We start from the raw sequence: 115,343 nt of genomic DNA on the forward strand, positions 1-115,343 counted from the left end.
CGCGCCCCTGCCCTCCACAATCGTCAACACGCACCACCACGGCGACCACACCTACGGCAACTGCGTCTTCCCCGAGGCGACGGTCGTCGGCCACCACGAGTGCCGCCGCCAGACCCTCGACGCGGGCCTGCAACTGCACGGCATCTGGCCCGGGGTCGAGTACGGGGACGTGCGGATCACGCCCGCCGAGGTCACGTACGCCGACACCCTCGCGCTGCACGTGGGCGACACCGAGATCCGGCTGATCCACCCGGGCCCGGCGCACACCACCGGCGACACCATCGCCTGGCTGCCCGAGCAGCGCGTCGTCTTCACCGGCGACCTCGTCTTCAACGGCGGCACCCCCTTCCTCCTCATGGGCTCCCTCGCGGGCTCGCTGCACTCCCTGAAGGTCCTGCGCGAACTGGACGCCGAGACGGTCGTGCCCGGCCACGGCCCGGTCACCGACCCCGGCGCGTACGACGTCCTGGAGCGCTACTTCCACTGGCTGCAGGAGCTGGCCCGTACGGAACACGCCGCCGGCCGCACCCCCCTGGAGGCCGCCCGCGCGGCCGACCTCGGCGAGTTCGCGGCCCTCCACGAGAGCGAACGCCTGGTCGCCAACCTCCACCGCGCCTACGCCGAACTGGAGGGCCGCCCCCTGGGGGAGCCGCTCGACCTGCCGGCCGTCGTCGGCGACATGATGACGATGAACGGCGGCAAGCTGATGGTCTGCCACGCGTAGCCTTGCTGGGCGGGCGTTGTCAGACCCTGGGCGCACAATGCCGTGCATGGACGTGAGATCGGATTGGGCGCTGGAGAAGGCTCTTGGCAAAGCCCGCGCGGCAACGTCGAAGGCGGATGCGCAGGAGGCCATCGATGCCGTACAGGCTTATATGGACAGTGGGACAACGAGGAAGTACAGGGGCGGTCAACAACTGCTGACCCTCCTCGCTGATGCTCGCAGACGTTCGGCCGAGGTCGACGAATGGGAGACGGTACGCATACTCCAGGACTGCCTCTACTACGCGCAGGGCCAGCTCCTCAAGCCGGACTTCGAGGAGAAATACCGGTTGTTCCAGAAAGGCCCGCGCAACAGGCTGGATCGGGACTGGCTTACGACGACCATCCGGTCCAGCAACACTTTCTGGGCAGAAATCGCCCGGGAGTTCCTGAACGGGCGCCCGGAGGCAACCGCGCGAGAACTGCTTGCCCACGTCGAGAGCGTTGGCCTTGACGTGCCGTTCCTCGAAGCGCCTGCCGACCGCCCCACCCAGTACCGCATTCCCAAAGGGCGTGCCGAGCGCGCCCTTTGGATCCAGCGGGTTCTGCGCGACCGGGTCTACCTCGAGGACGACACGGAACGCCTCGGCGAAGATGCCGGGGAGGCTGCCCGCCGCATTGCGTCCTCGCCGGAAGCCCTCGCCGTGCTCGCCGCCGACAGAGACGGGCAGACACTTCTGTGGGCCGCCGAATGGCAACGCCGCTCTGCGGCCCTCGCCCGCCTGCGGAAGGTCGCCGAGGACCCCACCGCCTCCGAGCACGACCTGCAGCGGGCGCTGCGGGGCCAGTACTGGATCTTCGGCGGCCGCTTCATCGGGGAGGCGGAGCACCGTCGCCTCGTTCCAGGAAACGAGGTCGACATCCCGCTCATCCGCGGTGACGGTGCCCTACATGTCGTCGAGCTGAAGCAGGCTTCCCGCCTCAAGAACGGGCTCGTCAAACGGCATCGCAATGGCTGGGTGCCCTCCCATGAGGTCAACGACGCGGTGGGGCAAGTCGTCCACTATCTGATCGGGCTGGATGAGCACCGCGAGCGGATCCGGGAGGAGTTCGGTTACGAGACACGCCGGGCCACCGGTGTCGTCCTGATAGGGCATCCCCATGCCCATCCGGAGATTCCGGAAGAGGTGCTCAACGAAACGCTCCGGGTGCACAACACCCACCGGAACCGGGTCGAGGTACTGACGTACAAGGAGCTCGTCGACAACGCCGAGCGATCCCTCGGGCACGGGGCCACGTAGGCCCCTAGACGGCATACCGACCGGTCGGCATGATGGCCCGCGGATGTACCGGCCAACTCCCCTGACGAGGAGCGTGCGATGAGCAAAGGCAATCCCCCCGGACTCGATCCGGAACGGCTGCGGGCCTATCTGGAGCGGGAGCTTCCGGGGCTTGTGCAGGGGCCGCTGGTCGCCGAGTTGATCGAAGGGGGGCGGTCCAACCTCACGTACGCCGTCAGTGACGGCACGGGCCGGTGGGTGGTGCGGCGGCCGCCGCTCGGGCACGTGCTGGCCACCGCGCACGACATGCGGCGCGAGCACCGGGTGATCAGTGCGCTGCACCGGACGGCCGCGGTGCCGGTGCCCGGGGCGCTGCTGCTGTGCGAGGACGAGAGCGTGCTCGGAGCGCCCTTCTACGTGATGGAGTTCGTGGAGGGGACGCCGTACCGGACGGCGGCGCAGCTCACGGAGATCGGGCCGGACCGCGCCCGGAAGGTCGTGCTCGGGCTCGCCGACACGCTCGTACAGCTGCACGCCGTCGATCCGGAGGCGGCCGGGCTCGCGGACTTCGGGCGGCCCGGCGGCTTCCTGGAGCGGCAGTTGCGGCGCTGGGGCAAGCAGCTGGAGGCGTCCCGCAACCGCGAGCTGCCCGGCATCGACGCGCTGCGCTCCGGCCTGGCCGCGGCGCTGCCCGCCTCCCCCGCCGCCACGGTCGTGCACGGCGACTACCGGCTCGACAACGTCCTGATCGGCGCGGACGACACGGTCGCCGCCGTCCTCGACTGGGAGATGTCCACGCTCGGCGACCCGCTCACCGACCTCGGCCTGCTGGTGATGTACAGCGAGCAGGAGCCCGTCCCCGGCTCCCCCATCAGCACGACGCGCGACGCCCCGGGGCACCCCGGCCCCGCCGAGATCGTCGAGCGCTACGCCGCCGCGTCCGGCCGCGACGTCTCCGCCCTCCCCTGGTACACGGCGTTCGCCTACTTCAAGCTCGCCGTGATCCTGGAGGGCATCCACTACCGCTACACCCTCGGGCAGACCGTCGGCGCGGGCTTCGACCGCATCGGGCAGCTCGTCCCGCTCTTCATCGACAACGGACTCACCACCCTGCGGAAGGGCTGACCGGCCATGGACTTCGCATTCGACGCCCGCACCGAGGAACTGCGCGGGCGGCTGCTCGCGTTCATGGACGAGCACGTGTATCCGGCGGAGGCCGTCGCGGACGAGCAGCGGGCCTCGCTCGCGGACCCGTGGACCGCGCCGCCGGTCGTCGCCGAGCTCCAGGCGGAGGCGCGGCGGCAGGGGTTGTGGAACCTCTTCTTCACCAACGAGCACGGCCTTCCGGATGCGGAGTACGGGGCCGGGCTGACCAACCTCCAGTACGCCCCGCTCGCCGAGATCACCGGCCGCAGCCCGCAGCTGGCCCCCACCGCCCTCAACTGCGCCGCCCCCGACACCGGGAACATGGAGCTGCTCGCCCAGTTCGGCAGCGAGGAGCAGCGCAAGCGCTGGCTGGAGCCGCTGCTCGACGGCCGGATCCGGTCGGCCTTCGCGATGACCGAGCCCGGCGTCGCCTCCTCCGACGCGACGAACATCGGGACCCGCATCGAGCGCGACGGCGACGCGTACGTCATCACCGGCCGCAAGTGGTACATCTCCGGCGCCATGAACCCCGCTTGCGAGATCTTCGTCGTGATGGGGAAGACCGATCCGGACGGCGGCGACCCCCGGCGCCAGCAGTCGATGGTGCTGGTCCCGCGGGACACGCCCGGCCTGGAGGTCCGGCGCGCCATGCGGGTCTACGGCTACGAGGACCACTACCACGGCGGCCACGCCGAGATCGTCCTCGACCGCGTACGGGTGCCGGTGGCGAACCTCGTCGGCGAGGAGGGCGGCGGCTTCGCGATCGCCCAGGCGCGCCTCGGCCCCGGCCGCATCCACCACTGCATGCGGCTGATCGGGATGGCCGAGCGGGCGATCGAGCTGATGTGCCGGCGCGCCCTGGACCGTACGGCCTTCGGCAAGCCGCTGGCCGGGCAGGGCGTCGTGCAGCAGTGGATCGCCGACTCGCGGGTGGCGGTGGAGCAGTTGAGGCTGCTGGTGCTCAAGACCGCGTGGCTGATGGACACCGTGGGCAACCGCGGCGCGCACACCGAGATCCAGGCCATCAAGATCGCCACCCCGCGGACGGTCGTGGACATCCTCGACAAGGCCGTCCAGCTGCACGGGGCGGGCGGCGTGAGCCAGGACTTCCCGCTGGCGGAGCTGTGGGCCGCGGCGCGGACGCTGCGCCTGGCGGACGGGCCGGACGAGGTGCACCAGCGGTCGCTGGCGCGGCGGGAGTTGCGGCAGTACCGCTGAGCGCTCCGCTGGAAGCCGAGTACAGCATCTGCGGGCACGTCGTGGCTGGTCGCGCAGTTCCCCGCGCCCCTTCGAGCGCGCGGCCGAACCGCACAGGACTTCGCCAAGCCCGCTCAGCCTTCCGGCCGGCGGGCCGGGCGGTGCCCCCGGCCCCGGACAGGCTTGGTTCTTTGCGGACCGGGAAGCCATGTAAAGAGCCATCAGGCCAAGGTCAAAGGCCATTTAAGGGGGGCACCATGCGGCTTGGAGGTCTGCCGTTCGCCGCTGCCGCACTCACCGGCACCGTCGCGCTCTACATGGCGCTCGTCGCCTTCGGCAACATCACCGACTTCGGGACGAACCAGGAGTTCGTGCGGCATGTCCTGGCGATGGACACGACGTTCCGGGACGACGACCTGATGTGGCGGGCCGTCACGGACCGTACCCTCCAGGACATCGCCTACCTCGCGATCATCGTCTGGGAGACGCTGGCCGCGGTCGTGCTCGTGGCCGCGACGGTCCTGTGGGTGCGCGGCTTCACCGGCCGCGGCGCGGGCTTCCGGCGCGCGCGGCGGGTGAGCACGCTGGGGCTGGTGATGGTCCTGCTGCTGTTCGGCGCGGGCTTCATCGCGATCGGCGGCGAGTGGTTCGCCATGTGGCAGTCCCAGAAGTGGAACGGCTTGCAGGCCGCGGAGCGGAATTTCGTGCTGGCCGGGTTCGTGCTCGTGCTGATCCACCTGCCGTCTCCTGGGGGCACCTCCCAGCGGTAGCTGGGGGAGGCACTCGGAGAGCTGAGGCCCGGGGCCGCGGAGAGCTGACAGCCCGGCCCTCCGCTGAGGCCCGGGCGCGCGGAGAGCTAACGACCGAGCCCTCCGAGGGCCGGGCACGCGCGCCCGGAGCCTCCTCCTACACCCCCGCGTCCGAGAAGACCACGAGCGACCGCCCGCCCCGCCCCGCGAGCATCGCCTCGAACGCGTCCGCTATCCCGTCGAGGCCGATCCGCGCCGTCACCAGGGCGGACAGGTCGAAGCGGCCCGCGCGCACGTGCTCGGCGATCACGGGCAGGTCCTTCGCCGGGTCGCTGTTGCCGTAGACGCAGCCCGAGAGCGTGCGCCCGAAGTAGAAGAGCTCCAGCGCGGAGAACGTGACCTGCTGGTCCATGCCGCCGATGCCGACGACCGTCGTCCGGCCGCCCTTGCGCGTCGACGACCAGGCCGTACGGATCGCGTCCGCCCGCCCCGCGCACTCGATGGCGACGTCCGCGCCCCAGCCGCCGGTGAGCTTGCGGACCGCCTTGGCCGTGTCCGCGCCGGCGACGACGAAGTGGGTGGCGCCGGCGGCCCGGGCCAGCGCCTCCTTCTCCGGGGAGACGTCCACGGCCACGATGGTGCCCGCGCCGGCGATCCGCGCGGACTGCAAGGTGGCCAGCCCGACGCCGCCGACGCCGTAGACCGCGACGGACTCGCCCGCGCGCACCCGCGCGGAGTGGTGGACCGCGCCGTAGCCGGTGAGCACCGCGCAGCCCAGCAGGGCCGCTTCGACCGGCGGGATCCCCTCCGGCAGCGGAATGGCCGCATCCGCGCGGACGACGGTCTCCTCGGCGAACACGGCCGTGCCGAGGCCCGGGTAGAGCGCGCTGCCGTCGGCGGCGAGGCTCGCGTACGGAACGGCGGCGGCCGCGGCGGAGCCCGCGCACAGCCAGGGCTCGCCGAGCCCGCAGAAGTGGCAGCCGCCGCAGGAGGGCGCCCAGTTGAGGACGACCAGGTCGCCCGGCACCACGTGCGTGACCCCTTCGCCGACCGCGGTGACCCGGCCCGCGCCCTCGTGCCCGAGGACGGCGGGCACGGGCTGGCGCAGCGTGCCGTTGGACAGGGAGAGGTCGGAGTGGCACACCCCGGCGGCGGCGAGGCGGATCCGCACCTGCCCGGGGCCGGGCGCGGGCAGGACGATCTCCTCTATCCGGAGCGGAGCACCCACGGCGGGCAGTACGGCGGCGCGGACCATGCCATTCCTCTCGACGGTGCGACGGTGCGGCAGTACGGCGATGCGGTGCGCAGGCGGAGGGCGTCAGAACTGGAGCGACTTCGTCTGGAGGTACTCCCCCAGCCCGTGGACGCCCAGCTCGCGCCCGACGCCGGACTCCTTGTAGCCGCCGAAGGGCGCCAGGATGTTGAACCCGCCGCCGTTGATCTCCACCTGGCCGGCGTCCAGCCGGCGCGCGAAGGCGGCGGCCGTCTCCTGGTCGGCGGCCCAGACCGCGGCGGCGAGGCCGTAGACCGTGCCGTTGGCGATGCGGGCGGCCTCGTCCTCGTCCTCGTACTTGATGAAGGAGAGCACGGGGCCGAAGATCTCCTCCTGGGCGATGGTCATCTCCGGCGTGACGTCGGCGAAGACGGTCGGGGTGACGTAGTAGCCCTTGTCGCGGCCCTCGGGGGGCGTCGCGCCGCCGGCGACGAGGCGCGCGCCCTCCTCGACGCCCTTGTCGATGTAGGCGCACACGCGCGCGTGCTGCTTGGCGTTGACGAGCGGGCCGACCCGGACGCCGTCCTGCGCGGGGTCGCCGGGCGCGAAGTCCGCGAGCGCGGCGGCGGCGAGGGCGACGGCCTCCTCGTAGACGTCGGCGTGGACGAGCGTACGGGTGAGGGCGTTGCAGGACTGGCCGGTGTTGCGGCAGACGTCGGCGACGTTCGCGGCAATGGCCTTGGCGAGGTCGGCGCCGGGCAGGATGACGCTGGCGGACTTGCCGCCCAGCTCCAGGGCGACGCGCTTGACGGCCGCGCCGGCCAGCGCGCCGATCCGCTTGCCCACGGCCGTGGAGCCGGTGAAGGAGACGAGGTCGACGCCGGGGTGCTCGGCGAGCGCCTGGCCGGCCACCGACCCGAGCCCGGTGACGAGGTTGAAGACGCCCGCGGGAACCCCGGCCGCGTCCACGCACTCGGCGAAGAGCTGCGCGGTCAGCGGGGTGTCCTCGGCGGGCTTGAGGACGATCGTGCAGCCCGCGGCCAGCGCGGGCGCGACCTTGTTCACGACCTGGTGGAGCGGGTAGTTCCAGGGCGTGATGGCGGCGACGACGCCCACGGGCTCGTGGAGCACGGTCGAATTGCCGATCCGCTCCTCGAAGGGGTGGCTCGCGGCGAGCTCGGCGTACGAGCCGGCGACGGCGATCGGCAGCCCGGTCTGGACCCGCTGGGCGAAGCCCTTGGGCGAGCCGAGCTCGGCCGTGATCGTGGCGGCGATCTCGTCCTGGCGGGCGGCGAGCGCGTCGCGCAGGGCGGCGATGTACTCGCCGCGCCGCGCGGGCGGCGTGGCCGCCCAGCCGGGCAGGGCCGCGCGAGCCGCCCGGACGGCAGCGTCGACGTCCCGGGCGTCGCCGGCCGGGACGGTGCCGACGACCTGCTCGTCGGCCGGGTTCACGACCTCGATCGTGCCGGTGCCCTCGGCGGGGCGCCAGGCTCCGTCGATGTACATGCCGTCGTGCGCGCTCACGGGTCGTCTCCTCGCGAAAGCGGAACCGGAGGGGAAGCTCCGGATCCCGGATCGGGAAAGCTGCTGACTGGACAACTGCGGAAAGCCCCACGCTAGCGCCGCGCGCACCGGCCGTACCAGAGTGCGCCCCACGCGGCGGTGTGGCCGTCGTCTCAATGCCGGGAGCCACCGGTCACGTAAGGTCTAGTCGTGCCGCAGATTTCGTACACGCTCCAGGAACTGACCGTAGGCCAGCTGTCCGCGCGCAGCGGCGCGGCGGTCTCGGCGCTGCACTTCTACGAGACCAAGGGCCTGATCAGCAGCCGCCGCACCTCCGGCAACCAGCGGCGCTACGACCGTGACGCCCTGCGCCGCGTCGCCTTCATCCGGGCCGCGCAGCGGGTCGGCATCCCGCTGGCCACGATCCGGGAGGCGCTCTCGGAGCTGCCGGACGAGCGCACCCCGAACCACGAGGACTGGGCCCGGCTGTCCGAGACGTGGCGCGGCGAGCTGGAGCAGCGCATCAAGCAGCTGACCCGGCTGCGGGACCACCTGGACGACTGCATCGGCTGCGGCTGCCTGTCGCTGGACACCTGCGCGCTGTCCAACCCCGACGACCGCAACGGCCTGCGGGGCGCGGGCTCGCGCCTGCTGGTCGAGCGCTGACGAACGGCGCTCCCCGGCCCGCGGCGCGGCGGCACCCGCGCCCTCACCACACGCCGGGCCGCCGCCCCGCCCACGGCCGGGCCTCCTCCAGCTGGGCGGAGAGCGAGATGAGGCCGGCCTCGTCGCCGTAGCGGCCGCCGAGCATGATCCCGACGGGCAGGCCCTCGGGCGTCCAGTGCAGCGGCACGCTCACGGCGGGCCGGCCGGTCGCGTTGTAGAGCGGGCTGAACGGCGTGAAGGCGGCGAGGTCCTTGAACTCCTGCTCCGGGTCGTCGTCGTTGCGCAGCCCGCCGACGGGCAGCGGGAGCCGGGCGAGGGTGGGCGACAGGAGCACGTCGTAGCCGGTGCCGGGCGCTTGCAGGACGTCGTCGACGAGCTGGGCGGCCCCGTGCATCCGCCGGAGGGCGGCGGCGAACTCCGTACCGGTGACGCGGGCGCCGCGCTCGCGCAGGTGGCGGGTGAGGGGCAGCAGGAGCTGCTCGCCGCCCGGTGGCAGGGGCGGGAGCGTCGCGATCACCTCCCAGGCGGTGACGAAGCACTGGGCGAGGGACTCGTCGGCGGGGAGCGTCAGCTCCTCCACGTCGTGGCCGAGCTCCCGCAGCAGGTCCGCCGCCTCCTGCGCGGCGCGCCGGCACCCGGGGTGCACCTCCACTCCCGGAATGGGCGCCTCCGTGAGGTGGGCGACGCGCAGCCGGCCCGGGGCGCGCCGGGCGTGCTCCGCGAAGGTCTCGCCGGGCGGGAGCGCGGGCGCGGCGTACGGGTCGCCGGGCATCGGACCCGCGAGGACGTCGAGGAGCGCGGCGGCGTCCGCGACCGTACGGGCGAGGGGCCCGTGCGTCAGCAGGCCGGTCACGTCGTGCAGGAGCGGGCCGCCGCTCACCCGGCCGCGGCTGGGCTTGATGCCGAACAGGCCGCACGCGGACGCAGGAATGCGGATGGAGCCGCCCCCGTCGCTGCCGTGCGCGAGCGGCGCGAGGCCCGCGGCGACCGCGGCCGCCGCCCCGCCGCTCGACCCGCCGGCCGAGCGGCCGAGGTCCCAGGGGGTGCGGGCGGGCGGTGCGAGAGCGTTCTCGGTGTGCGAGGACAGGCCGAATTCGGGCGTGCTGGTCTTGCCCAGCAGGATCGTGCCGGCCTCCCGCAGCCGCACCACGACGTGGTCGTCCATCGTGGCAATGTTCCGGGCGTACGCGGCCGAGCCCATCGTGCAGCGCACGCCGGCGACCTGGCTGAGGTCCTTGACCGGCACGGGCACGCCGTGCAGCGGCGGCAGCGCGCGGCCCTCGCGCCGGGCGGCCGAGGCCGTGCTCTCGGCGTCGGCCGCCTGCTTGCGCGCCGTCTCGGGGGTGACGGTGATGAACGCCCCGACGGTGGCGTCCAGCCGTCCGATGCGCTCCAGGTAGTGCTCGGTCAGCTCGACGGGCGAGACCTCCCCCGCCCGCACCGCCGCCCCCTGCTCCAACGCGGTCAGATCGTGCAACTGCGCCATGCCGTCCGCCTCTTCTCGCACACCGGTGGGCCGTGCGCTGCATCCTCGCACCACCACCGGACGGCGGACACCCCCCTTTCCCGGCCTCCTGCGGGTCACTTCCCTGCCGCCGCGGCCTCGCTCACACCGCCGCGTAACGGTCCTCCAGCACCCGGCGGCGGGCCGACGCCAGCGCCCCCGCGGTGAGTACGGGCGCGGGCACGACGATGCCGCAGTCCGCGCAGACGGGGCCCTGCGCGGGGCAGCGGTCCAGGTCGGGGCGCCACTCCAGGCGGTCCTGCGAGCAGACGGGGCAGACGTTCCCGGGCTCGGCCTCCATGGCGGCGATCACCCGGCGCAGCACGTCGGAGAGCCGTTCGGCCGGGTAGACGTCGGGGCTCACGCAGGGCACGATGTCGCAGCCGCCCCAGGTGTTGCGGTGCCATGCGTCGACGGCGGCGGGCTGCCGGATGCCGTCGTGCTTCTCCCGCTTGCGGCGGTCGGCGAAGGACGCCTCGTAGGCGAGCCAGACCGCGCGGGCCTCCTCCAGCTCGGCCAGTGCGACGACCAGGCGGGCCGGGTCGGGGGCCCGGTCGGCCGGGGCGATCCCGGCCAGGTCGCACAGGTGGTGCCAGGTCGCCCGGTGCCCGTACGGGGCGAAGCGTTCGAGGCACTTGCGCAGGGAGGTCCGCCGCAAGGCGATGGTGTTCCGTGGATTGCGCACCTCTCGTGCGAGTGCTCTGAAACCTGCCACTGCATCCCACCTCCGACAGCGCGGACTCGGATCGACATGGAAGGGACGTAACTCATCGCCATTCGGATCCCTCGGCCGCGGTGTGCGGCCGACTCCGCTCTGCTACCCCGATGTCGCGCCGGGATGTGGGGACGGGTTCATCAGGCTCGGTTCATCCACCTGCTTCAGCCGGATCGGTCCGGTCGGACCGGTTCAATCGGCCCAGTTCAATCGGCCCGGCCGACTCGGCCCGGCCGGGCGGCCCGGTTCACTGCCCGGCCGGCAGGACCCGGCCGGCGTGAAGGATGACGCGGGCCAGTTCCTCGTGGCAGATGTCGCTGTGGGCGCCCGACGGGGGCCCGCCGCGGGCGACGACCGACGAGGCGTCCACGCTCACGCACCCCTCGGTGGGCAGGCCGCCGCGCAGCGCCTGGTCGAGGGAGATCCGGGCGCAGGGGTCCACGGCCCGGATGCCGTCGTGGCCGACGGCGCCCCACCGGCCGTCGTCGAGGCCGAGGATGCCGAGAACGCTGTCGTCCTCGCGGGACGTCATGGACGCCAGGGGATAGAGGGTGCCCAGCGCGGAGTCGTGGCGCGAGTGGCAGGCCACCAGCGGTCCGCGGATCCGCCGGTGCAGCCCGTCGAGCGCCCCGCCGCGGCCGGTGTCGAACGGCAGGCGGGACGAGAAGGCGTAGTGCGAGAAGGCGCCCTGGAGGAGGGTCACGCTGCTCAGGGCGGTGCCGCCGTCGGGCACGCCGCGCAGCGCGAAGGACACGAGGCGGGCGCCGAAGCTGTGCCCGGCCAGGTGGACGCGCAGCCCGGTGGCGGATTCGGCGAGCAGGGCGAGCGCGGGCCCGAGGCCCTTCTCGCCGACGACGCCCGCGCGCCGCTTCATCGTGTAGTACGACATCTGCCGGAGCACTTCGAGGGCGCCGCCCCACAGCCGCTTCAGGGCTCCGCCGAGGAAGGCGGGCGGCAGCGCGCCCATCCTGTCGAGGGCGGCGGCGAAGCTCTCGCACACCTGCCGGGTGTCGCCCGTGAGCAGGTACGAGGCGTCCCCCTCGTCGGGCCCTTCGGCGGCCTCCCCCGCCGCGCGGCCCTGCGGCTGCGCGGGACCGAGTCCGCGGACGAGGGAGACGAACTCCTCCAGGCGCGCGGGGTCGTCGGACTGCTCCGCGGCCAGCTCCGCGAGCCGGTCCATCACGGCCCGCTCGCACGGCAGGATCCTGACCAGGGCCTCGCGGGTGGCGGCGTCGAGGGCGGGCGGGGCGGGCGGCGCCTCGGGGGCCGCGGACGGGAAGTCGGGGACGGCCTCGCCGGGGAAGCGCATGGACGGCCAGATCACGCCCGCGTAGCCCATGCGGACGCCGGGCGCGCGGGCGACCAGGCCCGGGAAGGGCGCGTAGAAGCGTGAGTAGAGGCCTGTGGCCATCGGCCTGTCGTTGTTCCACCCGTGCGCGAACACCACCAGGTCGGTGAGGCCCTCGCTCACGGCGCCGTGTATCAGGGCGTCGCGCTCGCCCGCGTCGGGGTCCCCGTCGGCGTCGAAGGTGAGCTCCCAGTAAGGTTCCGCGCTCATGCCGGACATGGCATTCCCCCTCGGCAGCGGCCCGATGCGGGCGCATCGTCCCGCTGCCGGGGAGGACTGTCCAGGCTCCCGTCACGCTGTTCACGCTTCCGTGTCCTGGAACCGTGCGCACCGCGGATCAGGGCATCGTCAGGGGGTCAGGAGTTCGGCCGCCCGGATGCTGTGGACGTGGATGAGGAGGTCGTACGAGCGGCCGAGCGCGGTCATGTACTCCGGCTCCGGGTAGGCGGTGCCGATGTTGCGGGTCGGCCGGGCGCCGGCCAGCCAGTCCTTCGCGGCGCGGGGCGCGTTGCGCATGTCCAGCAGCCAGGCCGGGCGGTGGGCCACCTGGTCGAGGGTGTGCTCGTTGCTGCCGGGCGCGGCGGGGCCGACCGTGACGGGCTTCGTGCGCCCCTCGTCGTCGACGGTGTTGAAGGAGCCCTCCGAGAAGGTGAGCCGGACGTTGACGTACGCGCTGCCGAGCCGGTCGCGCAGGAACGCGCCCTGCATCTTGGGGTACTGCGCCGGGTTGTCGCTCACGTAGGAGACGTGGGCATTGTGCGCGGACAGGAGGATCTTCTGGCCGGTGTGCCGCTGCCACCAGACGGTGTTGTCGGCCATGACCCGGTCGCGGTAGCGCATGCAGTCGGCGACGGCCTTGGGGTCGTCGAGGTCGTAGGTGTACATCCCGGCGACCTGGGAGACGGCGCGCGCGTCCTGCACGGCGCTGTCGAAGGCGCGGCGGTCGAAGCCGCGGCGGTCGCCGCCGGGGTGCTGCCCGGCCAGCAGGTCGAGGGCCTGCCGGGCCCGGTCGGCGTTCGCGCGCCGCTCGGCGAGCGGCTGCTTCAGCAGCGCCTGCATGGTGTCCCTGACGCTCGTGCCGGGCTCGGGGCGCTGCCCGCGGTAGAGCTCGGCGAGGCGGGGCAGGAGCGCGGGGTGGTGCTCACGGGCGTAGCCGGTGACCCGGTCGAAGAGCTCCGGTCCCGCGTAGGCGGCGTCGTTGCCTATGAACTGCACCTTGCGCGCGTGGTGGGCGTTGTAGTCGCGCATCCAGGTGAACAGGTCGACGTACTCGCGGGTGTTCCACAGGCGGTACGCGTCCTGGAACTCCTCCTGCATGATCTTCCGCAGGTCGCCCTTGCCGTGCAGCACGTAGTCGTTGATCCGCAGGCCCGCGCTCCAGTTCGCCTCCAGGGCGAAGGCCGTGAAGCCCTTCTCCTCCACGAGGTAGCGGAAGATGCGGTGCTTGTTGGTGAAGAACTCGTGCGAGCTGTGCGTGGCCTCCCCGATGCCGACGACCTTGGCGTCACCGACCATGGCGCCGAGCGGGCGCAGGTCCGCGACGCTGCCGCCCGGCTCGGTGGTGCGCAGGGGGTGGGCGGCGGCGGCGAGGGCCGCCACGGGATCCGCGGGGCGGGCCCGCGCCTGCTGCACGAGGGCGGGCGTCCAGGAGAGGGCGCACAGGATCAGGGTGAGCAGCAGGGCGGCGGGAAGGCCGGTGCGCCGGCGCTGGGGGGTCATGCGGGCACTCCTCGGTGGCTGGACCGCTCGTCGGCGGACCGTGCGTCGGTGTGCGGTCCACGATTCCCGGCGCGCCGCCGCGGGACCATCCGAGGCGCCCCCGGGGCGGGGTGGGGACAACCCCCGGGCGGTCGCAGCGGTCAGCCGTAGCGCAAGTACGTGCGGTCAGCCGTAGAGCAGGTGCTCCTCGCGCAGGGCCCGGAACTCCTCCAGCCCGGGCTGCCAGGCCGCCACGATGTCGTCCACGGGCGCGCCCGCATCGGTCATCGTGCGGACGGAAGCTGTCCCTGCGAGCCGGTCGATCCACCGGTCCGGGCGCCACGCGAAGCCGGGCCACAGCTGCTTGGCCGTCACGAGCAGCGCGATGCCCGCCCGTACGGGTTCGAAGGCCCGGGGGTCGTGCACGTGCAGTTGTACGCCGCCGATGGTGCGGCCCTGGAACTTGGAGAACGCGGGCACCGCGTACGCCTCACGGAAGCGCACGCCGGGCAGGTCCAGCGCGTTCAGGGCGGCTGCCCAGCGGTGGTCGATGCCCTCGGCGCCCACGAGCTCGAACGGGCGGGTCGTGCCGCGCCCTTCGGAGAGGGTGGTGCCCTCCAGCAGGCAGGTGCCCGCGTAGGCGAGCGCGGTGTCCGGCGTGGGGATGTTGGGGCTGGGCGGGACCCACGGCAGCCCGGTGTCCGCGAAGAGGTCGCCGCGCCGCCAGCCGCTCATGGGCACGGTGTCCAGCCGCGCGGGCCGCCCGGCCGCCGCCGGCACGTACGCCGCGTTGAACAGCAGGGCCAGCTCGGCCGCGGTCATGCCGTGCGCCTGCGCGACCAGCTCGCGGCCCACGCCGGACGCGAACGGGCGCTCCAGGACCGGGCCGTGCGCGCCCCGGCCCGTAATGGGATTGGGCCGGTCCAGGACGACGGTCCGCAGGTCCGCGAGCGCCGTGGCGATCAGGCAGTCGTAGAGCGTCCACACGTACGTGTAGAAGCGCGCGCCCACGTCCTGGATGTCGAACACGACGGTGTCCACGCCCGCCCGGACGAACAGGTCCGCGAGCTCCCGGCCGCGCTTGCCGTGGATGTCGTGGACCGGCAGGCCGGTCGCCGGGTCCGTACCCGTCGGCTCCGAGCCGCCGGCCTGTGCCGTGCCGCGGAAGCCGTGTTCGGGGCCGAAGACCGCGCGGAGGTCCACGCGGCGGTCGGCGTGCAGGACGTCCACGACGTGGCGGAGATCGGTGGTGACGCCCGTGGGGTTGGTGACGACGCCGATCCGGTCCCCGTCGAGGAGGGCGTAGCCGCTCTCCGCCAGCCGGTCGAAGCCGGTGCGGACGCGCGGGGCGGACGCGGCCCGCGCGTCCGGTGCGGCGACCGGGCCGGCGAGGGCGCCCGCGGCCGCCGTTCCCAGCACCTGGCGGCGCGTCACATGCCGTGCGTACGGGGGGCGTCCCCCGGAAGAGTGCCGCATGGTCATGCACGCTAACGCTCCGGCGGCCCGGTGGGCAGAATGCCGGAGGGCGCGCCTCCGGACCGCGTTCCCGGCCTCTTCCCCCGGCACATACCGACTGGTTAGTCTGCGCGGTGCAGCCGAGCCGAGGGAGACCGAGCGTGGGCATCGTGCGGGACGCGGGAGTCGTCGTCACCGGGGCGGGAGGCGGCATCGGCGCCGCGCTCGCCCGCCGGTTCGCGGCCGAGGGGGCGCGGGTCGCGGTCAACGACCTCGACGCCGCCAAGGCCGAGGCGGTCGCGGCGGAGATCGGCGCGACGGCCGTGCCCGGCGACGCCTCCGACGTCGTGGCGGCCGCGCGCGAGGCGCTCGGAGGCCGGGTCGACATCTACTGCGCCAACGCCGGGGTCGCTCCCACCGGCGGCCCCGAGGCCGAGGAGGACCTCTGGGACGCGGCCTGGGACGTCAATGTGATGGCCCATGTGCGCGCGGCGCGCAAGCTGCTGCCCGAGTGGCTCGACCGCGGGAGCGGCCGGTTCGTGTCCACGGTCTCCGCGGCCGGGCTGCTGACGATGCTCGGCTCGGCCCCGTACAGCGTCTCCAAGCACGCGGCCCTGGCCTTCGCCGAGTGGCTCTCGCTCACCTACCGCCACTGCGGCATCGAGGTCCACGCGATCTGCCCGCAGGGGGTGCGGACGGACATGCTGCGCGGCACGGGTCCGGCCGGTGACCTGATCCTCGTGCCCACGGCGATCGAGCCCGCGCAGGTGGCGGACGCGCTCTTCGACGGGATGGCCGCGGGCCGCTTCCTGATCCTGCCGCACCCGGAGGTCGCGGACTACTACGCGGCCCGCGCGACCGACCCCGACCGCTGGCTGCGCGGCATGAACCACCTCCAGCGCAAGCTGGAAGAGGACCTGTGAGGGTGGACAGCCCGCAGACGAGCCCGAAGCCCGCGCCGGACGGCGACTCCGTGCCGCAGCGGCTGCTGGCCGCCGCCACCCGGCTCTTCGCCGACCGGGGCTACGACCGCACGTCCGTGCAGGAGATCGTGGAGGCCGCGGGCGTCACGAAGGGCGCCCTCTACCACTACTTCGGGTCGAAGGACGACCTGCTGCACGAGGTCTACGGGCGGGTGCTGCGGCTCCAGCAGGAGCGGCTGGACGCCCTCGCGGGCTCGCGGGCGCCCGTCGAGGAGCGGCTGCGCGAGGCCGCCGCCGACGTCGTGGTCACCACCATCGAGAACCTGGACGACACGACGATCTTCTGCCGCTCCATGCACCACCTGGGGCCCGAGAAGCTCGCGCAGGTCCGGGCGGAGCGGCGCCGCTACCACGAGCGCTTCCGGGCCCTGGTCGAGGAGGGCCAGCGCGCGGGCGTGTTCACCACGGCCACCCCCGCCGACCTGGTGGTCGACTACCACTTCGGCTCGGTGCACCACCTGGGCGCGTGGTACCGCGCGGAGGGCAGGCTGAGCGCGCAGGAGGTGGCCGGGCACCTGGCCGATCTGCTGATGCGGGCGCTGCGGCCGTAAGCCCGGAGCCGGTGACCGCAAGCCCGGGGCCGGTGGCCGGAAAGCCGTGGCCGGGGCCGGCCGGGGCTCCTCCCCGGCTCCCTAAGCGCCCGCTCACCCCGGGGTATGGTGTTCGTTCCGCGGGCGCAGGGCCCGGGGCGGACCGGGAGAGCGGGGCGTGGGATGGGTGCGGAGGGGCAGCAGGGCGGGCAGTGGGCCGACGTCACGCCCGACGCCGCGCGGCGGCTGGTGACCGCCGCCGTCGAGGCCTTCGCCGAGCGCGGCTACCACGCCACCACCACCCGCGACATCGCGGGCCGCGCCGGCATGAGCCCCGCCGCGCTCTACATCCACTACAAGACGAAGGAAGAGCTGCTCTACCGCATCAGCATCGTCGGCCACCGGCTCGCCCTGGACATCCTGCGCCGGGCGCGGGACTCCGCCGGCAGCGCCGCCGAGCGGCTCTGCGAGGCCGTGCGGTCCTTCGTCCGCTGGCACGCCGAGCACCACACGACGGCGCGCGTCGTGCAGTACGAGCTGGGGGCGCTCGCCGAGGAGCACTACGCGGAGATCGTCGCCCTGCGCCGGGACACCGACGCCGCCGTCCGCGCCATCGTCGAGGACGGCGTGGCGGCGGGCGAGTTCGACACCCCGGACGTCCCGGGGACCACGCTGGCCGTGCTGTCGCTGTGCATCGACGTGGCCCGCTGGTTCAAGGCGGAGGGCAAGCGCACGCCGGACGAGGTGGGCGAGCTGTACGCGGACCTGGCGCTGCGCATGGTGGGGTACGCGAAGACGTAGCGCGTCCGGCCCGAGCCCCTCACACACCGGCCTCTGATCCACTCACACGCCGGCCCCTGATCCACTCACACGCCGGCCCCTGATCCATTGACGCGCCCCGCCGGGAATCCTACGGTCTCCCATAGGAATCCATCAGCGCTGGGAGCACGCGATGAGCGGTACGGGCAACGAGCAGGCGCGGAAGACCGCCGAGGGGCTCGCCTACTCGGCCGGTTTCGGCAACGAGCACAGCAGCGAGGCCGTCCCGGGGGCGCTGCCGGAAGGGCGCAATTCCCCGCAGCGGGCCCCGCTCGGGCTGTACGCGGAGCAGCTGAGCGGCACGGCCTTCACCGAGCCCCGGCACAGCAACCGCCGGTCGTGGCTCTACCGCATCCGGCCCTCGGCCGCGCACCCGCAGTTCACCCGCACCGGCAACGGTCACCTGGCGAGCGCGCCGTTCACCGACGCCGTGCCCGACCCCAACCGGCTGCGCTGGAACCCGCTGCCCGAGCCGGCCGCGGGCACGGACTTCCTCGCCGGCCTGTGGACGCTCGGCGGCAACGGCGACGTCACGCAGCGCACCGGCATGGCCGTCCACCTCTACGCCGCGAACGCCTCCATGACGGACCGGGTGTTCAGCGACGCCGACGGCGAGCTGCTGATCGTGCCCGAGCGCGGCGGGCTGCTGCTGCGGACGGAGTTCGGGCTGCTGCGCGCCGAGCCCGGGCACGTGGCGCTCATCCCGCGCGGGGTGCGCTTCCGCGTCGAGCTCCTGGACGCCACCGCCCGCGGCTACGTCTGCGAGAACTACGGGCAGCCCTTCGTCCTCCCCGAGCTGGGGCCGATCGGCGCGAACGGGCTGGCGAACGCGCGGGACTTCCTCGCGCCGGTCGCAGCGTACGAAGACTCCGACAACACAGCGGGCCCCGTCGAGGTCGTCAACAAGTTCTGCGGGAACCTCTGGACCGCGACGTACGACCACTCGCCGCTGGACGTGGTCGCCTGGCACGGCAACCTCGTCCCGTACGTCTACGACCTGCGCCGCTTCAACGTCCTCGGCTCGATCAGCTACGACCACCCGGACCCGTCGATCTTCACGGTGCTCACGTCGCCGTCGGACACCCCGGGCCTGGCGGGCGTCGACTTCGTCGTCTTCGCGCCGCGCTGGCTCGTGGGCGAGGACACCTTCCGGCCGCCGTACTTCCACCGGAACGTGATGAGCGAGTACATGGGCCTGATCGAGGGCGCGTACGACGCGAAGACCGCCGGCGAGGGCGGCTTCGTGCCGGGCGGCGGGTCGCTGCACAACATGATGTCGGCGCACGGGCCGGACCGGGACACCTTCGAGCGGGCCAGCGCGGCCGAGCTGAAGCCGCAGAAGGTGGACGACGGGCTGGCCTTCATGTTCGAGACGCGCTGGCCGGTGACGCTCACCGCGCGGGCGGCCGCCGCCGACCACCTGCAGACGGGCTACGACGGCGTGTGGCAGGGTCTGCAGCGCCACTTCCGTCGCTGACGCCCACGGAGCTCCCCGTGACCACCTTCGCCCCCGACTCCCTCGCGCTCAACCGCAAGCTGCCGCTCTGGTACCAGGTGTCGCAGTCGCTGCGGGCCTCGATACTCGGGCGCTGCCCGGACGACCCGCTGCGCCTGCCCACCGAGGACGCCCTCGCCGAGCACTACGGCGTGAGCGTCCTGACCATGCGGCAGGCGCTGAAGGAGCTGGAGGAGGAGGGGCTGATCAGCCGTCACCGGCGGCGCGGCACCTTCATCGAGCCGAGCGCCCGGCGCGGCTCCCCCGTGCGGCTGCTCGGCTCGGTGGACGCGATCGTGGCGCAGCAGTCCGGCGAGCGGACGACCGTACTGGGCCACGGCCCGGCCCCCGTTCCGGCGGAGCTGGCCGAGCACTTCCCCGGACTGGCGGAGGCGGTGGCCTTCCGGCGGCTGCGCTGTGACGGGGAGTCGGGCGAGCCGACGAACTGGGCGGAGAACCTGGTCCGCCCGGAGGTCGCCGCGCGCATCGACCTGGCGGACCTGGCCCGCTGGCCGATGACGAAGGTGCTGCGGGACGCCGTGGGCGTCCGGATCAGCCGGATCACGGACACGGTCGAGGCCCGGCTCGCCGACCCGGAGACGGCGCGGCTGCTGCAAGTGCCGCTGCTGAGCCCGATCCTGCACTACACGGGGGTGACGTACGACGCGTCGGGCCGGGCGGTGGACGTGGCCCGGATCCGCTACCGGGGCGACCGGTTCTCCTTCACCGTCACGCTGGAGACGGAGACGGGCGCGGACCCGGAGCCTCGGACGGGCCCGGAGCCGGGGGCGGACTGACGCGCGGGGCGGCTCGCGGCGCTCGAAGGGGGCGCGAGCCGCCGGGCGTACCTACCCTCCCCGGCCTGGCCGGAGAGGGGCCGGACGTGCGACGGCGCCGTGCGGCCGCGCCCTGGGGAGAGGGTGGAGGGCCGACGGCGTCGACGGTGGGGCGCTTGCGCTCGGGGGCCGGGGTTCAGCCGTGGTTGCCGAACAGGGAGCGGCGCAACCGTCTCAGCGGCGCGAGGAGGGAGACCTTGGCGGTCCGGCTCTGCTTGGCGCGCGCATGATCACGTGTGGTCAGCTCGCGCATGAGCAGGGTCGCCCCCTCGACTTCGCGCTGGGGCACGGCAGGCCCGCCCAGCACCGCGAGATGGCGGTCGAGGCGCGCACTGGACGCACCGCTGTTGCAGTTGATGGCAGGCACCCGAGGCCTGCCACGCATTGCTATCTGATCCATTGAGACTCCCCACCCGAACGAGGCACCCGGCTCAGGCAGGGTAACCCTACCGCCCTCTTACGTCACCCGCGCATCGGCGGGGCGGATTCACCGCTCCGTCAAGGGCGTTGACAGGGCTGGCGTGAACCTGCCGTCACTGTCGGCGAGTTAGCGGGTCAAGGATATGCAGAAGAGGGGGCAATCACGCTCCGTTGCGGTAGATTCACCCCGAATCGCTCTCTTGCTGGAGGGGGCCCGTCGATGAGCGGGATGTCCGGGGGCGGTCCGGAGGGGGCAGCGGTGCCGCCGGGCCGGGTGGTGGCGGGCCGGTACCGGCTGCTGGAGCAGCTGGGCCGGGGCGGCATGGGAGTGGTCTGGCGCGCGCGGGACGAGGTGCTCGACCGCGACGTGGCCGTCAAGGAGGTGCGGGCCCCGGCGGGCCTGCTCGACCACGAGGTCCGGCAGCTGTACGTACGGCTGGAACGCGAGGCCAGGGCCGCTGCGCGCATCGCGCACCCCCATGTCGTGACCGTCTTCGACGTGGCTTCCGACGAGGGCCGGCCCTGGATCGTGATGGAGCTGGTGCGCGGTCTCTCGCTGGCCGACGCCCTGGAGACCGAGGGTCCGCTGCCCCCGGCGCACGCGGCGCGCATCGGCGCCGGGGTGCTCTCCGCGCTCCGGGGAGCGCACGCGGCGGGCGTGCTGCACCGCGACGTGAAACCGGGCAACGTCCTCCTCGCCAACGACGGGCGTGTCGTGCTCACCGACTTCGGCATCGCGACGGTCGAGGGGAGCTCGGCGCTGACCCGGACCGGGGAGCTGGTGGGCTCGCCCGAGTTCCTCGCCCCCGAGCGGGCGCTCGGGAATCCGCCGGGCCCCGCCTCCGACCTCTGGTCCCTGGGCGTGACGCTGTACGCGGCGGTGGAGGGCGTCTCCCCCTTCCGCCAGGACACCCCCCTCTCCACCATGCGGGCCGTGGTGGACCAGCAGCTCCCGGCGCCGGTGCGGGCGGGGGCGCTCGCACCCGTCCTGGAAGGGCTGCTGCGCAAGGACCCCGCCCTGCGGCTCGGCGCCGAGGAGGCGGAGGACATGCTGCGGGTGGTGGCCCGGGGCGGCACCGTCCCCGGCGCGGGCACGCCGCTCGCCTCCGAGGCGCCGACGGTTCCCTCGCACGCCCCGCCGCCCGCCCCGGCCGGCGGCCCGGCGGGGTCCGCCGGGGAGCGCGGCGGCGGGCCCGGCGCCGGCTTCGGCCCGCCGGACGGGAGCCCTCCCGCCGCCGGGCCGGGCGGCGATGACGCGCGGCGGCGGCGCCCCGCCGTGGTCTTCGCGGCGGCCGCCGTCGTGCTGGTGCTGCTGGCCGCGGGGCTGGTGTGGGCCTTGACCCGGGGCGGCGGCGACGGTGGCGCCACCGGCAGCGGGGACTCCGCCGCCCCGGACAAGAACGCGGGAGCGGGGCAGGCGGGCAGTTCCTCGGGCAAGCCCCCGGACGCCGGCGGTTCCGCCGGCGGCTCGTCGTCCGGCGTGCGGGCCTCCGTCGAGGCGGAGCGCGGCGCGTACACGGGCCCCTGCCCGCCGCAGCCCGCGAGCTCGGGCCCCTCGTTCCGGGTGACGTTCACCGTCGACCGCTCCCCCGTCCGTCTCGTGTACCACTGGGTCACCGGCAGTGGGCAGGTGGGCGCCGACCAGTCCGTCGACGTCACGAACGGCAGGACCGTCACGCTGCGGCACGTCGAGGTCCCCCGCGACTCGGGAAAGGACTGGATCGGCGTCGAGGTCAAGGACCCGCAGAAGGTCACCTCCAATCATGTGTCGTTCACGGTCACCTGCCGGGACTCCTCGTCCGGCAGGCCGTCGGACAAGCCGTCGGCACCGGAATCGGCATCGCCGTCCCGGCCGTCGGGCCCGTCGCCCTCCGCTCCGACGGGCCCGACGTACGGCTACGGCTATGACTACGGGTCAGGCCGCTGAGTCAGCCGGCTGAGCCGGACAGTCGAGTCAGGCGGCTGAGGAGAAGACCGGGAGGTAGCCTCCGGCCTGGCCCGCCGCGTTCGGGTGGTAGGAGCTGTCGACCGGGAAGGTCACGCTGTTGAGCCAGGGGCTGCCCGAGCAGAGCTCGTGGCCGGCGAAGCCGGAGGCGGCGTCCCCGTAGGAGAAGCCGTGGTCGGCGGCCCGTTTGGCGATCACGGAATTGATCAGGTCCGCGGCGGCGTTGACGGCCGACCTCTTGGTCTCGCTGAGGCCGGTACAGCTGGTGCCGAGTTTATAGAAACGCGGATATCCGAGGACGACGACGTGGGCGGCGGGGGCTCTGCCTCTGATGGCGGTATAGACCTTGTCGAGTTCCCCGGGAAGCGTGTTCTGGACATACGTACGGGCCTGATTGATCCGGTCCAGGCACGCGCTGTCACTGCTGAGCACGCAGGTCGTCATGGTGTCGGCGAAACCGGCGTCATTCCCTCCGATACTGAGGGAGACGAGGCCGGTCGTGCTGTTCAGAGGGCCGAGCTGCTTGCTCAGAACATCACCCGTTCGGGCGCCGGAGCAGGCGGTGAAGGCGAAGCTCGAAGGGGCGTGCGCGGCCGCCCAGAGCGCGGGATAGGACTTGGAGCTGCGCTTGCAGTCCCCGCTGTTCGTGTAGTAGCTGCCGGCTCCCAGACCGGACGAGTAGGAGTCACCGAGCGCTACATAGCCGGGAGTTGCGGCCTGCGGCGCGGCTTGGGCGACGCCGGCTCCGGTGAGGGCCAGCGCGGTGGCGAGGGCGAACGCGGAGAGGGAACCCGCGAGGCGGGACAGCTTCATGGAACCTCCTTTACCAGGGTTTCTGCCGTACCCGTGGTAGCAGCAGTCCGTGATTCATGGAAGTGTCCATGACAAAGGTGTGAGCCAATGAACGCTCAATCACCTACAGCAGGGGACAATCTGACGGGTCAACATATTCGTGCAGTATTCACCTGACCGAAACCCTCCGGTTCTGTTCCGATGCGGTAACCGGAGGCTGTTTGCACGGCCTTCACATCTTGACGTCGCTCCGCCGATTGCGCGACATTGAAGCCTCGGCATCCGGCGCTTCGGGGGGCAAAGTCGCCAATGCAGAGCTTCACAGATCCCACCGGTCTCACCGGCCCGTCCGGCACACCCGGCACATCCATTCCTTCCAGCCCGTCCGGCCCGCCCGGAAGCACCGGCTCTTCCGGCCCGCCCGGCCCGGCCACCGCCGTCGAGCACACCGAGCACACCGGATCCGCGGTCGCACCCGACCGGCCGGTGGCCGCGGGCGGAGCACCGGCCGGGGATTCCCTCCCCGTGGTGGCGGGGGCCGCCACGGCGATCGCGGGGGTCGGCGCCGTGCTGGCCCTCGCCGACATCGGCTCACCCCTGCGTGCGCCGTTCACGCTCTTCTTCCTGCTCGTCGCGCCGGCCTGTGCCGTCGGGGCGGCGCTGCGCGGCCTCGATCCGCTCAGCAGGTCCGTGGTGGCGGCCGGCGGGGCCGTCGCCGTCGACATGCTGGTCGCACAGGCCATGCTCGCGCTCCACACCTGGACGGTGCGGGGTGGCGTCGCCGCGGTCGCGGCCGTCAGCCTCCTCCTGTTCCTGCTGGCACACGTGCGGCGCCACCGGGGCCGTACGGCGAAAAGTCGGGCTTCCTGACGTGAACATCAGCGTGTACCGGCCCGGCGAGCTCACCGCGGCCGACCGGGCGGCCTGGTCCGCCCTGCAAGCCAAGGCGGTGGAGGACGGCTCTCCGCAACTTGCGAATCCTTTCCTCGCACCCGAGTTCGCCCTCGCGGTCGGCCGGTGCCGGGCCGGGGCACGGATCGCGGTGGTGCGCGAGGACGGCGAGCCGGCCGGCTTCTTCCCGTACCAGCGCTCCGCCCTCGGGGTGGGCCGGGCGATCGGCCTCGGCGTCTCCGACGCCCAGGGGCTCATCCACCGGCCCGGCTTCCAGTGGGACGCCCGCGAGCTGCTGCACGCCTGCGGGCTGTCGGTGTGGGAGTTCGACCACCTCGTGGAGGGGCAGAAGCCGTTCGAGGCCGGCGCCTCCGGGTCCTACCGGTCGCCCGTGGTGGACGTCGAGCAGGGCTTCGAGCCGTATCTGGCGGTCCTGCGCAAGCAGTCGCCGAAGTTCACCCGCACCACGCTCGCCAAGGAGCGCCGGCTCGGCCGCGACATCGGCGAGGTGCGCTACGTGCACGACGAGCGCGACCCGGAGGCGCTGCGGACCCTGATCGCCTGGAAGTCCGCGCAGTACCGAAGAACGGGGCGCAGCGACCGGTTCGCGCGCCCCTGGATAGCGCGCCTGGTCGAGCAGCTCTTCCACACCAGGACGGAGTCCTTCGCGGGCCTGCTGTCGGTGCTGTACGCCGGGGGGCGGCCGGTCGCGGCGCACTTCGGGCTGCGTTCGCGGCAGGTGCTCTCCTGCTGGTTCCCGTCGTACGACCCGGCCTTCGCCAAGTACTCGCCGGGCCTGGTGCTGCATCTGCGGATGGCGGAGGGGGCGGCCGCCGCGGGGATGGCCTATCTCGACCTCGGGCGGGGCGAGAAGGACTACAAGAACTCGCTCAAGACGCGTGAACTGTGCGTGTCCGAAGGATGGGTGACGCGCCGTCACCCGGTGGCGCTGGGGCACCGCGCCCGGCGCGCGCCGGTGCGGGCGCTGCGCAACACGGTGCTGTCCCGGCCCGAACTCTTCGAGCCCGCCGACCGGTTGCTCAAACGCGTGGGCAGGTTGCGCCAGGGGGACTGAGGGGCGCACTGCGCCCGGCGTGCGCCGTCAGCAGCGCAAAGCGTCAACAGGACACACGAGTTGGGCGCAAAAAACACCCAAAGGAGGAGTCACCGCACCAGCTCTTGCCATACAGTCTCAACCATCAATACCGTCGTACATCCACCCGCATCGGCCCATCATGCAAAGCGGCTCAAGGGGAGGGCAAGCGTCGCGATGGTGCCCGGGGCGGGGCGCGGTGGGGGGTGCCGCGTCCGGCTGATCAGAGTCGCCGTGTCGCGTATACCGCGCGGCCAGCAACCGTTGCCAGCTCACCCTGCCCATGCGGTGCTGAGTGCCGTCAGGGCGGGGTGAGTACCCCCTTTTCGAACCGGATACGCCACCGGACCGCTCGGGGCGGGCGGTCCACCGGACGAGAGGGACATCCGAGTCATGAGTTCTTTCCTGCGCCCGGCGGCTGATCAGGAGGGCCTGGTCGCCGCCCATTACCGCCCGGTGACGACGCACTTCGCCATAGCGCCACCGGTGAGCGTCGTCATCCCCGCCATGAACGAGGCGGAGAACCTCCCGTACGTGTTCAAGACCCTGCCGGAGTGGATCCACGAGGTCGTCCTGGTCGACGGCAACTCCACGGACGACACCATCGAGGTCGCCCGGGAGCTGTGGCCGGACGTCAAGGTGGTCCAGCAGCTCGGCAAGGGCAAGGGCGACGCCCTGATCACGGGCTTCGCCGCCTGCACGGGCGACATCATCGTGATGGTCGACGCGGACGGCTCCGCCGACGGCAGCGAGATCGTGAGCTATGTGTCCGCCCTCGTCGGCGGCGCGGACTTCGCCAAGGGCTCCCGGTTCGCCAACGGCGGCGGCACGGACGACATGACCCCGATCCGCAAGCTCGGCAACCGCGTGCTGTGCTCGATCGTCAACCACAAGTTCGGCGCCCGCTACACCGACCTGTGCTACGGCTACAACGCCTTCTGGAAGCACTGCCTGGACGACATCGCCCTCGACTGCGCCGGCTTCGAGGTCGAGACCCTGATGAACATCAGAGTCGTCAAGGCGGGGCTGCGCGTCCAGGAGATTCCCAGCCACGAGTTCGTCCGCATCCACGGCGCCAGCAATCTGCGGGCCGTGCGGGACGGGCTGCGCGTGCTGAAAGTGATTTTGCAGGAGCGCGGCACCCGGCGCCGCCGCCCGCAGCGGCCGGCCATCGCACCCGCCGCCAACCGTGGGGAAGTGTCTTGACCTCCACCGACTCCCCCAGCGGTGCCCCGGCCGGCGCGGCGGACGGCGCCGGCCCGGCCACCGGGCCTTCGGTCTCGGTGGTCATCTGCGTCTACACCGAGGACCGCTGGGACGACATCGTCGCCTCGGTGGCCTCCGTCCGCGAGCAGTCCCGGCCGGCGCTGGAGATCCTGGTGGTCGTGGACCACAATCCGGCCCTGCTGCGACGGCTCGCCAAGCGGTACGGGGACGACGGCTGCGCCGGGGACGGGGTGCGGGTGCTCGCCAATGCGGGCCCCCGCGGCCTGTCCGCGGGCCGCAACACCGGCATCGCGGCCTCGTCCGGCGAGGTCATCGCCTTCCTCGACGACGACGCCGTTGCCGAGCGGGACTGGCTGCGCCACTTCGCCGAGGCCTACGCCGACCCCCGGGTGATGGCCGTGGGCGGCCGCACCCGGCCGGTGTGGGCGTCCCGGCGGCGGCCCGCCTGGTTCCCCGAGGAGCTCGACTGGGCCGTCGGCTGCACGTACCGGGGCCTGCCGCCCGGCAGGGTGCGGGTGCGCAACGTCCTCGGGGGCAACGCCTCCTTCCGCCGGTCGGCCTTCGAGCTGGCCGGCGGGTTCGCCAGCGGCATCGGCCGCGACGGCGACCGGCTGCCGCTGGGCTGCGAAGAGACGGAGCTGTGCATCCGGCTGACCCGGGCCGTGCCCGGGGCGGTCCTGCTGATCGACGACCGGTCGGTCATCCACCACCGGGTGCCCGCGGCCCGCGAGCGCTTCGGCTATCTGTGGACCCGCTCGTACGCCGAGGGCCTGTCCAAGGCCCTGGTGACGCGGAGCGTGGGGGCGCAGAAGGGGCTGGCGTCCGAGCGCCGGTACACCACGCGGGTGCTGCCCGCCGGGGTCGCCCGGGGGCTGCGCGACGCCCTGCTGGGCAGGCCCGGCGGTGCGGGGCGGGCCGGGGCGATCGTGGCCGGGCTGACGGCCGCGACCTGCGGCTATGCGGTGGGCACGCTCCGGGCGCGGCGCAGCGGCGGTCGCTATGCGGTGGCGGCGGCCGGGGAGCCGGCCGGACTCAGACCGGCGAAGGAGGCGGGCGCATGAGCGCGAGCCGGGTCCCGATACTGATGTATCACGCGGTGGCGCACACCCCCGCGCGCGCCACCTACGGCCTGTCGGTCTCGCCGCACGCGTTCGCGCGGCAGATGCGGCTCCTGGCCGACCGCGGGTTCCACCCGCTGACGGCCGAGGAGCTCGCGAAGGCGTGGCGGGCCGGCTCCGGGCTGCCCCGGAAGCCGGTGCTGATCACCTTCGACGACGGCTACGAGGGCGTGCACCGGCACGCCCTGCCCACGCTGGTGGAGCACCGTTTCAGCGCCACGCTGTTCGCCTCCACGGGCTGGCTCCGCGGTGCGCACGAGACCGGGGGCGCGCTCGACCTGATGCTGAGCTGGGGTCAGGTGCGCGAGCTCGCGGCGTCGGGGGTGGAGATCGGCGGGCACAGCCACACCCACCCGCAGCTCGATCAGCTCCCGGACGACCAACTGTGGTTCGAGGTGCTGCGGTGCCGCGAGGTGCTGGCCACGGAGCTGGGGCGGGCGCCGGTCTCGTTCGCGTATCCGTACGGCTATTCCAGCCGCAGGGTGCGGCGCATCGTGCGTGCGGCGGGCTTCGGCATCTCCCTGGCCGTGGGCAACAGCCTGGCCTCCCGCCCCCAGGGGCCGTACGCCCTGGAGCGGGTCACGGTGCGGCGCTCGACGGGGATGGCCGAGTTCGAGCGGCTCGTGGAGGGCCGGGGGGTGGGGCGGATCTTCGCCCGGGACCGGACGCTCACCAAGGGCTACGCCCTCTACCGCAGAACCCGACAGGTCGTCAGGAAGGCAAGCGAAACCCGTGTCTGACACGTCCACCCGAACCGAGGAGCGGGAGACGGAGGGGCCGGCCGGCCGCAAGCTGCGGCTGCCGGGGCGGGGCGGCGGAAGCCCGCTGTTCCGCAACGCCTTCGCGCTGATGCTCAACACGGGCATCAGCGCCGTCCTCGGTCTCGGGTACTGGCTGATCGCCGCCCGGTACTACACGGAGGGGGCGGTCGGCCAGGGCTCGGCGGCCATCGCCGCGATGAAGCTCATCGCCGGGCTCACCGCGGTGACCCTGACCGGGGGGCTGGCGCGGTTCATCCCGGTCGCCGGGCGGACGACGGGCAAGCTCGTCTTCCGCACCTACGCGGGCAGTTCGGTGCTCGTCGCGCTCGCGGCGAGCGTCTTCCTGCTCACCCTGGGCTCGTGGGGGCCGTCGTACAGCTTCCTGCACGGCACCCTCAACGGCCTGGGCTTCATCGCCGCCGTCGTCGCCTGGTCGGTGCTCACCCTCCAGGACGGGGTGCTCACCGGCCTGCGCCGGGCGCTGTGGGTGCCCGTGGGCAACACGGTCTTCTCGGCGGTGAAGCTGGCCCTGCTGGTGGGGCTGGCGGCGACGCTGCCCACCTCCGGCGTGTTCGTGTCGTGGGTGGTCTCGATCGCCGTGTCGGTGCTGCCGCTGGGCTGGCTGGTGTTCCGCAAGCTCGTGCCCCGGCACGTCGCGGCGACGGAGGCGACGGCGCGGCCCGCCCCGTACCGCGAGATGGGCCGCTTCCTCGCCGGGGACTACACGGGCTCGCTGTTCTCGCTGGCCGTGGTCTACCTCGTGCCGGTGATCATCGCCTCGCAGGTCAGCTCCGAGGACAACGCGTACTTCTACATCACCACCACCATCGGCGGCACGGTCAACCTCCTCGCGATCAACATGGGCGCGTCGCTGACGGTGGAGGGCTCGCACGACCCGGCGCGGCTCGCGGAGAACTGCCGGGCGGCGCTGCGCCGGATGGCCACGATCATGGTGCCGGTCTGTCTGCTGCTGTTCTTCCTCGCCCCGTACATCCTGCGCGTCTTCGGCCCCGGCTACGCCGCGGCGGCCACGCCGCTGCTGCGCTGGTTCGCCGTGGGGGCGGCGCTGCGCGTGGTGATGGAGGTCTATTTCGCGGTGCTGCGGGCCCAGAGCCGCACGGCCGGGCTGGCCTATCTCCAGGGGCTGCTGTGCGTGCTGGTGCTGGGGCTGACGCTGCTGCTCCTGCCGCGCATGGGGCTCACGGGCGCGGGAGTGGCCGAGATCAGCAGCCTGGCGGTCATCGTGTCCATCTCGGCGGTCAAGCTCCGGCGGATCCTGCGCAGCGCCCGGCCCGCGCCCGCCGCCTTCGCCCCCGATGTGGCCCCGGACGGCGATCTGGCCGACCTGGCGGTCCGCGGCGACCGGCGGGACGCCCCGCGCACCGAGCCGCACGGCGTCCGGCGCGGGATGCGGCACGGCCTCACCCGTGGATTAGGGGGTGAGGGCGAGGAGGCGCCCGGGGACAGAGACACCGGCGGCTACGGCACCCGCTGGGCCCTGCGCGCCGCGCTCGACGCCGACACGATGCCGCTGGGCGTGCGGCTGGACTTCGACCACTTGGAGAGGCGCCCTGATCTCCGGCACACCCCGGAGGCAGTCGTCGTGTCCCACTCGGTCTCCCCGGCCGCGCCCGGCCCGTCCGTGACGCCGCCCGCGCGGGAGAAGGCCGCCCCCCAGGAGAAGGCGATCCGCCAAGAGACTGCCCACGAGACCGCCCGCGAGAAGGCCGCCGCTCCCCCGGGCCCGGCGCCGTGGTGGCGCCGCCCGGAGGCGGCGGTCTGGCTGCTGCTGGCGGCGGCCCTCGCGCTGTACTGGGCGCCGCTGGCGGGCGTCGGCGAGGCGACGCTGGACCGGATGGGCGGGCTCGGCCTGATCTCCGTGCTGCCCGTGGCCACGCTGGCCGGGGCGGCCCTGCTGATCGCCGCGTTCGCGGCGGCCCTGTGCCTGGACGGCCAGCGGCGCCGGCTGCTCACGGCCGTCCTGGTGCTGACGGTGGTGTGCCTGCACGCCCTGCCGGCGGTGCTGGAGGCGCAGCCGCGCTTCGCGACGGCCTGGCAGCACCTGGGCTTCCTGGACTTCATCGACCGTACGGGCGTGGCGGCACCGGATCTGGACGCCCGCTGGAGCTGGCCCGGGTTCTTCGCCCTGATGGCGTTCGCGGCGAAGGTGGCCGGCGTGAGCGACCTGACGGAGGTGCTGCGCTGGTGGCCGACGGCCATCCAGCTGCTGTGCCTGGCGCCGCTCGCGCTGCTGCTGCGCGCCGTGCGCGCGGGGTGGCGGGCGAAGTGGACGGCGGCCTGGCTGTTCGTGCTGTGCGGCTGGGTCGGTCAGGACTACTTCTCCCCGCAGGCGCTCAACTACTTCTTCTACCTGCTGTTCGCCGCGGTGCTGCTGGTGTGGTTCCGCTGGCCGCGGCAGCTGCGCGGCACGCTGCTCCCGGGCGAGACCGAGCCGCTGCCGGCCGGCCGGCGGGCGCAGGGCGCGCTGCTGGCGGTGGTGGTCGCGCTGTTCGCGGCGTCGGTGGTCAGCCATCAGCTGACGCCGTTCGTGATGCTGGGCGTACTGACCGCCCTGGTCGTCACCCGCCGCTCGACGCTGCGCGGCCTGCCGCTGCTGTGCGGCGTGATGCTGGTGGTGTGGGTGGGCTTCCTGGCGGAGCCGTACTGGTCGGGCCACTTCGACGAGCTCTTCGGCGGTCTGGGGTCCCTGGGCGGCAACGTCTCCTCGTCGGTCTCGGGCCGGATCGAGGGCGGCAGCCCGGCCCACAAGCTGGTGCTCTACACCCGGGTGGTGCTCGCGGGCGGGGTGCTGGCCTTCGCCGCGGTCGGCTGGTGGCGCCGGCGCCGCGCCGGGATCGGCGACGTGGCGCTGCTGGTGCTGACCGCCGTGCCGTTCCTGGCCTTCGGGATGCAGTCGTACGGCGGCGAGGTGGCCCTTCGGGTGTTCCTGTTCGCGCTGCCGGGCGCGTGCGTCCTGTCGGCGCTCGCGCTGTTCCCGCGCGCCGCGGAGGGCCCCGGCCGCCCGCTCGTCGGCCCGCTGGCGGCGCTGCTGGCGGGCCTGGTCCTGGTCTTCGGCTTCCTGGTGGCCCGCTGGGGCAACGAGCCGTTCGAGCGGGTGCGGCCCGGCGAGGTCGCCGCGATGGACTTCGTGTACGCGCACGACAAGCCGACCGTACGGCTGCTGTGGATGAGCAGCGACCCGTCGAAGAACGTCACCCCGGCCATGCCGTGGGGCGCCAAGGACATGGAGCGGGTGCAGTACGACGCGACGCTCGCCCCGCGCGACCCGGCGCGCGTGGATGATCTGGTCACCGCGCTCCGGAAGGCGGGCCCGAACGCGTATCTGATCGTCAACCGCGGCCAGTCGGTGTACCTCCAGCTCGACGCGGGCTACGCGGACGGCTGGGACGGCCGGGTGCAGCGGGCGCTCGACGGGCGGCCGGAGCTGCACCGGGCGTTCTGGAACGAGGACGCCGTGGTGTACGAGCTGAAGCGGAAGCCCGCCGGGGAGGCGCCGCAGCCCAGGCCGGGGCCGGCGGGCCCGCGGGTGACGTGGACGCCGGTGTCGGTGGTCGGCGCGCTCGCGGCGGCGGCGCTGCTGGTGCTGCTGACGGCGCGGGAGCTGACGCGGGTGATGGCCCGGCCGGGGGTGCGGCAGCTGCGCTGGCTGCAAGGCTCGTACTGGTTCGCGCTGCCGCTGCTGCTGGTCCTGCTGGCGTCGCTGGTGTACCGCTTCGCGACGATGTCGTAGCCGAGGCCGGTCGTAGCCGCGGGGCCGGTTGAAGGCTGCTTCAGCCGGTCCAGCGGATCTCGTTGGGCGCCAGGTCCACCGGCTTGCCGTCGACCTCGACGGTCAGCCGGCGGTCCTGCATGTTGACGACGAGGACGGTGCTGCCCGCGGCGAGCGCGCTGACGGCGTCGCGGTTGTCCCCCGTGACGTCCGGGGTGCGCAGCTCCGCGCCGGGCGGGAAGTCCTTGCCGAAGCGGGTCAGCAGGTCCAGCATGGGCAGGCCGCCCCCGCCGCCCTTCAGTTCGGTGCTGCGCCACAGGCAGCCGGGGCAGTCGGTGCCGGTCTCCTCGGGGTTCCAGTAGAAGGCCGCGGAGGCGCCCGCTCTGGCGAGCTGCATCATGGCCGTGGCGTGCACGGCGAGCCGGTGCTGCTCGGTCCACATCTTGCGGTCGTCGTTGGCGTCGGCGGGCTCCACGTACCACTCGGACCACCAGACGGGCAGGCCGGTGGACTTGCGCAGCCAGGTGGTCACGTCGGCGAACTTGGCGGTCCCGGCGAACTCGTCGGGGAAGAGCTTGCTGCCCTCGCGGGTGTAGCTGGCGCCGTCGACCACGAGGAAGTCGGCGCCCTTCTTGTGGCTGTTCCAGTACGTGAGGGCGTCGACGGCCCGCTGGTCGACCGAGCCCCAGGGGCCGCGCACGGACGAGGCGTTGGAGGAGGATCCGGGCGGATTGCTGTCCATGCTGATGTACGGGCCGCCGACGGCGTTGGCGCGGTTCTGCTTCTTCAGCTCCGCGTAGACGAGGTTGTACAGCTCCGTGTAGCCCTCGTAGTTCCAGCGGCCCTTGCGCTCGTCGTAGAAGCCTTTGAACTCGTTCCAGACGATGAAGTGGCGGATGTCCGGATAGCGCTTGGCGATGACGCCGGCGAGCTCGGCGAAGTCCCGGTAGTGGGCGGGGTCGGGCGCCTTCTCCAGCGACTTCTGCGACCAGTCGGTGCGCTCGCCGCCGCCCTTCATCCAGTCGGGCGCGCAGCACAGGGTGAGCACGGGCGTCGCGTTCGTCTTGCGCATGAAGGCGACGCGCCGGTCGAGGTCGCCGAAGTTGTACGTGCCGGGCTTGGGCTCGGGGTTGTCGACGCCCCAGCCCATGATGTGCTGGTTCTGCGGCATGGGGGTGGCGGAGAGGAGCCCTGCCGTGGTGCGGCGGGCGGCGTCGTCGCCGCGGTCGGCGCTGTACTGGGTGTGGGTGAAGCCCCAGCCGAGCTCCACGGCCGCCGACCTGCCGCCGTCGGACCCGTCGGAGAGGTCGTCGTCGCTCTGCCGGCTCGTCGCCCACAGGACGAGCAGCAGAGCCAGTGCGAGCGCACCCGCCGCGGCCGCCACGGCGAACCGCCACCGGCCTGCCCGCCGAAACGTCCGAACTGCGCCACGTCGTCCCATCACGGGCAAGCGTATCCGCGGCCGAATCCCCGTGGGCGCGTTCCGGACGAACGTGGGCGGCCGCCGTGGTTCCGCTCGCGGGCCCGTGGTGAAGAGCCCCGGGTTCCGGCCGGGAATCGGCGAAAACCTGTGTGCGCAAGGGGCGCCGGTGCCGGATCATGGGCGGCATGTGTGCCGACCGCCGACCCAGCGCCAGGAGGCAGGCCCTGCCCACCGACCCGGACTTCACTCCGACCGAGAAATCGCTGCCCATCCGGCTGAACGTGGACGACAGCGACTCGCCGTCCGACGTCATCGACGCCCTCTTCCTGGGCCGGTTCGCCACCGGCGAGCAGCCGTACGCGCACAGCCACTCCGTGGACCGCGTCAAGTCCGGGGCCACCCTGATCCCGCCGTCGGGCCGCGTGGTGCGCTCCGCGCGGGACGACGACCGCAGCGCGAGCCTCGTCGAGGGCGACGGCTGGACGCTGCTGGTCTCCCGCTGGAACCGGGGGGCGGACGTCTCCGTGACCGCCACCACCGACGAGCTGGCCAAGAAGGTGCTCGGCCAGGCCGTCGAGGGCGCGGAGGACGAGCCGGAGCCGCAGCCGGAGCACGTGACCATGGGCTTCTGGTACGTCTCGCCGCGGCGCGGCCCGCACCGGACGACGCGGCAGATCTCCGCCGGCACGTGGGAGGAGGTCCGGCCCAACTACACGGCGCGGGTCGCGGACGCGATGGACCGCCTGATGAAGATCACCCCGGATGACATCGCGGGGCGGCTGCTGCTCCTGCACGGCCCGCCCGGCACGGGGAAGACCTCCGCCCTGCGCACGCTCGCGCGCTCGTGGCGGGACTGGTGCCAGGTGGACTGCGTGCTGGACCCCGAGCGGCTGTTCAACGACGTCGGCTATCTGATGGACATCGCCATTGGCGAGGACGACGGCAGCTCCAAGGGCCGCTGGCGGCTGCTGCTCCTGGAGGACTGCGACGAGCTGATCCGCGGCGAGGCCAAGCACACGGCGGGACAGGCCCTGTCCCGGCTGCTGAACCTCACGGACGGGCTGCTCGGGCAGGGCCGCAACGTCCTGGTCGGCGTCACCACGAACGAGGACCTGGAGCGGCTGCACCCGGCCGTCGTGCGGCCGGGCCGCTGCCTGGCCCGGATCGAGGTCGGGCCGCTGAGCCGCGGGGAGGCGGTGGGCTGGCTGGGCTCGGAGGAGGGCGTCGGCCGCGAGGGCGCGACGCTCGCGGAGCTCTTCGCTCTGCGGCGGGGATCCGGTCCGGCGTCGGTGCCGCCGTCGCGGGACGGCGGGGCGGATGCGGGGTTGTACCTCTGATTCCGGGGCTCCGCCCCGGACCCCGGTCCTCAAACGCCGGACGGGCTGAAAGATTTTCAGCCCGTCCGGCGTTTGAGGACTACTCGTACACGGCCCGCAGTGCTTCTTCCGCCGCTGCCCGGGCCGCCTCGCGGTCCAGGCCCAGGCGGTGCGCCCGCGCAGCGAACTCCGCGGCGGCCGCCGCGGCTTCCCGGGCCGCCGTGTCGCCCGGGGCGGCGACGAAGGAGCCGTGGCGGCCCCGGGTTTCGATGACGCCGTCGGCTTCCAGGGCCCGGTAGGCCTTGGCGACGGTGTTCGCGGCGAGGCCGAGCTCTTCGGCGAAGCCGCGGACGGTGGGGAGCTTGTAGCCGACGGGGAGGTCGCCGGAGCGGGCTCGCTCGGCGATCCGGGCGCGGATCTGCTCGTACGGCGCTTCTGCCGCGTCCGGGTCGACGGTGATCTTCAGGGCCACGCGCCGGACTCTACCGCTTCTCCGGCTTCTAAAGCTCCAGCGCGGTGTCGTGCATGCGCAGCCACGTGTCCAGGTTGAGGACGAGTTCGGTGGCGGAGCGGAAGCCCTCGCCCGCGTCGTCGGTGAGGCAGCCGGCGGCGGCCTCGGTGTCGAGCAGGGGCCGTACGGGCGCGTCCTCGTCGGCGAGGACGCGGGCGAGCTCGGTGCGCAGCGCGGCGGCGTAGCGGGGGTCCTGGATGCTGGGGTAGGGGCTCTTGACGCGGTCGGCGACCTTCGCGGGGAGGACGTCGCGGGTGGCGGCGCGCAGCAGGGACTTCTCGCGGCCGTCGAAGGTCTTCATGGCCCAGGGGGTGTTGAAGACGTATTCGACGAGGCGGTGGTCGCAGAAGGGGACGCGGACTTCCAGGCCGACGGCCATGCTGGCGCGGTCCTTGCGGTCGAGGAGGAGCTGGACGAAGCGGGTGAGGTGCAGGTGGCTGATCTCGCGCATGCGGCGTTCGAGGCCGGTCTCGCCGGGCAGGCGGGGCACTTCGGCGAGGGCTTCGTGGTAGCGGGCGTCCTGGTAGCCGGCGAGGTCGAGCTTGGCGAGGAGGCCGCGGTCGAGGAGGGCGGAGCGTCCTCCGCTGTGCTCGCCGGCGAACCGGTCGGCGGCTCCGGCGGCGGCCCAGGGGAAGGTGTCGGCGTGGACGTGCGCGGGGTCGTGGAACCAGCGGTAGCCGCCGAAGACCTCGTCGGCGGACTCGCCGGAGAGCGCGACGGTGGACTGTTCGCGGATGGCCTTGAAGAGCAGGTAGAGGGAGACGTCGCCGTCGCCGAAGCCGCTGATGGGCATGTCGCGGGCGGTGAGGACGGCGTCGCGGTTGGCCTTGGCCATCAGGTCGGCGGCGTCGAGGACGATGTCGGAGTGGTGGGAGGAGACGTGGGCGGCGAGGGCGTGGGCGTAGGGGCCGTCGGGGGTGGGCCGCAGCGGGTCGGGGCGGAAGTTCTCGGTGTGGCCGGTGAAGTCGACGGAGAAGGAGCGGACCGGTCCCGCGCCGGCGGCGGCGAGGCCCCGGGCGGCGAGGGCGGTGATGGCGGAGGAGTCGAGGCCGCCGGAGAGCAGGGTGCACAGGGGGACGTCGGCGATGAGCTGGCGGCCGACGATGTCGTCGAGCAGGTCGCGGACGTGGCGGACGGTGGTATCGAGGTCGTCGGTGTGCTCGCGGGCTTCGAGGGCCCAGTAGCGGCGGAGGGTCAGGCCTCCGCGGCGTATGCGGGCGGTGTGGCCGGGGGGCAGTTCGTACATGCCCTTGTAGGCGGCGTGGCCGGGGGTCTTGGTGAAGGCGACGAGCTCGGCGAGGCCTTCGGCGTCGACGGCGGGGCGCACGGCCGGGTGGGCGAGGATCGCCTTGGGCTCGGAGCCGAAGAGAACGCCGTCGGGAAGCGGGTAGTAGTACAGCGGCTTGATGCCCATGCGGTCGCGGACGAGCAGGAGTTCTTCCGTGCGCGGGTCCCACAGGGCGAACGCGTACATGCCGTTGAGGCGCTCGGTGAAGTCCTCGCCCCACTGGAGGTAGGCGTGCAGGACGACCTCGGTGTCGCTCTGCGTGCGGAAGACGTGGCCGTGGCTTTCGAGCTCGGCGCGCAGCTCGCGGTAGTTGTAGACCTCGCCGCTGTAGGTGGTGACGAGCAGGGTGCGGCCGCCGCGTTCGACGCGCATGGGCTGGGCGCCGCCCTCGATGTCGATGACGGCGAGGCGCCGGTGGCCGAGGGCGGCGTGGGGGCCGAACCAGGTGCCGCCGGCGTCGGGTCCGCGGCAGGCCATGGTCTTCGTCATCGCGTCGAGCGTGCCGCGCGCGGCGGTGGGGGCGGTGAAGTCGTCAGCGTAGGAGATCCATCCGGTGATCCCGCACATGGTCGCGGTCTCCCCTTTCGGTAGGCCGGTCCCGGATTGCTTCCGGGTGTGGCTGTCCCCCGTCGGGTGCGGTCCCCGCCTCGGGGGCGGCGGGGACCGCTCGGATCACCGTACGCCCATGTAGATGCATAGGCCATCCATGTGGTGGTAAAACGCCGGGAAAGCAGTCGGTTCCGGCCAACACCCCTGCTCAGGACAGGAAGTGGAACGTGGGCGCCGGGTGCATCAGGAAGTCGTGGTGCGAGATGTTCCAGGCGTACGCGCCGGCCATCGCGAAGGCGATCCGGTCCCCCGCCCGCAGCTCGGCCACCGGGACCGCCCGCGCGAGGACGTCCTTGGGCGTGCACAGCTGACCGCTGATGGTGACCGGCTCGTCCAGCGCGGCCGGGCGCGGCCAGGGGCGCTCCCACGCGTCGGTGGGGAGCACGGTGAAGGGCTGGTCGTGGCCCTTGGCGGCGGGGGTGCGCAGGTGGTGGGTGCCGCCGCGCACGACGGCGAACGCCTCGCCGTGGCTGTGCTTGATGTCGAGGACCTCGGTGACGTACCAGCCGGAGTGGGCGGTCAGGGCGCGGCCGGGCTCGATGCGCAGCCGGTAGCCGGGGTGCCCGGCGGCGAGGGCGGCGAGGCCGGCTCCGTAGGCGGCCCAGTCGAAGCGGGCGTGCGGGCGCGCGTAGTCGACGGCCATGCCGCCGCCCACGTTGACCTCGGTGAGGCCGAGGCCGTGCCGCTCGTCGAGGGCGCGCGCCCAGGCGGTGACGCGGGCGGCGACGGCGAGCAGGGCGGGGGCGTCGAGCCCGCTGGCGAGGTGGGCGTGGATGCCGCGCAGCCGCAGCCGGGTGCCGCGCAGCAGGGGCAGGCAGGCCTCGGCGCGGCGCGGGTCGAGGCCGAAGGGGCTGGGGCGGCCGCCCATCGCGAGGGCGGCGCCGCCGAGCTCGCCGTCGCCGGCGGGCAGGTTGACGCGCAGCAGGACGTCGACGGGCGCGTCTCCGGGGCGTTCCGCGGCGAGGGCGGCGAGCAGGCGCAGTTCGCTCTCGCTCTCGGCGTGGATGCGCTCGGTGCGCAGGCCGAGGGCGAGCCGCAGCTCGTCCTCGGTCTTGCCGGGGCCGCCGAAGGCGAGCGGCAGGCCGGGGACGGCCTCGCGGACGTGGGCGAGTTCGCCGCCGGACGAGACCTCGTAGCCGCTGACGTACGGGGCGAGGGCCGTCAGGATCTCGGGGGCGGGGTTGGCCTTGGCCGCGTAGGAGAGCTCAACGCTTTCGGGCAGGGCGGCCCGTACCGCGCGGGCGTGCTCGCCGAGGGCGGCGAGGTCGTAGAGGTAGGACGGCAGGTCGCCGGCCGGGAGGCGGCCGGCGAGGGCGGCGGCTCGGGGGGTGATCACGAGGCGGTGCTCCAGGGTGCGGTGCGGGTGGCTTCGGAGAGCAGGTCGGACACCAGCGGCGAGCCGATGCGGACGTATCCGGCGTGCCGGTCGGCCTTGCGCTCCCAGCGGGTCAGCAGATTGGCCTTGGCGGGCAGCGGCACGCCCGCGACCAGGGCGCGCAGCAGCGGCGGGTTGCCGTGGGCCGCGGACCGGGCGGCCAGCACCCGGCGCAGGGCGGACCACAGTTCGGGCTCCAGGCGGGGGTGGCGGTCGGCGAGGGCGGCGAGCATCTCGGCGAGGTGGTTGACGACCAGGCAGTAGACCACCCGGTCCCAGCCGCGCTCCCGGTCGTAGGTCATGGGCCGGGCCACGTCGTCGCCGAGGCCGGCCAGTGCCTCGGCGTGGTGCTCGGGGAGCAGCTTGGTGCCTTCGAGGTCGCGCAGGAGGACCTGCCGGGGCATGCCCGAGCCGTCGACGCCGACGACGACGTTCTGGAGGTGGGGTTCGAGGACGATGCCGTGGTCGAAGTAGGCGGCCAGCACCGGGGGGACGAGCAGGCCGAGGTAGGCGTCCCACCAGGCCAAGGCGGTCTCGGGGCCGGTGCCCGCCAGCAGCCGGGAGATCTGGGCCGCGCCGGTGGGGTACTCGTCGGCGACGGCTCCGGCGAGCAGGGCGGTCAGGTCCGGCGCGAGGCGGGCGCCGAGGCCCTCGCGGACGATGACGCCGAAGGCCTCGGCGAGCTCGCGGCTGCCCAGGTCGAGGGTGCGGTAGCCGGGCTCGCGCAGCAGCTCGGCGCCGGGGAAGCGGGCGGCGAGGCCGGCGGCGGCGGGCTCCAGCAGGCGGGTCAGGGCGACGGCGCCCGTCAGCTCGTACTCGGAGTTCTTGCGCAGGCAGTTGGTGATGCGGATGTTGAGGCTGAACTTCAGGAAGTCCTTGCCGTCGTAGAGCGTGCGCACCGAGGCGGTCGGCGCGAAGGCGGGTCCGCGCTCACCCAGGTCGATCACGTCGCCGCGCCCGGCGGCCGCGCGCAGCAGGGGGTGGTCCCGGAACATCCCGTACTGCCAGGGGTGCGCGGGCAGCAGGACGTAGCCCTCCGGTACGGATCCCTGCCGGTCGAGGGCGGCGAGCGCGGTGGGCGTCGCGGCCTCTTCACGGACGAGCTCTCTGCGCACGGCCAGGTGGCGCAGGGCGAAGCGGGCGCGGGCCTCGGGGGCGTAGCGGCCCCAGTCCTCGGCGGCGCCGGTGCGGGCCTTGGGGGTGGGGTGGAAGCGGTGGCCGTAGAGCAGGGACTGCTCGGAGTCGACGTAGCGGTCGGCGCCGGCGGGCTCGTCCGCGGCCGGGCGGCGGGCGGCGAGGGCCGCGCTGACGCCGGCGTGGCTGGAGGCCACCTGGTCGAGGAACTCCTCGTTGCGGACGCCGGTGCGCAGCCGCAGTTCGCGGTGGATGAGCTCGGCGAGGGCCCGCCAGGGCAGTTCGGCCCAGCCGCCGTCCCGCTGCACGGTGACCGCTCCGGTGAAGCGGTGGGCGCCGATCAGGGAGGCGCGCCGCAGTCTGACGCGGAGCAGGTCGCCGGTGCGGGGCAGCCGCAGCAGGAGGTGGCCGTCGCTGACGGCGGTCTGGTGCTCGGGGCCGGAGACCTCGCGCAGCAGGCAGTTGAGCAGGGTGTGGGCGACCACATGATCGGCGGTGGGGACGCCCGGGACGGCGGGCGGGCACGTGGCGGGGGTGGTGGCGAGGGGTGCTGAGGAGGACATTTCAGCGGCTCCAGCGGAGGAGGAGGGGCGTGCTGACGAGCGCCGTCAGGGCTGCGACGGCGGATCCTGCGACGATGGGCGCGGCCGGGCCCCAGACGTCGTTGGAGAGGGCGGCGACCGCTCCGGCGACGACGGCCCCGGCCTTGGATATGAACTCCAGGGAGCCGAACATCCGGCCGGGTCTGCGGCCGCGGCAGGCGTCGGCGGCGAGTGCGGACAGGCTCACCAGGCCCAGGGTCATGCCCGCGCCGAGCAGCAGCCGCAGCACCACGAAGGAGGCGAGGCTCCCGGCGCCCCAGTGCCCGGCGAGCGCCACGGCCACCAGCGCGAAGCCGGTGACGGCGCCGAGCACCGGGCGGGAGGCGACGGCGGTGTGCACGGGCTTGGCGAGCAGCGGGTAGCACACGTGCGGGAGGGCGAAGAGGACGCCGCCGGCGGCTCCGCCGAGGCCGGGCAGCCGGTCCTCGACCAGGGTGATCATGTACGGGTAGGAGACGACGGTGGCGAAGACGAAGACGAATTCGAGGGTGTAGAGGGTGCGGAGCGCGCGGCGGGGCGAGCTCGCCGCCAGCTCCTCGGTGGTGTCCGCGCTCTCCGGGCCGGGATCGGAGGCGCCGGCGTCCGGCGCCTGGGCGCGCGGCGGTTCGGGCAGCGCCGCCAGCATCAGGGCGGCGGCCAGCGGCAGGACGGCGAGCAGCGCGTACTGCCGGTGCGGGGAGATCCACGGGGAGAGCGAGCCCACGAGGACGGGGGCGGCGACGAGCGCGAGCCGGGCGGCGCCCTGCATCAAGGTCAGGGCCCAGGACAGCCGTTGCCCGTCGAGCGCGGCGGCGAGGTAGCCGTTGGAGGCGGCGAAGGTGCCGCCGAGGACGCCTTGCAGGACGAGGGCGGCCGCGAAGCCGGCGAGGCTGTCCGCGCAGCCCGCGATCAGGAAGGAGACGGCCAAGCCCAGCTGGGCACGGAGCAGCAGCCGCTTGCGCCCGTAGCGGTCGGCGAGCCGCCCCCACAGGGGTGCCCCGACCGCGCCGAAGACGGTCGGCACGATGTAGAGCAGCCCGGCCCAGCGGGCCTCGCGGTCGCCGAGGGAGGGCAGGATCTCGGTGAGGTAGGGCGGCAGGCCGAGGGCGGCGAAGGAGGCGACGAAGTAGCAGGCGGCGACCGCGTGGATCTGGCGGGTGCGCAGCGACGCGGGCGCCCGGGACGTCGTGCGCTCCAGGACGGCGGTCACCGCGCCTCCCCCCGCAGGTAGTTGGGGCCGTCGACGTAGTGCTTGTTGATGTCGGCGGCGCCGGAGCGCTCCTTGGTCAGCAGGGTGCCCGCGGTGATCATGGCTTTGACGGGCAGCCGTTCGGCGTCGAGGACGCGGGCGCGCAGCACGCCGGCCGGGCCTTCGGGGAGCCTGCCGACCGCCTCGGCCAGCCGGTCGCGCAGCTGTCCCAGCCACTGCCGCAGCGATCCGCGGCCCATCCGGGCCAGCTCGAAGGCGAGGGCGCCGGCGCACAGGTGGACCGTGATGGTCGCGAAGACGTCGGCCACGGGTCCGTCACCGCCGACGAGGATGCGCCGGTCGTCGAAGCCGAGCAGGTCCGCGGCCTGGCCGCCGATGCGGGCCGCGAGGCGGACGGAGTGCACGCGGGGACCGTCGTTGTCCTTCAGCAGCAGCCGCAGCCGGGGCCGCCCGCCGTGCGCGTCGAGCACGACGGAGGTGTTCTGCTGGTGGGACTCCAGGGCTATGCCGTACGAGAAGAGGGTGGTGTGCCAGTCCAGCAGCAGCGTGAGGTAGGCGTCGAGGAAGGCGGCGAGCGAGCCGCCGTAGTACCGCTCGGCGAGGGCTTCGGCGACGAGCCGGCCGTCCGGGGTGCGGGCGAGGAGCCCGGCGACGGTCACCACGTGGGCGTCCTGGAGCCCGGCCGGGTAGCGGCGCACGAGGGTCGCGAGGAGCTCGTGGTCCGCGCCGAGGTGGGTGGTCTCGTCGGCGAGGAGCACGGCGTTCGCGAAGCGCGGCTCGCGCGCCGTGATCTCTTCGAGCAGCCGCTGGCCGACCTCGCCGTCGAGGAGGGTGCCGGGCATGATGGTGCGCCGGTTGCGCTGCCCCAGGGTGGCGGTGGCGAGGGGGAGCTTGAGGTGGGTCCCGGGGTCGTCGGCGACGGCGACGGTGCGGGTCGACAGGGTGGGGATCACCTCCAGCCAGGGCTTCTCGGCGAGGTGCGCGGAGCCTTCGAGGCCGCGGGCGCGCAGCGCCCCGGCGAGCGGGGCGCCCGCGGTAAGGGGGTGGACGGGCAGGGCGAGGTGAGTGCCGTCGAGGGCGGGCAGGCCGAGGGCGGCGGGGGTGGGCCACCAGTGGGGCAGCCCGGCGCGGGCGCCGGTGACCGCCTCGCGCGGCAGGGCCAGCCAGCGCAGGGCGAAGGAGGGGTGGAACTCGGGGGTGTACGCGCGTAGTTCGGCCTCGGAAAGGCCGGAGCGCGCCCGTCCGGTGGGATAGACGGGGTGGTCGCGGTAGGCGGCGAGGGTGTCGTAGGCGAGGCTGCCGCGCAGGCCGGTCCACGCGGCGGTGCTGCGTCCGTACGCGGCGGACAGCCGCCCTACGGTCTCCTCCCGGACCGCGCCGTGCAGCTGCACGGTGGCCAGGGCCTCGTGGCACTCGGTGCGGAAGGCCTCGTACCCGGCGCGGTCCTCAGGGGCGACGGCGCCGCGCAGCCGGGCCAGCACGGGTTGCAACCCCCGCACGGGGCCGCCGGCGGTGTGCAGGACGGGCTCGCTGGCCCGGACGTCGCACTGGAAGCCCTCGGGGGCCACCGGCAGCAGCAACGTTTCACCCGGGACGGGGAGCCGGAGCCAGTCGCCGTCGGGGCGGTGCTCGGTGACGGCCTTGCTGCGCAGCTGGTAGGCGTCCTCGCGCAGCAGGGTGCTGAGCACCCTGCCGAGGAGCTCGTCCTCCACGGCGCCGTGTGTGGCGGGGGCGGCCGTCGCGGCCGTGCTCATGAAACGATCTCCCATCGCTGGGCAGCCAGGAAGTCCGCGACGGCACGGTCGATCCGGTCCTGGTCGGTACCGGTCGCCCGCACCACGCCTATGTAGTCGCGGTTCGTGCGGTAGAGCGGGTGGTCCTCGCCGAGCTCGCGCAGCGGCCGGTAGACCAGCCGCACGCCGTCGCGCTCGGTGTCGCTCGCCCCGGGCGCGGACTTGAGCGTTCCGCCGCGCTCGGCGCACACATATTCCATACGTACCCGGCCGTCCGTGCGCGCACCGAGTTCGGCCGGGAGCGGCTCGCCGAGGTGGGTGCGCAGGACGTGCTCGAAGAGGGGGACGTCGAGCAACTGGGCGAGGGTGAGGTCGCACTGGTCGCCGATGGCACGGTAGTTGACCTCGATGAGCCGGGCACGGCCGCCCTGGGCGACGTACTCGGTGTGGCAGATGCCGAAGCCGATGCCGAGGGCCTTAAGCCGGCCGAGGAGCTGTTCCGCGTGCGGCTGGATCGGTGCGGGCAGGAGGCTCATCCGCTCTTCGATGAAGTGCGGGGGCGGGGAGAGTTCGGTGCGGAAGGAGGCGAAGGCGTGCAGGGTGGTGCCGTCGCCGAGGGTTTCGAGGGTGTGCAGCTCGCCGTCCAGGTACTCCTCGACGACCAGGGCGGTGCCGGGGCGGCGGGCGCGGATCTCGCGGCAGTGGCCGGCCAGCGCGGTGGCGTCGCCGACGAGGACGACGTCCTCGCTGGCCACGCCCTCGCGGGGCTTGACCACGCACGGGAAGGGAGCGCCTTCGAGGCGGCCGTCCGCGAGCGCGTCGAGGTCCTCGCCGGGACCGAGTTCGGCGGACCAGACGGCGTCGAGGCCCGCCGCCGCGAGGCTGCGGCGCAGCTCGGCCTTGTTCTTGGCGCGCAGCGCGGCCCGCCAGTCCTTGCCGGGGAGGCCGAAGTAGGCCGCGGCCAGGGCGGCCTGGGTCTGGAGGTGGTCGCTGTTGGTGAAGACCGCGTCGGGCGCCCCGAGGGCCGGGATCCGGCTGATGACCTCGCGGAAGTCGTGGACGTCGCAGGCGGCGAGGCGGAGTTCGGGCAGGGGGGCGCCGCCCCGGGCGACGTGGCGCGCGCAGGCGCGGCGATGGGCGTCGGGCCGGTCGGTCAGGAGGGTCACCGCGAGGCCGAGGCGGGCGGCGGCGGGCAGGAAGCCCTCGGTGACGGAGTCGGTGGGGTTGAGCGCGAGGAGATACAGCCGGCGCACGAGTGGGCCTTTCGCGGGCAGGGGTGTGCTGGTGGGGGGGGGAGCGCGGGGAGGGGCCTTCCGCCGGGCCGCACCGCAGGAGCGGCCCGGCGGAAGGGAGGGAGGACGGCCCGGGCTTCCACCCGGGCGGTCCGGGCCTACTTGGGCGCGGGGACGCCCGCGGCCTTGGCGACGTCGTCCACGAGGTGGTTCGCGGCCTGGATGCCGATGCCGGACATCCACGTCTCGTCCGGCACCTGGACGACCTTGTCGTTCTTGACGGCGCCGAGCTCCTTCCAGAGCGGGTTGTCCTGGACGGCGGACTGCTGGGTCTTCTTCGGGTCGTCGGCGACGGTCACGAACATCAGGTCCGCGTCGGCCTTGTCGATCTGCTCCGGGGAGACCTCCAGCATCGCCTTGTCGACGTCCTGCGACGCGGGGCGGCGCAGGCCGATGTCGGAGAGGACGATTCCGCTGAAGGACTGCTTCTGGTAGAGGCGGGTGGGGCCGGCCACGAAGCGGACGACGGACGCGGTGGGCATCTTGCCGTCGTTCTTCTTCTTGATCTCCTCGCCCAGGGCCTTGGCGCGCTTCTCGTACGCCTCCATGGCCGCCCCGGCCTCCTTCTCCAGCCCCAGCGCCTCGGCGTGGGCCTTCAGGTTGTCCTTCCAGGGAGCGCCGGTGGTCTCGGTGAAGACGGTGGGGGCGATGCCCTTGAGCTTGTCGTAGACCTTGGCGTGGCGGACCTTGGAGGACAGGATCAGGTCGGGCTTGAGCGACATGATGCGCTCGATGTTGGGCTCCGCCATGGGCCCTACGTCCTTGGTGTCCTTGGTCTTGCCGGAGAGGTAGGAGGGGAACCCGCCCTCGGTCTTCATGTGGGGGGAGACGGCGCCGACCGGCTCGATGCCGAGCATGGTGACGTCGTCGAGTTCGCCGGTGTCGAGGACGACGACGCGCCGCGGCTTCTTCTTGATCTCGGTGGTGCCCATGGCGTGGGTGACCGAGCGCGGGAAGCCGGCGCCGGCGGCGGCGGGCTTGTCGTCGTCCTGCTTCGTCTCGCCGTCGCCGCACGCGCCGAGGGCGGCGGCACCGATGATCACGGCGAGAGACGCGGCGAACACTCTGCGCATACGGTTCTGGGCCGGCCGGAGCACGGTCATGGCGGGGTTCCTTTTCGAGCGGTGGGTGGGTGGTGGGGGGCGTCAGGAGGCGGCTCGCGCCGCGCGCTTGGCGGACCGGGCGCGGGGCACGACCAAGGGGGTGCCGGTCTCGGGATCGGGGACGACCCGGCACTCCACCCGGAAGACCTCCTCGACGAGTTCGGCGGTGAGGACGTCCGCCGGCGGGCCTGCCGCGGCCGGGCGGCCGTCGCACATGACGACCAGGTGGTCGGCGTAGCGGGCGGCCTGGCCGAGGTCGTGCAGGACCATCACGACCGTCCGCCCGGCCTCGGCGTTGAGCTCCTCGACCAGGTCGAGCACGTCGAGCTGGTGGCGCAGGTCGAGGAAGGTGGTGGGCTCGTCCAGAAGCAGCAGCGGGGTGTCCTGGGCGAGGGCGAGGGCGATCCAGGCGCGCTGGCGCTGGCCGCCGGAGAGCTCGTCGACGGCGCGGTCGCGCAGCGCGGTGGTGCCGGTGCGGGCGAGGGCCTCCTCGACAGCCGCCTGGTCGGCCTTGGACCAGGGGGTGAGCATCCGCTGGTGGGGGTAGCGGCCCAGGCGTACGAGGGCTTCGACGGTGATGCCCTCGGGGGCGACGGCCTGCTGCGGGAGCAGGCCCATGCGGCGGGCCAGCGCGCGGGCGGGCATCCGGTGGACGTCGCTGCCGTCGAGGGTGACGGTGCCGGCGGTGGGGCTGAGCAGGCGGGCCATGCCGCGCAGCAGGGTGGACTTGCCGCAGGCGTTGGGGCCCACCACGGCGGTGACGGCTCCGCCCGGCAGGGCCAGGTCGATGCCGTCGACGACGACCGTGCCGCCGTAGCCGAGGGTGAGGCCGTGGGCCGCGAGGCGGCCGGTGCTCGCTGTGTCTGCTGTGCTCACTGCGGCGTCGGCACTGGTCGTGGCGCTCGCGTTCGTGCTCGTGCTCGTGCTCGTGCTCGTGGAGGGCTTCGTGGCGCTCATCGGGTGGTACTCCCAGCGTTGGGCTTCATCTGACGCAGCATCAGTACGAGCAGCCAGGGCGCCCCGAGCGTCGCGGTGACGACGCCGACGGGCAGCCCTTGTACGGGCAGGAGGTGCAGCACGATCAGGTCGGCGCCCAGCAGCAGGGCGGCTCCGGTCAGGCCGCTCAGCGCGAGCGTGCCCAGGGTGGGCGGCCCGGCGAGGAACCGCACGACGTGCGGGACGGCCAGGGCCACGAAGCCGATGGGCCCGGTGAGGGCGGCGGCGACCGAGGCCAGGACGACGGCGAGGAACAGCAGGTGCAGCCGGGCGGCCCTGGGGGCCAGGCCGAGGGCGCCGGCGGTGTCGTCGCCCAGGTCGAGGACGGCGAGCCGCCGGTTGCAGGCCAGGGCGAGGGCGATCCCGGCGAGGATCGCCGCTCCCCCGGCGCCGAACTCGGTCCAGGTCCGCCCGTAGACCGACCCGGTGGTCCACTGGAGTGCGGTGGAGGCGAGCTCGCGGGGGAAGCGCACGATGAAGAGGTTGACGGCGGCGGCGAGCCCCGACTGCACGGCGATGCCGACGAGGACGAGCCGGGAGACGGTGAACCCGCCCCGCCAGGCCAGCAGTCCGAGCAGGACGGCCGCGAGCAGCCCGCCCAGAAGGGCGGCGAGCGGGGTGAGGGCGGCCGAGGCGCCCGTGGCGATGGCGGCCACTGCGCCCAGGGAGGCGCCACCGGTCACGCCGACCACGTCCGGGGACGCGAGGGGGTTGCGGGCGACGCGCTGGAGGACCGCTCCGGCGACGCCCAGCCCGGCGCCGGCCGCAAGGGCGGACAGCACGCGGGGGGCGCGCAGCTCCTGAACGAGCATCACCGTACCGGGGTCGCCGAGGCCCACCAGGCCGCGCAGGGCGTCCACCGGCGGGACGGACACTTCGCCGGTGCCGAGGCCGACGGCCGTCAGCACGACGAGCAGGGCCACGGCGGCGGCGCTCAGCAGCGCGGTGCGCCGGCGCTGCCGGGCGAGCGCGCGGGGGGCCGCCGGGGCGGGGGTGACCGCAAGGGGGGTCATCGCGCCACCTTCCGGGCGAGAAAGGCCAGCAGCGGGGCACCGAGCAGGGCGGTGACGATGCCCACTTCGAGTTCGACGGGCCGCAGCACCAGGCGGCCGGCGACGTCCGCGGTGAGCAGCAGCAGCGGCCCGGCGACGAGGCAGCCGGGCAGCACCCAGCGGTGGTCGTTGCCGACAAGCTTGCGCACGAGGTGCGGGGCGGCGAGGCCCACGAAGGACAGGGGGCCCGCGACCGCGACGGAGGAGGCGGCGAGCAGGACGACCGCGAGCCCTCCGGCCGCGCGGACCCCGGCGACGGGGACGCCGAGCGCCTGCGCGGTCTCGTCGCCGAGGGCGAGGGCGTTGAGCGCGGGCGCGACGGCCAGGGCGAGGACGAGGCCGGCCAGCAGCGGTACGAGGACCGGCAGCAGGATGCCGGTCTGCCGTCCGGCGAGCGACCCGGCCAGCCAGAAGCGGGCCTCGTCCAGGGTGCGGTGGCTGGTGAGCATCACCGCGGAGGTCCAGGAGATGAGGACGGCGTCCAGCACGGTGCCGCCGAGCGCGAGGCGCACGGGGTCCAGATCGCCGGCGCGGCGGGCGAGGGAGAGGACCGCGAGCGTGGCCAGGGCGGCGCCGGCGAAGGCGAACCACAAGTACTGCGCGGGGTGCGAGAGATGCAGCGCGTAGCTCGCGACGACGACGGCGAAGCCGGCCCCGTGGTTGATCCCCAGCGTGGCGGGCGAGGCGAGCGGGTTGCGGGTGATGCCCTGGGCGAGGGCGCCCGCGAGGGCGAGCGCGGCGCCGACGACGAGGCCGATCACGGTGCGCGGCACCCGCAGGCCGGTCACGACGAGGCCGTCGCGGCTCCGGTCGCCGCCGGTGAGGGCGTGCCACACCGTCTCCAGGGGCACCGAGCGGGAGCCCAGCGCGAGGCTGAGCGCCACGCAGACGGCCAGCAGGGCGACGCCGCCGAGCAGCAGGGCGGCCCTGCGGGCCGGGACCGAACGCCCGGCGGCGGGCCCGGCGGTGGGCCCGGCGTCGGGCACGGCGGAGCCCGGGGCAGCCGGAGCGGCCCCTGGAGCGGTCTCGTTCACGAGGGAGACCCTAGGTTAGGTAAGGCTTACCTTGTCAATTCTTCATGGAACGCACACCCTCACATGCCCTCAATGCCCATTTATGGGCGCGGGAGCATCACGTTCCCAGCCCGATCCGCCGGTAGCGCGCACGCCTGTCGGCCAGGCGTTCGCCCTGCTCGCGTGCGCGGAGGGCGGCCATTTCCGCACCGAGAAGGGCGCCGAGACGCGGCAGAAAATCGCCGTCCGCGGCGGCCGGGCCGGCCTCCGGGCCCCCCTCCGGCTCCTCGACCACCACGTCCACGATGCCGTTGGCCAGGAGGTCCGCGGACCGTACGCCCTGCCGCCCGGCGACCTCGTAGGCCCGGTCCGTCGTGCGGTACAGGATCGCCGAGGCCCCCTCGGGCGGCAGCGGCGACAGCCACGCGTGCCGGACCGCGACGACCCGGTCCGCGGGGAGCAGCGCGAGCGCCGCGCCGCCCGCGCCCTGGCCGAGCAGCAGGCACAGCGTCGGCGCGGGCAGGGTCACCAGGTCCGCCAGGCAGCGGGCGATCTCGCCGGCCAGGCCGCCCTCTTCGGCGTCGCGGGAGAGCGCCGCGCCCGCCGTGTCGACCACGGTGAGCAGCGGCAGGCCCAGTTCGGCGGCGATCCGCATGCCGCGCCGGGCGGCGCGGAGGCCGGCCGGGCCGAGCGCCTGCCCGGCGGCGGGCACACCGCCCGCGCCTGTCCCGGCCGCCGCACCCGTACGGCTTCCGCGGTCGTGCCCGAGCACCACGCAGGGCGTGCCGCCGACGTGCGCGAGGGCGAGCAGCAGCCCGGGGTCGCGCTCCCCCGCGCCCGTACCGCTGAGCGGGGTGACGTCGGTGGCGGCGGCGTCCAGCAGGGCGCGGACGCCGGGGCGTTCGGGGTCGCGGGAGCGGCGAATCGATTCTTCGGCGGCGGGGGCGGGGGCAGGGGCGGCCGGGGAGTCCCCGGCAGGCGCGGCGGGGACGGGAGCGGACGGCTCGCCGCACAGCACCCCCAGCGCCCGCGCCACGACCCCCGGCAGCTGCTCGGCGCTCAGCACGGCGTCCACCAGCCCGTTGGCCAGCAGGTTCTCCGCGACCTGCACCCCCGGCGGGAACTCCTCCCCGTACAGGGCCTCGTGGACGCGCGGCCCCAGGAAGCCGATGAGCGCGCCCGGTTCGGCGGAGGTGAGGTGCCCGAGCGAGCCCCACGAGGCGAGGACGCCGCCCGTCGTGGGGTGCCGGAGGTGGACGAGGTAGGGCAGGCCGGCCGCCTTGTGGTCGGTGATGGCGGCCGCGACCTTGACCATCTGGAGGAAGGCCACCGTGCCCTCCTGCATCCGGGTGCCGCCCGAGGCGGGCGCCGCGAGCAGCGGCAGCCCCTCGGCCGTGGCCCGCTCCACCGCGCGCACCAGCCGCTCCCCCGCCGCCACGCCGATCGACCCGGCCAGGAAGCGGAACTCGCACGCCACCACGGCCACTCGGCGGCCGTGCACCCGCCCCTCGCCGGTGACGACGGACTCGTCGAGACCGGTGCGCTCGCGCGCGGCGAGGAGGTCGGCGCGGTAGGCGGGGTCGTCCGTCGTGACCTCGACGGGCTCGTCCCAGCAGCTCCAGCTGCCGGGGTCCACTACGGTGCGGACGAGGTCGAGGGCGGAAGTGCGGTGGTTGCTCGCGTTCATGCCGTCACCCTGTCACGAGCGGCCCCACCACGTCCTTGGTCACGTGCTGGTAAATCACGGAGCTGCGGAAGTCCACGACCTCGCGGCGCCCGGAGAAGCGGTCCATCAGCAGGCTGTGCAGGTCGTCGACCTCGGGCACGGCCACGTGCACCAGGAAGTCGTCCCCGCCCGCGACGACGTACACGTTGAGCACCTCGGGCAGCCCGATGAGGTACGCCTTGAAGCCCTCGATGACCTCCCGGCTCATCGGCCGGATCCGTACCGACAGCAGCGCCTGCACCGGCCGGCCCAGCGCCCGCAGGTCGACCGTCGCCCGGTACCCGGTGATCACGCCGCGGTGGCGCAGCGCCCGCACCCGCTCCAGGCAGGTGGAGGGGGCGATGCCGAGGGTGCGGGCGAGGTCGCGGTTGGTCTGCCGCGCATCGCGCTGGAGTTCCCTGACGATCGCCGAATCTATGTCGTCCATAAGGGCACATGATGCCGCACGCACCGAATTTAGTTCGGCGAGAGGCCTTCCTTGCTACTGGTCGAGCTAACTTCACCACCCGTGACCGTACGAACCACTCGCGCTCCCGCCCCTCCCCGGCCGTCCGTTCGGGGACTGGGCGTCGGCAGCGGCACGGCCCTGTGCGCCGGCGCCGTCCTCGGCCCGGGCGTCCTGGCCCTGCCCGCGCTGGCCGCCGACGCGGCCGGGCCGGCCTCCATCCTGGCCTGGCTGGTCCTGCTCGTGACGAGCGTGCCCGTAGCCCTGTCGTTCGCCGCGCTCGGCGCGCGGTTCCCGGACGGCGGCGGGGTCGCGACCTTCGTGCACCGGGCGGCGGGCCCGCGGGCCGCGGCGGCGGTCGGCTGGTGGTTCTACGGGGCCGTGCCGATCGGCGTCGTGGCGGCGGCCCTGATCGGCGGCCAGTACGTGGCCGGGGCCCTGGGGCTGGGCCCGGTGGCGGCCGCGGCGATCGGGGCCGTGGTCATCGCGGCGTCGTTCGCGGCCAACTGCGTGGGCCTGCACCTGTCGGGGCGGGTGCAGTTGCTGCTGGTGGCCCTGCTGGCAGCGGTGCTGGCCGGGGCCGCGCTCGCGGCGGCACCCCACATGACCTCCGCGCACTTCACCCCGTTCATGCCGCACGGCTGGGGCTCGGTGGGCTCGGCCGCGGGCGTGCTGTTCTTCGCCTTCGCGGGCTGGGAGGCGGCCAGCCACCTCTCCGGCGAATTCGCGAACCCGGCCCGCGACCTGCCGAGGGTGACGGTGTACACGCTGACCGCCGTCTCCGTCCTCTACCTCGGGCTCGCCGTGACGACGATCGGCGCGCTCGGCCCGGCCGCCGCCGGCACGGACACCCCGCTGACGGACCTCCTCGCCCGGAGCGCCGGCACGGCCGCCCGCCCGATCGCCGCCGCGGCGGCCCTGTTCCTCACCTTCGGCGCCGTCAACACCTACCTCGCCGGCGCCTCCCGCCTGGGCGCCGCCCTCGGCCGCGACGGCGCCGCCCCCCGCTGGCTCGCCCGCGGCGCCGCCCCGGGCGAGGTGCCGCGGCGCAGCCTGACCGTACTGGCGGGCGCCTGCGCGGCGGTCGGCACGGCGGCTTGGCTCGCCGGCGGCGACCTGGACGGCCTGATGCGCGCCACGTCAACCTGCCTGGCCTCGGTAACCCTGGCGGGCCTCTTGTCGGCCCTGACCCTGCTCCCCCGCCGGACATGGCTCTGGCACGCGGGAATCGCCAGCTCCCTGATCACGGCGGGGGTACTGGCCTTCTCGGGACTCCTGCTGCTGATACCGGTGGTACTGGCGGGGCTGTCGTGGGGCTTCACGACACTGACGGGCCGGGGGCGAGCGGGCCGGGCGTAGACGCCGCTCACTTCCCCCAGCGACTCGCCGAGTTGGCCTGCCGCACTTTGGCACTGAGCAGCTCGGCGTCGGTGGCCCGGCGGTGCGGGTGCGCCTCCGGCTCGGATCCGGGCTCGGGCGCCCCGCACCTGCACGAGGACAGCGGGCCGGGAGAACTGAGATCAATACCGTGGGCGGTCGCCCAGACGTAGACCTTGCAGGACGGGGAGGGGGACGGGGGCTCGGGCGCCTGGACCGGGGCGGACTCGGGCGGTGCAGCGGGGGTTGCCTCGGAAACGAGGACGGCTTCCTTACGGGCACGAGCTCCGAACCCGAAGGTCCGGAACCATCCCGTGCAGCGGGCGATAAAATGGCGCACGTTGACGCTCCTCTTCAGCGTTGACCACGCCCCGGGGCCGTTGCAGCGGTCGCCGGGGCTCTGTACGTCACGGCAGCATGCCCACTACTCAGTGCAGGCGCAACGCAATCGCCAAAAGTGCATACGCGCGAGTGAACTCGTTGCCATGGGGGCTGATTTGATGCGGGACACTGTGCTTCGCTTCCGCCCCTGCGACACTCCCTGGAGAGTGGAACATGCCCGCGATTCCCACCGTTCGGCGCCGCGTGCTCGGAGCAGAGCTCCGTGCTCTCCGCGAAGAGTCGGGGCACACGGCCGACGAGATGGCCCGGCGTCTCGGCTGGCACCAGACCAAGGTGAGCCGCATCGAGAACGGCCGCTCCGGCGTGCGCGTCCACGAGCTGGAATCCTTGCTGGACCTCTACGGAGTGACGGATCCCGAGGCACGGGAAGGTCTCGTCGGCCTGGCACGGGACAGCAAGGCCCGCATGTGGTGGAAACCGTACTCGGACGTGCTCACCCAACGGTACGCGTCGTATATCGCACTGGAGACGGAAGCCTCGGCCAAGCGATCCTTCGAGACGACGCTGCTCCCCGGGCTGCTCCAGACACCGGACTACGCCCGTGCAGTCATCAAGGCACTCGCGCCGGAGACCAAGCCGGACGCGGTCGATGCCCTGGTGAGCGTCCGCCTCGCCCGGCAGAGCGCCACCCTGCGCCGGGCCTCTCCACTCCGTTTGCAGTCGGTCGTGGACGAAGCCGCCCTGCGACGCACTACCGGGGGATCCCACGTCATGACCAAGCAGCTGCACCACTTGCTGGAAGCGTCCGAGGAGCCGAACGTCACGGTGCAGGTGCTGCCCTTTGCATCGGGCGGGCACCTCGGCATGCTGGGGTCGTTCGGAATCCTCCACTTCCCCATCCGCAGCGATCTCGACATCGTGTACACCGAGTCGTACGTCAGCAGCATGCAGTTCGAGCGCCGGTCGGACTTCGCGACCTACAGCCGGATGTTCGACACGCTCAGCGCGAGCGCGCTCGACGAGGCACAGTCCCGCAACCTCATTTCGTGCGTAGTGAAGGACCTTCAATGATGAACTGGAACGACTTAGCGTGGCGCAAGAGCAGCTACAGCGGTCACCAGACGGATTGCGTAGAGGCCGCTGAGGCCCCCACCGACACGGTCGCCGTCCGCGACAGCAAGGCATCCCACGGCCCCACCCTGATCCTCCCAGCCAGGGCGTGGGCCGCTTTCGTGTCCCACGTGAAGGGGGCAGGCCTGCCGCGTTAGTACCGTCCGGTGGCTCGGATCCGTGGGTTGAGTGCAGGTCAGAACAGGCTGGCAGCGGGGGAGGGTGGGGGGCTTGCGCTTGTCGGGCGCGACTTGCGGTGGGTGGGCGGTTGGCCGCCGTACTCCTGCCGTCACGAATGCACGCGCGTAAGGAGACCTCCCCATCAGCCGTGGCTGATGGGGAGCGGACTGCTGCCGCGATGTGGTTTCTCCCGTCGTGGGCGTTCCACTAGGCGCGCCATAGTTCGTGGTTGCGCGGCCGGGTGGAAGGCGGAGTGAGGCTGGTGAGACGCTGGCGGCCGGGAGGGGCCGGTGAGGTGGGCGGCTTACGCTCTCGGGTCACTTGTATGCCGCGTACGGCCGCAGGGTCGGGTGATTTCCGGCCCGGGAAGGCCACCGAGGCCCGTGAGGCGCGGACTACCCGGTGAGGTCCGTGAGGCGCACAGACCTCACTCCCCGCGCACTTCTACGCCACGCAGCCCGCCCCGCCGGTGGATTTCCGCGCCGAGAGGGCACCAACCCCCACCATCCCGCACCCGGCCGCTCAGCCACGACGGGCCCAGCCACATCGCGGCAGCAGCCCGCTCCCCATCAGCCACAGACGAAGGGGCCGGTCTCCTCACGCAGCCGCATCCGTGACGGCACGAGTACGGCGGCCAACCGCCCACCGGGCGTCGGACACCCGACGTGCCCAAGCCCCCCCACTCCTCCCCCCGCTGCCAGCCTGTTCTGACCCGCACCCGACCCACGGATCTGCACCCACCCCGCCCCACCCGCGGCGCGGCTTGACCGCAACGTGTCTTGTCCGTGGGGGCGGGCGGGTGTTCGCTGGATCGGGGAACACCCCGATTCCCGCGTCGAAGGAGGCGGTTGACCATGGCTGTGCACGAGCCTGTCGCGGCGCCCGGTGCCGATTGCACCTGTGGTCCGGGATGCACCTGCGGATGTCAGAACGGTGGCTCCTGCCAGTGCGGCGGGACGTCTGCCGCTTGAGGAACACTGAGGAACACGATCGACACGAGGGCCGGTCGGCCGAGCGGCCGGCCCTTCCCCGTACCGCCGGGCGGAATTGCCGCTAGCCCAGCAGCCCCGTCAGCCCTCCCCCGCGCGCCAGCTGCTCCAGCTCGTCCAGGGCCGCGCGGGCCTTCGCCGCCGCGTCGGGGTCGCGCCCGGCCAGGCCGCTCTCCTCGAACTCGTCCTCGTCCAGCCGGAGGATCGTGGCGCCGTCGGCCGAGACCCACAGGTCGAGGTCCAGGTCGGTGGAGACGACGGCGCCCGGGGTGATCTCGGCGGGCCGGGTGATGTCGCAGTACCAGCCCTTCAGGGTGCCGTCGGCGGCGCGCACCTCCTTGACCGCGTGCCAGCGGTCGCGCCAGTAGTGCTCGGTGAAGACGTCGCCGCGCTCGAAGCGGACGAAGCCGAAGTCCCGGTCCGACGGGGCCGCCCACGGGGCGCGGACGACGGCGTGGTTGCCGTCGTCGCGCACCGCCACCGCGGGGTAGCCGATGCCGGACCGGGACTCCTTGACCAGCGTGACCGTTACGTCACTGCCGGCCCGCAAAACAGCGTTCGGGGTGCTCATGAAGGTGAGGCTTCCCCATGAGCGGCGCCGGGGCCAGCGAATTTAGCCGATGACGGACGCGCACGTGGTCGGCGTCGCGTTGGCCGGGTCGAGGGCGTTGGCGACCTCGTGCGCGACGACGCGGTCGACGGTGCCGATCGCGATGTGCTCGGAGAAGTCCACAGCGCAGAGGTCCTGGAGCAGGACGTTGCGCACGTCGGGGCCGGTCAGGTAGCCGGAGGTGTACGGCGTGACGACCTCGTCGTACTTGGTCGCGATGACCGTGTAGCGGACGCCCGGCACGGTGTCGGGGACGGAGTTCATCTTCTTGAGGTAATCGGAGCCGATCGCCTGGTCGGTGAGGCCGGGGGTCAGGCCGCCGAGCGCGTTGCGGGCTCCGGGGATCTTGTCCATGAGGGTGACCAGGCCCGACAGCGTCGTGCCGTGGTTGTTGGGGGCGATGCCGGTGAGGGAGTTCACCTTGTCCTTGCCGCCCAGGAAGTTGAGGTAGTAGCGCGGCATCGCGCCGCCCTGGGAGTGGCCGACGAGGTCCACCTTGTCGGCACCGGTGGCGGCGCGGACCTTGTCGACGTACGCGGAGAGCTCTTCGGCCGACTTCGCGATCGGGCCGAGGCCGTAGAAGAGCGGCACACCGGGCAGCTTGCCGTAGTCGAGGGAGAAGACGCAGTAGCCGCGGTTCTTCAAGTAGGGCGCGAGGACGAGCCAGTTGTCCACGGAGTTACCGAGGGTTCCGTGCACGAGGACGACGGGGCGCGGGTGGGCGGCCGACGGCTTGCAGGAGTAGTCGTTCCAGCCACTTCCGGCGGTCGCGGCGGGCGCGGCGGCCTGGGAGGCGCGGGTATCGTCAGACGGAGCGGCCGCTGCCTCGGGGGCGGTGAGGGCGGCGGCCGAGAGGGCGAGGGCCAGCGCGGGGAGCAGAGTGCGCAGCGGTCTCCAGGGCAGCTTCATATGAACACCTCGCTGGTGGGGGGTGGTCACCGACGGTGGGCACACGGGTGGCCCGGAACCGTGGTTTGCTGAAAGAGCGTTAACTTACGTGCCAGTAAGGATGCGTGGCGCACCTTGATCGGTCAAGGAATCCGTCACACGTTCTTTATGTGGAAGACGTTAATCCGTAACAGACTTCAAGCCACGGCGCGCCTGCTCAGCGCCGCCGCCGGGCCCACCGCCCCCGGCCCGAAGCGGGCCCGGGCCCGGTCCACGGCCGCCTCGATCCGGCGCGCCTTCTCGTCGGCGGGGTCGAACGACAGCTGGTGCGCGGCGGATCCGGCGTCGCCGAGGCCCTCCGCGCGCAGCGCCACGGCCCGGACCCGGGCGCGCTGCAACCCGAGCGCGTCGTGCAGCGCGTACGCGGTCGCGGTCAGCTCGGGGGTGTGCGCGGTGGGCTCGGCGAAGGTGCGGGAGCGGGTGGTCGCCGAGCCGTCCGCGTAGCGCACGGTGAGGGTCAGGCCGCGCGCGACCTGCCCGCTCTCCCGCAGCCGGCCGCCCAGCCCGTCGGCGAGCGCCAGCAGCGCGCGGCGGCGCCGGTCGGCGTCCAGCTCGTCCCGCTCGAAGCGGTGCTCCGCGGCCGTCGAACGGGCCCGCGCCCCCGGAGTGACGGGGGTCGGGTCGATGCCGCGCGCCCGCTCGTACAGCTGCCGGCCCGCCACGGGCCCCAGGATCCGCTGGAGCGCGGACAGCGGCGCGGCGGCGATCCGGCCGACGGTGCCGAGTCCGTACGTGGCCAGGGTGCGGGCGGTGGCCGGGCCCACGCCGTACAGGGCGGCGGCCGGCTTGCCCGCGAGGAACGCGGACACGGCGGCCGGGTCCCCGGGGAGCGTGCGCACCGCGCCGGGCGGGCCGTCCTGCGCGGCCATCCGGGCCAGCATCGGATTGCCCGCGATGCCGACCGTGCAGTCGGCCCCGTACCGGGCAAGCGCCCGTACCCGTACGAGCGCGGCGAGCCCGGCCGGGTCCTGCCCGAAGTAGCGGGTGGCGCCGCGGACTTCCACGAGCGCCGCGTCGGGAGGGACGGCCTGGACGACGGGGCTGACCTCGGCCAGCAGGCCCAGCAGGCCGTCGTAGGTCTCCTCGCCCAGGGGCGCGCCCGCCCCGGCGTGGAAGTGGACGTAGAGCACGGTGGGCGCGCCGGCCGGACCGGGCTGACCCGGCGGACCGAGCGGCGGGTCCGGCACCACGGCGAGCCGTGCCCGGGCGCTCATCCCGCGCTCCCGGGGCTCGCGTGCCACAGCTTGCGGCCCGTGGGCGTGCCCTCGCCCGCGGGTTGCAGGTCCGCCCACGGGTGCATGGCGTAGCCGGTGGGGAGGTGGATGCGGCGGCCCGGGTCCCCGGCCGCGGAGGCCACTGGAGCCGCGGGGGCAGCCAGGGCAGCCGGGGCCACTGGAACCGCCGGAGCCGCCAGCACCGAAGCCACCGCCTCCAGCCCGCCCTCCGCGCGGAGCCTCGTCAGCCGCGCGAGGTCCCACGCCGCCGCGCCCACCACGCTCAGGCTGCGCGGCCCGCGGCGCTGGACGACGCCGCGGACGAGCAGCAGCCAGGAGTGGAAGACGGTGTGCGCGCAGGCGGGGTGGCTGTCGTCGAAGAAGGCGCAGTCGACCAGGCCCGTACCGTCGTCGAGGGTGGTGAAGATGACGCGGCGGCCGGAGCGGACGGGCGGCGTCTGGGTGGCGGCCTTGGCGCCCGCGACCAGGACGGTCTCGCCGTGGCGCGCGTCGCGCAGCCGCCGGGCGGGGACGACGCCCAGCTCGGCGAGGAACGTCCGGTGGTCCGACATCAGGTGCCGGGAAGTGTCCATGCCGAGCACGCCGAGCTCGGCGCCGAGCCGCTCCTCCGCGTCGAGGTCGGGCAGGCCGATGGGCTCGGCCCGCACGCTGTCGATCAGGGTGGGCTGATCCACACCTCCGCGCCCGTGGCGGCTGTGTCCGTAGCGCCCCTGCCCGTGGTGCAGTTCGGCGATGTGCAGGAGCAGGTCGCGGCGGTTGCCGCCGAAGGCGTCCAGCGCCCCGACCCGGGCGAGGCGTTCGGCGACGGGCCGGGCCGGACGGGCGCGCTGCCACAGGTCGGGGAGGGAGGTGTACGGGCGGCCCTCCGCGATGCGTGCGGCTTCGGCCCCGGTGATGCCCTGGACGTCGGAGAGGGCCATGCGGAGCCCCCACACGCCGTCGGGCCACCCTTCGGCAACATCGGACACCAGTTCGATCGAATAGGCCGTGCCCGACCGGTTCACGTCCAGCGGCAGGATCGGCACGCCGCGCCGCCGCGCGTCCGCGAGCAGCAGCCGCTTGGGGTACATCCCCGGGTCGTGGGTGAGCAGCCCCGCGTAGAAGGCCGCCGGGTGATGGGCCTTCAGCCACGCCGACTGGTAGGTCGGCACGGCGAACGCGACGGCGTGCGCCTTGCAGAAGCCGTAGCTGCCGAACGCCTCCACAATCTCCCAGGTGCGGCGCACGGACTCGGGCGAGCGGCCGAGCTTCGCCGCCTCCCGCCCGAACCACGCGCGCACCCGCCCCACCAGCTGCGGGTCGGACAGCGCGCGGCGCGTCTCGTCCGCGAAGTGCCGGTCGCAGCCGGTCATGACGTGCAGGATCTCGATGATCTGCTCGTGGAAGACGACCACGCCGTACGTCTCGCGCAGGGCGGGTTCGAGCGCCGGGTGCGGGTAGCGCACGGGCGCGCGCCCGTGCCGGGCCGCGATGAAGGGCCGCACCATGTCGGCCGCGACCGGGCCGGGCCGGAAGAGGGAGATGTCCACCACGAGGTCGTGGAAGGTGGCCGGCTGGAGCCTGCCGACGAGGTCGCGCTGGCCCGGCGACTCGATCTGGAAGCAGCCGAGCGTCTCGGTCGACCGGATCAGCTCGTACGTACGGGGGTCGCCCGGCGGCACGTGCGCGGGGTCGTCGAGGTCGAGGCGGCGCCCGGTGGTCCGCTCGATCTCGGCCACCGCGTGCGCCATCGCGGACTGCATCCGCACGCCCAGCACGTCGAGCTTGAGCAGCCCGAGCCGCTCCACGTCGTCCTTGTCGAACTGCGCCATGGGGAAGCCCTCGCCGCTGGTCGGCACGACGGGCGTACGGGCGCGCAGGCTCGCGTCCGACAGCAGCACGCCGCACGGGTGCATGGCGACGCCGCGCGGCAGCCCGTCCAGCGCCTCGACCAGCTCCCACAGCCGGCCGTGGTCCTCCGCGGCCACCCCGCGCAGCTCGGGCAGCTCGGCCAGGGCCGCGCGGGCGTCGCGGGCGCGGATGTGCGGGAACGCCTTGGCGAGCCGGTCCACCTCGGCCGGGTCCTTGCCGAGGGCCGCGCCCACGTCCCGGATCGCGTGCCGGACCCGGTAGGTCTCGGGCATGGCGACGGTCGCGACGCGGTCCGCGCCGAAGCGGTCGAAGATCGCGCGGTAGACGTCCAGGCGGCGCGCGGACTCCACGTCGATGTCGATGTCGGGCAGCGCCTTGCGGTGGACGGACAGGAAGCGCTCCATCAGCAGGCCGTGCTCGACGGGGTCGGCGTGGGCGATGCCGAGCAGGTGGTTGACCAGGGAGCCCGCGCCGGAGCCGCGGGCGGCGACCCGTACGCCGAGGGCGCGGGTGTCGTCCACGACCTGGGCGACGGTGAGGAAGTACGAGGCGAGGCCCTTCCCGGCGATGATCGCCAGCTCGTCCTCCAGCCGGTCCCGGTAGCGGCGCTTGCGGTCGTAGCCGCGCAGCACCATGCCCGCCGTGCAGCGGGAGCGCAGCACGCGGTCGGCGGTGCGGTGGCCTGCGCCGACCAGGTGCGCCTCGGGGAAGTGGACGCGGCCGAGCCGCAGGTCGTCCCCGGGGCCGACCCGGCAGGCGGCGGCGGTCTCCTCGGTCGTGGCGAGCAGCCGGCGGGCCGCGTCCTTGCCGAGCCCCGCGGCCTCCGTGATCCGCTCGGCGAGGGCGGCCATGGCGGCCGGCCCCTTGAGCCAGCGCTCGCCGCTGTCGAGGAACTCCGGCCTGCGGGGGTCGATCGGGACCAGCCGGCGGGCCGCGTCGAGGACGTCGGCGACGGGCCCCTGACCGGGGTCGGCGTAGCGCACGGCATTGCTGAGGACGGCGGGGACGCCCTGGTCGGCGGCGAAGCCGGCGGTACGGGCGGCGAGCCGCAGCGAGCCGGGACCGGTGCCGGTCCGGCCGTGGCAGACGGCCTCCAGGCGCAGGGCGTCACCGAACATTTCCCGCCAGGGCGCGAGCAGCCGGGCGGCCCGGTCGGGGCGGCCCGCGGCGAGGGCGCGGCCGGGCTCGGAGCCGGGGCCGAGGAGGACGTGGAGGGGAGCGCGGATGCCGGGGGCGGCGGCCGCGAGGTCTTCGCGGGTGAGCTCGGGGCGGGGGGAGGCGCCTGCGGTGCCGCTCGCGTGGGCCGTGTTCGTGTGGGCTGTGTTCGCATGGGCCGTGTTCGCGTGGGCCGCGGAGACCAGCCCGCACAGGGCGGCCCAGCCGCGCGCGCCGTCCCGGGCGAGGAAGACCGCGCGGGGCGCGGACTCGTCGACGAAGGCGCCGCCGCGCACGGGGGTACGGGGGCGGTGGTGCGCGGAGGGCTGCGGGGGTTGCTGGGACCGCGGGGGCTGCGGCGGCTCGTCCCGTACGGCCAGGTCCACGCCGAACACCGGGCGCACGCCGGCCTCGGCGCACGCCGTGGCGAACCGGATCGCTCCGGCGAGGGTGTCGCGGTCGGTGAGGGCGACGGCGTCCATGCCGCGCTCGGCGGCGCGCTCGGCCAGCCGCTCGGGGTGCGCGGCCCCGTACCGCATCGAGAAGCCGGATGCGGTGTGCAGGTGCGTGAACGCGTTGAGCCCGGTCATCGCACCTCCTGCTCGTTCCTGTCACCCCCTGGCCGAAAACCGCCCTCTCCATCCACCATAAACCACACTCTCGAACATTCGTACGAACGCGCGTGCGAAGGAGGTGCGAGGCGGGAGCTTCGATCACCCGGACGGCCCGCACCGCCTGCGCCGGCCCCCCGCACCCCGCAGGCTCGGGGCATGCCCTCATTCGTCCAGGAGCTGCGGAGCGCGGTGACGACCCGGGCCGCGGTCCTGGTGATCGGCACCCTGGTGCTCCAGCTCGCCTTCATCGCCTCGTACGTGGGCGCCTTCCACAGCCCCCGGCCGCGGGACGTCGCGCTCGGCGTCGTCGCCCCGCGGCAGATCGGCGGGCAGCTGGTGCAGCGGCTGGACGGGCTGCCGGGCGACCCCCTGGCCCCGCGCACGGTGGACGGCGGCGAGGCCGCGGCCACCCGGGAGATCCGCAACCGCGACCTCGACGCCGCCCTCGTCGTCGACCCGCGCGGCACCACCGACACCCTCCTCGTCGCCGGCGGCGCGGGCGCCTCCCTCGGCCAGGCCACCGAGGCGGTGCTCACCCGCGCCGAGGCGGCGGAGGGGCGCAAGGTGCGGGTCAAGGACGTCGCGCCCGCCGCGGCCGGCGACGCCCGCGGCCTGACCGCGTTCTACCTGGCGGTCGGCTGGTGCGTGGGCGGCTACCTGTGCGCCGCGATCCTCGCCATCAGCGCGGGCGCCCGGCCCGCCAACTCCCACCGCGCCGTCATCCGGCTCGGCGCCCTCGCCCTCTACGCGGCCGCGGCCGGCCTGCTCGGCGCCGTCATCGCGGGCCCCGTCCTGGACGCGCTGCCCGGCAGCATCCTCGGGCTGTGGGGCCTGGGAGCGCTGGTGGTCTTCGCCGTCGGAGCGACGACGCTCGCCCTCCAGGGCCTCGCGGGCATCGTCGGGATCGGCCTGGCCATCGCGATCGTGGTGGTACTGGGCAACCCGAGCGCGGGCGGCGCCTATCCGTACCCCCTCCTGCCCCCCTTCTGGAACGCCCTCGGCCCCGCCCTCCCCCCGGGCGCCGCCACCTGGTCCGCCCGCTCCATCGCCTACTTCAACGGCAACGGCCTGGCCCCGTCCCTGCTGGTACTGGCGGCCTGGGCGGTGGCGGGGGTGGTGGTGACGATGGCGTGCGCAACGCTGAGAAGACGGGAACCCGAGGCCTGAACGGGCGGGCCGGCCGGGGCCGGCCGTTGCGGTGCATGCATTGCCCGGCGTCGACGCGCCCGAGATTGAGTGAATGATAGTCAGTGGGTATCATTGGCGCATGCTGTATGAGACGCCGCGCCTGGAGCAGGTCGACCATGAGGTCCTGGAGCAGGTGAACGCGATGCGTGATCAGCTGCGCTTTGCGGTGCAGCAGGTCCCGATGAAGTGGACGCTGGACCTGCGTAAGGCGCTGACGGCGAGCGCGATCGCGGCGTCGAACACGATCGAGGGCTACCGGGTCGATGCGAAGGACGTCGCTGACCTGATGGACGGTGAGCGTGAGGTCGAAGCGAGCGAGGAGAACAAGGCGGAGACGCTGGCCTACCAGCAGGCCATGACCTACATTCAGTCACTCCACGATGTCGCCGACTTCCGGTACAACAAGGAACTCCTCAACGGCCTGCACTGGATGCTCCAGGGGCACCACCATCCCCTGAAGACGGCCGGCCAGTGGCGCAAAACCCCCATCCGCATCACCGCCCCCGGCGACGAGCTCGCGACCGATTACGAGGGCCCGGACCAGGAGCTGGTTCCCGGGCTGATGGGTGAGCTGGTGGACTGGCTCAACGAGGGCGACCTCGACCAGCACGTCCTCATCCGTGCTGCGATGGCGCACCTGAACCTGGTCAAGATCCACCCGTGGTCGGACGGCAACGGCCGCATGTCGCGCTCGCTCCAGACCCTCCTCATCGCCCGGGGCGGAGTCCTGGCCCCCGAGTTCTCCTCGATCGAGGAGTGGCTGGGCATGCCGGGCAATACCTGGGAGTACTACAAGGTCCTCCGCGAGGTCGGCGGCCCCCTCTGGTCCCCCCGGCGCGACACCCTGCCCTGGATCAAGTTCAACCTCCTCGCCTACCACCAGCAGGCCCAGCGTGTACAGCGCCGTGTCGACCGCTCCAACGACTGCTGGATGCAGCTCACTGACGCTGCGGAGTCGAACGGAATCACGGAGCGGCAAGTGACCGCGCTGCACGAAGTGGCGATGACCGGCCGGGTACGGCGCTCCCGCTACGAGAAGGCCGAGGCGCTCAACACCCAGCAGGCGACCCGGGACATGCAGGCTCTCACCAGGGCCGGCCTGCTGACGCCGGTCGGACAGACCAAGGGCCGCTACTACGTGGCCGGACCCGCGTTCCCGGAGGAAGTCCTGGCCACTGCCCGACGGCCCCACAGCATCACCGACCCCTACGCGGCATAGCGAACCAGTCAGCAACGGCGGCGCGACGCGCATCAGTCCTGTCAGCCGTCGGCGTCCGGTGCGGCCCGTTCCGCCACGTCCGGGGATCCCTCAAGGAGCCGGCCGCCGCCGAGTGCTTGGCGGTGGGGTGGCCGCCGCGCCGCCGGCCCGGCGCGCGAGCCGGCCCCGCGCGCCCGGTGGTGCACTGATGAGCCGTTGGTGAAACGGGGCCGGGCCATGGATCCGGTGCGGGGCCGGGGTGGACGCTGTGACGTCAGCACCCCTCGTCCCCATCCCTCCTCCTTGAGGAACGCCGTGTCCCCCGTGCCCCGTTCCCGGCCGCCGGTCACCGAGCTCCCCGAGTCCGGTCCCGGGCGGGCCGGCCGGATCAGCCCGCACCTCGACGAAGCCGCCGCGTTCAGCGACCGCTGGGTGCGGCGGACCGGGCTGATCCAGTCCTTCTCCGCCCAGCGGCGCTTCCGCCGGGCGGGCTGCGCGGAGTTCGCGGCGCGGGTGGCGCCGGAGGCCGAGTGCGGACGGCTGCAACGGGTCTCGGCCTGGCTGGTGTGGTTCCACGCCCTCGACGACCGGTTCCACCACCGGGAGGAGGAAAGCCCGTACGGATACGACGCGCTGCCCGACTTCCTGCCGCCGGACGGCGGGCGCACGCCGCCGCCGCGGACCGCCCTCCAGCGGGCGCTCGCCGACGTCTGGCGGATGACCGCGCCCGCGATGTCGCCCGCGTGGCGCGCCCGGGTCACCGCGCGCTTCCTGGAGTGCGCCGCCGAGCGGCGGGCCTGGGACGCGCTCGCGCCCGGGATCGTGCCCGACCTCGTCGAATACGCCTGCGGAAACGAATTAGCGGCTCCTCTACGGGAATTGGCCTCCTTCCGGGCCGCCCTCGAAGCCACGACCACTGTGCTCGCCCAGGGCGGTGCCGCCCGGGAAGCGCTCCGGTGCGCGCTGACCCGTCTCGAACACGAAGCCCCCGCGCCCTCCTCTGCGGCCGTCGCCGCCTGGAGCCGCGCGCTCTCCCTCTGGGCCGACGGCCACCTGGCGTGGGCCCTGCGCGAGGGGCCGGCCGGGGAGACCCGGCGACTGCTCCTCGCCGACGACGTCACCGGCGTCCCGGTGGACCTGCTGCGCCCCCGGCGTCCCGCGCCACCGCCCATCCCCTCCACGAGCGGCGGCGCGGGCACCGCCCTACATCGTGGCCGCGAGTAGCTCGCGCGTGTAGGGGGCCTTCGGATCGTCGAAGACCTCGTCCCGCGGGCCGCTCTCGACCACGCTCCCGGCCCGCATCACCGCCACCCGGTCGCAGAAGTGCCGGACGACGGCGAGGTCGTGCGAGACGAACAGCAGGGACAAGCCCAGTTCGGCGCGGAGGTCCATGAGCAGGTTGAGCACCTGGGCCTGCACGGACACGTCCAGCGCCGACACGGGCTCGTCCGCGATGACCAGGCGCGGGCGGAGGGCAAGCGCGCGGGCTATGCCGATGCGCTGGCGCTGACCGCCGGAGAACTCGTGCGGGTAGCGGTGCAGATGGGCCGTTCGCAGGCCCACCTGCTCCAGCAGCTCGGCCGCCCGTGCGCGCCGCTCCCCCTTGTCCAGGCCGGTGTGCACCCGCAGCGGGGTGGTCACGATCTCCTCGACCGTACGGCGCGGGTTGAGCGACGCGTACGGGTCCTGGAAGACCAGCTGTACGTCGCGGCTGAGCTCGCGGCGCAGGCGCGTGTCGCCCGCGGCGCGGGAGATGTCCCGGCCGTCGAACCGCACCTCCCCCGACGTGGGCCGTTGCAGCCCCGCGAGGACCCTCGCCGTGGTCGACTTCCCGGACCCGGACTCCCCCACGAGGCCGAGCGTCTCCCCGGCGTCGATGCGCAGGCTCACGTCCCGTACGGCTTGCACGGCACCACGGCCACGCCCTCGCTGGAAGAGCCCGCGGCGTCCCCCGAACTCCACGTGGAGGTCGACGACCTCGGCGAGAGGGCGTGCGGGGGCGGGTCCGCTGCCGCGGGGCGCAGGTGCCTCCGCGGAGGCGGTCCGCACGGCGCGGGCTTGTCCGGCACCGCCGGGCTTCGCCGTCGGACGACTCGCCGTCGCGGCGGATATTCGTTGCCCGGCACCGGCGAGCCCCTGCGCAGCACCGCCCGCGGCGGCGTCCCGCACCGGGTCGTCGACCGTCGGCAAGTGTGTCCCCGGCACCGTGTTCAGCGTCGGTGCCGCGCCGATCAGGGCGCGTGTGTACGGGTGTGCCGCGTCGGTCAGGAGTTTGCGGGTGGGGCCCTCCTCCAGGCCCCGCCCGCCCCGCATGACGAGCATGCGGTCGCACGTCCCGGCCACGACGCCCACGTCGTGCGTGACGAGCAGCACCGCCGTACCGCTCTCCTCCCGCAGCTCCGCGAGCAGTTCGAGGATCTGCCGCTGCACGCGCGCGTCCAGCGCGGTCGTCGGTTCGTCGGCTATCACCACGTCCGGGCTGTTCACGAGCGCCATCGCGATCATCACCCGCTGCCGCATGCCGCCCGAGAACTGGTGCGGGTAGTCGCGGGCCCGGGCGGCCGGGATGCCGACGCGTTCCAGCATCGCGAGGGCCTTCTCCCTCGCTTCGGCCCGCCGCCCGGCGCCCGCCGGGGCGTGCACGCGGTACGCCTCCGCCAGCTGCGCGCCGACCGTATGGAAGGGCGAGAGCGCGGCGAGCGCGTCCTGGAAGACCATGGCGATCCGCACGCCGCGCAGCGCACGCACCGCGGACTCGGGCGCGCCCACCACCTCCGTACCCCCGACCAGCACGCTCCCGCTCACCCGCGTACGGGCCGGGTCGTGGAGCCCCATCGCGGCCAGCCCGACGGTGGACTTGCCCGAGCCGGACTCCCCCACCAGGCCGAGCACTTCACCGCGCTCCAGCTCGAAGGAGAGGCCGTCGACGGCCGTGGTCTCCGTACCGCCCCGCCCCTTGAAGGAGACCGTCAGGTCACGTACGGACAGAGCCGGCGTCATGCGAGCCTCACCCTCGGGTCGAGCCGGGCCACCACCAGGTCGGCGAGGGCCACGAACACCACGACGAAGAAGGCGGCGAACAGCACCGTGCCGACGACCGTCGGCAGGTCGTTCTGGACGACGGAGTCGACGGCGAGCTTGCCGACGCCGCCGAGCCCGAAGACGGTCTCGGTGATGAACGCGCCGCCGAAGAGCGCCCCGGCCTCCAGCCCGAGCAGCTGGACGAGGGGCCCGGCGGCGCCGCGCGCCGTGTACTTCACGTGGGCCCGCAGCGCGGTGAGCCCCTTGCCGCGGGCCGTCCGCACGTACCCCTCGTGCATCGTCTCCAGCGTCTGGGAGCGCGTGAGGCGGGCGAAGACGGCGGCGTTGACGAAGCCGAGGACGAGCCAGGGAAGGAGCAGCCCGGCGGCCCACGGGCCCGGCCCGTCGGCGAGGGGCGCGTAGCCGGGCAGCGGTACGAGCCCGGTCTTGTAGACGAGCAGGTACTGCACGGCGTAGCCGAGGAAGTAGATCTGCACGCTCGCGCCGACCAGGGTGAAGCCGGACAGCAGCCGGTCGGCGGCCGTGCCGCGGCGCAGCGCGGCGGTGAAGCCCGCGCCGATGCCGAGGACGACGATCACCACGAGTGCCCCGCCCGCCAGCGACAGGGTGACGGGGAAGCGGTCGCCGATGGCGTCGAGGACCGGCTGGTGGAGGGTGTAGGAGTAGCCGAGGCAGGGGGCGGTGCAGTCGATGGGGCTGCCGTCGACGTCGCTGATGGTGCGGCCGGCGACGAGGCCGCGCAGGTAGTCGAGGTACTGGCCGGTCAGCGGCTGGTCGAGGCCCATGCTGTGGCGGACGGCCTCGACCTGTGCGGTGTCGCACTTGGGGCCGCAGGCGATGAGGGCGGGGTCGGAGGGGGCGGCGTAGAAGAGGCCGAAGGCGGCGGCGGTGATCGCGAGGAGCACCGCCGCGGCCTGGAGGGCCCGCCGCAGGAGGTAGCCGGTCATGGAGCCTTACGACCTCTTCAGGTACAGGTCGGCCGCCGCGATGGAGCCGTAGATCGGGTGGATGGCGGCGCCGCCGACGTTCTTCCCGCGGAACTGGGTGACGCTCGTGTAGAGGAACGGCACGACCGGGACGTCCTTCATGACGGTCTGTTCGAGGGCGATGAGGGCGTCGGCCTTCTGCTGCGCCTCGCCGATGCCGGCGATGCGCTCCAGTTCCTTGTCGACCTCGGGGTTGCTGTAGCGGATGGAGTTGGCGAGGGCGTCGAGCTTGCTGTGGTAGCTGTCGGGCAGCAGCGTGGACGGGGTGGGCCAGTCGACGGAGTTGGTGGACAGCCACAGGTCGTAGGGGGCGGGGCCGCGGAAGACCTCGTTGGTGAACGCGGCCTTCTCCAGGGGCTTAGTGACGAGCTTGATGCCGGCCTTGGCGAAGGCGTCGACGAGGACCTGGGCGAGCCGGTCCTTCTCGGGGGCGTCGCTCTCGTACGCGTACGTGAGCGTGTCGACCTTGGTCTTGGCCTTCGCCAGGTGTTCCTTGGCCTTCTCGACGTCCCCGGCGGGCGCTACGGGGTAGAGGTCGTACTTCTTCCAGCCGACGACGGCGGGCGAGGAGAGCGTGGTGGCGAAGTCGCCCAGGCGGGGGCCGCCGAGGACCTGGCGGGCCTGCTCGCGCGGGAAGAGGTAGTGGATGGCCTTGCGGACCTCGGGGTCGGTGACGCGGCTGTTCTTGATGTAGAGGTCGCTGGTGTAGGCGCCCTGGCTGCCGGCGACGAGGAGGTCCTTCTTGTCCGCGTCGCGCCGGGCCTCTGCGTAGAGCTCCGGCGGCACCTCGCTCTTGGTGGAGAGGGTGGCGGGGCCGTCGCCGCGCCCGTTGAGGACCTCCTGCGCGGTGTTGAGGATCTTCTTGCCGAAGGTGAACTCGAAGCGGTCGGCGTACTGGTGGCGGATGGGGTCGGTCTCCGGCTTCCAGTGCGGGTTGCGCTCCAGGGTCAGGCTCTGGTTCTGCTTGTGCGCGGCGATCCGGTACGGGCCGGTGGCGAAGGGCCGGGTGTCGTAGCCGGTGCCGGTGTCCTTGTCCTTGCGGACGGGGGACGAGGAGGACTGGGCGGCCATGTAGGGCACGTCGGACTGCGGCTGCGGGAAGTGGAAGACGATCGTCTTGGCGTCGGGCGTCTCGATGGCGTCGAGGTCGCCGTGCTCGGGCCCGGCGTACTTCTGCACGGCGGCCGTGCGGTCCTCGGAGCCGGTGAGCCACTCGGGCCAGTAGGTGGGGCCGAGTTCGAAGCCGGGGGCGAAGGTGCGCTCGATGCCGTACTTGACGTGCTCGGACGTGATGGGCTCGCCGTCCTCCCAGGCGATGCCGTCCTTGAGCTTGTACGTCCAGGTGCGGCCGCCGTCGGAGGACTGCCCGGTGTCGGTGGCGAGGTCGCCGACGAGCTTCGGCTTGCCGTCGACGACCTGATACTGGGTCAGCTGGCGGCCCCACAGCAGCGAGGTGCTGTACGACTCGCCCGCGTAGATCTTCTGCGGGTCGAGGTGGCTGTAGTCGTTGACGTTGGCGATGCGGATCGTGCCGCCGCTGCGGGCGCCCTCGACGGCGGGGGCCGGGCCTTGACTGTCCTTGGCGGTGCCGAGGGTGGCGGTCAGCCGCTGGCCGCTCTTGGCGGCGGCCTTGCCCTTCTCCTGATCCCCACCGCCCGCACCGGCACCGGCCGAGCAGGAGCAGAGCAGCATGACGGCGGCGAGAGCCGGTACGACTGCGGTGCGCGGACGGATGCGGGCCATGGTGAACTCCGGATCGAGAAGGGGAAGTGGCGCGCCCCAAAGGGGCGCGAGGCTGTATTGATCTGCGGCTCCGCCGCGTGGGCGCGACCAGCTACTGACGGCCCGCAGTCATAGGCAACGCGCGGAGCGCTAGCGCGCGATGCGCGGATCGAGCGCATCCCGAACCGCATCGCCGAGGAGATTGAAGGCGAGGACGAAGACGAGGATCGCCGCGCCCGGGAAGACCATGTACGTCGGGTCGTCGTAGAAGACCTCGGAGCCGCGGGAGATCATGCGGCCCCAGTCGGGGACCGGCTCGTTGATGCCGACGCCGAGGAAGGACAGCGCGGCCTCGGCGGTGACGATGCCGGGGACGGCGAGCGTGATGTGCACGAGCACGGGCGCCCACACGTTGGGCAGCAGCTCGCGCAGCACGACGTGCCGGCGGCTCGCCCCGACGGCCCGCGCCGCCTCGACGAACTCCCGCTCGCGCAGGGCCCGCACGGCGGTGCGCAGGACCATGGCGAGCGGCACCCAGCCGAAGGCCGAGAACACCAGGATGAGCGAGGTGAACTGCATCCAGGCGGGCTCGTTCTCACCGGGGTCGACGAAGCGGGTCTGGATCACCGGGCTGAGCGCGAGGAGAAGCAGAAGTGTCGGAAAACCGAGCAGTGCATTGCATACGAAAGTGAAGGCCCGGTCGGCGAGGCCGCTGAGGTAGCCGACGGTCACGCCGAGGACGACGCCCGCCACGGCGATCACGGCGACGGAGGCGAGGGCCACCAGCAGCGACGTGCGCATGCCGTACACGAGCTGGGCGAACACGTCGCGGCCGAGGCCGGGTTCGATGCCGAACCAGTGGTCGGCGGAGATGCCGCCGTTGGGCAGGACCGGAAGGCCCTCGGCGCTCAGCAGACCGGGGGTCTGCTGCCCGTAGTGGGAGGTGGGGTCCTTCCCGTAGAGGGCCGTGACCAGGGGCGCGGCGGCCGCGAGCAGCGCGCAGAACACGGCGACGGCGAGGGCGGCCATGCCCGTGCGGTCGCGGCGGAACGCCCGGCAGGCGGTGGCGAAGGGGCCGCGGGAGGGGGTGTCGGAGGGCCCGTGGGAGGGCGCTTCGAGGGTGTCCCGAGGGGGTCCCCCTGAGTGCTCTTCGGCCATTTGCTGCCGCGCTCCTGTATCGCTCCGGCCGCCGCTCGGTCACGTGGCGGGCCTCTTTTCGGCCGGTGTGCGGGGATCGCCCGATCCGGCGTGCGGATCATTAGATCCAACGAAATGAGCGTCCGCAATCCATCTTTTTAAAGGCGAGTTGGATAATTCAACGTTGATTACAAGGAATCCTTGCTGGTCAATATCCCTGTAACATTAATTCCCCGCAATTGCCCCGAAACGGACGCCGGGCGGGGTCGAACCTTCTCCACAGAGGCCCGTATGAGACGTGCCTCACACGAGATTCAGCCACTACTGAGGGTTTTCAACCAGCGACTGAAAGTGTTCGATCCATGTGCGTTCATGCTCAACTTGGGTAAGACTGCCGTCCGTTATCTGCAGCCACGAGCAAGGGAGTGTTCGGAATGCGGTACATCACTGGGGGCATCGCGATGGGCGCCGCGCTCGCACTGGGCGGCGGCCTCCTGGCCGCCGGAACGACGACCGCGAGCGCCGCACCTGCACCTGTCCCCGCGGCACAGACGCAGAGTCTGTACGCCGCCTCCGCCCTGGTCCTGACCGTCGGTCACGGAGCGAACTCCACCGAGGCCTCGGTCGACCGCGCGGTGACGCTGACCTGTTTCCCCAAGGCGACCGGCTCGCACCCGGACTCGAAGGGCGCCTGCGCCGCGCTGAAGGCGGCCGACGGTGACTTCAAGAAGGCCACCACCATCAAGTCCGGCACGGCCTGCACCAAGGAATGGAACCCCAGCGTCGTGACCGCCGACGGCGTCTGGGAGGGCCAGCGGGTCCGCTTCGAGCGCACCTTCGCGAACCCGTGCGAGGCGAAGGCGGGCAAGGGCACGCTCTTCGAGTTCTGAAACCCCCCGCGAACCGGCTGAACGACTGCACAACTGAACGCAGAGACCGGTTGAGCGTGGAACGGCCCCCGGACACCGTGGAGGTGTGTCCGGGGGCCGCGTCCTGCGCGCCCTCCGCTTCGGCCTTACGGGATGGTCGCGCCGTACGCATCGAGGATCTCCTGGACCGGCTGGTAGTACGTCCTCGGCGCCGGGACCGGCATCGTGCAGCTCCCGGAGCCGCCGGACAGCACGCCCAGCGCCGTCGTCCCGGCGAAGAGGGGGCCGCCGCTGTCACCGGCCTCCGCGCAGGCGCTGGTCTCGATGAGCCCGGTGACCTGGCCCTCCTTGTAGTTGACCGTGGCGTTGAGGGCGGTGACCGTGCCGTTCTTCAGCCCCGTCGAGGAGCCGCTGCGGCTGATGGCCTGGCCGACGGTCGCGGCGCCGGCGCCGGTGATGGGCTTCAGGCCCGGGTTCACGGCGCTCGGGTGGTCGACGGCGCCGGTGGCGGGGTACGCGGCGATGGCGTAGTCCCGGCCGGGGAACGTGGCGGCCTCGGTCCTCGCGATCACCGGGCCGCCGTTCGAGGCGCGCCAGTCGGGCTCGGCCTTGCCGCAGTGCCCGGCCGTCACGAAGGCGTCGGGCTTGCCGGGCCGCTTCACGTTGAAGCCGAGCGAGCAGCGGTACTGCGAGCCCCAGATGCCGTCGCCGCCGGCGATGAACCGGGTGAGCTTCGTGGCGGACCTCTTGACCACGACCGCGCTGCCCAGCGAGCGGGCGGTGTCCTTGATCCGCGCGAGGTCCGCCGCCGTGACCGTGGGGTCGGCGGTCAGGACCACCTTGTTGAGCCGCGGATCGGCCGCCCAGGCGGTGCCGGGGGTGGTGATGCGGGAGTCCAGCGTCGCGTGGGCGGAGTCGAGCTCGGCCTTCGAGTGCTCCACGACGCGGGGCGCGGCACCTGCCGCGCGGACGAGGCCGGCGGCGTCGCTGTCGGTGACGTCGACGACGAGCCGGCCGAGGGCGGAGTCGTAGTACGAACCCGCGACGGCGCCGCCCAGTGCGGCGACGAGCGTCCTGGCGAGGGAGGCGTCCGAAGCGTTCGAAGCGGCGGACGGTGCGCGGGCCGGAGCGGCGGGCGAGCCGGGCGAGGCGTCGGCCTGCTGGGGGCTGAGGGTCACCGCCGCGAGGGCGACGGCCGACGCGGCGGCGAGGGCGACGCGCGCGGGGATCCATCTACGCTTCAACTCGGCACCTCCGGTGGGGGGTTGGGCCACGGAGAGGCGACTCGCCGGGCCCGGAGGACATACGACACGGGCTCGCCGACGGCTTTACAGAGGGCGCGTCCATGCCAAGTTGGCTTGTTGAGTATCCCGGACCCGGGGAGGGCGCGCACAAGGCGGAATTCCTTTGGCGCGCGCGTTGCGAAGCGCGCCCCGCGCACACGCTACGCGCGGCCGCCCCACGGTTCACCCCACGGGGCTAGACCGTTGGTGTTACGGGGAGCGACGTTCCCTCGCGGGGCGCCGGAGCCCTCACTGCCGCAGCAACGGCGAGACGCCGAGCTCAACGCCACCTCATGTACCGGGGCACCAGCCCTCTGCCCCCGCCGCAACGGCGAAACGCCCCCACGGCGCAGTCCGGCGGTGCCGGATCTGCCGGCACCGCCGGGGGTGCTCACCGTACGAGCAGGGCTCAAGGGCCGTGACCCGCCCGGTCAGGGCTCAGGGCTCAGGCCTCCGAGGGCGGAGGGAGCTCCTCCGGAGGAGGCGCCGGCGGCTTCTCCACCGCCGATTTCTCCGCGCGCCGCGGCGGATCCGGCGGCACGAGCCCCTGCTGAGCCGACCGCTCCAGGAAGCGCAGGAGCTCCACCGGGAACGGCAGGACCAGCGTGGAGTTCTTCTCCGCCGCCACCGCCACCACCGTCTGGAGCAGCCGCAGCTGCAACGCCGACGGCTGGTCGGCCATCGTCGCCGCCGCCTCGGCCAGCTTCTTCGACGCCAGCAGCTCCGCGTCCGCGTTGATCACCCGCGCCCGCCGCTCGCGCTCCGCCTCGGCCTGCCGGGACATGGACCGCTTCATCGTCTCCGGCAGCGAGACGTCCTTGATCTCCACGCGGTCGATCTGCACGCCCCAGCCGATGGCGGGGCTGTCGAGCATGAGCTCCAGGCCCTGGTTCAGCTTCTCGCGGTTGGAGAGCAGGTCGTCGAGGTCGCTCTTGCCGATGATCGAGCGCAGGGACGTCTGGGCCATCTGCGACACCGCGAAGCGGTAGTCCTCCACGGCGATCACCGCTTCCGCGGGGTTCACGACCTTGAAGTAGACGACCGCGTCGACCCGTACGGTGACGTTGTCGCGGGTGATGCCCTCCTGGGCGGGGACGGGCATCGTGACGATCTGCATGTTCACCTTGCGCAGCCGGTCGACGCCCGGAATGACCAGGGTGAACCCCGGCGGGCGGACTTCGGGCATGAGCCGCCCGAGCCGCAGCACCACGCCGCGCTCGTACTGCTTGACCACGCGGGCCGCCGCCATGACGTAGACCGCCCCGGCGGACGCCACGCCCACGGCTGCCACCACCAGATCCTCGACCATGGGAGGCCCCCTGCCGTACATCTCAGGTGTTATGTCCACGGTATGCCCGTATCGGGCACAGGGTCGAGTCCCCGGCAGGGGGCAGCCCGGGCGCGCCGTGCTCAGCCGATGGTCACGCCGTACGCCTTCAGGGCCGGTCCGACGGGCTGGAAGAACGTCGTCCCGCCGGAGGAGCAGTTCCCGCTGCCGCCGGAGGTGAGGCCGAGCGCGGTGGACCCGGCGAACAGGGCGCCGCCGCTGTCGCCGGGCTCGGCGCACACATTGGTCTTGATCAGACCGCGGACGACCTGGCCGTTGCCGTAGTTGACGGTGGCGTTGAGGCCGGTGACCTTGCCGCCGTGCACGCCGGTCGTGGAGCCGCTGCGCTGGACGGCCTGGCCGACGCTCGCGTTGCCCGCGGCGGTGATCTTCTGGGTGCGGCCGTTGTAGAGGTTGACCTCGCTGGGATGCGCGAGGGAGCCGTTGGTGTACTGCACGATGCCGTAGTCGTTGCCCGGGAAGCTGGTTCCGGTGGTGGGGCCGATGCTGGTGGTGTGCCCGGAGTTGGTGTAGTAGGCCGGCTTGCCCTCGGTGCAGTGGCCCGCGGTGAGGAAGTAGGCGGTGTTGCCCTTGCGCACGTTGAAGCCGAGGGAACAGCGCCAGCTCGGGGCGTAGATCGCGTCGCCGCCGCCGAGGTAGGGGCGGAGGACGCCGGCGGTCCGCTCGATGCGTATCGCGTCGGCGGCGGGGCCGGCCTGCTGCTTGATTCTGGCGAGGGCGGCGTCGGGGACGGTTGCGTCGGCGGTGACGACGAGGGTGCCGCTGTCCTGGTCGACGGCCCAGGCGGTGCCGGCGACGTCCGCGGACTGCACGGCGGTGGCGGCGGAGGCGAGCAGGGCCGCCGATCCGGCGGAGCCGGCTGATCCGGCGGCGGGCTCGGCGTGGGCGGCGGTGCCGAGGAGCGCCGCGGCGGCGGCGAGGGTGGAGGCGAGGGCGACGCGGGTCGCGGTGCGGGTGAGCCGGCGGGGGGTGGTGCGCTTGATCCTCACGTGGTTCCTCCCGAGTGGGGTCGGTAGGTGAGGCGCAGCCAGTACGTACGGGCACGCGGGATTCCGTTTTCGCCGTGCCCCTGACAAGTGCTTCTCGGGAGTATTCGGGCCGCGCAACACCCCCCGCAAGAGCCGCTTTCGGACGGGCCCGTCCCTCGCGGGGGATGCGGGCCCGGCCGCCGCAAGCGGGGCGCGGCCCACCCGGCGGCAGCCGGCCTCGCGCGGGGGCTACCCCCGCAAGACGTCCCGTTCGCCTGCCGGTACGGCGAGCGGGAGGGTGTTGCCCGGGGGTGGGAACGGGCAGATGAAGTGATCGGCGAAAGCGCACGGCGGGAGCAGGGCCCGGTTGAAGTCGAGCGTCACCCGGCCGTCGACACCCGGCGCCGGCGCGCGCAAGAAGCGGAAGCGGTAACTCGACTTCCCGCTCGTCGCGTCGGCGAACACCGCCCACAGCGTCCCGTCCACCTCCAGCGCGGCTTGCAGCGTGTGTTCGGCCCCGGCAACCGTGAACGCCAGCTCGCCGTCCAGGCCCAGCCCCCGCTCCCGCCCGTCCGCGTTCGCCACGCTCACCCGCCGGCTGCTGCCGTACGGACGGAAGACGCCGTCCCGCACCCACTCCTCGTCGTGGTCGAAGACGTCGATCCCGGCGAACTCCCGGCGCCCGGCCGAGCCGGGGTCGAAGACGCGCACCGCCCACAGCCCCTCCCGCCGTATCACCACAAGCTTCCGCCCCCCGTACGAGACCCGGGCCCCGGCCGCGGGTCCCTTGTCGGGGCGGAGCCTGACCACGCCGTCCAGCGGCCGCCCGTCCAGGGTGAGTCCGTCGACGGCCGCGGCGGTCAGCCGTACCGCGTCCTCTTCCTCCGCCCACTGCCCGGGAATGGCGGGAATTCGCCCCTCGGGGGCGTCGGCGAGCCAGTGCGTCCCCGTCAGGGCGAGGGGCCCGTACGGTGCCGAGACCGTCTCCGTGCGCTCTTCGCGCCACGCGTTCCACTGCTGTCGTGCGTCGCGCGCCGTGTCCGTGCTCATGACCGTCAACCTTTCCATACGGGCAGCGGCAACCCGAGGTGCTCGCGGAGCGTCGCGCCCGCGTATTCCGTACGGAACGCGCCACGCTCCTGCAACAGCGGCACGACGCGGTCGGCGAACTCGTCCAGCCCGCCCGGGACGAGGTGCGGGACGAGGACGAAGCCGTCGGCGGCCCCGGCGGTGACGTACTCGTCCAGCTGTGCGGCGACCGACGCGGGGGCCCCGATGAAGGACTGCCGCCCGGTCACCTCGATCACGGTCTGCCGGAGGGACAGCCCCTTGGCCTCGGCCACGGCCCGCCACCGCGCGGCGACGGCAAGGGAGTCGGCGACGGCGGGATCCGGGTCGACGGTGGGCAGCGGCCCGTCGGGGTCGTGGCCGGACAGGTCCCGGCCCCACACCCGCTCCGCGGCGAACAGTGCCTTCTGCGGCGAGACCTGCTGCTTACGGATCTCGGCGGCGTTCTCCTGCGCCTCGGCGTCGGTGTCCCCGAGGACGAACGTCACGCCCTGCATGACCTTCAGCTCTTCGGGCCGCCGCCCGTACGCGGCGAGCCGCCCCTTGACGTCGGCGTAGAGGGCCTGTCCCGCTTCGAGAGACCCGTGCCCGGTGAGGATCACGTCGGCGGCGGAGGCCGCGAACTCCCGTTCCTCGCCGGAGTCCCCGGCCTGGATGACAACCGGACGCCCTTGTGGGCCGCGGGCCACGTCGAACGTGCCGGAGACCGAGAAGTGGCGCCCGTGGTGGGCGAAGGGCCGCGGCACTCCCCCGGGCGTCCACGAGTCCCACAGTTCACGCGCGGTGGCGACGAACTCGCCGGCGCGCGCGTACGGGTCGGCCCGGTCGAGGCCGCCGCCGCGCCGGAAGTTCGCGCCGAGGAAAGCGTCATCGGAGGAGGTGACCACGTTCCAGGCCGCCCGCCCGCCGCTGAGGTGGTCCAGGGAGGCCAGCCGGCGGGCCAGTTCGTACGGCTCGTGGAACGCGGTGCCGACGGCGGCGGCCAGGCCTATCCGTTCGGTGACGGCGGCCAGGGCGCTGAGCACGGTGACCGGCTCGGGGCGGCCGACGGCGTCCAGGTCGTGGATCCGGCCCTTGTGCTCGCGCGGTCGCGGCCCTTCGGAGAGGAGGAAGAAGTCGAAGAGGCCGCGTTCGGCGGTGGCGGCGAGGTGCCGGAAGGACGCGAAGTCGGTCCGGCTGCCGGCCCGGGGATCCGCCCACACCGTCGCGCTGCCGGCACCCGGGAAGCGCACGGCCAGGTGCATCCGCTTGCGCTGCGGCTGCCGCTGCCGCGCCCTGCCGGCGGTCATGCGGTCCTCCCGGCGGTGGCGGCGGTGGCGTAGCGGTTGGCGGGGCGCGGCAGGCACAGGTGCTCGCGGAGCGTGCCGCCGGGATAGAAGGAGCGGAGCAGGCCCCGGTGCTGGAGGACGGGCACGGTCCCGTCGACCAGCAGCGCGAGGTCCCGGTCGGGGTCCCGGGGCCGGAAGTGGAAGCCGTCGACGACGCCGTCCGCCCACCAGGAGCCGGCCAGGTCGGCGAGGGCGACGGCGTCGGCCGCCGCGTACAGCGCGACGGGCAGGGAGGCGAGGAAGACGACGCGGCCGGGGTCGCGGCCCAGCGCGCGCATCCGGGCGTGCAGGTCGTCGCGGGCGGCGCGGACCGCGCCGGGCGCGGGCGTGGGGCCGGTGCGGAGGTAGATGACGTCGGCGTGGCGGGCGGCGGCCTCGCGCGGCGGCAGGCGGGTGGCGTCGACGGCGGTCACCGGCCGGCCCTGCGGGGGCCGGGGCGCGGCGGAGGGTCCGCGGACGGACCAGCCGGGGCCCTCGAAGTCGACGCGGTGCAGCTTGTCGCGGTCGATGAAGCGGCCGGTGGCGGCGTCGCGGATCTCGGCGTCGTCCTCCCAGCTGTCCCAGAGCCGGGCGGCGACGTCGGCGACCGCGGCGGCCTCGCGCCACAGCGCGTCGGCGGGGGCCGGGGCGCGGCGGCCGAAGTGGCGGGCTTCGGCCTCGGTGGCGGACACCTCGGCGGTCCACCCGGCGCGGCCGTTGCTCACCTGGTCGAGGGTGGAGACGGCGTCGGCGACGTGGAACGGCTCGGTGTGGGTGGTGGTGACGGTGGGCACGAGGCCGATCCGCCGGGTGGCGGGGGCGACGCGGGCGAGGACGGCGAGGGCGTCGAGGCGGCTCTCGCCGCGCCGGGGCGGGCCGAGGGTGTCGCCGAGGGTGACGAAGTCCAGCCTGCCCCGTTCGGCGAGGCGCGCGGCGCGGACGTAGGACTCGGCGTCCCGGACGCCGGGGCGGTCGATGCTCACGGCCAGGTGCAGCGGCCGGATGGGTGCGGGCATGGGCTTCCCTGAGGGTGTGGGGGCCATGGTGGCGCTGGGGCCCGGTGCGAGGCAGAGAAAGGAGAGAAGGGAGGGAGAGGAGAGGTGTGGCGGGACGCCGCGGGCACGCGAAAGGCTCCGTGGATACGGGATCGAACACGGGTGGCGCCTTCACGCCGGACACATCGAGCACATCGGATGCGGCGGCCGCTTCAGGGCGCGGCGCATCCGGCCGCGCCCCTCAGCACGGCCGAACTACGAGGCTATTCCGGTGCCTTGGCCAACTGTCAAGCTTGTCCACCGGCAGGTCCACATGATGGACAAGCCGTCTCAGGACAGTTGACGGGGATACGGATGGCTGTTCCACTTGGCCCATGCACTCAGGGCAACGGCTCGTCACCCGGCACCACATCGACTTCGGTCGGGTGTGGTCCGCGTCGTGTACCGGCTTCCGCGCGCCCCTTCCGGGCGGCTCCTGTCAGGGCTGATCCCGGCCCCAGGACCCCGGATCCCGGCTACCCGGCCGGCCATCAGCCCCGCGGCCCCTTACGCGCCTTAACCCCTTAACCCCTTAACCCCTTCACGTCTTCACACCCTCACGCCTTCACATCAGCAGCACACCAGCGCCGCGCACCCCTCCCCTCGCAGCACCCTCACCGCACCCTCGTACGCCACACGGCGCTCACTCAACAGCCGCAGTCGCAACCACAGTCGCAGCAATCACAGTTCTCGCAACAGTTGCAGCAGTCGCAGCAATCGCCACAGTTGCTGCAATCGCAGTCGCCACAGTCACACTTGTGGCACCAGCCTTCCCGCTGCTGTCCGTCCCACGGGTCGAAGTACGGGTCCCGGCAGCAGACCTGGCACGTGCAGAAAAGCGTGGCCCACACGGCACAGCCGGCTATGAGCCCGCGCTGCCGCCCGCGCCGCGGCGGCTCGGGCGGCGCGCCGGGAGGCCTCCCCTGCCCCGGCGGCATCTGGTCCGGCGGCATGACGGGCGGCGGCCCGAACGCGCCCTGCGGCGAACCGTCCTGATGCCCGGCGGCAGCGGCGTGCCCGGCGTGCCCGCAGCCCGCCGTGCCGAACGCCCGGTCGACGGCGCGCTCCAGCTCGTGCGCGAGGAGCACGTGCGCCAGCCGGCTCCGGCTCCTGCTCGCGAAGTCGACCTCGCGCAGCGCCAAGCGGACGCCGTGCACCGCGTCGTCGCACAGCCTGCGCACCTCGGCGAGCCCGGTGCCCGTCGCGGCCACGGGGTTCCACGCGCCGCTCTCCGCGTCCTCCGCCAGGTCCTCGACGGCGTCCAGCAGGTGGGCCAGGCGCCCGAAGAGCCGGCCCGCCTCCTCCAAGGGCGCCTTGTTGCCGGGCCGTCCGGCGAGGACGGCGGTGTAGCCGAAGGCCGCGGCGGTGGCCGTCTCGGTGGGCTCGGTCACCGTCAGCAGCGACGTCCCCGCACCGGCCAGCGCCTCGATGCCGGCCTGCCGTTCGACCGCGTCGACCAGCACCGCGGTGTCGAACCCGAGGTCGGCTCCCGTACGGGCACCCGCCCGGTCCCACTTCGCGGCCACGCGGCGCGCCGCCGCGGCGACCGGGCGACGCGCCAACACGCCGTCACCGTCGGCGACATGGTCGCGCATCTTCGCCGAGGCCAGCACCAGCGAGACCGAGGCGGCCAGCCGCGCGCCCTCGCCCTTGGCCACGGAAGCGGTGCGCATGCCGCGCAGCGGGCACGGGCCCGCCGTGCGCCGCCAGGAGTTGGCGCCCTCGTCCGCCGGTGACTGGGCCTCCACCAGGACCGAGATGACCAGACCGTCGTAGTTGGTGGCCGCGCGTGCGAACTGACCGTGGTCGCCGCGCAGCGCGAGGCACAGTCCGCACAGATGCGCCATCCATTCCGTGCGCATGGCCTCTGACAACCGGTGCCGGCATGGCCTTATGATCCCGAACAAAACCCAGCCCCCGTGTGTGGTGTGAATGGACCCGGGCATCCTAATCACCTGACCACCCGACCCGACCGGGGCCCGCAGCACGCCCCCGAATCGCCCGCCGTAACCGCATATGCCCAGGTCCAGGGCGCAAGAAGGGGCCTACGGGGTTTCTGACGCACCGCCAACCGGTTTGCACCAGATGCGTCACGAAATGCTCGTCCGGCGGCTATCCACTTGGCACACCATCCGCATCATGGACGACCATAGGGATGCGGGCGGAACACACCGCGTGTGAGAGGAGGCGTTCATGGGATCGGTGCGCAAGGCGAGTGCCTGGCTCGGCCTCGTCGACGACAGCGATGACGAGCGCTACTACGACGACGACTACGCCGAGGGACCCGAGCCCGGCGACGCCTGGGTCACCAACCCCAAGGTGCGCGTGGCGGACGAGGCCGCGCAGGAGCAGGGCACGCGCATCGCCACCGTCACCCCGGACGGCTTCCGCGACGCCCGGGGCATCGGCGAGCTCTTCCGCGAGGGCGTGCCCGTGATCGTCAACCTCACGGGCATGGAGCCCAACGACGCCAAGCGCGTCGTGGACTTCGCGGCCGGGCTGACGTTCGGGCTGCGCGGCTCCATCGAGCGCGTGGCCAACCGGGTCTTCCTGCTGACCCCCGCCGACTACAAGGTGGTCAGCGGGGAGCCGGTGGGGCGGGCGAACGGCGGCTTCTACAACCAGAGCTGAGGTGCGCGGCGCGGAGCCGCGCACCTCAGGCCAGGACTTAAGGACTTAAGGGGCCGTAACGGGCTTAATGCTCCTAGGGCCTACCGGAACGCGTCGAGACCGGTGAGCGCCTTGCCCAGCACCAGCTGGTGCATCTCCACGGTCCCCTCGTACGTCAGCACGGACTCCAGGTTCGTGGCGTGCCGCATCACCGGGTACTCCAGCGAGATCCCGTTCGCGCCGAGGACCGTCCGCGCCGTCCGGCAGATCTCGATCGCTTCCCGCACGTTGTTGAGCTTGCCGAAGCTCACCTGCTCCGGCCGCAGCGTCCCCGCGTCCATCCGCCGGCCCAGGTGGTGGGCCAGCAGGATCCCCTTGTGCAGCTCCACCGCCATGTCGGCCAGCTTGGCCTGGGTGAGCTGGAAGGCGCCGATGGGCTTGCCGAACTGCTCGCGCGTACGCGCGTAGTCGAGCGCGGTCTCGAAGCTGGTGCGCGCCGCGCCCATCGAGCCCCAGACGATGCCGTAGCGCGCGTGGCTCAGGCAGCTCAGCGGGCCGCGCAGGCCGGTGACCTCCGGCAGCACGGCGTCCGCGGGCAGCCGCACCTCGTCCAGGACCAGCTCGCTGGTGATGGAGGCGCGCAGCGACCACTTGTGCCGGATCTCCGGCGCGGACAGGCCGGGGAGGTCGGTGGGCACGACGAAGCCCCTGATGCCGCCGTCGGTCTGCGCCCAGACCACGGCGACGCCGGCGACCGAACCATTGGTGATCCACATCTTGCGGCCGGTCAGCACCCAGTCGCCGCCGGCGTCGCGCTTGGCGTACGTGCGCATGCCCGCGGGGTCCGAGCCGTGGTCGGGCTCGGTCAGGCCGAAGCAGCCGATGGTCTCGCCCGCGGCCATCGACGGCAGCCACTGCCGCTTCTGCTCCTCGGAGCCGAAGCGGTGGATCGCGTACATCGCGAGGGAGCCCTGCACGGAGACCAGGGAGCGGATGCCGGAGTCGGCGGCCTCCAGCTCCAGGCAGGCCAGGCCGTACTGCACGGCGCTCGCGCCCGCGCAGCCGTAGCCGTCCAGCTGCATGCCGAGGGCGCCGATCGCGCCGAGCTCGCGCGCGAGCTCGCGGACGACGGGGAGTTCGCCGGCCTCGTACCACTGCGCGATGTGCGGGAGGACGCGGTCGGCGGCCCACTGCCTGACGGTGTCCCGGACGGCGCGGTCCTCGTCGGTGAGGAGGTCGTCGATGCCGAGGGGGTCATGCGGGTCGAACACGGGTGCCTCCGGCGGGGTGCGGGCGAATGAGTGATCGCTTCGCCAGCACGCTACGGCCGGGTAACCCGGCCGTCCAGCCCCTGTGGGTAGCGGTGATTCCGGCACCGCCGGACTGCACCGCGGTGGCTGATCGCCGTTGCGGCGGAGGGAGATGCCCCGGACCCGCCCCTTCCCGAAACCGGGGGCGAGCCCCCGGCTCCCCAGGGGGTTCGGGGGCCCTCCCCCGAGAAACGGTGAAAGGGTGGGGCCGGGGCATCTCCCTCCACCGCCGCGGCGAGCAAGCACCGGCTACGTCGTCGGCGGTGCCGAGCCCGCCTCGAGTTCCAAGCGCTCCGGGGCCGCCGCAGGCACCCCGCAATCCATCGCCCGCGGCAACCGCAGCGCCGCGACCGCCCCCGCCAGCAGCAGACACGCGCTCAGCGCCAGCGTCACGTGCAGCCCGTGCACGAACGCGTCCCGCGCCGCGACGCGCAGCGCGGACCCCGCCGGTCCCCCCAGCCGGGAGGCGACGTCGTAGGCCTCGCCGAGGGAGTGGCTCGCGCAGGCGCCGGCCGCGCTCGGGACGCCGGGGACGGAGGCGACGCCCGGCGCGTAGGCGGCGTTCATGACGCTGCCCAGCAGGGCGATGCCGATGCCCGCACCCAGCTGGTACGAGGTCTCGCCGATCGCCGCGGCGCCGCCCGCGGACTCCACGGGCGCCTCGCTGAGCATCGACTCGTACGCGCCGAAGAGCGTGGTCTCCAGGCCGAAGCCGAGCAGGACGAAGCAGCCGACGAGGACGCCGGGCCGGTCGTGGAGGCCCATCGCGGTCAGCGAGGCGACCGCCGCGGCGGTCAGCACGAAGCCGAGGGCGACCATCGTGCGCGGGCCGAGCCACTGGAGCAGCCGGGAGCCGGCGAGCCCCGCGGCCATCGCGGCGAGCGTGAGCGGCAGCAGCCGCAGCCCGGTCTCCAGCGGGGTGAGCCCGAGGACGAGCTGGAGGTACTGCGCGGCGATCAGCTCCAGCCCGACGAGCGCGAGCATGGCGAGCACGATGCACCCGACGGACGTCCCGAAGGCGGGCCGGGAGAACATCCGCAGGTCGACGAGCGGGTGGGTCCGCCGCCGCTGCCGGCGCACGAAGAGGACGAGCAGGGCCGCCCCGACCGCGCCGGGGACGACCGTGCCGAGCGAGAGCGCGTCGCCCGTGCCGGCCCGCTTCACGCCGAGGACGAGCCCGAACAGCCCGAACGCGGCCATCAGCGCACCGGTCACGTCCCACGGCCCGTCGCGAGGCCCGGTCGACTCGGGCAGCAGCCACCGCCCGACGGGCAGGGCCGCGGCCATCAGCGGGATGTTGATGAGGAAGACCGATCCCCACCAGAAGTGTTCGAGGAGGAAGCCGCCGAGCAGCGGCCCGACCGCGGCGCCCACCGCGGCGACCGCGCTCCACACGCCGACGGCGAGGGCCCGCTCGCGCCGGTCGGGGAAGACCTGGCGGAGGATGGACAGCGTCGCCGGCATGATCATCGCACCGCCGGCGCCGAGCAGCGCGCGGGCCCCGATGAGCACTTCCGGGGTGGGGGCGAAGGCCGCGAGCGCGGAGGCCGTGCCGAAGAGCCCGTAGCCGAGCAGCAGCACCCGGCGGCGGCCGACGCGGTCGCCGAGGGTGCCGAAGAGGATGAGCAGCGAGGCGCACACGAGCGGGTAGACGTCGACGATCCACAGGAGCTGGATCGCGCCGGGCCGCAGGTCCTCGGTGACGGCCGGGACGGCGACGTGCAGGACGGTCGCGTCGACGGCGACGAGGAGCAGGCTGACACAGAGGACGACGAGGACGGTCCAGCGGCTCACCCCGGCGCAGGCGGAGGGCCCGTACGGCGGCTGCTGCCGCTGTCCGCGCCGGTACCGCTGCCGGGGGACGCCGTCAGCCCGCGGCGGGCCGGCCGTGGTCGTCCCGGACATTCACACCTCCGTGTCGTGCGCTCGCGGCCGCCCGCCGGCCCTGGGGACTGTGGGCCGTACGGCGTCGTCGGCGAGTGACTCGACAGAGTACGCGAGTCCCGGGCACGGATCCGTGTGCTCCGTCACCGTCCGGGCCGATCGTGGAGGCGCTCCGCGCATGCTGGACAATTGATCGGTGACTGATCTTGTTTCTCCCGCCGGTACGGGCGCCGGGGCTCCCCTGCCCCGGGCCGTCCTCCGGGCGCGCGGCGCGCTGCGCCGTGCGCTGCCCGCCCTGCTGGTCTACGCGGGGGTGCGGGCGCTGGGGATCGCGGTCCTCGCGGTGTGGGGGTACTGGACGGGCAAGAGCCCGCACCAGCTGCTCTCGGCGCGCTGGGATTCCCTCTGGTACGCGCGCATCGCCGAGGACGGCTACGGCTACACGCTCCACCTGCCGGGCGGCAAGGTCCATTCGGACCTGGCGTTCTTCCCGCTGCTGCCCTGGCTGGAGCGGGGCCTGTCGGCGGTCTTCCCGCTGTCCGCGGGCGACGCGGGCCTGGTGGTCAGCGCGGTGTCGTCGCTGCTGGCCGCGTGGGCGGTCTACCTGATCGGGGAGCGGCTGTACGGGCGCCGGGCGGGCGTGGCCCTGGTGGCGCTGTGGGCGGCGCTGCCGGTCGGGATCGTGCAGTCGATGGCGTATTCGGAGTCGCTGTTCACGGCGCTGGCGGCGTGGAGCCTGTACGCGGTGCTGACGGGCCGCTGGGTGTGGGCGGGCTCGTTCGCGGCGCTGGCCGGGCTGACGCGCCCGGTGGGTGCGGCGGTGGTGCTCGCCGTGTGGCTCGGGGTCCTGGTGGCGCTGCGGCAAGGGAAAGAGCACGGGGAACGCGGGGAAGAGGCGGCGCGGCCGGCGCTGCCCCGGATGCTGCTGGGCGCGGTGCTCGCGCCGCTCGGCTGGCTCGCGTATTTCGCGTGGGTGGGCGTGCGGACGGGCGGCCCGACGGGCTATCTGGACGTGCAGGGCGGCTGGGGCAACGGCTTCGACGGCGGCCTGGCCTTCGGTTCCTTCGTCGCGCAGCGGCTCTTCGGCCCGGCGTTCGCCGCGGGGCTGGGGCTGCTGGTGGGCGTGGGTCTGGTGCTGTGGCTGTACGCGGCGTGCGTGCGGCAGCGCCAGCCGCTGCCGCTGCTCGGTTACGCGGGGGCCGTGCTGCTGCTGGCCCTGACGGCGAAGGGGTACTTCGGCTCGAAGCCGCGCCTGATGATGCCGGCGTTCCCGCTGCTGCTGCCGCTCGCGGTGGCCGCCGCGCGGGCACGGCCGGTACGGGCGGTACTGACGGTGAGCACGGTGGTGCTGGTGTCGGCGGTGTACGGGGCGTTCTGGCTGAACGGCTCCGGCCCTCCGTGATCCCGGGCCTGTGATCCCGGGCCCGTGATCTCCGCTCCCGTGATCCCGGGTCCCGCGGTCTCCGCCCCTCCACGATCGTGCACCGCCCCCGCGGCCCCCTGATCGTTTTCCCGGCGATCTTCCGTACGGTCTCCCGGGCCCATGGAAAACGCCGCGGAACACCCGGGCCAATCCCCGATAAACGACGGCTCGGAATACCAAACAAAACGGCCCCGGCGGACGGCGGGAGAGGCTCCGGAATTTCCGGTGCTACGGTCACCCCGGGGAATCGAATGTGGCGCATGTCATGGCTGAGACGCATTCCACATCACATCGTCATCACGAACAGGCCCGATCGGCCGAAGCTTCCTGTCACTCAATGTAACGTCGATTGAGTGCGTACCAACGACGAGCTCGTCCAAGCGGAGGAGCGCCCGACCGAGCCCGTGCGGCCGCGGATGACCCGGACCCGCCTCGGGATCTTCGTGGCCACCTCCGTGGTGTACCTGGCGATCGTGGTCGGCGTGCTCACCACGTCCTGGCCGGTGCGGTTCGACTGGCAGGTCATGCTCTTCCGGCCGTACAAGCAGTGGCCGGAGATCCACACCTTCCTCGACTACTTCGTGGTCCTGGGCCAGCGCGGCCCGACCGCCGTCGCGGTGGCCGCCTGGCTGGGCTGGCGCACCTACCGGCAGGGGACGCTGCGCCCACTGCTCGTCCTCGGCACGTCCCTGCTGCTGCTCAACGCGACCGTGGGCGCGGCGAAGATCGGCATGGGCCGGCTCGGCCCGCACTACGCCACCTCGATCGGCTCGAACGAGATGTTCGCGGGCGGCGACATATTTCCCTCCGGGCACACCGCCAACGCCGTGGTGACCTGGGGCGTCCTGGCCTATCTGGCCACCACGCCGCGCACCCGCCGGGTGGCCTCGGTGATCGCCGCGCTGCTCGCGCTGGGCGTCGGCATGACGACGGTCTATCTCGGTACGCACTGGATGAGCGACGTGACCCTCGGCTGGACCGCGGGCCTGCTGGTGCTGCTGGCCCTGCCCTGGTTCGAGGCGCCGATGGCCCGTGCCGAGGCGTGGCTGCTGGCCCTGTGGCGCCGGGTGCGCGAGCGCGGCGTGGCCGTGCCCGTCCCGGTGGCTCCGGTGCCCGTGGCCGCCCCGCGCGCCCCCGCGGACGACGAGCAGCCGGCCCGCGAGCCGGTGGGCGTCGGGAGCCGTACGGCGGGCGGCCGCGCCGGCGAGGGCCGGCCGTATCTGCCGGCCCGGCCGCACACGGCGCGCTCGGAGCGGACCCCGGTCACCCCGACCGGCAGCCGCCGCCCGCCGAACCCGGACCGGGTGCCGCGCACCACTCCGCTGGGCCCGGCCTCGGGCCGCGGCCGGACGGTGGGCGGCTGACGGCCCGTAGCCCCGCCGACATCAGTACGACGGCGGCCCCGGAACCTCCGAAGAGGTCCGGGGCCGCCGTCGTACGTCCTGCCTGTTGCCCGGCCGGTCATCCCTTCCAGCAGCGCTTCACGACGCCGTCCTCGGCCTCGAAGTTCAGCCGTCCCGCCCGGTACTCCATGGTGACGATCGTGCCCGGCGCGAGGGCGCGCACGGTGGCCCAGCCACGGGCGCGGGCCCGCTCGGCCGCGGGCGCGGTGCCGAGGCCCACGTAGGCGGTGAGGTCGTCGTCGGGGTCGGCGGGGAGGTGCGGTAGAGGTGCCATGCCCGCCACCGTAGGCCGCCCCCGCCGCCGGACGGAAGCGGAGCGGGAAGGGCGGGAAGGGCGGGAGGGACGGAAGCAGCCGGGGGCGGGCAGCACACGGTCATGCCCCCGCCGTCCCCCCGCGGTCACACTTCTGTCACAGAGAACCCGGCGTGGTTTACCGCGGAATCTTTCACTCCTACGGGGATTACGGCACCGGACCGGGCGTCTTCACAAAGCGCGGGCGGGAAATACATGCCTCCTCTTCCGTACCGCCGCCGAAAATCCCCGCCATGAGGGTTCGAATGGGCGCACAAGGGACCCGGCGGATATTGCGGATCCGTGTTCACGGTCATCGGAATGCTGTGGCCCGTAAGTATCCGGAATAAGGAATTCCGAATGGGAGGCACCCTCGCGCGCCGGGCGCAGGGCGAGCATCATGGCGTGAGCCCGCAAGCCCGTCGAGGTGCACGACCGAGCGATCGAGGGAGCGCAGATGGGGACGGACACCGCGCAGGCGACCACCGGCCCGGTGCGGGAGCGCCGACCGGGCCGGCTCGTCGTCGGCTGGCTCACGACCACCGACCACAAGACCATCGGCAACCTCTACCTGATCACGTCGTTCGCCTTCTTCCTCGGAGGCGGCCTCCTGGCGATGCTGATGCGCGCCGAGCTGGCCCGGCCGGGGTTGCAGTTCATGACCAACGAATCGTTCAACGAGGCCTTCACGGCCCACGGCACGATCATGCTGCTGCTCTTCGCGACTCCGGCCTTCGCCGGCTTCGCCAACGCGATCATGCCGCTCCAGATCGGCTCGCCGGACGTGGCCTTCCCGCGGCTCAACATGTTCGCGTACTGGCTCTACCTCTTCGGCGGCCTGATCGTGGTGTCCAGCCTGCTGATGCCGCAGGGCGGCGCCACCTTCGGCTGGACCGGCTACGCCCCGCTGAACAGCATGGCCCGCTCCCCCGGCATCGGCACCGACATGTGGATCATGGGCCTGGCGCTCTCCGGCTTCGGCACGATCCTCGGCGCGGTGAACTTCCTGACCACCATCATCGGGATGCGCGCCCCCGGGATGACGATGTTCCGGATGCCCGTCTTCACCTGGAACGTGCTCTTCACCTCGGTCCTGATCCTGCTGGCCTTCCCCGTCCTGGCGGCGTCGCTGCTGGTGCTGGAGGCGGACCGGCGGTTCTCGTCCCTGGTCTTCGACCCGGCGAGCGGCGGGGCGCTGCTGTGGCAGCACCTCTTCTGGTTCTTCGGCCACCCCGAGGTCTACATCATCGCGCTGCCGTTCTTCGGCATCATCAGCGAGATCATCCCGGTGTTCTCCCGGAAGCCGATCTTCGGCTATCTGTCGCTCATCGGCGCCACCATGGCCATCACGGCCCTGTCGCTGGTGGTCTGGGCGCACCACATGTTCGCCACCGGGGCGGTGCTGCTGCCCTTCTTCTCCTTCATGTCGTTCCTCATCGCGGTGCCGACCGGCGTGAAGTTCTTCAACTGGGTCGGCACCATGCTGCACGGCTCGCTGTCCTTCGAGGCGCCGATGCTGTGGGCCGTCGGCTTCCTGGTGAGCTTCCTCTTCGGCGGCCTGACGGGCGTGATCCTCGCGTCGCCGCCGCTGGACTTCCACGTGACGGACACGTACTTCGTCGTCGCGCACTTCCACTACGTGGTGTTCGGGACGGTGGTGTTCGCGACGTTCGCGGGCTTCTACTTCTGGTGGCCGAAGCTCACGGGCAAGATGCTGGAGGAGCGGCTGGGGAAGGTCCACTTCTGGACGCTGTTCCTGGGCTTCCACCTCACCTTCCTGGTCCAGCACTGGCTGGGCGCCCAGGGCATGCCCCGCCGCTACGCCGACTACCTCGCGGCCGACGGCTTCACGGCCCTCAACACCGTCTCCACGATCGGCGCGTTCCTGCTGGGCCTGTCCAACCTGCCGTTCTTCTACAACATCTGGAAGACCGCCAAGTACGGCAAGCCCGTGGGCGTCGACGACCCCTGGGGCTACGGGCGCTCGCTGGAGTGGGCGACGTCCTGCCCGCCGCCCCGGCACAACTTCGTCGCCCTCCCCAGGATCCGCTCCGAGTCGCCCGCCTTCGACCTGCACCACCCGGAGGTGGCCCGGGCCGCCGCCCCGCAGCCGGCGGAAGCGCCCGGGACGGCCGCTTCCTGACCGTGGCACGCGGTGCCCCGGGGCCGGGCGGGCGGCCCCGGGGTCAGCCCGCTACGGGCGGGCGCTCCTCGATCCGGACCGAAAGGTCGTTGTCGGTGGTGTAGTACGGGCCGGCCTGGGCAGGCGCGTACTCGGCGTCGACGGGCAGCCCGGGGTAGGCGAAGACCTGCTGCTTGTCGACGACGTCGTCGAGGAGGCGGGCGAGGCGGGCGGGCTCCGAGCCGTCCGCCGGGCACAGCCACAGATCCCAGACGTCCAGGCCGCCCCGCCACTCCGCGGCGAGCCGGGCGTAGTCCAGGGTGAAGGAGAAGTCCTGGCCGTCCTCCTCCGCGGGGGCGTCGTCCGCCCGCTTCTCCCGGGTGACCGGGGCCGTGACGACCAGGCCGGGCGCGCGGCGGAGGCGGGCCTCCACGACGGCGTCCGCGAGCCAGGCGGCCGGGTCCGCGACGCGGTGCAGGCGGCCGTGGGCGGTCAGCCCCGAGGCGTCCGGGTGCAGGTCGCCGGCCTCGGCGTGCGGGGCGCGCAGCCAGCTGCGCAGCGAGAGGTTGCCGTGCTTGGTCGCGTACGGGATGCGGACCGCGAGCGGCGAGGTGCTCGGCCCGGGTCTGCGGTCGACCAGGGATCTGAGGTCGGCCAGGCCCGGCACGAGGCGGCGGGGCTCGGTGTCGGCGAAGGCGGCGTAGACGTCCCAGCGGCCTTCGGGGAGCGCGACGGTGCTGGGCAGCACGGCGCGCAGCCGTCCCTCGCCGTCGGGCGCGAGCGGCAGGCGGACCTCCTCGGCCTCGTCGTCGCCGCGGCGGCGCAGGACCAGCGCGGCGGTCCAGTGGCCCGGCTCGCTGGGGTCGGGGCCGGAGCCGGGGGCGTCGAGGTCGAAGGTGAGCCCGCCCGCGGAATCCGCGATGCAGTCGGCGCGCGGCGGTGCCGGGGCAGACACGATGGTGCTCTCCTCGGGGGTGGTGGGGCCGCCGGATCCGGCGGCGTTCGCGGGCACGGGGGGTGTGCGGTCCTCGGGGGTCATGCGGCACGCACCCGGCGCAGGGCGGAGCGGCTCGCGTCCGACGTCCTGAACGCGCTGCTGAGCAGGGCGCCGCGGGTGCGGTGCAGGGAGCCGCGCAGGGAGCCGCGGGCCACCAGGTCGCCGAAGAGCCGCTCGTAGCGGCCGGCGACCTCGGCCGGGTCGAAGCGGGCGGAGCTCGCGAGCGCCGCCCGGCCCATGCGCTGCCGCAGCTCGTCGTCGTTGATCAGCTTCAGCAGCCCGGCGGCGATCTTGTCGGTCTTGCCGACCGGCACCAGCAGGCCGTCGACTCCGTCGTCGATGATCTCGCCGGGGCCGTGCGGGCAGTCGGTGGAGACCACCGGCAGGCCGCAGCGCATCGCCTCGACGATCGTCATGCCGAACGACTCCAGGCTGGAGGTGACGGCGCCGATGGAGCCCTTGACCCACTCGGGGTCCAGGGGGTTGGCGGGGCCCATGAGGAAGACGTGGTTGTAGAGGCCCCGCTTGTCGATCAGGGCGCGCAGCTTGGCGCGCTCGGCGCCAGCGCCGTAGATCCGCAGCTTCCAGTCGGGGCGCTCGGCCACGACCTTCTCGAAGGCGCGGATCAGCACGTCGTAGCGCTTGGCGGGGGCGAGCCGGCCGGCGGCGACCACCCACTTGCCGGTGCCGTCGGCGGGGGCCACGGCCGGGGCGGGGATGCTGTTGGGCACGGCCTCCACCCGCACGCCGGGCAGCCGCATCAGCTTGCGGTACGTCGCGGCGTCGGCCTCGGTCACGGTGGTGACGGCGTCCAGCCGCGGGTAGTGCGTGCGCAGCGTCAGCTTGAGCGGCTGGGAGTGGGTGCTCAGCGTCAGGTGCTCCTGGCCGACCCGGACCGGGCCGCGGCGGGCCTGCTGGGCGATGTGCACGTTGAGGCCGGGGCGGGTGCCGACGACGACGTCGCTGTCCAGGGTGCGCAGGTGCTCGGCGATCCGGCGGTCGGTCAGGGCGCTGTACTGCTTGTAGCGGCCCTCGGTGGCGGGGAAGACCGCCGCGGGACGCTCGTACTCCGGGTCGTCGCCCTCGTAGCCGGGCGTGCCCTTGCGCAGGTCGACCAGGTGGCGCAGGCGCACCTTGCCGCCGGGCGAGAAGACCGGCTCCTCCCGGTGGCGGAAGACGGAGACGACCTCCACGTCGTGCTGCTCGGCGAGGGTGCTCGCGAGGTTGAACGTGGTCCGGATCGTCCCGCCGATGCCGTACGCGTTGTGAATCAGGAATGAGATGTGCATTCGTCCCCAGCCGTTTGCCGCGGACATTCCATCCAGCCCGCCTACCCAGAGATTAGACCGTGGTGGGGCGCGTGAGGTTGGCCCCGATCACCAACTCGTTACGCGTGACCCCTGCCACGGATCGCCCGTTGTGCTCTTACGAACCGGGAACCCCCGTGTGATACGCACCGATATCTAGGAGCCACCCGTGCCGCGCATGCTCGACGTCAGTGACGACGTCCGCGCCGAGATCGGCGACGAAGAGGCCGAACGACTGCTGGGCGGCGACACCGCCCCGGGCAGCTACGACTGCACGTCCTGCCGCACCCCGGGCGACACGGACCGGGAGCGGACCAGCACCGTGCTCTTCGTCGGCGAGGAGACGGCCGTGCTCGCCTTCGCGCACGCCGCCTGCATCCCCTCCCAGGTCGTCGCGGTGTCCGAGGAACAGCTGCAGGGCGCCGTGCGCTCCATCCAGGGCGAGGGCGGGCAGGCCGGGGCCCAGCTGCCGGCGCCCGCCACGATGCCCACGATGTCCGCCGCGCCGGACGGGCCCGTGCAGGCCGAGCTGGGCGTCACCAGCGGCCTGGTGCTGATCAAGGGCGACCTGCACCCGGCGCTCGTCGTCGAGCCGCTCGGGCCGATCGCCCGCCCCGGCACGTCCGGGCCGGTCGACGTCTTCCTGCCGCTCCTGATCGAGCAGGGCTTCGCGCCCGTCGCCACCGTGGAGCAGGTGCCGCCGCCCACCCCCGGCTGGTCCGTCCTGCTGGCCATGGGTCAGCTGCACGCGATCCTGATGCCCGGCGGCGTCCCGGGCGCCGCGCCCAGCGCGTGGTGGCAGGCCCACCAGGCGATGCAGGTCGCTCCCGAGTGGCGCTCGGCGGTGAACAAGACCAAGCAGGTGCTCGTCTTCGCGGCGCCGGTCGGCACGATCGGCTCCCAGCCGCGGGAGGACCTGCTGCGCGAGGCCCTCGACCGGGCGGCGGCGGCCGGCCGGCTCGTCGCCGCGTCCATGCCGCTCGCGGGTATGTGACGAGCGCCGTGCACCCCGTGCACCCCGCCGGCGGCGCTCCGGCGGCCCATTACGGGCCGGGCCCGCATCCCCCGGGCCACGGACTCGTTGGCTCGTATGTGCACTCATACGAGCCTGCCCCGCGGATTCCGTACCCGAACCACATCCCCGGTATGCGCCCACCCCGCGACACCACCCCGCAGAGCCATCCCGTGTCGGTCACCCCGATCTACGATGCGCTCTACGCCGAGTACCGCCGCTCGTTCCGGGCGCTCCCCTTCGACCGTTCCGGCGAGGAGGATCTGAGGTTCGTTGGCTTCGGTCCGCACCCGCAGCTCGGCTACGGCCAGTACGGCGGGCAGCAGGGCTATGCGGGCCAGCTGGGCTACCACGTCCCGTCGGGCTACCAGTCCGCGTGGGACACGCACTACGGGCGGCAGCGCGGGCACGTGCCCGCGCTGCCGCCCGCACCACGTGACGGCCGCATGCGCGGCTATTAGACGTGGCGTGGGGGGGTGTCCGGGACCGACCCGGACACCCCCCCACGGCGTACTGCTACTTCTTCTTGCCGCGCTTCTCCCGCACCCGCACCGAGATGTGGATCGGCGTCCCCTCGAAGCCGAACTCCTCGCGCAGACGGCGCTCCACGAAGCGGCGGTAGCCCGCCTCGATGCTGCATCTCCCCGGGGGATGACCCCCGGACCCCCAGCCGGGGGCCCGGCAGAGCTCGCCCTACTTCTTCTTGCCGCGCTTCTCCCGCACCCGCACCGAGATGTGGATCGGCGTCCCCTCGAAGCCGAACTCCTCGCGCAGACGGCGCTCCACGAAGCGGCGGTAGCCCGCCTCGATGAAGCCGGAGGCGAAGAGGACGAACCGCGGCGGCTTCGTGCCCGCCTGGGTGCCGAAGAGGATGCGGGGCTGCTTGCCGCCCCGGATCGGGTGCGGGTGGGCCGCGACGAGCTCACCGAGGAAGGCGTTCAGCCGCCCGGTCGGCACGCGCGTCTCCCAGCCCGCGAGGGCCGTCTCGATCGCCGGGACGAGCTTCTCCATGTGCCGGCCGGTCTGCGCCGAGACGTTGACCCGCGGCGCCCACGCGATCTGCTGGAACTCGGTCTCGATCTCGCGCTCGAGGTAGTAGCGGCGCTCCTCGTCGAGGGTGTCCCACTTGTTGTACGCGATGACGATCGCGCGGCCGGCCTCGACGGCCATGGTGACGATGCGCTGGTCCTGGATCGAGATGTTCTCGCTCGCGTCGATCAGGATCACCGCGACCTCGGCCTTCTCGACCGCGGCGGCGGTGCGCAGGGAGGCGTAGTAGTCGGCGCCCTCCTGGAGGTGGACGCGCTTGCGGATGCCCGCGGTGTCCACGAACTTCCAGGTCACCCCGCCGAGCTCGATCAGCTCGTCGACCGGGTCGCGGGTCGTGCCGGCCAGCTCGTTGACGACGACGCGCTCCTCGCCCGCCACCTTGTTAAGCAGGGAGGACTTGCCGACGTTCGGGCGGCCGATCAGGGCGATGCGGCGCGGGCCGCCGACGGCGGTGCCGAAGAGCTGGGCCGGGGCCTCGGGCAGGGCCTTGAGGACCTCGTCCAGCATGTCGCCGGTGCCGCGGCCGTGCAGCGCGGAGACCGGCATCGGCTCGCCGAGGCCCAGCGACCACAGCATCGCGGCGTCGGCCTCGGCTGAGGGGCCGTCGACCTTGTTGGCGCACAGCACGACGGGCTTGCCGGCCCGGCGCAGCAGCTTGACGACGGCCTCGTCGGTGTCGGTCGCGCCGACGGTGGCGTCCACGACGAAGACGACCGCGTCGGCGGCCTCGATCGCGTACTCGGCCTGGGCGGCGACGGAGGCGTCGAGCCCGAGGACGTCCTGCTCCCAGCCGCCGGTGTCGACGACCTTGAAGCGGCGGCCCGCCCACTCGGCCTCGTAGGTGACGCGGTCGCGGGTGACGCCGGGCTTGTCCTGCACGACGGCCTCGCGACGGCCGATGATGCGGTTCACCAGCGTCGACTTGCCGACGTTGGGGCGGCCGACGACGGCGAGCACGGGCAGCGGGCCGTGGCCGGCCTCGCCGAGGGCGCCCTCGATCTCGTCGGCGTCGAAGCCCTCCTGCGCCGCGAGCTCCATGAACTCCGCGTACTCGGCGTCGCCAAGCTCACCGTGCTCGTCGCCGTGGATCTGGTCGTTCATGAAGTCCGTTCCTCGTTCGTATGGTCGGCGGACCCGCGGGTCCGCTACTAAGTCTCGTTCAGCGGCCGGTCAGCCGCTTGGCGTCCGCCAGGTGCGCGCCCAGCCGCTGCTGGATCCGGACGGTCGCCTCGTCCAGCGCCTTGCGCGTGCGCCGGCCGCTGCCGTCGCCCGCCTCGAAGGCGTCCCCGAAGACGACGTCGACCCGGCTGCGCAGCGGCGGCAGGCCCCGCACGAGGCGGCTCCTGCGCTCCGCACTGCCGAGCACCGCCACGGGCACGATCGGCGCGCCGGAGCGCACCGCGAAGTAGGCGAGGCCGGAGCGCAGCGACGCGAAGTCGCCCTCGCCCCGGGTGCCCTCCGGGAAGATCCCCAGGACCCCGCCGCCCTCCAGGACGCCCAGCGCCTCCGTGATCGCGGCGCGGTCGGCGCTCTCCCGGTCCACCTTCAGCTGGCCGATCCCTTCCAGGAACGGGCCGAGGGGGCCGGTGAACGCCTCCTTCTTGATCAGGAAGTGCACGGGCCGGGGCGCGGTGCCCATGAGCATCGGGCCGTCGATGTTGTGGGAGTGGTTCACGGCCAGGATGACCGGCCCCGCGGCGGGCACGCGCCAGGCGCCCAGCACACGCGGCTTCCACAGCCCGTACATCAGGCCTATGCCGATCCGCCGGCCTACGGCGGCACCCCCGGGGGACGCGGTCACGCGCTGCGGCGCTCCTCGATCAGGGTCACCACGCACTCGATGACCTGGTCCAAGGTCAGCTCCGTGGTGTCCACCTCGACCGCGTCGCCGGCCTTGGCCAGCGGCGAGGTCTTGCGGCCGGAGTCGGCGGCGTCCCGCTTGACCAGCGCGGCCTGGGTGGCGGCCAGGTCGGTGGCCTCCTTGCCCTTCAGCTCGCCGCTGCGGCGGGCGGCCCGGGCCTCGGCGGACGCCGTCAGGAAGATCTTGAGGTCGGCGTCCGGCAGCACCGTGGTGCCGATGTCGCGGCCCTCGACGACGATGCCGGCCGGAGCCTCGGCGGCGATCGCCCGCTGGAGCTCGGTCAGGCGGGTGCGGATCTCCGGGACGGCGCTGACGGCGCTGACCGCGGAGGTGACCTCCTGGGTACGGATCGGGCCCGCGGCGTCGGCGCCGTCGACCGTGATGGTCGGGGCGGACGGGTCGGTGCCGGAGACGATCTCGGGCTTGCCCGCGGCCTCCGCGACCGCCGCGGCGTCGTTCACGTCGATGCCGTTGCTCAGCATCCACCAGGTGATCGCGCGGTACTGCGCGCCGGTGTCCAGGTAGCGGAGGCCGAGCTTGGCCGCGACGGCCTTGGACGTGCTGGACTTGCCCGTGCCGGAGGGGCCGTCGATGCCGACGATGACTGCTGCCGGAGCGGTCCGGGCGGCGGTTTCCACGGTGTCTGACACCTTCCTTGTGCACGGGGTGGGGTACGGGCGGCTCATATCAGCCTCCGACAAGGTTACTGTCTCGCGGGCGCGACCCGAGCCGCACGTAGCGCTACTGCCGCAGCGACCAGCCCTGGTCGCGGAGCGCGGCGCTCAGCGAAGCGACCGCGCCCGGCTCGACCATGAGCTGGATCAGGCCCGCCTGCTGGCCCGTCGCGTGCTCGATGCGGACGTCCTCGATGTTCACGCCGGCCCGGCCCGCGTCGGCGAAGATCCGGGCGAGCTCGCCCGGCTGGTCGCCGATGAGGACGGTGACCGTCTCGTACGCGGCCGGAGCCGCCCCGTGCTTGCCCGGCACCCGGCTGCGGCCCGCGTTGCCGCGCCGCAGGACGTCCTCCAGGCCGGCCGCGCCCTCCTCGCGCTTGCCGTCGTCGGCGGCCTCCAGCGCGCGCAGGGACCGTACCGTCTCGTCCAGGTCGGCGGCGACGGCGGCGAGGATGTCGGCGACGGGGCCGGGGTTCGCGGAGAGGATCTCGACCCACAGCCGGGGGTCGGACGCGGCGATCCGGGTCACGTCGCGGATGCCCTGGCCGCACAGCCGTACGGCCGTCTCGTCGGCGTCCTGCAAGCGGGCGGCGACCATGCTGGAGAGCAGGTGCGGGGTGTGCGAGACGAGGGCGACGGCCCGGTCGTGGTCGTCGGCGTCCATGACGACGGGCACCGCGCGGCACAGGGCGACGACCTCCAGGGCGAGGTTGAGGACCTCGGTGTCGGTGTCGCGGGTGGGCGTGAGCACCCAGGGGCGGCCCTCGAAGAGGTCGGCCGTGGCGGCCATGGGGCCGGAGCGCTCGCGGCCGGCCATCGGGTGCGTGCCGAGGTAGCCGGAGAGGTCGGCGCCGAGCGCCTCCAGCTCGCGGCGCGGGCCGCCCTTGACGCTCGCGACGTCGACGTAGCCGCGGCCGAGGCCGTCCCGGATCGCCGCGGCGAGCGTGGGGGCGACGTGCGCCGGCGGCACGGAGACGATCACCAGGTCGACCGGGCCCTCGGGGGCCTGGTCCGTCCCGGCGCCCCGGGCCGCGGCCGTCCGCGCCGCGTCCGGGTCGTGGTCCCTGAGGTGGACGTGGACCCCGCGGCCCGCGAGGGCGAGCGCGGCGGAGGTGCCAATCAGTCCGGTGCCGATGACGAGGGCGGTTCTCACGGGGAGTCCTTGTGAGGTGCGTGGAGCGTGACGGAGAGCGGGCCCGGCCAGCCTATCCAGCCGCTCCCCCGGCCGGGCGGGGCGGGCGCCGAAGCGGGACTGCCGGGCCCGCGTCCGGTACAACCGTGCACATGATCTACCACGTGGTGCCCCTCGACGACTGGCTGGCCGTGCCCGACCGCCCGTACTCCCCCGCCTCCCTCTCCGAGGACGGCTTCGTCCACTGCTCGCCCGACGAGGAGACGACGCTCGCCGTGGCCACGGCCTTCTACAGGGACGTGCACGGCCCGCTGATGGTCCTCCTGATCGACGAGCACAAGCTGGACGTCCTGGTCCGCTGGGAGGCCGCCGACCCGGCCCCGCCGCCGGGCGTCGCCCCCGGCACGCTCTTCCCGCACGTCTTCGGCCGCATCAACCGCGACGCGGTCGACGGCATGATGGAGATCCAGCGCGACGAGGACGGCCGGGCGACGGGCCTGGCGGTGTGGTCGTGACGCCCGCGCCGCCGGCCGGACCGGTCGGGCTCGTCACCGAGCACACCGTCTACGCGTGCGTGATGGGCTCGCGCGCCTTCGGACTGGCCACGGAGGCCAGCGATACGGACCGGCGCGGCGTGTACGTGGCGCCCACGCCGCTGTTCTGGGGCTTCGACAAGCCGCCGCCGCACGTGGAGGGCCCCGCGGAGGAGCAGTTCTCCTGGGAGCTGGAGCGGTTCTGCGAGCTGGCGCTGCGGGGCAACCCGAACATCCTGGAGTGCCTGCACTCCCCGCTCGTCGAGCACGCCGACGCCACCGGGCGCGAGCTGCTGGCCCTGCGGGAGGCGTTCCTCTCCCGCAGGGTCCACAAGACGTACGCGGGCTACGCGGAGGACCAGCGCAAGAAGTTCATGGCGGACGTCCGGGCGCACGGGGCGCCGCGGCGGTGGAAGCCCGTCATGCACGCGCTGCGGCTGCTGATGTGCGGCCGCGACCTGCTGCGCACGGGGTCGCTCGTGCTCGACGTCGGCGACCTGCGCGAGCCGCTGCTCGCCGTGCGGCGGGGCGAGCTGCCATGGGCCGAGGCGGAGGCGTGGCTGGACCGCCTCGCCGAGGAGGCCCGGGAGGCGGCCCGTACGAGCCCGCTGCCCGAGGAGCCGGACCGGGCGCGGGTCGAGGACTTCCTGATACGCGTGCGCCGCGCTTCTGCGGGCTAGGCGGCGGTGCCGAGCCGGGGCCCGGCACCGCGGGGCCGTGCCCCGGACCTGCTAGAGGTCGACCTCGCGCATGAGCATGCCGACCTCGGTGTTCGTCAGGCGGCGGAGCCAGCCCGACTTCTGGTCGCCCAGGGGGATCGGGCCGAAGCTGGTGCGGACCAGCTTCTCGACGGGGAAGCCCGCCTCGGCCAGCATGCGCCGCACGATGTGCTTGCGGCCCTCGTGGAGGGTGACCTCGACCAGGTAGTTCTTACCGGTCTGCTGGATGACGCGGAAGTTGTCCGCGCGGGCGTACCCGTCCTCCAGCTCGATGCCGTTCTTGAGCTGCTTGCCGATGTCCCGCGGCAGCGGCCCCGTGATCGCGGCGAGGTACGTCTTCTGCACGCCGTACCGCGGGTGCGTCAGCCGGTGGGCCAGCTCGCCGTGGTTGGTGAGCAGGATGATGCCCTCGGTCTCCGTGTCGAGGCGGCCGACGTGGAAGAGCCGGGTCTCGCGGTTGGTGACGTAGTCGCCGAGGCACTGGCGGCCGTCGGGGTCCTCCATGGTGGAGACGACGCCGGCCGGCTTGTTGAGGGCGAAGAAGAGGTAGGACTGGGTGGCGACGGTCAGGCCGTCGACCTTGATCTCGTCCTTCTCGGGGTCGACCCGCAGGCCCTGCTCGGTGACGATCTGGCCGTTGACCTCGACGCGGGCCTGCTCGATGAGCTCCTCGCAGGCGCGGCGGGAGCCCATGCCGGCCCGGGCCAGCACCTTCTGGAGGCGCTCGCCCTCCTGCTCGGCGCCGGGGAAGGTCTTGGGCGTCTTCACCTGCGGCTTGTTGTGCCGCTCCCGGTTGCGCTCCTCGATCTTGGCGTCGAGCTCGCGCGGGCGGGCGGGGGCGTAGCCGTGGCCGCGGGCGGGCCCGCTGCTGCGGCCGCCGGCGCCGGCCGTGGAGCTGCGCTTGGGGCCGCCCTTGGCACCGCCGCGGGCCGCCGCGCCGCGGCCGCTGGTGGGACCGCTCTGACGGCCGCTGGTGGCGCCGCCACGGGTGCGCTCGGCGTCGGGGCCCACGTCGTAGCGGCGCTCCTCGGGACGCGGACGGCGCGGACGCTCCTGCTGCCGGTCATCGCGACGGTCGTCGCGGCGGTCATCGCGACGCTCCCCGCCGCGGCCGCCGTCGTAACGCCCGCCCTCGGAGCGGCCGCCGCCGGAGCCGCCGGAGCGACCGCCGCCGTAGCTCCCGCCACCGGAGCGGCCGCCGCTCTCGGGGCGTCCGCCGCCGGAACGGCCGCCGCCCGCGCGCCCGCCCCCGGACGCCGGACGGGAAGACCCTGCCCGGCCGCCCCGGTCGTCCCGGTTGCCGCTTCCGCTGTTCCTGCCGCTGCTTCGCATCAAAGTTCCGTCTTGTCGTCTGCGTCGGTGTCCGGTGCGTCCGGATCGAACGACGGCACACCTTCCTGAGTGTCGCCCTCGATCGCCTCCGCCTCGGGGAGGAAGGGCGCGAGCTCCGGGAGCTCGTGCAGGCCGCGCAGGCCCATGCGCTCCAGAAAGTAGTTCGTCGTCCTGTACAGGATCGCACCTGTTTCGGGTTCCGTCCCCGCCTCCTCCACCAGACCTCTCTGGAGGAGGGTGCGCATGACCCCGTCACAGTTCACGCCGCGCACCGCCGAGACCTTGGAACGGCTGACCGGCTGACGGTACGCGACGACGGCCAGCGTCTCCAGGGCGGCCTGCGTGAGCCGTGCCTGCTGGCCGTCCAGGACGAAGGCCTCGACGGCGTCGGCGTAGGCCGGGCGGGTGAAGAAGCGCCAGCCCCCGGCGACCTGCCGCAGCTCGAAGCCGCGTCCCTGGGCGTCGTACTCCCCGGCCAGCACGGCGAGGGCGTCGGCGATCTCGCGGCGGGGGCGCTGGAGGACCTTGGCGAGGTGCTCCTCGGTGGCCGGCTCGTCGACGACCATGAGGACGGCCTCCAGCGCGGGCCGGAGGTCGAGCCGGGCCACGGCGGAGGCCCCCGAGGGGCCCTCGTCCACCGCTCCGGCTTCGCTCTCCACCGTTTCCGTCTCGCTCACTGTGCCTTCTCCTCCGGCTCGGTCTCCGGCGCGCGGTCGAACTCGTCGGTCACCAGCGGGCGCGCCCCGTCCTCGCCGGTCCAGCACACCGTCAGCTCCCCGAGGGCCTCGTCCTGGTCCAGGGCGACCGCGCGCTCGCGGTAGAGCTCCAGCAGGGCCAGGAAGCGGGCGACGACGGTCAGGGTGTCGGGGGCGTCGCCGGTCAGCTCCCCGAAGGTCGCCCGGCCGGCCCCGCGCAGCCGGGCCACGACGACCTCGGCCTGCTCGCGGACGCTGACGAGCGGCGCGTGGATGTGGTCGACGTACACCTGCGGCACCGGCTTGGGCCGCATGGCCTTGACGGCCAGCTCGGCCAGGCGCGCGGGCCCGATGCCGAGGACGACCTCGGGCAGCAGCTCGGCGTGGTGCGGCTCCAGGCCGACCGTGCGGGGGAACCGGCGCGCCTCGTCGTCCAGCCGGGCGCTGAAGATCTCCGCGACCCGCTTGTAGGCCCGGTACTGGAGCAGCCGGGCGAACAGCAGGTCGCGGGCCTCCAGGAGGGCGAGGTCGGCCTCGTCCTCGACCTCGGCGGCCGGCAGCAGCCGGGCGCACTTGAGGTCGAGGAGGGTCGCGGCGACGACGAGGAACTCGGTGGTCTGGTCGAGGTCGAAGTCGGGGCCCATGGCGCGGATGTGCGCCATGAACTCGTCGGTGACCTTGGAGAGGGCGACCTCGGTGACGTCCAGCTTGTGCTTGGCGATCAGCTGGAGGAGGAGGTCGAAGGGCCCTTCGAAGTTGTCCAGCCGGACGGTGAACCGCGAGTCGCCTGCGGCGGGGGTCTCCGGCGCCGGCTCCGCGGCCGGGGCGGCGGAGCCGGCCGGAGCGGCTTCCACCGCGGGAGCCGACGGCCCAGGGGCCTCGCTCCCGGCGGCTCCGGCTCCGGCCTCGCCGCCGGCGGGCGGCTGCGGATGCGGCCGGCCGCCCGGGCCACGGCCGAGGGGACGGCGGGCCGGAGAGGAGGCGGCTGCGGGCATCGGTGATCCAGGGTGGGGGCGGAACGGGCCGTGCGACGGCGCGCGGGGCACGGTCACGGCAGAGGCTAGCGAGGCTAGCGCAGCGGAACCGCTCAGCGGCCGCGCAGGCGCCGTACGAGGATGCTCGCGTCGCCCCGCGACTCCAGGTCGGCGAGGACGACCGCGACGGCCTCCCGCACGATCCTGCCGCGGTCGACGGCGAGGCCGTGCTCGCCGCGCAGCACCAGCCGGGCGTGCTCGAGGTCCATGAGCTCCTCGGCGGAGACATAGACGGTGATCTTCTCGTCGTGGCGCTCGCGGCCGCTGGGCCGGCGCCCCGCCCCGCGCCCGCGGCGGCGGCCCTGCGCGGGCGGGGCGGCCTCGCCCTGGCCCGCGGCCCGGCCGGCGCCCGCGGGGCGCTCCTGCGCGCCCGCGGGGCGGCGCTCGGGGGCGTTCTCCCGGTCGGCCGCCGCGGCGGCGCCGCGGCCGCCGTGCTCGGTGCCCGCGCCGGCGGCGCCGCCCTCGGACGGCGCGTCGGAGTCACCGGCGGGGCCGGGCACCCGCGGGCCGCCCTCCGCGTTCGCCTGCCGGCGGGGGGAGGAGGACTGGAGCCCGGACCCCCCGGTCGTACGGAACAGTTCGTCGGCGCCGGGCAGACTCACTCGGCGTGACACCGGGCGAGCACCTCCCTGGCGAGCTGTCGGTAGGCGGCGGCACCCACGGAGTTGGACGCGTACGTGGTGATCGGCTCGCCCGCGACCGTGGTCTCGGGGAAGCGGACCGTACGGCCGATGACGGTGTGGTAGACGTGGTCGTCGAAGGCCTCGACCACCCGTGCGAGGACCTCGCGGCTGTGCACGGTCCGCGAGTCGTACATGGTGGCGAGGATGCCGTCGAGCTCCAGGTCGGGGTTGAGCCGCTCCTGGACCTTCTCGATCGTCTCGGTGAGCAGCGCAACACCGCGCAGCGCGAAGAACTCGCACTCCAGCGGGACGATCACCTTGTGAGCGGCCGTCAGGGCGTTGACGGTGAGCAGGCCGAGCGAGGGCTGGCAGTCGATGACGATGTAGTCGTAGTCGGCGAGCAGCGGCTTCAGGGCGCGCTGGAGCGTCGACTCGCGGGCCACCTCGCTGACGAGCTGGACCTCGGCCGCTGACAAATCGATATTGCTGGGCAGCAGGTCCATGTTGGGCACGGCCGTCTTGAGGAGGACCTCGTCGGCCGACATGCCCCGCTCCATGAGGAGGTTGTAGACCGTCAGGTCCAGCTCCATCGGATTGACGCCGAGGCCGACGGAGAGCGCGCCCTGCGGGTCGAAGTCGACGAGCAGCACCCGGCGTCCGTACTCGGCCAGGGCGGCACCCAGGTTGATGGTCGAGGTGGTCTTGCCGACCCCGCCCTTCTGGTTGCACATCGCGATGATCTTCGCGGGGCCGTGGTCGGTCAGCGGTCCGGGGATGGGGAAGTACGGCAGGGGACGCCCGGTGGGGCCGATGCGCTCGCGGCGCTGCCGGGCAGCGTCGGGCGCGAGGGTGGCCGCGTACTCGGGGTCGGGCTCGTACTCCGCGTCAGGGTCGTAGAAGTGCCCGTCGGGCACGTCCTCGTAGTCGGCGAGCCGCGCGGGATCGACCCCGCCGCGGTCGCCGGCCATGGCGTTCACGTGATGGCCGTCCATGCTCTGGTGGGCTGTCGGTGTGCTCTGGATGTTCTGGTGTGCCGCGAAGGTGTGGACAGCGACGGAGCCGACAGCTTCGAGTCCCCTGGGACTCTGGCCCTGCGCAGACATTCCTGGGTGACCACCCCCGGGAGCAAATGTCGACTCATTCACAAGTCGTCCTACCTCCTTGGTGACCAGGAAACATCTAGATAGGTCAGCGTTGCACCATGCCGACGGTTGGCGACTCTATGGCGTGTCGGCGGTTCGCAGCAACACAATCCGCCGGAGACGGCACGATGTGTCGGCAATCGAACAGGGTTCTGTCAAGGCCTTGCGGGCCCCGACCCGGAAGTTTCGCGGGTGGGTGACCAGGCGTCGAAACCAGTCGCAAACTGGGTGGAAACGACCCCGGCCGGGCCTTGCTGAACAAGGCCCGGCCGGGGGTGCGCTCTTGGCGTGTCGTGTTGACGACTCAGCCGAGCAGGGTGCTCAGTTCGACGAACGGCAGGCCGTGCGCCTCGGCGACGGGGCCGTAAACGACCTGTCCCTCGTGGGTGTTGAGGCCCTTGGCGAGGGCGGCGTCCCGGCTGAGCGCCTCCTGCCAGCCACGGTTGGCCAGCTCCACGATGTAGGGCAGCGTGGCGTTGGTCAGCGCGTAGGTGGAGGTGTTCGGCACCGCGCCCGGCATGTTGGCGACGCAGTAGAAGACCGAGTTGTGGACCTGGAAGGTCGGCTCGGCGTGGGTGGTCGGACGGGAGTCCTCGAAGCAGCCGCCCTGGTCGATCGCAATGTCGACAAGTACACTTCCGGGCTTCATCTTGGCGACGAGCTCGTTGGTGACCAGCTTCGGGGCCTTGGCGCCCGGGATGAGGACGGCGCCAATGACGAGGTCGGCCTCGACGACGGCCTTCTCCAGCTCGAAGGCGTTGGAGACGATCGTCTGCACCTTGGTGCCGAAGACCTTGTCCGCCTCGCGGAGCTTGTTGATGTCACGGTCGAGCAGGGTGACGTGGAAGCCCATGCCGACGGCGATCTGCGCGGCGTTCCAGCCGGAGACGCCGCCGCCGATGACGACGGCCTTGCCCGCGTGGGTGCCCGGGACGCCGCCCGGCAGGACGCCGCGGCCGCCGGCCGAGCGCATCAGGTGGTAGGCGCCGACCTGCGGGGCCAGCCGGCCCGCGACCTCGGACATCGGGGCGAGCAGCGGCAGCGCGCGGTTCGCGAGCTCGACCGTCTCGTACGCGATCGCCGTGGTGCCCGACTGGAGCAGGGCGTCGGTGCACTCGCGGGAGGCGGCGAGGTGCAGGTACGTGAAGAGGGTCTGGCCCTTGCGCAGGCGGTGGTACTCCTCCGCGATGGGCTCCTTGACCTTCAGCAGCAGGTCGGCGGTGGCCCAGACCTCGTCGGCCGTGTCCAGGATCGCGGCACCGGCCGAGACGTACTCGGCGTCGGTGATGGACGAGCCGGCACCGGCGTTCTTCTCGACGAAGACCTGGTGGCCGTTGCGGACGAGCTCATGCACGCCGGCAGGCGTGATGGCAACGCGGAACTCGTTGTTCTTGACCTCGCGGGGGATGCCGACCTTCACGTCGATCACGGTCCTTGAATCAGAGAAATACAGGCTATTCCGGAAATGCGGGGGCACACCAGAGCAGACCGCGGCGACCGCGGCCCAACCAGTCTAATGAAGGATCCTGCGCTGTCTAGCCTTGCAAAGAGCCAATCTTTTGGAAAAGCACTACCGGTTTCGCAGGTAACCCCTCGGGGATGCGGTCAGTCCGGCGGTGCCGTCCTGGTACCGGGCACCTCGCCCTCGGCCGGCGAGGGGAGCGGCACTATGGCGCCGCCCGGCTGCGCGGCGGAGGCCGCGGGCCCGGAGGGGCCGGCGGAGACGCCCGTCAGCAGCTCCCCGGCGGCGGACCGGTGCCCGGCCGCGGCCGCGGGGTCGCCGAGCCGCTCCAGGGTGTCCGCCAGGCGCAGCAGCATCGCCGCGTGCAGCCGGTCGTCGCCCGCCTGCCGCGCGCACTCCACGGCCTCCCGGCAGGTCCGCACGGCGTCCTGCGGCCGGCCCGCGTGCTCGTGCACCCGGGCGATCTCGCCGAGGGCCCGGGCGTGCCCGGGCAGGTCCCGCAGCCGGCGGCACGCGGAGGCCGCTGCCCGCCAGTCGCGGAGGGCCTCGTTCCACTGCCCGGCGTAGCTGCGCACGGCGCCCAGCCGGCCGTACAGCCGCGCCTCGTCGGCGAGCTCACCGCGCGTCAGGCGCAGCTCCAGGGCGCGCCCGTACCAGTCGACGGCCCGCTGCCAGTCGCCGAGCTCGTGGTACGAGGCGGCGATCGACTCCAGGGAGCGGCTGATCGCGTACGGGTCGCCCGCCCGGCGGGCCGCGTCCAGCGCCTCCCGGTAGCGGCCGAGGGCGGCGGAGGTCCGGCCGGCCCGGGCGTCCAGGTCGCCGATGTTGAGCAGGGCCGCGGCCTTCTCCAGGGGCATCTCGCAGCGCCGGGCGACGTCCAGGACGAGCTGGTGGAGCCCGTAGAGCTCGGGGCCCGCCTCCTCGGCGCCGAAGTGCGCCGTCAGGGCGCGGGTGAGCGCGGACACCAGGCGGCGGGCCAGGGTGTCCAGGCGGCCGTCCTGCACGGCCAGCCGGGCGGCGGCCAGGAGCGCCGGGAGCCGGCAGGTCAGCCACTCCCCCGCCGCCTGCGGCGAGGCGAACCGCAGCGGCCTGGGCAGCTCGGCGAGGCGCTTGCGGGTCAGCGGGTCGTCGGTGCGGGTGGCGGCCCGGCACGAGTGCAGCTGGCGGACGGTGCGCTCCAGCATCCGCGCCCGCGCGAGCTCGACCTCGGCCGGCCGCTCCTCGGTCCGCATCAGCTCCCGCAGCATGTCCAGGAGGCAGCCCGGGACGAGGTACTGCGGCGGCAGGGATCCCACGGCGGGCTCGGCCCGCAGCAGGCCGCGGGCCTCGAAGTCCTCCAGGGCGGTCTGCGCGGCGGACACCGAGCAGCCGGCGAGCGCGGAGGTCGTGTGGGCGTCGGCCCGGCCGGCCGGGGCCAGCGCGAGCAGGCGCAGGATGCGGGCGGAGGGCGCCGGCAGCGCCTCGTAGGCGAGGTGGAAGGCGCGGGCGAGCGGGCGGCCCGCGATGTCGTGGCCGTCGCCGGGCGGCAGCTCCCGCAGCCGGGTGACGGCGTCGACCACGGACAGCTTGGACATGGCCGCGAGCCAGCCGCCGACCAGGACCAGCGCCGCGGGCTGGCCGCCGCACTCCTCCACCACGGCGTTCGCGGCGGCCGGGTCGACCATGATGCGGGTGGGGCCCGCGTAGCGCTCCAGGAGCTCGACGCCGGAGGCCGCGTCCAGGCCGCCCAGGGTGCAGGGCCGCACGTCGGGCACGCCGGTCAGCGGGCCGCGCGAGACGGCCACGATCAGGCACTCGGACTTGTCCGGCAGCAGCGGGTCCACCTGCTCGGCGCCCGCCGCGTCGTCGAGCAGGAGCAGCGCGCGGCGGCCCTTGAGGGCGGCGCGCACCGCCTGCGTCAGCTCGTCCTCCTCGGCCCCCGCGGGGACGGGCGCGCCGAGCGCGGTGAGCAGGGCGCGGGCCGTCCGCTCGGTGGGGACGGGGGCGCCGCCGGCCTCGGTGAGCCGGGCGCGCAGCACGCCGTCGGGGTACTGGCCGGCGAGCTGCCCGGCGAGCTCCTCGGCCAGGGCGGTGCGGCCGGAGCCGGGCCGCCCGGCGATCAGGAGGACCCGGCCGCGCGGGCTCTTGCGGCCGGCGAGGGTGTCGAGGCCGGCGCGCACGATGTCGGCGCGCAGCTCTTCCAGCTCGCGGCGGCGGCCGACGAAACCCGGCAGCACGGGGGCCGCCGTACGGGCCGGGCCGCCGGCCGCCGGGACGGACAGCCGCCGCCCCGGCGGCACCGCCGCCATCCCGTCGCCGGTCTCCACCGCCTGCTCCGCCACGGGGCACACTCCGTCCACCTGCCACGCACGAGCCCGCCGCGGCCGCGGTCGGGCACGCGATGAGCCTAGTTCACGCCCCGGCACGACCCGGTGAATCCCCACCGGCCCCGCAGAAGATCACCTATTCGGTTCTGATGATGGTCGGACCGCGTTATGCCTCGAAGGGCCTCGCGGGCCATTCCGCGTCCGCCGGGCGCAGGGCGTCGAGGCCGTCGCCGGCCAGCGCCGCGGCGAGCGAGAGGGCGCCGACGACCAGGCAGTTGTTGTGCAGCTCGCCCGCGAGGACGCCCCGCACCAGCTCCGCCAGCGGCACCCGGCCGAGCTCCATGTCGAGCTCCTCGTGCTCCACCTCGAAGCGCTCGCCCTCGACGTCGGAGATGTCCCGGGCCAGGAAGATCCGCACGGCCTCGTCGCAGCCGCCGGGCGTGGTGTAGACGTCGGTCAGCACCCGCCAGTCCTCGGCCTTGACGTGGGCCTCCTCGTACAGCTCGCGCTGCGCGGCGTGCAGCGGGTTCTCGCCGGGCACGTCGAGCAGGCCCGCGGGGATCTCCCACAGCCGCTGCCGGACGGGGTGGCGGTACTGGCTGAGGACCAGCACGCGGCCCTCGTCGTCCAGGGCGAGGACCGCGACGGAGCCCGGGTGCACCTGGTAGTCGCGCTTGACGACCGTTCCGTCGGGCATCACCACCTCGTCCGTGCGGACGCTGGTCTTGTTGCCGGTGAACGGGGTCTCGCTCGCGATGACCCGCCACTCGGCGGCGGTGTCCTTGATGCCCATGTGCGTCCTCCAGAAATGCGGAAACCGGGGTGAAGGTCTCCGTGCGGAAACCTTCACCCCGGTCAACCGTATAGGTCAGCCCTGCTGACGCTCGACGGCCGCCTTCACCAGGCCCGCGAAGAGCGGGTGCGGGCGGGTCGGGCGGGAGCGCAGCTCCGGGTGGGCCTGGGTGGCCACCAGGTAGGGGTGCACCTCGCGCGGGTACTCCACGTACTCCACGAGCTTGTTGTCCGGGGAGGTGCCCGAGAAGAGCAGGCCGGCCTTCTCCAGCTCGGCGCGGTAGGAGTTGTTCACCTCGTAGCGGTGACGGTGGCGCTCCTCCACGTACTGCTCGTTGCCGTAGACCTCGCGGACGATGGAGCCCTCGGCGAGCTTGGCCGGGTACATGCCGAGCCGCATGGTGCCGCCCATGTCGCCCTCGCCGGCGACGATGTCGAGCTGCTCGGCCATGGTGGAGATGACCGGGTTGGCCGTGGCCGGGTCGAACTCGGTGGAGTTGGCGCCCTCGATGCCGGCCAGGTTGCGGGCGGCCTCGATGACCACGCACTGGAGACCCAGGCACAGGCCCAGCAGGGGCACCTTGTTCTCGCGGGCGTAGGTGATCGCGCCGACCTTGCCGTTCACGCCGCGGTCGCCGAAGCCGCCGGGGACGCAGATGGCGTCGACGTCACCGAGCGCGGCGGCGGCGCCGGCCGGGGTCTTGCAGTCGTCGGAGGCGACCCACTTGACCTTGACCTTGGCGCGGTTGGCGAAGCCGCCCGCGCGGATGGCCTCGGTGACCGACAGGTAGGCGTCGGGCAGGTCGATGTACTTGCCGACCAGGGCGACCGTGACCTCGTGCGAGGGGTTGTGGACGCGGTCCAGCAGGTCCTCCCACTGGGTCCAGTTCACGTCGCGGAACGGCAGGTCGAGCTTGCGGACGACGTAGGCGTCCAGGCCCTCGGTGTGCAGGACCTTCGGGATGTCGTAGATCGACGGGGCGTCGATCGCGGCGACGACCGCGGCCTCGTCGACGTCGCACATCAGGGAGATCTTGCGCTTGATGGCGGTGGGGACCTCGCGGTCGGCGCGCAGCACGATCGCGTCGGGCTGGATGCCGATGTTGCGCAGGGCGGCGACCGAGTGCTGGGTGGGCTTGGTCTTCAGCTCGCCCGAGGGGCCGATGTAGGGCAGCAGCGAGATGTGCACGACGAAGACGTTGTCGCGGCCGACCTCGTGGCGGACCTGGCGGACGGTCTCCAGGAACGGCAGCGACTCGATGTCGCCGACCGTGCCGCCGACCTCGGTGATGACGACGTCGACGTCGTCGGTCGCCATGCGGCGGATGCGGTGCTTGATCTCGTTGGTGATGTGCGGGATGACCTGCACGGTGTCGCCCAGGTACTCGCCGCGCCGCTCCTTGGCGATCACGGAGGAGTAGACCTGGCCGGTGGTGACGTTCGCCGAGCCGTCGAGGTCGACGTCCAGGAAGCGCTCGTAGTGGCCGATGTCCAGGTCGGTCTCGGCGCCGTCGTTGGTGACGAACACCTCACCGTGCTGGAACGGGTTCATCGTGCCCGGGTCTACGTTGAGGTAGGGGTCGAGCTTCTGCATCGTGACCCGCAGTCCCCGCGCCTTGAGCAGCGCGCCCAGGCTGGAGGCCGTCAGTCCCTTGCCGAGCGAGGAGGCGACACCCCCCGTGACGAAGAGGTGCTTGGTCGTCGTGGGCTTTGCGGCAATGGCCAAAGGGGGGCTCCCGTGGTCGCGAGTGGAGGGTGCGTACCGGCGCCGACCCGGGGTTTTCGGGGGTGCCGTCGCTGCGGTTGGGGGGTCTTGCGCCCACCGGTCCACGGGGTACCAGGGTATCAGCGCCCCGGCCCGGCCGCTTCCGCCGACGCGTCGGGCCCCCTTGCGCGACCCTGCGCGGCGGCTTCGTCACAGGCCACCCATTCGGCTCAGATTCGTCCTCCAACCGTCGCGCGTCGCACCAACTCCGCGTCGTATCCTGCTCGGACACATGCAGCGAGCCGGCCGGCACGGCATCATCCCGCCCTCCCCAGCCACCTCCCCCGGCCACCGCCGGGGGGACCGGTTACCCGCAGGGAGACGCACCTTCCGGAACAGAGCTCGTCTAAAGATCGCTTGACCGCAAGAGGGACCCCCACGGGGTCATGTGGCGCCGTTCGACTGGAGATGACCGTGGCCGGGCGTATCGAGGATTACGCACTCATCGGCGATATGCAGACCGCCGCCCTTGTCTGCCGGGACGGTACGGCCGACTGGCTGTGCCTGCCCCGTTTCGATTCCCATGCCGCGTTCGCCGGTCTGCTCGGCACGGAGGAACACGGCTTCTGGCGGGTCGGTCCCGCGCACCCCTCGGGGGCGGCACCACCGGCCGCCGACCGCCGCCGGTACCGGGGGGACTCCCTCGTGCTCGAATCCGAGTGGGACACCCCGCGGGGCACCGTGCGCGTCATCGACTTCATGCCGCCGCGCCAGGGCGCGCCCCAGCTGATCCGGATCGTGGAAGGGGTCAGCGGCCGGGTGCCGATGCGCTCGGCGCTGCGGATGCGCTTCTCCTACGGCCGGGTCGTGCCCTGGGTGCACAAGGTCGGCGACCGCTCGGTGGCCGTGGCCGGCCCGGACTCGGTGTGGCTCGACACCTCCGCCGACACCTTCGGCAAGGACCTCACCACCTACTCCGACTTCACCGTCTCCCCCGGTGAGCGCGTCGCCTTCACCATCAGCTGGCAGCCCTCGCACTGCGAGCCGCCCGCCCTGCCGGACCCCGAGGGCTCGCTGACGGCCACGGAGGAGTTCTGGCAGGAGTGGGTCGAGCACTGTACGTACCACGGGCCCTACCGGGACGCCGTGATCCGCTCCCTGATCACGCTCAAGGCCCTGACGTACGCCCCCACCGGCGGGATCGTGGCCGCCCCGACGACCTCCCTGCCCGAGGACATCGGCGGCTCCCGCAACTGGGACTACCGCTACACCTGGCTGCGCGACGCCGCGATCACCCTCTCCTCCCTGCTGCGCACCGGCTACCGCGAAGAGGCCCGCGCCTGGCGCGAGTGGCTGCTGCGGGCCGTCGCCGGCGACCCCGAGAACCTCCAGATCATGTACGGCATCGCGGGCGAGCGCGAGCTGGGCGAGGCCGAGCTGCCGTGGCTGCCCGGCTACGAGAACTCCTCGCCCGTCCGGGTCGGCAACGGCGCCGCCGACCAGCTCCAGCTCGACGTCTACGGCGAGGTCACCGAGGCCCTGCACCTGGCCCACATGACGGGTCTGGCCCGCAACGACTACGCGTCGGTGCTCCAGCTGCGCCTCATCGGCTACCTGGAAGACCACTGGAACGAGCCCGACGAGGGCATCTGGGAGGTGCGCGGCCCGCGCCGCCACTTCGTGCACTCCAAGGTGATGGCCTGGGTCGCCGTCGACCGCACCATCAAGCTCATCGAGTCCGGCGACGTGGACGGGCCCCTGGAGCGGTGGCGCGAGCTGCGCGACGACATCCACCGGGACGTGTGCGAGAAGGGCTACGACAAGGAGCGCAACACCTTCACCCAGTCCTACGGGTCGAAGGAGCTGGACGCCTCCCTGCTGCTCATCCCGCAGATGGGCTTCCTGCCGCCCGACGACAAGCGCGTCATCGGCACGATCGAGGCCATCCAGCGGGAGCTGTCCACGCCGGACGGCTTCGTGCTCCGCTACCCCACCGCGGGCGAGGAGGCCGGGGTCGACGGCCTGGCGGGCGACGAGGGCGCGTTCCTGGCCTGCTCCTTCTGGCTCGCGGACGACCTGGCGATGATCGGCCGGGTCGACGAGGCACGGCAGCTGTTCGAAAAGCTGCTGGGGCTGCGGAACGACCTGGGGCTGCTGGCGGAGGAGTGGGACCCGCGGCTCCAGCGCCAGGTGGGGAACTTCCCGCAGGCCTTCAGCCACGTGCCGCTGATCGACACGGCGCTGCGGCTCACGGCGTCCAGCGCGTTCGGGGGATAGCGGTACGTACGGGTTCCGGCGGGTGACCATTCCGCCGGGCCCGCGTTTGTGGGGGTTGCTCGCCGTCGCGGCGGGATCACATTGTGCTGCGCCGCAGCGGACGGGGGTTCCCGCCGCCGCGGCGGCGGCTTCGCCCCGCCGGAGCCGGGCCCGGCTCCGGCTAGCGGCGCCGCAAGGCGAAATAGAGCGCGCACGCGCTGACCGGCACGACCAGGACGGCCGCGGCCGCGTTGAGCCCCCCGTAGCCGGAGAAGGCGACGAACGCGCCGGAGAGCGCGCCTCCGGCCGCGCCGACCAGGTTCATCAGCGTGTCCGAGGCGCCCTGGACCTCGGACCGGTGCTCCGCGTCCACCGACTCGCTCAGCAGTGTCGAACCGGCGACGGTCGCGCACGACCACGCGACGCCCAGCAGGAACAGCCCGGCCGCGATCGCCCACTGCCGGCTGCCCGCCGTGCCCGCGAGCAGCGTCGCCACCACGAAGACCACCTGCCCGGCCAGGATCACCGGTACCCGCCCCATCCGGTCCGCGGCCTTCCCCACCAGGGGCGAGAGCGCGTACATGCCTGCGATGTGCAGGCTGATGGTGAAGCCGACGACGCTGAGCGAGGCCCCGTGGTGGGCGAGGTGCACGGGCGTCATCGTCATCACCGACACCATCACGGCATGCCCGAGGACGAGCGCGGTCAGCCCCGTCAGCGCGGAGGGTGACGCGGCCACGTGCCGCAGGGCGCCGCTCATTCGGGTAAGGAAGCGGGCCTGCCGCGCGGGCGCCGCGGCCGCGTCCAGGCGGGCCGCCAGCAGCAGCGGATCGGGGCGCAGCCGGGCGCGGATCACGGCCGCGCCGGCGAGGAACGCCGCGCAGGAGAAGACGAAGGTGCCCGACGCCTCGGGCAGCCCGAGGGCGCGGGCGACGGCGGCTCCGGGCCCGGTGAGGTTGGGGCCGAGGACGGCGCCGACCGTCGCCGACCAGACGACGAGGGAGAGCGCGCGGGCCCGGCCGTCCTTCTCGGCGAGGTCGGTGGCGGCGTAGCGCGACTGGAGGTTGGCGGCGGTGCCGGCGCCGAGGAGGAGCAGGCCGAAGAGGGCGAGCGGGGCCCGTCCGAGGGCGGCGCCGGCGAGCACGGTCAGCGCGCCCGCGGAGGCGATCAGCCAGCCGGTGGCGAGGCCGGCGCGGCGGCCGCGGGCCCGGGAGAGGGCGGCGAGGGGGACGGACAGCAGCGCGGCGCCGAGGGTGACGAGGGTGGTGGCGAAGCCGGCGGCGGCCTCGGAGCCGGTGAGGTGCTCGATGAGCAGCCCGCCGGAGGAGAGCACCGCGCCCATGCCGATGCCGATGACGACCTGGGCGGCCATGAGGACGTTGACCGTACGGCGCTGGACGGCGGCGCGGTCGGGCAGGACGGCGCCCTGGTCCCGGGATATGCCGGAGGGTATGGACTCGTGGCTGTCGGGGGCTGCGGTCATGCGGGACAGGGTAGGGGCGGCGGTGGCGAAGGGGGCCGGCCCGTGCAGAATCCGGTCATGGAAGCGCACGCCCCGCAGGGCATCACCGTGGCCCGGGCCCTCGAACTGCCCGCGCTGTGCAAGGGCCTGCCCGAAGTGCTCGCCGCGGGCGACCGGCTGGACCGCGCCGTCCGGTGGGTGCACGCGGGCGAGGCCCCGAACATCGCCGCGCTGCTGAAGGGCGGCGAGCTGCTGCTGACGACGGGCCTGGGGCTGGGCAGCCGCCCCGCCGAGCAGCGCGCCTTCGTGCGCGGGCTCGCCGCGCGGGGCATCGCGGCGCTGGTCGTGGAGCTGGGCGCGCGGTTCGCGACGCTGCCGGCCGCGGTGGTGGACACGGCGCGCTCGTGCGGGCTGCCGCTGGTGCAGCTGCACCGGGAGGTGCCGTTCGTGGCGGTGACGGAGGAGATCCACACCGAGCTCGTCAACGAGCACTACGCGGTGCTGCAACGCGCGGAGGAGGTGCACCGGCGCTGCACGGAGGTGCTGCTGGGCGGCGGCGGGGTGCCGGAGGTGCTGCGGCTGTTCGCGGGCTTCGCGGGCAATCCGGTGTTCCTGGAGACGCCGGACGGCCGGCTGCTGTACGCGGCGGGGCCGGAGGGCGCGGCGGGCGGTACGGATCCGCTGCACGTGTGGGAGCGGATCCGGTCGTCGGCGGGCCGGCCGGCCGGGGCCGTGGTCACGGACGTCCCGGGGAACGGGCCGGGGCCGGGTGCCGTGCGGGCCCGGCTGGCCGTCCTGCCGGTGGACGCGCCGCTGGCGCCCGTGCACCGGATCGCGGCGGAGCGTACGGCGGGGCTGCTGGCCGTGGTCCTGCTCCAGGCCCGGCAGGAGGAGGAGCTGGCGGCGCGCGGCCGCGGCGACTTCCTGGCCGATCTGGCCGAGGGCCGGGTGGCGGCGGCCGAGGCGCCCGCGCAGGCGCGGGTGCTGGGCTTCCGGCCCGGCTCCGGTCCGCTGCTGCCGCTGGTGATGCGGCCGGCCACGGATCTGGCGCCGGCGGAGGGCCGGGCGGCGCTGGCGTGCGCGGTGCAGGAGGAGCTGGCCGGGGCGGGGGTGCCCGTGCTGCTGGGCGTCCGGCTGCCGGAGGGCCGGGTTCCGCTGCTGGTGGGGCTGCGGGACGCGGCGGAGCGGGCGGCGGTGGCCGACCGGGTGGCGGCGGCACTGCGGGCGGGCACGGAGCGGGCGGGGTTCCCGGCGCCCGTCGTGGTGGCCGGGGCGCCCGCGACGTGGGAGACGGCGGGCGCGGAGCTGCGGCACGCGGCCGAGGCGGCGACGGCGGCCCAGGGGCTGCCGGACCGGCCCTGGCACGACGTGCGGCGGCTCGACGTCGACGTCCTGCTGTGGCGGCTGCGCTCCCAGGGCGACCTGGCGGCGTTCGTCGACCGGGTGCTGGGCCCGCTGATCGCGCACGACACCGCGGCGCGGCCGGCGCTGCTGCCCACGCTCGCCGCGTACCTCGCGCACGCGGGCCGCAAGGCGGAGACCGCGCGCGAGCTCCACCTCAACCGCCAGACGCTCTACGACCGGCTGGCCCGGATCGGGCGGCTGCTCGGCACGGACCTGGAGGACCCGGAGACGGTGCTGTCACTGGGCCTGGCGCTGCGTGCCCGACGGCACACGGAATGGATTTGACCTGCGCAGACGCACCGGGCTCTACTCGAATGGTGACCGGGATAGAGAAGAACGGGGCGGCGGCGGCCGCCGGCGTCGCCACGACGGACCGAGAAGACCTGCGGGCGGACTGCGGCAGCTGCTTCGCGCTGTGCTGCGTCGCGCTGCCGTTCGTGGCCTCGGCGGACTTCGCCGCGAGCAAGGACGCCGGGAAGCCGTGCGGCAATCTCCAGCAGGACTTCCGCTGCGGCATCCACACCGGGCTGCGCAAGAAGGGCTACTCGGGCTGCACGGTCTACGACTGCCAGGGCGCGGGACAGAAGGTCTCCCAGGTCACCTTCGGCGGGCGGGAC

The 115,343-nt window shown here is 73.4% G+C and carries 95 protein-coding genes (2 of these 95 only partly in view); 37 read left to right on the forward strand and 58 right to left on the reverse strand.

The window, feature by feature from the left end; all coding sequences use genetic code 11:
* The 5 genes from D7231_RS25260 to D7231_RS25280 all read left to right on the forward strand — a co-directional run.
* Nucleotides 1–724, forward strand: partial view of an MBL fold metallo-hydrolase gene (locus D7231_RS25260; protein ID WP_120757831.1) — the 3' portion only. The gene continues 218 nt to the left of window position 1, outside the view; only the last 724 of its 942 coding nucleotides appear in the window; its start codon lies beyond the left edge, outside the window; the stop codon is at nt 722–724.
* Between the two features lie 46 nt (nt 725–770).
* On the forward strand, nt 771–2,003 hold the full coding sequence (locus D7231_RS25265) for a Shedu anti-phage system protein SduA domain-containing protein (RefSeq protein WP_199739453.1): 1,233 nt from the start codon (nt 771–773) through the stop codon (nt 2,001–2,003).
* Nucleotides 2,004–2,081: 78 nt separating this feature from the next.
* A complete protein-coding gene (locus tag D7231_RS25270) occupies nt 2,082–3,107 on the forward strand; it encodes a phosphotransferase family protein (RefSeq protein WP_120757833.1) in 1,026 nt (341 codons plus the stop codon).
* 6 nt (nt 3,108–3,113) lie between these two features.
* The gene (locus D7231_RS25275) at nt 3,114–4,346 is read left to right on the forward strand and encodes an acyl-CoA dehydrogenase family protein (protein WP_120757834.1); all 1,233 of its coding nucleotides are present in this window, start codon (nt 3,114–3,116) and stop codon (nt 4,344–4,346) included.
* A gap of 236 nt (nt 4,347–4,582) precedes the next feature.
* Complete coding sequence (locus D7231_RS25280; RefSeq protein ID WP_120757835.1) at nt 4,583–5,095, forward strand: DUF2165 domain-containing protein; 513 nt, start codon at nt 4,583–4,585, stop codon at nt 5,093–5,095.
* A gap of 136 nt (nt 5,096–5,231) precedes the next feature.
* Here the strand turns inward: D7231_RS25280 and D7231_RS25285 are convergent, their stop codons facing one another.
* Both D7231_RS25285 and D7231_RS25290 read right to left on the reverse strand, forming a co-directional pair.
* Nucleotides 5,232–6,329 (reverse strand): Zn-dependent alcohol dehydrogenase, encoded by a 1,098-nt coding sequence (locus D7231_RS25285; RefSeq protein ID WP_120757836.1) that lies wholly within the window; start codon nt 6,327–6,329, stop codon nt 5,232–5,234.
* Between the two features lie 63 nt (nt 6,330–6,392).
* Nucleotides 6,393–7,811 (reverse strand): aldehyde dehydrogenase family protein, encoded by a 1,419-nt coding sequence (locus D7231_RS25290; protein ID WP_120757837.1) that lies wholly within the window; start codon nt 7,809–7,811, stop codon nt 6,393–6,395.
* A 189-nt stretch (nt 7,812–8,000) separates the two neighbouring features.
* On the opposite strand from D7231_RS25290, the gene soxR reads away from it, so the two are divergent.
* Complete coding sequence (soxR, locus tag D7231_RS25295; protein WP_120757838.1) at nt 8,001–8,456, forward strand: redox-sensitive transcriptional activator SoxR; 456 nt, start codon at nt 8,001–8,003, stop codon at nt 8,454–8,456.
* A gap of 43 nt (nt 8,457–8,499) precedes the next feature.
* Here the strand turns inward: soxR and D7231_RS25300 are convergent, their stop codons facing one another.
* The 5 genes from D7231_RS25300 to D7231_RS25320 all read right to left on the reverse strand — a co-directional run bounded on the left by D7231_RS25300 (nt 8,500) and on the right by D7231_RS25320 (nt 15,197).
* Nucleotides 8,500–9,942: an amidase gene (locus tag D7231_RS25300; RefSeq protein WP_120757839.1), complete on the reverse strand. Its 1,443-nt coding sequence runs from the start codon at nt 9,940–9,942 to the stop codon at nt 8,500–8,502.
* Nucleotides 9,943–10,063: 121 nt separating this feature from the next.
* Nucleotides 10,064–10,675, reverse strand: coding sequence for a hypothetical protein (locus D7231_RS25305; protein ID WP_120757840.1), 612 nt, complete (start codon nt 10,673–10,675; stop codon nt 10,064–10,066).
* A 247-nt stretch (nt 10,676–10,922) separates the two neighbouring features.
* Nucleotides 10,923–12,233: a serine-threonine protein kinase gene (locus tag D7231_RS25310; RefSeq protein ID WP_120757927.1), complete on the reverse strand. Its 1,311-nt coding sequence runs from the start codon at nt 12,231–12,233 to the stop codon at nt 10,923–10,925.
* A gap of 138 nt (nt 12,234–12,371) precedes the next feature.
* Nucleotides 12,372–13,742 (reverse strand): erythromycin esterase family protein, encoded by a 1,371-nt coding sequence (locus D7231_RS25315; protein WP_120757841.1) that lies wholly within the window; start codon nt 13,740–13,742, stop codon nt 12,372–12,374.
* 165 nt (nt 13,743–13,907) lie between these two features.
* Nucleotides 13,908–15,197 (reverse strand): exo-beta-N-acetylmuramidase NamZ family protein, encoded by a 1,290-nt coding sequence (locus tag D7231_RS25320; RefSeq protein ID WP_120757928.1) that lies wholly within the window; start codon nt 15,195–15,197, stop codon nt 13,908–13,910.
* Nucleotides 15,198–15,337: 140 nt separating this feature from the next.
* On the opposite strand from D7231_RS25320, the gene D7231_RS25325 reads away from it, so the two are divergent.
* From D7231_RS25325 to D7231_RS25345, 5 genes are all read left to right on the forward strand, one after another.
* Nucleotides 15,338–16,099: an SDR family oxidoreductase gene (locus D7231_RS25325; protein WP_120757842.1), complete on the forward strand. Its 762-nt coding sequence runs from the start codon at nt 15,338–15,340 to the stop codon at nt 16,097–16,099.
* 2 nt (nt 16,100–16,101) lie between these two features.
* Complete coding sequence (locus D7231_RS25330; RefSeq protein ID WP_199739454.1) at nt 16,102–16,710, forward strand: TetR/AcrR family transcriptional regulator; 609 nt, start codon at nt 16,102–16,104, stop codon at nt 16,708–16,710.
* A gap of 162 nt (nt 16,711–16,872) precedes the next feature.
* Complete coding sequence (locus D7231_RS25335; protein ID WP_120757844.1) at nt 16,873–17,490, forward strand: TetR/AcrR family transcriptional regulator; 618 nt, start codon at nt 16,873–16,875, stop codon at nt 17,488–17,490.
* 151 nt (nt 17,491–17,641) lie between these two features.
* Nucleotides 17,642–18,985 carry a homogentisate 1,2-dioxygenase gene (gene hmgA, locus D7231_RS25340; RefSeq protein WP_120757845.1) on the forward strand — a complete coding sequence of 448 codons (1,344 nt, stop codon included), beginning with the start codon at nt 17,642–17,644 and terminating at the stop codon, nt 18,983–18,985.
* A 17-nt stretch (nt 18,986–19,002) separates the two neighbouring features.
* A complete protein-coding gene (locus D7231_RS25345) occupies nt 19,003–19,800 on the forward strand; it encodes a GntR family transcriptional regulator (RefSeq protein ID WP_120757846.1) in 798 nt (265 codons plus the stop codon).
* Between the two features lie 175 nt (nt 19,801–19,975).
* On the opposite strand, the gene D7231_RS25350 is transcribed toward D7231_RS25345, so the two are convergent.
* The gene (locus D7231_RS25350; protein WP_120757847.1) at nt 19,976–20,239 is read right to left on the reverse strand and encodes a hypothetical protein; all 264 of its coding nucleotides are present in this window, start codon (nt 20,237–20,239) and stop codon (nt 19,976–19,978) included.
* A gap of 240 nt (nt 20,240–20,479) precedes the next feature.
* On the opposite strand from D7231_RS25350, the gene D7231_RS25355 reads away from it, so the two are divergent.
* Nucleotides 20,480–22,186, forward strand: a complete 1,707-nt coding sequence (locus tag D7231_RS25355; protein WP_120757848.1) for a serine/threonine-protein kinase — start codon at nt 20,480–20,482, stop codon at nt 22,184–22,186.
* Nucleotides 22,187–22,213: 27 nt separating this feature from the next.
* Here D7231_RS25355 and D7231_RS25360 read toward each other — a convergent pair whose 3' ends face one another.
* Nucleotides 22,214–23,017 carry an SGNH/GDSL hydrolase family protein gene (locus D7231_RS25360; RefSeq protein ID WP_120757849.1) on the reverse strand — a complete coding sequence of 268 codons (804 nt, stop codon included), beginning with the start codon at nt 23,015–23,017 and terminating at the stop codon, nt 22,214–22,216.
* A 288-nt stretch (nt 23,018–23,305) separates the two neighbouring features.
* Between D7231_RS25360 and D7231_RS25370 the strand changes: the two genes are divergently transcribed.
* From D7231_RS25370 to D7231_RS25395, 6 genes are all read left to right on the forward strand, one after another.
* Entirely contained in the window at nt 23,306–23,866 is a 561-nt protein-coding gene (locus D7231_RS25370) for a hypothetical protein (RefSeq protein WP_338419885.1), read from the forward strand.
* Between the two features lies 1 nt (nt 23,867).
* Nucleotides 23,868–24,962 (forward strand): GNAT family N-acetyltransferase, encoded by a 1,095-nt coding sequence (locus D7231_RS25375; protein ID WP_120757850.1) that lies wholly within the window; start codon nt 23,868–23,870, stop codon nt 24,960–24,962.
* 411 nt (nt 24,963–25,373) lie between these two features.
* The gene (locus D7231_RS25380; protein WP_106680652.1) at nt 25,374–26,186 is read left to right on the forward strand and encodes a glycosyltransferase family 2 protein; all 813 of its coding nucleotides are present in this window, start codon (nt 25,374–25,376) and stop codon (nt 26,184–26,186) included.
* A 77-nt stretch (nt 26,187–26,263) separates the two neighbouring features.
* Nucleotides 26,264–27,268, forward strand: coding sequence for a glycosyltransferase family 2 protein (locus D7231_RS25385; protein WP_241999918.1), 1,005 nt, complete (start codon nt 26,264–26,266; stop codon nt 27,266–27,268).
* The gene (locus D7231_RS25390) at nt 27,265–28,065 is read left to right on the forward strand and encodes a polysaccharide deacetylase family protein (protein ID WP_120757852.1); all 801 of its coding nucleotides are present in this window, start codon (nt 27,265–27,267) and stop codon (nt 28,063–28,065) included. The genes D7231_RS25385 and D7231_RS25390 overlap by 4 nt, the downstream gene beginning before the upstream one ends.
* Nucleotides 28,058–31,837, forward strand: coding sequence for a lipopolysaccharide biosynthesis protein (locus D7231_RS25395; protein ID WP_120757853.1), 3,780 nt, complete (start codon nt 28,058–28,060; stop codon nt 31,835–31,837). The genes D7231_RS25390 and D7231_RS25395 overlap by 8 nt, the downstream gene beginning before the upstream one ends.
* Nucleotides 31,838–31,877: 40 nt before the next feature.
* Here D7231_RS25395 and D7231_RS25400 read toward each other — a convergent pair whose 3' ends face one another.
* Entirely contained in the window at nt 31,878–33,257 is a 1,380-nt protein-coding gene (locus D7231_RS25400) for a xylan 1,4-beta-xylosidase (RefSeq protein ID WP_120757854.1), read from the reverse strand.
* Nucleotides 33,258–33,415: 158 nt separating this feature from the next.
* Between D7231_RS25400 and D7231_RS25405 the strand changes: the two genes are divergently transcribed.
* The gene (locus tag D7231_RS25405) at nt 33,416–34,576 is read left to right on the forward strand and encodes a DUF5925 domain-containing protein (protein ID WP_120757931.1); all 1,161 of its coding nucleotides are present in this window, start codon (nt 33,416–33,418) and stop codon (nt 34,574–34,576) included.
* Nucleotides 34,577–34,655: 79 nt separating this feature from the next.
* Here D7231_RS25405 and D7231_RS25410 read toward each other — a convergent pair whose 3' ends face one another.
* The 13 genes from D7231_RS25410 to D7231_RS25470 form a co-directional block, all read right to left on the reverse strand.
* Nucleotides 34,656–35,027, reverse strand: coding sequence for a GntR family transcriptional regulator (locus tag D7231_RS25410; protein WP_120757855.1), 372 nt, complete (start codon nt 35,025–35,027; stop codon nt 34,656–34,658).
* Nucleotides 35,028–35,055: 28 nt separating this feature from the next.
* Complete coding sequence (gene asnB / locus D7231_RS25415) at nt 35,056–36,921, reverse strand: asparagine synthase (glutamine-hydrolyzing) (protein WP_120757856.1); 1,866 nt, start codon at nt 36,919–36,921, stop codon at nt 35,056–35,058.
* A gap of 190 nt (nt 36,922–37,111) precedes the next feature.
* Complete coding sequence (locus D7231_RS25420; RefSeq protein ID WP_241999913.1) at nt 37,112–38,299, reverse strand: type III PLP-dependent enzyme; 1,188 nt, start codon at nt 38,297–38,299, stop codon at nt 37,112–37,114.
* Complete coding sequence (locus D7231_RS25425) at nt 38,296–40,035, reverse strand: IucA/IucC family protein (RefSeq protein ID WP_120757857.1); 1,740 nt, start codon at nt 40,033–40,035, stop codon at nt 38,296–38,298. The genes D7231_RS25420 and D7231_RS25425 overlap by 4 nt, the downstream gene beginning before the upstream one ends.
* 1 nt (nt 40,036) lies before the next feature.
* Complete coding sequence (locus tag D7231_RS25430) at nt 40,037–41,263, reverse strand: MFS transporter (RefSeq protein ID WP_241999914.1); 1,227 nt, start codon at nt 41,261–41,263, stop codon at nt 40,037–40,039.
* Nucleotides 41,260–43,017, reverse strand: a complete 1,758-nt coding sequence (locus tag D7231_RS25435) for an IucA/IucC family protein (RefSeq protein WP_199739455.1) — start codon at nt 43,015–43,017, stop codon at nt 41,260–41,262. Before D7231_RS25435 ends, D7231_RS25430 begins: the two co-directional genes overlap by 4 nt.
* Nucleotides 43,014–44,249 carry an ATP-grasp domain-containing protein gene (locus D7231_RS25440; protein WP_120757859.1) on the reverse strand — a complete coding sequence of 412 codons (1,236 nt, stop codon included), beginning with the start codon at nt 44,247–44,249 and terminating at the stop codon, nt 43,014–43,016. The genes D7231_RS25435 and D7231_RS25440 overlap by 4 nt, the downstream gene beginning before the upstream one ends.
* 137 nt (nt 44,250–44,386) lie before the next feature.
* On the reverse strand, nt 44,387–45,391 hold the full coding sequence (locus D7231_RS25445; RefSeq protein WP_120757860.1) for an ABC transporter substrate-binding protein: 1,005 nt from the start codon (nt 45,389–45,391) through the stop codon (nt 44,387–44,389).
* Between the two features lie 42 nt (nt 45,392–45,433).
* Nucleotides 45,434–46,348, reverse strand: a complete 915-nt coding sequence (locus D7231_RS25450) for an ABC transporter ATP-binding protein (RefSeq protein WP_120757861.1) — start codon at nt 46,346–46,348, stop codon at nt 45,434–45,436.
* Nucleotides 46,345–47,400, reverse strand: a complete 1,056-nt coding sequence (locus D7231_RS25455) for a FecCD family ABC transporter permease (RefSeq protein WP_120757862.1) — start codon at nt 47,398–47,400, stop codon at nt 46,345–46,347. Before D7231_RS25455 ends, D7231_RS25450 begins: the two co-directional genes overlap by 4 nt.
* Nucleotides 47,397–48,473 carry a FecCD family ABC transporter permease gene (locus D7231_RS25460; RefSeq protein WP_422396760.1) on the reverse strand — a complete coding sequence of 359 codons (1,077 nt, stop codon included), beginning with the start codon at nt 48,471–48,473 and terminating at the stop codon, nt 47,397–47,399. Before D7231_RS25460 ends, D7231_RS25455 begins: the two co-directional genes overlap by 4 nt.
* 97 nt (nt 48,474–48,570) lie before the next feature.
* Nucleotides 48,571–50,139, reverse strand: coding sequence for a carboxyl transferase domain-containing protein (locus D7231_RS25465; protein ID WP_120757863.1), 1,569 nt, complete (start codon nt 50,137–50,139; stop codon nt 48,571–48,573).
* A gap of 4 nt (nt 50,140–50,143) precedes the next feature.
* The gene (locus tag D7231_RS25470) at nt 50,144–50,605 is read right to left on the reverse strand and encodes an Lrp/AsnC family transcriptional regulator (protein WP_106682045.1); all 462 of its coding nucleotides are present in this window, start codon (nt 50,603–50,605) and stop codon (nt 50,144–50,146) included.
* 81 nt (nt 50,606–50,686) lie between these two features.
* On the opposite strand from D7231_RS25470, the gene D7231_RS25475 reads away from it, so the two are divergent.
* From D7231_RS25475 to D7231_RS25485, 3 genes are all read left to right on the forward strand, one after another.
* Nucleotides 50,687–51,982 carry an APC family permease gene (locus tag D7231_RS25475; RefSeq protein WP_241999915.1) on the forward strand — a complete coding sequence of 432 codons (1,296 nt, stop codon included), beginning with the start codon at nt 50,687–50,689 and terminating at the stop codon, nt 51,980–51,982.
* Nucleotides 51,983–52,555: 573 nt separating this feature from the next.
* Nucleotides 52,556–53,413 carry a helix-turn-helix domain-containing protein gene (locus tag D7231_RS25480; RefSeq protein ID WP_120757864.1) on the forward strand — a complete coding sequence of 286 codons (858 nt, stop codon included), beginning with the start codon at nt 52,556–52,558 and terminating at the stop codon, nt 53,411–53,413.
* The gene (locus D7231_RS25485; RefSeq protein WP_120757936.1) at nt 53,413–53,610 is read left to right on the forward strand and encodes a DUF397 domain-containing protein; all 198 of its coding nucleotides are present in this window, start codon (nt 53,413–53,415) and stop codon (nt 53,608–53,610) included. Before D7231_RS25480 ends, D7231_RS25485 begins: the two co-directional genes overlap by 1 nt.
* A gap of 1,075 nt (nt 53,611–54,685) precedes the next feature.
* On the opposite strand, the gene D7231_RS25490 is transcribed toward D7231_RS25485, so the two are convergent.
* From D7231_RS25490 to D7231_RS25505, 4 genes are all read right to left on the reverse strand, one after another.
* On the reverse strand, nt 54,686–55,192 hold the full coding sequence (locus D7231_RS25490; protein ID WP_120757865.1) for a ribonuclease FAU-1 family protein: 507 nt from the start codon (nt 55,190–55,192) through the stop codon (nt 54,686–54,688).
* Between the two features lie 42 nt (nt 55,193–55,234).
* Nucleotides 55,235–56,140: an esterase/lipase family protein gene (locus D7231_RS25495; RefSeq protein WP_120757866.1), complete on the reverse strand. Its 906-nt coding sequence runs from the start codon at nt 56,138–56,140 to the stop codon at nt 55,235–55,237.
* 176 nt (nt 56,141–56,316) lie between these two features.
* Entirely contained in the window at nt 56,317–57,393 is a 1,077-nt protein-coding gene (locus D7231_RS25500; RefSeq protein WP_120757867.1) for a DNA polymerase Y family protein, read from the reverse strand.
* Nucleotides 57,390–61,010 (reverse strand): DNA polymerase III subunit alpha, encoded by a 3,621-nt coding sequence (locus tag D7231_RS25505; protein ID WP_120757868.1) that lies wholly within the window; start codon nt 61,008–61,010, stop codon nt 57,390–57,392. The genes D7231_RS25500 and D7231_RS25505 overlap by 4 nt, the downstream gene beginning before the upstream one ends.
* 180 nt (nt 61,011–61,190) lie before the next feature.
* On the opposite strand from D7231_RS25505, the gene D7231_RS25510 reads away from it, so the two are divergent.
* The 3 genes from D7231_RS25510 to D7231_RS25520 all read left to right on the forward strand — a co-directional run bounded on the left by D7231_RS25510 (nt 61,191) and on the right by D7231_RS25520 (nt 64,644).
* Entirely contained in the window at nt 61,191–62,201 is a 1,011-nt protein-coding gene (locus tag D7231_RS25510) for a YhgE/Pip domain-containing protein (RefSeq protein WP_120757869.1), read from the forward strand.
* Between the two features lie 100 nt (nt 62,202–62,301).
* On the forward strand, nt 62,302–63,441 hold the full coding sequence (locus D7231_RS25515) for a Fic family protein (protein WP_120757870.1): 1,140 nt from the start codon (nt 62,302–62,304) through the stop codon (nt 63,439–63,441).
* Between the two features lie 294 nt (nt 63,442–63,735).
* Nucleotides 63,736–64,644 (forward strand): terpene synthase family protein, encoded by a 909-nt coding sequence (locus tag D7231_RS25520; RefSeq protein ID WP_120757871.1) that lies wholly within the window; start codon nt 63,736–63,738, stop codon nt 64,642–64,644.
* On the opposite strand, the gene D7231_RS37810 is transcribed toward D7231_RS25520, so the two are convergent.
* The 4 genes from D7231_RS37810 to D7231_RS25545 all read right to left on the reverse strand — a co-directional run bounded on the left by D7231_RS37810 (nt 64,624) and on the right by D7231_RS25545 (nt 70,328).
* On the reverse strand, nt 64,624–66,420 hold the full coding sequence (locus tag D7231_RS37810) for a dipeptide ABC transporter ATP-binding protein (RefSeq protein ID WP_241999916.1): 1,797 nt from the start codon (nt 66,418–66,420) through the stop codon (nt 64,624–64,626). The two genes, D7231_RS25520 and D7231_RS37810, sit on opposite strands and share 21 nt — an antisense overlap.
* Complete coding sequence (locus D7231_RS25535) at nt 66,417–67,409, reverse strand: ABC transporter permease (RefSeq protein ID WP_120757872.1); 993 nt, start codon at nt 67,407–67,409, stop codon at nt 66,417–66,419. The genes D7231_RS37810 and D7231_RS25535 overlap by 4 nt, the downstream gene beginning before the upstream one ends.
* A 6-nt stretch (nt 67,410–67,415) precedes the next feature.
* A complete protein-coding gene (locus D7231_RS25540) occupies nt 67,416–69,191 on the reverse strand; it encodes an ABC transporter substrate-binding protein (RefSeq protein ID WP_120757873.1) in 1,776 nt (591 codons plus the stop codon).
* Between the two features lie 129 nt (nt 69,192–69,320).
* Nucleotides 69,321–70,328 (reverse strand): ABC transporter permease, encoded by a 1,008-nt coding sequence (locus D7231_RS25545; protein WP_120757874.1) that lies wholly within the window; start codon nt 70,326–70,328, stop codon nt 69,321–69,323.
* A 413-nt stretch (nt 70,329–70,741) separates the two neighbouring features.
* Between D7231_RS25545 and D7231_RS25550 the strand changes: the two genes are divergently transcribed.
* On the forward strand, nt 70,742–71,197 hold the full coding sequence (locus tag D7231_RS25550) for a subtilase-type protease inhibitor (protein ID WP_120757875.1): 456 nt from the start codon (nt 70,742–70,744) through the stop codon (nt 71,195–71,197).
* A 125-nt stretch (nt 71,198–71,322) separates the two neighbouring features.
* Here the strand turns inward: D7231_RS25550 and D7231_RS25555 are convergent, their stop codons facing one another.
* The 7 genes from D7231_RS25555 to D7231_RS25585 all read right to left on the reverse strand — a co-directional run bounded on the left by D7231_RS25555 (nt 71,323) and on the right by D7231_RS25585 (nt 80,091).
* Entirely contained in the window at nt 71,323–72,420 is a 1,098-nt protein-coding gene (locus D7231_RS25555) for a S1 family peptidase (RefSeq protein ID WP_120757876.1), read from the reverse strand.
* A 484-nt stretch (nt 72,421–72,904) separates the two neighbouring features.
* Entirely contained in the window at nt 72,905–73,768 is an 864-nt protein-coding gene (locus D7231_RS25560) for a slipin family protein (protein ID WP_120757877.1), read from the reverse strand.
* Nucleotides 73,769–73,869: 101 nt separating this feature from the next.
* A complete protein-coding gene (locus D7231_RS25565) occupies nt 73,870–74,796 on the reverse strand; it encodes a S1 family peptidase (protein ID WP_120757878.1) in 927 nt (308 codons plus the stop codon).
* 228 nt (nt 74,797–75,024) lie between these two features.
* Nucleotides 75,025–75,825, reverse strand: a complete 801-nt coding sequence (locus D7231_RS25570; protein ID WP_120757879.1) for a DUF1684 domain-containing protein — start codon at nt 75,823–75,825, stop codon at nt 75,025–75,027.
* Between the two features lie 5 nt (nt 75,826–75,830).
* Entirely contained in the window at nt 75,831–77,132 is a 1,302-nt protein-coding gene (locus tag D7231_RS25575; RefSeq protein WP_120757880.1) for an NtaA/DmoA family FMN-dependent monooxygenase, read from the reverse strand.
* A complete protein-coding gene (locus D7231_RS25580; protein WP_120757881.1) occupies nt 77,129–78,166 on the reverse strand; it encodes an LLM class flavin-dependent oxidoreductase in 1,038 nt (345 codons plus the stop codon). The genes D7231_RS25575 and D7231_RS25580 overlap by 4 nt, the downstream gene beginning before the upstream one ends.
* 665 nt (nt 78,167–78,831) lie before the next feature.
* A complete protein-coding gene (locus D7231_RS25585; protein ID WP_199739456.1) occupies nt 78,832–80,091 on the reverse strand; it encodes a DUF5685 family protein in 1,260 nt (419 codons plus the stop codon).
* A 286-nt stretch (nt 80,092–80,377) separates the two neighbouring features.
* Here D7231_RS25585 and D7231_RS25590 point away from each other — a divergent pair, with 286 nt between their 5' ends.
* The gene (locus D7231_RS25590; protein ID WP_030369536.1) at nt 80,378–80,815 is read left to right on the forward strand and encodes a cell division protein SepF; all 438 of its coding nucleotides are present in this window, start codon (nt 80,378–80,380) and stop codon (nt 80,813–80,815) included.
* 80 nt (nt 80,816–80,895) lie between these two features.
* On the opposite strand, the gene D7231_RS25595 is transcribed toward D7231_RS25590, so the two are convergent.
* Together D7231_RS25595 and D7231_RS25600 are read right to left on the reverse strand one after the other, a co-directional pair.
* Nucleotides 80,896–82,065 (reverse strand): acyl-CoA dehydrogenase family protein, encoded by a 1,170-nt coding sequence (locus D7231_RS25595; protein ID WP_120757883.1) that lies wholly within the window; start codon nt 82,063–82,065, stop codon nt 80,896–80,898.
* Nucleotides 82,066–82,353: 288 nt separating this feature from the next.
* On the reverse strand, nt 82,354–84,009 hold the full coding sequence (locus D7231_RS25600; protein WP_120757884.1) for an MFS transporter: 1,656 nt from the start codon (nt 84,007–84,009) through the stop codon (nt 82,354–82,356).
* Between the two features lie 175 nt (nt 84,010–84,184).
* Here D7231_RS25600 and D7231_RS25605 point away from each other — a divergent pair, with 175 nt between their 5' ends.
* Together D7231_RS25605 and D7231_RS25610 are read left to right on the forward strand one after the other, a co-directional pair.
* Nucleotides 84,185–85,390, forward strand: a complete 1,206-nt coding sequence (locus tag D7231_RS25605; RefSeq protein ID WP_422396761.1) for a glycosyltransferase family 39 protein — start codon at nt 84,185–84,187, stop codon at nt 85,388–85,390.
* A 374-nt stretch (nt 85,391–85,764) separates the two neighbouring features.
* Nucleotides 85,765–86,775, forward strand: a complete 1,011-nt coding sequence (locus tag D7231_RS25610; RefSeq protein ID WP_194961943.1) for a phosphatase PAP2 family protein — start codon at nt 85,765–85,767, stop codon at nt 86,773–86,775.
* A gap of 97 nt (nt 86,776–86,872) precedes the next feature.
* Here D7231_RS25610 and D7231_RS25615 read toward each other — a convergent pair whose 3' ends face one another.
* The gene (locus tag D7231_RS25615; RefSeq protein ID WP_120757885.1) at nt 86,873–87,088 is read right to left on the reverse strand and encodes an I78 family peptidase inhibitor; all 216 of its coding nucleotides are present in this window, start codon (nt 87,086–87,088) and stop codon (nt 86,873–86,875) included.
* Nucleotides 87,089–87,563: 475 nt separating this feature from the next.
* Here D7231_RS25615 and ctaD point away from each other — a divergent pair, with 475 nt between their 5' ends.
* Nucleotides 87,564–89,249 (forward strand): aa3-type cytochrome oxidase subunit I, encoded by a 1,686-nt coding sequence (gene ctaD, locus D7231_RS25620; protein WP_120757886.1) that lies wholly within the window; start codon nt 87,564–87,566, stop codon nt 89,247–89,249.
* Between the two features lie 43 nt (nt 89,250–89,292).
* Here ctaD and D7231_RS25625 read toward each other — a convergent pair whose 3' ends face one another.
* Together D7231_RS25625 and D7231_RS25630 are read right to left on the reverse strand one after the other, a co-directional pair.
* Complete coding sequence (locus D7231_RS25625) at nt 89,293–90,267, reverse strand: hypothetical protein (RefSeq protein ID WP_228775210.1); 975 nt, start codon at nt 90,265–90,267, stop codon at nt 89,293–89,295.
* Complete coding sequence (locus tag D7231_RS25630; RefSeq protein WP_120757887.1) at nt 90,264–91,514, reverse strand: glycosyltransferase family 4 protein; 1,251 nt, start codon at nt 91,512–91,514, stop codon at nt 90,264–90,266. Before D7231_RS25630 ends, D7231_RS25625 begins: the two co-directional genes overlap by 4 nt.
* Before the next feature lie 187 nt (nt 91,515–91,701).
* On the opposite strand from D7231_RS25630, the gene D7231_RS25635 reads away from it, so the two are divergent.
* Together D7231_RS25635 and D7231_RS25640 are read left to right on the forward strand one after the other, a co-directional pair.
* Nucleotides 91,702–92,526 carry a hypothetical protein gene (locus D7231_RS25635; protein ID WP_120757888.1) on the forward strand — a complete coding sequence of 275 codons (825 nt, stop codon included), beginning with the start codon at nt 91,702–91,704 and terminating at the stop codon, nt 92,524–92,526.
* Nucleotides 92,527–92,678: 152 nt separating this feature from the next.
* A complete protein-coding gene (locus D7231_RS25640) occupies nt 92,679–93,005 on the forward strand; it encodes a hypothetical protein (RefSeq protein ID WP_228775209.1) in 327 nt (108 codons plus the stop codon).
* Between the two features lie 55 nt (nt 93,006–93,060).
* Here D7231_RS25640 and D7231_RS38170 read toward each other — a convergent pair whose 3' ends face one another.
* The 5 genes from D7231_RS38170 to D7231_RS25665 form a co-directional block, all read right to left on the reverse strand.
* Complete coding sequence (locus D7231_RS38170) at nt 93,061–93,177, reverse strand: hypothetical protein (protein WP_120757890.1); 117 nt, start codon at nt 93,175–93,177, stop codon at nt 93,061–93,063.
* A gap of 60 nt (nt 93,178–93,237) precedes the next feature.
* On the reverse strand, nt 93,238–94,695 hold the full coding sequence (gene der / locus D7231_RS25650) for a ribosome biogenesis GTPase Der (RefSeq protein WP_120757891.1): 1,458 nt from the start codon (nt 94,693–94,695) through the stop codon (nt 93,238–93,240).
* A gap of 58 nt (nt 94,696–94,753) precedes the next feature.
* A complete protein-coding gene (locus tag D7231_RS25655; RefSeq protein WP_120757940.1) occupies nt 94,754–95,341 on the reverse strand; it encodes a lysophospholipid acyltransferase family protein in 588 nt (195 codons plus the stop codon).
* A gap of 50 nt (nt 95,342–95,391) precedes the next feature.
* Nucleotides 95,392–96,105, reverse strand: a complete 714-nt coding sequence (gene cmk / locus D7231_RS25660) for a (d)CMP kinase (protein WP_120757892.1) — start codon at nt 96,103–96,105, stop codon at nt 95,392–95,394.
* 91 nt (nt 96,106–96,196) lie between these two features.
* Nucleotides 96,197–97,282: a prephenate dehydrogenase gene (locus D7231_RS25665; protein ID WP_120757893.1), complete on the reverse strand. Its 1,086-nt coding sequence runs from the start codon at nt 97,280–97,282 to the stop codon at nt 96,197–96,199.
* A gap of 131 nt (nt 97,283–97,413) precedes the next feature.
* Between D7231_RS25665 and D7231_RS25670 the strand changes: the two genes are divergently transcribed.
* Both D7231_RS25670 and D7231_RS25675 read left to right on the forward strand, forming a co-directional pair.
* On the forward strand, nt 97,414–97,776 hold the full coding sequence (locus D7231_RS25670; protein ID WP_120757894.1) for a DUF952 domain-containing protein: 363 nt from the start codon (nt 97,414–97,416) through the stop codon (nt 97,774–97,776).
* A complete protein-coding gene (locus D7231_RS25675; protein ID WP_277875642.1) occupies nt 97,773–98,474 on the forward strand; it encodes a nucleotidyltransferase domain-containing protein in 702 nt (233 codons plus the stop codon). The genes D7231_RS25670 and D7231_RS25675 overlap by 4 nt, the downstream gene beginning before the upstream one ends.
* 51 nt (nt 98,475–98,525) lie before the next feature.
* On the opposite strand, the gene D7231_RS25680 is transcribed toward D7231_RS25675, so the two are convergent.
* From D7231_RS25680 to D7231_RS25720, 9 genes are all read right to left on the reverse strand, one after another.
* Nucleotides 98,526–99,845, reverse strand: coding sequence for a pseudouridine synthase (locus D7231_RS25680; protein ID WP_120757895.1), 1,320 nt, complete (start codon nt 99,843–99,845; stop codon nt 98,526–98,528).
* The gene (scpB, locus tag D7231_RS25685; protein ID WP_120757942.1) at nt 99,845–100,504 is read right to left on the reverse strand and encodes an SMC-Scp complex subunit ScpB; all 660 of its coding nucleotides are present in this window, start codon (nt 100,502–100,504) and stop codon (nt 99,845–99,847) included. Before scpB ends, D7231_RS25680 begins: the two co-directional genes overlap by 1 nt.
* A 14-nt stretch (nt 100,505–100,518) precedes the next feature.
* Complete coding sequence (locus tag D7231_RS25690; protein WP_391475540.1) at nt 100,519–101,535, reverse strand: segregation and condensation protein A; 1,017 nt, start codon at nt 101,533–101,535, stop codon at nt 100,519–100,521.
* Between the two features lie 92 nt (nt 101,536–101,627).
* A complete protein-coding gene (locus D7231_RS25695; protein WP_120757897.1) occupies nt 101,628–102,188 on the reverse strand; it encodes a hypothetical protein in 561 nt (186 codons plus the stop codon).
* The gene (locus tag D7231_RS25700; protein ID WP_120757898.1) at nt 102,173–103,300 is read right to left on the reverse strand and encodes a ParA family protein; all 1,128 of its coding nucleotides are present in this window, start codon (nt 103,298–103,300) and stop codon (nt 102,173–102,175) included. Before D7231_RS25700 ends, D7231_RS25695 begins: the two co-directional genes overlap by 16 nt.
* A gap of 343 nt (nt 103,301–103,643) precedes the next feature.
* Nucleotides 103,644–104,759, reverse strand: a complete 1,116-nt coding sequence (gene ald, locus D7231_RS25705; protein ID WP_120757943.1) for an alanine dehydrogenase — start codon at nt 104,757–104,759, stop codon at nt 103,644–103,646.
* 185 nt (nt 104,760–104,944) lie between these two features.
* Nucleotides 104,945–107,122, reverse strand: coding sequence for a tetratricopeptide repeat protein (locus tag D7231_RS25710; protein WP_391475539.1), 2,178 nt, complete (start codon nt 107,120–107,122; stop codon nt 104,945–104,947).
* Nucleotides 107,123–107,273: 151 nt separating this feature from the next.
* Complete coding sequence (locus tag D7231_RS25715) at nt 107,274–107,900, reverse strand: NUDIX domain-containing protein (protein WP_120757899.1); 627 nt, start codon at nt 107,898–107,900, stop codon at nt 107,274–107,276.
* 75 nt (nt 107,901–107,975) lie between these two features.
* The gene (locus D7231_RS25720; protein WP_228775350.1) at nt 107,976–109,625 is read right to left on the reverse strand and encodes a CTP synthase; all 1,650 of its coding nucleotides are present in this window, start codon (nt 109,623–109,625) and stop codon (nt 107,976–107,978) included.
* A 453-nt stretch (nt 109,626–110,078) separates the two neighbouring features.
* Between D7231_RS25720 and D7231_RS25725 the strand changes: the two genes are divergently transcribed.
* Complete coding sequence (locus D7231_RS25725; protein ID WP_194962193.1) at nt 110,079–111,881, forward strand: glycoside hydrolase family 15 protein; 1,803 nt, start codon at nt 110,079–110,081, stop codon at nt 111,879–111,881.
* Between the two features lie 160 nt (nt 111,882–112,041).
* Here the strand turns inward: D7231_RS25725 and D7231_RS25730 are convergent, their stop codons facing one another.
* A complete protein-coding gene (locus D7231_RS25730; protein ID WP_120757901.1) occupies nt 112,042–113,343 on the reverse strand; it encodes an MFS transporter in 1,302 nt (433 codons plus the stop codon).
* A 57-nt stretch (nt 113,344–113,400) separates the two neighbouring features.
* Between D7231_RS25730 and D7231_RS25735 the strand changes: the two genes are divergently transcribed.
* Entirely contained in the window at nt 113,401–115,011 is a 1,611-nt protein-coding gene (locus tag D7231_RS25735) for a PucR family transcriptional regulator (protein WP_120757902.1), read from the forward strand.
* A 29-nt stretch (nt 115,012–115,040) separates the two neighbouring features.
* Nucleotides 115,041–115,343 carry the 5' portion of a pentapeptide repeat-containing protein gene (locus D7231_RS25740; protein WP_120757903.1) on the forward strand. It continues 555 nt past the right edge of the window, so the window shows 303 of its 858 coding nt (coding positions 1–303); its start codon is at nt 115,041–115,043; its stop codon lies off the right edge, out of view.

It is taken from the genome of Streptomyces klenkii (genome assembly GCF_003626645.1).
In the GTDB taxonomy this organism is placed as follows: Bacteria; Actinomycetota; Actinomycetes; order Streptomycetales; family Streptomycetaceae; genus Streptomyces; species Streptomyces klenkii.

Excerpts from the sequence above, each read along its gene's own strand:
- D7231_RS25265 (WP_199739453.1), top strand. The coding sequence starts at position 771 with ATGGACGTGAGATCGGATTGGGCGCTGGAGAAGGCTCTTGGCAAAGCC.
- D7231_RS25270 (WP_120757833.1), top strand. The coding sequence starts at position 2,082 with ATGAGCAAAGGCAATCCCCCCGGACTCGATCCGGAACGGCTGCGGGCC.
- D7231_RS25275 (WP_120757834.1), top strand. The coding sequence starts at position 3,114 with ATGGACTTCGCATTCGACGCCCGCACCGAGGAACTGCGCGGGCGGCTG.
- D7231_RS25280 (WP_120757835.1), top strand. The coding sequence starts at position 4,583 with ATGCGGCTTGGAGGTCTGCCGTTCGCCGCTGCCGCACTCACCGGCACC.
- D7231_RS25285 (WP_120757836.1), bottom strand. The coding sequence starts at position 6,329 with ATGGTCCGCGCCGCCGTACTGCCCGCCGTGGGTGCTCCGCTCCGGATA.
- D7231_RS25300 (WP_120757839.1), bottom strand. The coding sequence starts at position 9,942 with ATGGCGCAGTTGCACGATCTGACCGCGTTGGAGCAGGGGGCGGCGGTG.
- D7231_RS25310 (WP_120757927.1), bottom strand. The coding sequence starts at position 12,233 with ATGAGCGCGGAACCTTACTGGGAGCTCACCTTCGACGCCGACGGGGAC.
- D7231_RS25315 (WP_120757841.1), bottom strand. The coding sequence starts at position 13,742 with ATGACCCCCCAGCGCCGGCGCACCGGCCTTCCCGCCGCCCTGCTGCTC.
- D7231_RS25320 (WP_120757928.1), bottom strand. The coding sequence starts at position 15,197 with ATGCGGCACTCTTCCGGGGGACGCCCCCCGTACGCACGGCATGTGACG.
- D7231_RS25335 (WP_120757844.1), top strand. The coding sequence starts at position 16,873 with ATGGGTGCGGAGGGGCAGCAGGGCGGGCAGTGGGCCGACGTCACGCCC.
- hmgA (WP_120757845.1), top strand. The coding sequence starts at position 17,642 with ATGAGCGGTACGGGCAACGAGCAGGCGCGGAAGACCGCCGAGGGGCTC.
- D7231_RS25350 (WP_120757847.1), bottom strand. The coding sequence starts at position 20,239 with ATGGATCAGATAGCAATGCGTGGCAGGCCTCGGGTGCCTGCCATCAAC.
- D7231_RS25355 (WP_120757848.1), top strand. The coding sequence starts at position 20,480 with ATGAGCGGGATGTCCGGGGGCGGTCCGGAGGGGGCAGCGGTGCCGCCG.
- D7231_RS25360 (WP_120757849.1), bottom strand. The coding sequence starts at position 23,017 with ATGAAGCTGTCCCGCCTCGCGGGTTCCCTCTCCGCGTTCGCCCTCGCC.
- D7231_RS25370 (WP_338419885.1), top strand. The coding sequence starts at position 23,306 with ATGCAGAGCTTCACAGATCCCACCGGTCTCACCGGCCCGTCCGGCACA.
- D7231_RS25380 (WP_106680652.1), top strand. The coding sequence starts at position 25,374 with ATGAGTTCTTTCCTGCGCCCGGCGGCTGATCAGGAGGGCCTGGTCGCC.
- D7231_RS25390 (WP_120757852.1), top strand. The coding sequence starts at position 27,265 with ATGAGCGCGAGCCGGGTCCCGATACTGATGTATCACGCGGTGGCGCAC.
- D7231_RS25400 (WP_120757854.1), bottom strand. The coding sequence starts at position 33,257 with ATGGGACGACGTGGCGCAGTTCGGACGTTTCGGCGGGCAGGCCGGTGG.
- D7231_RS25405 (WP_120757931.1), top strand. The coding sequence starts at position 33,416 with ATGGGCGGCATGTGTGCCGACCGCCGACCCAGCGCCAGGAGGCAGGCC.
- asnB (WP_120757856.1), bottom strand. The coding sequence starts at position 36,921 with ATGTGCGGGATCACCGGATGGATCTCCTACGCTGACGACTTCACCGCC.
- D7231_RS25425 (WP_120757857.1), bottom strand. The coding sequence starts at position 40,035 with ATGTCCTCCTCAGCACCCCTCGCCACCACCCCCGCCACGTGCCCGCCC.
- D7231_RS25435 (WP_199739455.1), bottom strand. The coding sequence starts at position 43,017 with ATGAGCACGGCCGCGACGGCCGCCCCCGCCACACACGGCGCCGTGGAG.
- D7231_RS25445 (WP_120757860.1), bottom strand. The coding sequence starts at position 45,391 with ATGACCGTGCTCCGGCCGGCCCAGAACCGTATGCGCAGAGTGTTCGCC.
- D7231_RS25450 (WP_120757861.1), bottom strand. The coding sequence starts at position 46,348 with ATGAGCGCCACGAAGCCCTCCACGAGCACGAGCACGAGCACGAGCACG.
- D7231_RS25455 (WP_120757862.1), bottom strand. The coding sequence starts at position 47,400 with ATGACCCCCCTTGCGGTCACCCCCGCCCCGGCGGCCCCCCGCGCGCTC.
- D7231_RS25465 (WP_120757863.1), bottom strand. The coding sequence starts at position 50,139 with ATGAACGCGAGCAACCACCGCACTTCCGCCCTCGACCTCGTCCGCACC.
- D7231_RS25470 (WP_106682045.1), bottom strand. The coding sequence starts at position 50,605 with ATGGACGACATAGATTCGGCGATCGTCAGGGAACTCCAGCGCGATGCG.
- D7231_RS25480 (WP_120757864.1), top strand. The coding sequence starts at position 52,556 with ATGCCCGCGATTCCCACCGTTCGGCGCCGCGTGCTCGGAGCAGAGCTC.
- D7231_RS25485 (WP_120757936.1), top strand. The coding sequence starts at position 53,413 with ATGAACTGGAACGACTTAGCGTGGCGCAAGAGCAGCTACAGCGGTCAC.
- D7231_RS25490 (WP_120757865.1), bottom strand. The coding sequence starts at position 55,192 with ATGAGCACCCCGAACGCTGTTTTGCGGGCCGGCAGTGACGTAACGGTC.
- D7231_RS25495 (WP_120757866.1), bottom strand. The coding sequence starts at position 56,140 with ATGAAGCTGCCCTGGAGACCGCTGCGCACTCTGCTCCCCGCGCTGGCC.
- D7231_RS25500 (WP_120757867.1), bottom strand. The coding sequence starts at position 57,393 with ATGAGCGCCCGGGCACGGCTCGCCGTGGTGCCGGACCCGCCGCTCGGT.
- D7231_RS25505 (WP_120757868.1), bottom strand. The coding sequence starts at position 61,010 with ATGACCGGGCTCAACGCGTTCACGCACCTGCACACCGCATCCGGCTTC.
- D7231_RS25510 (WP_120757869.1), top strand. The coding sequence starts at position 61,191 with ATGCCCTCATTCGTCCAGGAGCTGCGGAGCGCGGTGACGACCCGGGCC.
- D7231_RS25515 (WP_120757870.1), top strand. The coding sequence starts at position 62,302 with ATGCTGTATGAGACGCCGCGCCTGGAGCAGGTCGACCATGAGGTCCTG.
- D7231_RS37810 (WP_241999916.1), bottom strand. The coding sequence starts at position 66,420 with ATGACGCCGGCTCTGTCCGTACGTGACCTGACGGTCTCCTTCAAGGGG.
- D7231_RS25535 (WP_120757872.1), bottom strand. The coding sequence starts at position 67,409 with ATGACCGGCTACCTCCTGCGGCGGGCCCTCCAGGCCGCGGCGGTGCTC.
- D7231_RS25540 (WP_120757873.1), bottom strand. The coding sequence starts at position 69,191 with ATGGCCCGCATCCGTCCGCGCACCGCAGTCGTACCGGCTCTCGCCGCC.
- D7231_RS25545 (WP_120757874.1), bottom strand. The coding sequence starts at position 70,328 with ATGGCCGAAGAGCACTCAGGGGGACCCCCTCGGGACACCCTCGAAGCG.
- D7231_RS25550 (WP_120757875.1), top strand. The coding sequence starts at position 70,742 with ATGCGGTACATCACTGGGGGCATCGCGATGGGCGCCGCGCTCGCACTG.
- D7231_RS25560 (WP_120757877.1), bottom strand. The coding sequence starts at position 73,768 with ATGGTCGAGGATCTGGTGGTGGCAGCCGTGGGCGTGGCGTCCGCCGGG.
- D7231_RS25570 (WP_120757879.1), bottom strand. The coding sequence starts at position 75,825 with ATGAGCACGGACACGGCGCGCGACGCACGACAGCAGTGGAACGCGTGG.
- D7231_RS25575 (WP_120757880.1), bottom strand. The coding sequence starts at position 77,132 with ATGACCGCCGGCAGGGCGCGGCAGCGGCAGCCGCAGCGCAAGCGGATG.
- D7231_RS25580 (WP_120757881.1), bottom strand. The coding sequence starts at position 78,166 with ATGCCCGCACCCATCCGGCCGCTGCACCTGGCCGTGAGCATCGACCGC.
- D7231_RS25590 (WP_030369536.1), top strand. The coding sequence starts at position 80,378 with ATGGGATCGGTGCGCAAGGCGAGTGCCTGGCTCGGCCTCGTCGACGAC.
- D7231_RS25600 (WP_120757884.1), bottom strand. The coding sequence starts at position 84,009 with ATGTCCGGGACGACCACGGCCGGCCCGCCGCGGGCTGACGGCGTCCCC.
- D7231_RS25615 (WP_120757885.1), bottom strand. The coding sequence starts at position 87,088 with ATGGCACCTCTACCGCACCTCCCCGCCGACCCCGACGACGACCTCACC.
- ctaD (WP_120757886.1), top strand. The coding sequence starts at position 87,564 with ATGGGGACGGACACCGCGCAGGCGACCACCGGCCCGGTGCGGGAGCGC.
- D7231_RS25625 (WP_228775210.1), bottom strand. The coding sequence starts at position 90,267 with ATGACCCCCGAGGACCGCACACCCCCCGTGCCCGCGAACGCCGCCGGA.
- D7231_RS25630 (WP_120757887.1), bottom strand. The coding sequence starts at position 91,514 with ATGCACATCTCATTCCTGATTCACAACGCGTACGGCATCGGCGGGACG.
- D7231_RS25640 (WP_228775209.1), top strand. The coding sequence starts at position 92,679 with ATGCGCCCACCCCGCGACACCACCCCGCAGAGCCATCCCGTGTCGGTC.
- der (WP_120757891.1), bottom strand. The coding sequence starts at position 94,695 with ATGAACGACCAGATCCACGGCGACGAGCACGGTGAGCTTGGCGACGCC.
- D7231_RS25655 (WP_120757940.1), bottom strand. The coding sequence starts at position 95,341 with ATGTACGGGCTGTGGAAGCCGCGTGTGCTGGGCGCCTGGCGCGTGCCC.
- D7231_RS25670 (WP_120757894.1), top strand. The coding sequence starts at position 97,414 with ATGATCTACCACGTGGTGCCCCTCGACGACTGGCTGGCCGTGCCCGAC.
- D7231_RS25680 (WP_120757895.1), bottom strand. The coding sequence starts at position 99,845 with ATGCGAAGCAGCGGCAGGAACAGCGGAAGCGGCAACCGGGACGACCGG.
- D7231_RS25690 (WP_391475540.1), bottom strand. The coding sequence starts at position 101,535 with ATGCCCGCAGCCGCCTCCTCTCCGGCCCGCCGTCCCCTCGGCCGTGGC.
- D7231_RS25700 (WP_120757898.1), bottom strand. The coding sequence starts at position 103,300 with ATGTCTGCGCAGGGCCAGAGTCCCAGGGGACTCGAAGCTGTCGGCTCC.
- D7231_RS25715 (WP_120757899.1), bottom strand. The coding sequence starts at position 107,900 with ATGGGCATCAAGGACACCGCCGCCGAGTGGCGGGTCATCGCGAGCGAG.
- D7231_RS25730 (WP_120757901.1), bottom strand. The coding sequence starts at position 113,343 with ATGACCGCAGCCCCCGACAGCCACGAGTCCATACCCTCCGGCATATCC.
- D7231_RS25735 (WP_120757902.1), top strand. The coding sequence starts at position 113,401 with ATGGAAGCGCACGCCCCGCAGGGCATCACCGTGGCCCGGGCCCTCGAA.